This is a genomic window from Paraburkholderia bannensis (assembly GCF_014200455.1).
GTDB lineage: Bacteria > Pseudomonadota > Gammaproteobacteria > Burkholderiales > Burkholderiaceae > Paraburkholderia > Paraburkholderia bannensis_A.
In genome coordinates this window covers 282883-398225 of sequence record NZ_JACHBW010000004.1, presented here as the reverse complement: position 1 = coordinate 398225, position 115343 = coordinate 282883, and the positions used below count along the sequence as shown (strand labels likewise).

Sequence of the window (115343 nt, the reverse complement as noted above, 5' to 3'; positions counted from 1 at the left end):
TGCCAGTTCTTCGAGCGTGTTCGGCGTGCCGTGGCGTTCCAGGTAGGACGGCGCGGCGCACGAGACGCCTTCGAACAGACCGATGCGACGTGCGACAAGCGACGAATCCTGCAGCGCGCCCACACGTACCACGCAATCCACGCCCTCCTGCAGCAGGTCGACGGGGCGGTCCGTCAAACCCAGTTGCAGATCGATATCCGGATAGCGCGTATGGAATTCGCACAGCGACGGAATCACGATCAGCCGGCCGATCGAGCCCGGCATATCGATGCGCAGCTTGCCGTGCGGTTTGCGGTTGCGATCCTGGAATGTGGTCTCGGTTTCTTCGACATCCGCAAGAATGCGCACGCAGCGCTCGTAATACGCCGCGCCGTCCGGCGTGAGCGAGAGGCGGCGCGTGGTGCGGTGCATGAGGCGCACGCCAAGAAACGCTTCGAGATTCTGGATGATCGTCGTGACCGAGGCGCGCGGCATGTCGAGCGTTTCGGCGGCGCGGGTGAAACTGTTGGTGTCCACGACACGGGTGAACACCTGCATGGCCTGAAGGCGATCCATTGCCACTCTCCAAAAGTCATCGGACGCACGTCCCACGGCGCTCGATGATGCGCGCGAGGCGACTAAAGGAAACACATTGTTCAGGTGCGCCGAATTGTGTTGCCGGATTATAGGCATTTATTTGCAAGTCTGCCGAACCCACAATTCGCACCATTCAAACTTACTTTCGCGCTTTGCGCCGTTTCGACATGGATGCATTTAAACGCTCGACGCCGTGGACGATTGCCGCTCAGGCTGAAACTGACGCGGCCCCGGAAGTCGTGCCCGCAGAGCCGGGCGCGCGCCGTCTGTCCGCCGCGCCCGCGCCTAAAGCCCGTGCCGTGCCGGCAATCGACGTAAGCGAAGTGACGATCGCCGGTCACGCGCAGGATATCGTGCTGCGGCTTTATCGTCCGCAGGGCGCGAGCAATCTGCCGGTGCTGCTTTATTTTCACGGCGGCGGTTTTGTGCGCGGCGCGCTCGACGACGGCGAAGCCGCGAGCCGTTTTTTCGCAAAACACTTACCGGCGCTGGTGGTTTCCGTGGGCTACTCGCTCGCGCCGCAGTTTCCGTTTCCGACTGCGCCTGAAGATGCGCACCGCGCGGCGCTGTGGGTGCTCACGCGGGCCCGCGCGTTTGGCGGCAGCGCGAAACGCATCGTCGCCGCAGGGCACGACGCGGGCGGCCAGATCGCCAACGTACTCGCTTTTATCGGACGGGATCGCGGCGACGTGAAACTCGCGGCGCAGGCATTGTTCGCGCCGATGCTCGACCCCAGCCTCACGCGTCTGGGCGACGAAGCGCGCCTTGCCTCCGATATTTCCGCGAGCGAATGCGCGGCCTGCTATCGCGCTTATCTGCCCGAAGCGGCGCAGCGCATGCACCCGTATGCCGCACCGTTGGAGTGCACGCGGCTGGCGGGATTGCCGCCTACTTTTATCGTTACCGCGCAAAACGACGTACTGCATATTGAAGCGGAGAAATACGCCGCGCGCCTGATCGAAGCGGGCGTGCGCACGCATGTGATGCGATACCCGAGCGTCTCTCACGCGCAGATTGGCGCGCATCAGGATGCGCTCGCCGAAGCGGTGCGCTTTTTCCGCTGCTGTTTCGAAGCCGGCACGCATTCATAGCAGGCGCTTTTTTTCGTCTGCTTTTTCCGTGTTAGTTACGCGCGCCGAAGATCGTATCCAACCAACAAAAACCACTCACTATCCTGGAGCCCGCCATGTCACTCAACTCGCATTCCCGTACGCGCATCGCGCTCGCGGTGGTCGCCGTTCTCGTCGTCGCGGGACTCGGCACCCTGGGCGCGATGCGCCTGAACACGCACACCGCTGTTGCCGCCGAAGCGCCGCCCGCGCCTGAAGTGGACGTCGCTGCCGTGGTGAAGCGCAATATCACCGACTGGCAGACCTATTCGGGCCGTCTCGCGGCTATCGAAAAGGTCGATGTGCGTCCGCAGGTCTCGGGCACGATCGTCTCGGTGAATTTCCGCGACGGCGCGCTCGTGAAGAAGGGCGACACGCTGTTCGTGATCGATCCGCGTCCGTATCAGGCCGCGGTCGATCAGGCCGCCGCGCAGGTTGCCGCCGCGCAGGCGCGCACGGGGTACGCGCAGAGCGACTGGGAGCGTGCGCAGCGCCTGATTGGCGATAACGCCATCGCGAAGCGCGATTACGACGAGAAACAGAACGCCGCGCGTGAAGCCAGCGCGAACCTGAAGGCCGCACAGGCGGCGCTCGAAGCCGCGCAGATCAACCTGGGCTTCACGCGCATCGTCGCGCCGGTATCGGGCCGCGTCTCGCGCGCGGAAATCACCGTGGGCAACGTGGTGTCGGCCGGTGCGAGCGCGCCGCCGCTCACGACGCTGGTGTCCGTCTCGCCGATCTACGCCGAATTCGATGCGGACGAGCAGACCTACCTCGACTATATCGGCCATATGAAAGATGGCTCGAAGGTGCCGGTGGATCTGGGACTGGCCAACGAAACGGGTTATTCGCGCTCGGGCACGATCGAATCGGTCGATAACCGGCTGGATACGTCGTCGGGGACGATCCGCGTGCGCGCGCGCTTCGACAACGCCGATGGCGCGCTGGTTCCGGGTCTGTACGCGCGCATCAAGGTGAGCGGCAGCGCGCCGCATCCGGCGCTGCTGGTGGACGAAGCGGCCATCGGCACGGATCAGGACAAGAAATACGTCTACGTGGTGGACGGCGCGGGCAAGGTGGCCTATCGCAATGTGCAGATCGCGGGCCAGCAGGGCAATCTGCGCGTGATCGTGGATGGCCTCAAAGAGGGCGATAACGTCGTGGTGAACGGCACGCAGCGCGTGCGGCCGGGCGAAGCCGTGCGCTCGCATATCGTGCCGATGAACGGCGACCCCGACGGCGACGCTGCGTCGGCCATGGCGACGCCTTCCCAGGCAAAGAACGCCAAGGCTTCCTGAGTCGCGGCAACCGGCAGGCAGCGCAGTCGTAGTCGAGGTGCGCTGCCTGCGCGACCTTCGCATCCAGTTAGTCATCCGAATCAAAAGAGCGACTCATGAACATATCGAAATTCTTCATCGACCGGCCGATCTTCGCGGGCGTGCTGTCCGTGCTGATCCTGCTGGCCGGGGTGATCGCACTGTTCCAGTTGCCGATCTCCGAATACCCCGAGGTCGTGCCGCCTTCGGTGGTGGTCCACGCGCAGTATCCCGGCGCGAACCCGAAAGTGATTGCCGAGGCGGTGGCCGCGCCGCTCGAAGAGCAGATCAACGGCGTCGAGAACATGCTGTACATGCAGTCTCAGGCCAATAGCGACGGCAATCTCACGCTGACCGTCACGTTTCGCCTGGGCACCGATCCGGACAAGGCCACGCAGCTGGTGCAGAACCGCGTGAATCAGGCGCTGCCGCGCCTGCCGGAAGACGTGCAGCGGCTGGGCATCACGACCATCAAGAGCTCGCCGACGCTCACGATGGTGGTCCACCTGATCTCGCCGAACAATCAGTACGACATGACGTACCTGCGCAATTACGCGCTGCTCAACGTCAAGGATCGTCTGTCGAACATCCAGGGCGTCGGTGAAGTGCAGCTATGGGGTTCGGGCGACTACGCCATGCGCGTATGGCTCGATCCGCAGAAGGTGGCGCAGCGCAACCTCAGCGCGCAGGACGTGGTCAATGCGATCCGCGAGCAGAACGTGCAGGTGGCCGCCGGTGTGATCGGCGCATCGCCGAGCGTCCCTGGCACGCCATTGCAGCTGAACGTGAACGCGCGCGGCCGTCTGCGCACGGAAAGCGAATTCGGCGACATCATCGTCAAGACGAATCCCGACGGTGGTGTGACCTATCTGCGCGATATCGCGCGCATCGAACTTGCCGCCTCGGAATATGGCCTGCGTTCGCTGCTGGATAACAAACCTGCGGTGGCGCTTGCGATCAACCAGGCGCCGGGTGCGAATTCGCTCGCGATTTCCGAGCAGGTGCGCGCGGCGATGAAGGACCTCAAGCAGGATATGCCCGCAGGCGTGGACTACAAGATCGTCTATGACCCGACGCAGTTCGTGCGTTCCAGTATCGAGGCGGTGATTCACACGCTGCTGGAAGCCATTGCGCTGGTCGTGATCGTGGTGATCGTGTTCCTGCAGACGTGGCGCGCTTCGATCATTCCGCTGATTGCCGTGCCGGTGTCGATCGTCGGCACCTTCTCGCTGCTGCTGGCGTTTGGTTTCTCGATCAACGCGCTTTCGCTGTTTGGCATGGTGCTGGCCATCGGCATCGTGGTGGACGACGCGATCGTGGTGGTGGAGAACGTCGAGCGCAATATCGAAAGCGGCTTATCGGCGCGCGATGCGACGTATAAGGCCATGCAGGAAGTGAGCGGGCCGATTATCGCCATCGCGCTCACGCTGGTGGCTGTGTTCGTGCCGCTCGCCTTCATGAGCGGTCTCACGGGCCAGTTCTACAAACAGTTCGCGATGACCATCGCCATTTCGACGGTGATCTCGGCGTTCAACTCGCTCACGCTCTCGCCGGCATTGTCGGCGCTGCTGCTGCGTGGTCATGATGCGAAGGAAGACTGGCTCACGCGTGCGATGAATCGTGTGCTGGGCGGGTTCTTCAAGCGCTTTAACAAGGTGTTCCATCGCGGCTCGGAAAGCTATGGCCGTGGCGTGAACGGCGTGCTGCGCCGTAAGGGCGCGATGCTGGTGGTCTATGTGGTGCTGCTGGGCGCCACCGTGCTGATGGCGCGTATCGTGCCGGGCGGCTTCGTGCCTGCGCAGGACAAGGAATATCTGATTGCCTTCACGCAGTTGCCGAACGGCGCGTCGCTCGACCGCACGGAAAACGTGATTCGCGAGATGAGTGCGATTGCCCTCAAGCAGCCGGGCGTGGAAAGCGCCGTGGCGTTCCCGGGTCTTTCGGTGAATGGCTTCACGAATAGTTCGAGCGCGGGCATCGTGTTCGTCACGCTCAAGCCGTTCAAGGAACGCAAGGGCAAGGCGTTGTCGGCGGGCGCGATTGCGGGTGCGCTGAACCAGCAGTATGGCGCGATCAAGGACTCGTTTATCGCTGTGTTCCCGCCGCCGCCGGTGCTTGGCCTCGGCACGCTCGGCGGCTTCAAGATGCAGCTTGAGGATCATGGCGCGCTCGGTTATGAAGCGCTCAACCGCGCGACCCAGGACTTCGTGAAGCGTGCTTCGCAGACGAAGGAACTGGGCCCGACGTTCTCGAACTATCAGATCAACGTGCCGCAGCTCAATGTCGATCTCGATCGCACCAAGGCCAAGCAGCTTGGCGTACCGGTGACGGATGTGTTCGACACGATGCAGATTTACCTGGGCTCGCTGTATGTGAACGACTTCAACCGTTTCGGGCGCGTCTATCAGGTGCGTGTGCAGGCCGATGCGCCGTTCCGCCAGAAAGCCGACGACATCCTGCAACTGAAGACGCGTAACGCCGCCGGCGATATGGTGCCGCTCTCGTCGCTGGTGACGGTGTCGCCCACGTACGGCCCGGAAATGGTGGTGCGCTACAACGGCTACACCGCCGCTGACATCAATGGCGGCCCGGCGCCGGGTTATTCGTCGGGCCAGGCGCAGGCAGCGGCGGAGCGCATTGCGGCGCAAGTGCTGCCGCGCGGCGTGAAGTTCGAGTGGACCGACCTCACGTATCAGCAGGTGCTGGCAGGCAATGCGGGCGTGTGGGTGTTCCCGATCAGCGTGCTGCTGGTGTTCCTCGTGCTGGCTGCGCTGTACGAAAGCCTGACGCTGCCGCTCGCGGTGATCCTGATCGTGCCGATGAGCGTGCTGTGTGCGCTGACCGGTGTGTGGCTCACGCAGGGCGACAACAATATCTTCACGCAGATCGGCTTGATGGTGCTGGTGGGGCTGGCGTCGAAGAACGCGATTCTGATCGTGGAGTTCGCACGCGAACTGGAGCATGACGGCCATACGCCGCTGTCCGCCGCCATCGAGGCGAGCCGCCTGCGTCTGCGCCCGATTCTGATGACGTCGATCGCGTTCATCATGGGTGTGGTGCCGCTCGTGCTGTCTTCGGGTGCGGGTTCGGAAATGCGTCATGCAATGGGTATCGCGGTGTTCTTCGGCATGCTGGGCGTGACCGCGTTCGGCCTGCTGCTCACGCCGGTGTTCTACGTGGTGCTGCGTACGCTCGCGGGCGGCAAGATCCACGTCGCGCAGAAGGATAATGCGCGCCATTCGCCGAGCACGGTGGACGCGTAAGAAGGAATCATCAAGATGACTAACTATTCATTCTCGCAAAGCATGAACGGTCCCTTGTGGAGGCGCACGCGCCTCGCGCTGGGCGTGGCGCTGTTCGCCTGGCTCGCGGCGTGCTCGGTCGAGCCGACCTACAAGGTGCCCGATGCGGGCGTGCCGAAGGCCTTCAAGGAAGCGCCGCTGCAAACGGACCAGACGCAGCAGCAGACGGCGCAGCCGCTGGGCCCGCACGACACGGGTTCGTGGACGCCCGCGCAGCCCGCCGACGACGCGCATCGCGGCCAGTGGTGGACCGTGTTCGGCGACCCGACGCTCAACCAGCTCGAAGAGCAGGCGCAGGCCGCCAACCAGGACCTGAAGGCCGCCGCCGCACGTGTGCAGCAGGCGCGGGCGGTGACCCAGGCGGCGCGCGCGTCGTGGTTCCCGTCGATCGATGCGGGCTTCGGGCCGACCTACGAGCATGCTTCGCCGGCTTCGCAATATCTGCCGCAGAACACCCAGGTGCCAACGCAGACGCTCTGGCGCGCACAAGGGACGGCGAGCTACGAAGCCGATCTGTTCGGCCGCGTCAGCTCGAACGTGAATGCGGCGCGTTCGGATGCGCAGCAAAGCGAGGCGCTGTTCCGGTCGGTGCAGCTCTCGCTTCAGGCCGATGTTGCGCAGAACTACTTCCAGCTGCGTCAGTTCGATTCCGATGTCGATCTGTACCGCCGGACCGTGACGCTGCGTGAAGATGCGCTCAAGCTGGTCGAGCGCCGCTTCAAGGAGGGCGATATCAGCGAGCTGGACGTCTCGCAGGCGCGCAACGAACTCGCCAGTGCGCGCGCCGATGCCGTGGGCGTGGCGCGTCAGCGTGCGGCTTCGGAGCATAGTCTCGCGATCCTGCTCGGCAAGGCGCCCGCCGACTTCACATTCGCGCAAACGCCGCTCGTGCCGGTGACGGCGCGCGTGCCGGCCGGCTTGCCGTCGACGCTGCTCGAACGCCGCCCCGACATCGCCGCCGCCGAGCGTGCGATGGCCGCCGCCAACGCGCGCGTCGGTTTGGCGAAATCGGCGTTCTTCCCCAAGCTCGATATCACGGGGGCGTTCGGCTACGAGTCCACCACGCTGGGCGATCTGTTCATGTGGTCGAGCCGCGCGTTCTTCCTCGGGCCGCTTGCGGGCACGGCGCTCACGGTGCCGCTGTTCGACGGCGGCCGCCGCAAGGCCAATCTGGCCCAGGCGCGTGCGAAGTACGACGAGGATGTCGCGCAGTATCGCCAGCAGGTGCTGGTGGCTTTCCGCGAAGTGGAGGACAACCTCTCCGATCTGCGGCTGCTCGACGATCAGATCCGCGCGCAGAACGACGCTGTGAACGCGTCGCAGCGCGCCGCCCATCTGTCGCGCACGCAGTACGAGGAGGGCGAGGTGAGTTATCTGAATGTGATCGATAGCGAACGTTCGGTGCTGGTCTCGCAGTTGCAGGCGAGCCATCTGGAGGGCTCGCAGGCCGTGGCGACCGTCAACCTGATTCGTGCGCTGGGTGGCGGCTGGGGCGATGCGAAGCCCGCTGCGCAGCCCGACGGCGCGCCGCCGCCCGCGCCGCTCGCGTCGCGCTGATCGCGGTTTTTCTGCGCCCGCGCGGCTGGCCGGTATGCAAGCGCATATCGCCAGCCGCGATTTCATTTGCGTAAACGATTCGTAGCCTGCCCGGACCCGCGCCACTATCATCGTTCGATCGAAGCTGGAGCGGATGGCGCGCTCCAGCGCCGCGCAACTCATTCGGGAACCTGGCATGAACGATCCACGGCCGCCGCAGACGCACGCGGCGCAACAACCCGGCGAAGCAGGTCTCGCCACGCTGCTCGACACCTTGCGCGCGAGCGCCGCGCGCCGCGATCTGGCAGGCGGCCACGCCGCCGCCGAAAAGCAGTTGATCGCCGATGCGGGGCTGCTTGCGCTCGCGGTGCCGCATGAGTTCGGCGGCCGCTTTGGCCGCGACGGCACGCGCTGGGGCAAGCTCTACGAAACTATCCGCACGATCGCGCGCGTCGATAGCGCGCTGGCGCATTTGCTCGGTTTCCAGTTCTTGCAGGTGGTGACCGTCGATCTGTGGGGCAGCGCCGCGCAGCGCGCGAACTGGCTGCACGGGACGGTCGAACAGCGCTGGTGGTGGGGCAACGCCGTGAATCCGCTCGATACGCGCCTGATCGCACAGGCCGACGATACGCACGGGAAGGGCGGCTGGCGTCTGCACGGCAAGAAAGGCTTCTGTTCCGGCACCGCGGGTTCGCAGATGATGACCGTGAGCGCGCAGGATCCCGTCACCGGCAACCCCGTGTTCGCGGTTGTGCCGACCACGCGTGCGGGCATTACCGTACACGACGACTGGGACCCCATCGGCCAGCGTCAAACGGACAGCGGCACGGTGTCGTTCGACGCGGTGGAAGTGCACGCCGCCGAAGTGCTGCACCGGCCCGATACGCCGCGCGCTTCGCTGCGCACGCTGGTGTCGCAACTCGTGCTGACGAATCTGTTCGTGGGGATCGCGCAAGGGGCGCTGGAAGAGGCGCGCGACTACGTGCTGGCCAATGGTCGGCCGTGGGTCAACTCGGGCGTGCAGCGCGCCGCGGACGATCCCTACCTCCAGCAGCGTTTCGGCGAGATGCGTATCAAGGCGCTCTCCGCCGCCGTGCTGGCCGATCGCGCCGCCGCGATTCTCGACGCCGCCTGGGAACAAGGCGATGCGCTCGATGCCGCGACGCGCGCGGAAGTTTCGCTGGCGGTTTCGGAGGCGAAGATCGTCGCCCATCGTGCGGCGCTCGACGCGGGCGAGCAGTTGTTCGACGCCTGCGGCGCGCGCGCCACCCACGCCGCGCTCGCACTCGACCGCTTCTGGCGCAACGCACGCGTGCACACGCTGCACGACCCGCTCGACTACCGTTTGCGCGACGTGGGCCGCTACACGCTCACACGAGAGCTGCCGGAGCCGACGCTGTACACTTGAGGGACCGAACGCGCGCTCAAAGTCACCACCCGGGCACACGCCGCGCGCACTTCACCCCTTCGAGGATCGCACCGTTGGAGTTCAGATTACCGACCACGGCGACGGCGCCGTTTTGTCCTTCCGAAGTACAAGGCAGCGTGGCGGTCTCGCCGCGCGCGCCGTTCTGGAAGAAGCTTCTGCAATTCGCGGGTCCCGGTCTGCTGGTGTCGATCGGTTACATGGACCCCGGCAACTGGGCCACCGATATCGAGGCCGGCTCGAAGTACGGTTACAACCTGCTGTTCGTGGTGGTGCTCTCCAGTCTCGCGGCGATGGCGCTGCAATGTCTGGCGATGCGTCTGGGCATCGTCACCGGCCGCGATCTCGCCGAACTGTCGCGCGAGCGCTACGGCAAACCCATCGTGCTGGGTCAATGGGCGCTGGCCGAACTCGCCATCATCGCCTGCGATCTCGCCGAAGTGCTGGGCGGCGCGCTCGCGTTCCATCTGCTGTTGGGCTGCTCGCTGATGTGGGGCATCGTGCTCACCGCGTTCGACACCCTCATCGTGCTCGGGCTCAAGGGCAAGAACTTCCGCACGCTCGAAGCGATCATGGCGGGCCTGATCGCCACCATCGGGCTGGGTTACGTGATCGAACTGGCGCTGGTGAAGCCGCACTGGCATTCGGTGTTCGCGGGCGCGGTGCCGTCGTGGCACGCGATCGCCTCGCAGGAGCCGCTGTACCTCGCCATCGGCATCCTGGGCGCCACGGTGATGCCGCACAACCTCTACCTGCATTCGTCGATCGTGCAGACGCGCGCCGTGAAGCGCGACGAAGCCGGCATCGGCCAGGCCATCGGTCTGTCGCGCATCGATACGATTGTGTCGCTGGTGCTCGCGCTGCTCATCAACGCGGCGATCCTGATTCTTGCGGCTGCGGCCTTTCACGCGACGGGCCACACCGGCGTCACCGAAATCGAGGACGCCTACAAACTGCTCGCGCCGATCGTCGGCAGCGGCGCGGCTGCCGTGCTGTTCGCCGTCACGCTGCTGGCCTCGGGGCAAAGCTCGACGTTCACGGGCACGGTGGCTGGCCAGGTCATCATGGAAGGCTTCCTGCGCATGAAGATCCCCTGCTATCAGCGGCGGCTCATCACGCGCGTACTGGCGCTGATTCCGGCCTTTATCGGCGTGTGGTGGCTGGGCAATGGCGCGGTGGGCAAGCTGCTGGTGGCAAGCCAGGTGGTGCTGAGCCTGCAACTGCCGTTTGCGCTCTGGCCGCTCATCCGCATGACGAACGATCGTGCGTTGATGGGCAAGTTCGCGAACCGGCTGCCGACGCGGCTGATCGCATGGCTGCTCTTCGCCGTGATCACGGCGGCGAACCTTTGGCTGGTCTGGCAGACCTTTGCGGGGAATTGAAACGGGAGGGCGGTGAAGCGCGCTGCGTGCTTAAATGCGCTTCGCCGTCCGGCGCGCTGTGGCGCACCGGACGGCTTCGCGTCTAGTCTTTACTGCTGCTGCGTCCGGTTTTCCGGATCTTGGCTCTCCTGCGCTTATGCAGCCTCGGCAATGCCGTCCGGCGTTTCCACCGGAAGGTTGCTCTCGGTCTGCTCTGCGCCCCGTCGCGCTGCAGCCGCCTTCTTCGTCTTGCCGGCGCGCGATGGCGGCTGGCATGCACCACACACGACGTTGTGTTGCAGGTCGTGTCTGTGCGCGACGAACTTACCGCCACAACGGCAGCAAGGCGTCATCTGCAGAATATCGGCATCAAAAAACCGCACCAGGGTCCACGCACGCGTGAGATCGAGCACCGGCTCGGTCCCGCTGTGGCGGCAGTGTTCCAGATACAGCCGGAACCCCTTGGTAAGCGCGTCGAGATGCGAGCAACGCGCTTCGTTCTTGAGGAACAGGTACGTGTTGTAGAACAACGAGGCGTGGATGTTGGCCAGCCACGTCATGTACCAGTCCGCCGAGAACGGCAACATACCCTTGGGCGGCGACACGCCGCGGATCTCGCGGTACAGACGGATCATGCGGTCGCGGGACAGCGAAAGCTCGCTCTCCAGCACCTGCATCCGTGCACCCAGCTCGATCAGCGCGATCGCGCGGAAAACTTCCTGCGCGTCTTCGGTGAGGCTGCGGCGGTTCGTCGTCATGACCCGTCCCTCAGGCGAATTGCACAGCCGGCTGACCTGCAAGCAGGATCGCCGCGTGAGTGGCCGCTACGTCGGTATGCCGCGTGGTCTGCGTGAGCGCAGTCAACATGGCATGGTCGTCGAAGCGGAAAAGACAAAGAAGCTGGTCGGAAGCGGCCAGCTTGACGATCTGTGCGAGCGACAGACCGGCGAGCAGATCAGCCAGTTCCGACGACAGACCCAGTCGGAACATCCCGACCGGCTTGTCCTCGCGCAGCATCCGCTGTGCGAGCATCAGGTACGACAAATTAATTTCGCGGATTGAATCCAGCGTCTCGCTGCTGCGGTCCATTTCTCTCTTTTCCGAAGCCCCGATTAACCCCCCGGCATTTGCTGCCGTTGTAACTTTTCTGGCTCTAGCGTCGGTCCACTCATTCACGGTGGCGCCTGACTCTTTGATACAACGTGTTACAACTCGTAACACGTTGGAGCGAATTGTATGAGGACTAATCTCAGAAATCAATCCCTCCACAAAAAAATAATCCGGCTGTTACAAATAATTTCGGTAATTTTTTCTGTAGATTGAAGTCACTTCTGTGACAGTCGCCAGCAAAGCCTTACGGGCTGGGGCGGTAAGTCGAAAAGCCCTTGAAATAAGGGTTTTCAGGGTGTTGTCGATGCATGCGCAACGAATCGGAAAAGACTGCTGCGCCGGATATGCCGAATAAACGCTTTGAAAGGAATTAAGTTGACAGGTAAGAAGTACCCAGTGTTTTGTTAATACATATGAGGATTAATCTGTAACTAGTGTTTCGACCCTGTGTAACTGGCTTTGTCAAGTTGTGACAGAGCAGATACAACTGCGGCGCCTTGACGCGCTTTTTACCGGTGCTGGTTTACGCGTATATGTAATTCGCATGAAAACAACAGATTTCGCAGCGTAGGTGACTGGAAATCGGGCGTCGTTTTATGTCATGATGTGATGCAAATTAAGGGGAGGCCCCGCCCTGTCTGGGTTGATGCCGCAAGCAGACGCAAATGGCCAGCTTTAAACGCATTCTGTTGTGCTGTGACGCGTCGCGTGAAAGGAAGGAACTGGCCCTTGAATGCCGGGCGCAAACCCAGTTGCTCGCCGCGCTCGATGAAGCGCCGCTGCCGTGGCGCGGCTTGAGGAACGGGGCCTCAAAGCGACGGGCAAATTTGCGTTGGCCGCACCGTAGACGAAATCGCGCGGGCGTCGACGTCGGCAAGCCGAAGTGCGTGCTGTTGGGCCGCAGTTCTTCGCGCAGCGGCCACGAGGGGCGGAGCGGCGGCTTGGACAGCGGCATTGTCGGGCGTGGCAGCCGCCGCGAGGATTGAAACGTCTTGCTGAATTGATTTACGGCTCACGCGTCCGGCGCCCTGTCTGAGAGAGCGCCTTTGTAACGACAACGACGGTTTTAAATCGGCTTTGCGCGCAATGCTTCGGCGGTTTTTGTATCGGCGGGGAAAAACGCTTCGATAGCCAGTTCCGAAAGCGTGATATCGACAGGCGTGCCGAACACCGTCGTGGTGCTGTAGAACGACAATTCGCCAAGCGCCGTGCTTATGCGTAGCGGCACCGCAATGTGATGGCGGGGCGGTTCGTGTGTGTCGGGTTCCGCGCCCGCGGGTCGCGGGTAAGCGGCGAGTTCGTCGAGTAGTGCGGCTAGTGTGGCGTCGGCGCTGGCCTCGATCTGGCGTTGCAGTCTGGCAAGCAGATGCGCGCGCCAGGCGTGCCAGTTGAGGATGCGCGGCGCCATGCCTTCGGGGTGCAGCGAAAGGCGCAGCGCGTTGATGGGCGCGGCAAGCAACGCGGGTGACGCATCGCCGATCAGCGGTGCGAGTGCGCTGTTCGACGCCACGATATTCCAGTGCCGGTCCACCGCAAGCGCGGGGTAAGGTTCGTGGCCACGCAGCACGAGTTCCACTGCATCACGCGCCGCCGCCAGATGTGGATCGTCGAGCGAGCGCTCTCGATACATCGGCGCATAGCCTGCCGCGACCAGCAGTGCGTTGCGTTCGCGCAGCGGCACGTCGAGCTGCTCGGCCAGATGCATCACCATTTCACGGCTTGGCGTTGCGCGGCCCGATTCCACGAAGCTCAGATGGCGCGTCGATATTTCGGCTTCGGTTGCGAGCAGGAGCTGACTCATGCGGCGGCGCACGCGCCATTCGCGCAACAGCTCGCCGACGCTGCGGCGGCCATCGCCTGCGGATAGCGCCGGAAGGGAAAACGGCGTGGGAACGAGTGTGCTCATGGCGCCGATTCTAGCGAAACGCCGCATGTCATCCATTACCTCCGAGGTCATGTGCGCCGCACCGCAGACTGCCTGAGGCCGCCGTTATACCGCCCTGCTGCGCGCGCATTTCGGTGGTCTATATCGCCATAGGTACGATATAAGAAAACCGTGCAAAAGAACGTGTGTGGTGATCGCTCAGGCAGCTTACCGGCCGACTTTTGATCGCCTAGAATCTAATCCTCACACTCTATCTGGCGGCTTGGCGAAGGAGACGGCCATGAGGGAAACGGTTGCTGCTTATCTGCTGGGTCCGGCCGTGATGGTGCTGGTGTGCGCGGCGTCGTGGGCGATTTCGCGCCGCAGCCGGGGTGCGATCGAGCAGCGCTTGACCCGGTGGCTCGATGGCCGCCGCCCGCACGGCATGCGCCACAAGCACTAACGTTGGCCCGTCGCGAGCCGCTGCTCACGAGGGTAAACGCGCAGTTGATGAGGCATCGCGTCGGACTCGCGATTGCACACCATTTATATCGCCATCCTAATTAAAGGCCGCGCCACCCATGCGGTGCAATCGCGGTGTGCCCCTCTTTGTTTTCCTCATTCCATTTCGCGTAATTCATCAGCCCGGGGAACTGTGGGGCGCTAACACGGTCACTGCGTTATTGCAAACCGGAGCCCTCCATGACCCGTCCCGCCGATTCCCTCATCATTTTCATCGCCCGACTCGCGCTCGCGATACTGTTTCTCTGGGGCGGGGCGATGAAGCTATTGGGGTACGCGGGGTTCGTTGGCTACCTGCATGCGCATAACGTGCCCTACGCGCAGTTCACAGCGCCCGTTGCTGTCACCATCGAATTACTGGGCGGTCTCGCGATCGTATTTGGCGTACGCACGCGTTTCGTCGCCTTCATGCTGGCCGTGTACGCTATCGTCACGGCCATACTCGGGCACGATTTCTGGAACGTCACCCAGGCCGCCTTGCAGCAGGATGCCGTCGTGCACTTCTGGAAAAATGTGGCAATTGCCGGCGGTTTTCTGCTCTTGACGGTAACGGGCGCGGGACGTGCTTCCATTGATGGCCTGCGCGCGCCGCGCGGTGGTTTTGGCGGCTGAAAGCCGCGGCGTCGTGCAGGTCGATCACGGATACGATCCATTGAATCCACATGAAACAGGGAGCCGGCTTTGATACAAAATTTCGACTTCAACGTGGGCGGCAAGACGGGGCAGTTCTGCGCGAGCCTCGCAGAGGACAGCACGCGCCGCGTGCTGATCAGTACCGCCGATACGGCCACCACGCTGGTTATCCTCGACGCCTCGGGCCTGCTTGGCGCGCTCAAGGCAGAGCTTGAGGAACCCGCGCAACTGATCGCACACGCAATCAAGAAGGCGCAGAACGAAGGACTGATCGAACGTGCGCTGAGCACTGGCGCCATCCAGGAGACGTCGCTCTAAAGGCGGGCGCCAGCTCGCGCGCTGCGCCGTGCGCCAGTTGAAAAAGGCTCCGTGAGGAGCCTTTTTCTTTCAGCGCGAGGTCTTCAGGCGCGGTTCAGCCGGTGCGGCCTGCGCGCAATGGGGGGAATCGGCGCGCATCGTCCAGGCCAGGCACGCGGCGATCAACAGGAGCGCGCCGGAAATGCCGGCGTCGGCATGCAGACCGCCCGTCACTTCGGCGGCCGCGCCGCCACCGGTCAGCGCGCCGAATGCCGCCACGCCCACCGCGCCGCCCGCCTGGCGCGCCGTGTTCAACAACGCCGAAGCCGTGCCGGCGCGGGCTGGCTCGACCGAACTCAGCACCGTCGTCGTCATGGCCGGCACGGCGAGCCCCATGCCGCTCGGGATCAGCAGGAAGGCGGCCAGCATGGCGACGAGCGGCGTACCCGCATCGACGGGAATCAGCAGCGCATAGCCCAGCCCCGCAACCAGCGCGCCGCCGATCATTGGCAACCGCGTGCCAAAGCGCGACACCAGATGGCCGCTGGCGATATTGGAGATCAGGAAGCCGCCGGTGAGCGGGATGAAGGCGAGCCCCGCCTGCAACGGCGTCAGACCGCGAGCATGCTGGAGAAACAGCGCGAGCACGAAGACCGTCCCGTAATAGGTCAGATTCACGCAGATGCCGAACAGGACTGCCGCGCTGAAGGTGCGGTTGCGCAGCATCGCCAGCGGCAGCATGGGATCGGCCGTGCGCGCCTCCTGAGCGACGAAGGCCACGCCCGCGAAGACGGCCAGCAGCAGGCCGCCCCAGATCGCCCAATGCGTGAAACCGAGCGGCCGCCATTCGATCACCGCTCCCGTGAAGGCCGTGAGCGCGATGACGGCGAGCAACTGGCCGCGCACGTCGAGACTGCGCGGGCGTTGCGCAGATGCCGCATTGGCCGCGGTATCGGCATGTTTTTGCTTGGCCGGAACCCAGGCGAGCGTGGCGGCCAGCCCCGCGGCGCACAGCGGCAGATTCACGAGAAAGATGCTGCGCCAGCCGAACGCCGCGATCAGCAGGCCGCCTGCAACCGGCCCGGCCGCAATCGAGATCGCGCCCGCGGCGGTCCAGAAACCCACGGCGCGGGGCCGCAACGAGCGCTCGTGGCGGCAGGCTTCGTTGAGCAGCGCGAGCGAATTCGGCAGCATGGCGGCGGCGCCTGCGCCTTGCAGCGCGCGGGCGCCGATCAGCAGGGCGGGATTGGGCGCGAGTCCGCAGGCGAGCGAGGCGAGCGCGAACACTACGAGGCCAACCGCATACATGCGGCGCGCGCCGTAGCGGTCGCCGAGCACGCCGCCCGAGAGCATCAGCACCGCGAAAGCCAGCGTATAGGCATCGACGATCCATTGCAGGCGCGCGACGTTCGCGTGCAGGTCGGTGGCGATGCGCACGAGCGCGATATTGACGATGGTGACGTCGAGCTGGGTGACGACGAAACCCACGCTGACCGTCCCCACGATGCGCGCGAGCGCGGGCGTGAAGCGGACATGAGGGGCGGCTGGCGGAGTGGTGTGTGCGGGTTTCATGCGTCCAATGTTAGGACGCGGCTTGCGACGACGTTTCGGGCTGACGTGAAAGGTCGAAGTTAAAACGGCGCCGGATCATGATCTGGCGCCGTTTTTACCACTATATAGATGACTGCTACGAAGGAGCGGGTCAATCGCCTCGCACGGGGTCCTTGAAGAACAGCGTAGTCAGCGCGCCCAGCACGCAGATCGCGGCGACGTAGTAAGTGGGTGCCAGCGGCTGCGACTTCATCAGCAAGGCGACCACGATGGGCGTGAGACCGCCGAACACCGCATACGCGACGTTGTACGAGAACGAGATGCCGGAGAAGCGCACCACGGGCGGGAACGCATTGACCAGCACGAAGGGCACCGCGCCAATCGTGCCCACCAGCAGACCGGCCACCGCATAGAGCGGCATCAGCATGGAGCTGTCCACGGACATCTGACGGAAAAGTGTGTAGTAGGAGATCGCCAGCGCGATGCCGCCAATCGACAGCACGCGGCGCGCGCCGAAGCGGTCGGCGAGTGCGCCCGCGCTGATGCAGCCGATGGTGAGGAACACCGTGGCGACGCAGTTGGCGAGCAGCGACGTGGTCGCATCCAGATGGAATTGCTTCTGCAGCAGCGGCGGCGTCATCAGGATCACAACCACGATGGCGGCCGAGAGCATCCACGTCAGCAGCATCGAGACGATGACCGCGCGGCCATGGTCGCGCAGCACTGCCTTGAGCGGGATTTCGTCGGCGAGCGACTTGCGCGCCTGCATTTCCGCGAAAACCGGCGTTTCGTGCAGCCAGCGGCGCAGATACACCGAAAACAGGCCAAAAACGCCGCCAATCAGGAAAGGGATGCGCCACGCATAGGAGGCGATTTCCGTCGGCGCAAAGCGATGATTGACGGCTGCTGCGATCAGCGAACCCAGCAGGATGCCGAAGGTGAGACCCGCGGTCAGCGTGCCGCAGGCGTAGCCGGTATGGCGGCGCGGCACGTGCTCGGAGACGAACACCCATGCGCCCGGCACCTCGCCGCCCACGGCCGCGCCTTGCAGCACGCGCAGGGCGAGCAGCAGCACGGGCGCGAGCGCGCCGATCGTCGCATAGGTGGGCAGGCAGCCCATCGCGAGCGTGGGCAGCGCCATCAGCAGCACGGACAGCGTGAACATGCGCTTGCGCCCGAGCAGGTCGCCGAAGTGCGCCATGACGATGCCGCCGAGCGGACGCGCCAGATAGCCTGCCGCAAAAATGCCGAAGGTCTGCAACTGGCGCAGCCAGTCGGGAATCGCCGCCGGGAAGAACAACTGGCCGATCGCCGGAGCGAAGAACACGAAGATGATGAAGTCGTAGAACTCCAGCGCGCCGCCGAGAGCGGCGAGGCCGAGTGTCTTGTAGTCGCTGCGCGCGAGCGTGCGCGCCGGGGCGCTCGCGCGAGCGTCCAGATCCGTTGCCTGCATTTCCGAAATGTCCAGATACCGTGAAATTGTTATCGATGTCGACTGGAGGTCGATTTTTAGCCGATTTTTGGCTGATTTGAAGCCGGTTGGCGTCACGCCGGCGTACGCGCGGATGGCGCGTCGGACGGCGGCGGTCGGAAGGCGGGCGCGGGTGGGCACGGGGAACGGCGCGCGCGGGGCCGGGTAGGCCAGGGAGGGGGCGCGCGTCGACGACTTCTAGCCAGACGGCGATTTTACCGGAAGCCGACGATGCACCTGGCGTGGCAGGCGTGAGCGCAGCGAATGACGGCGCGTTGACGCAAATGCGCAAACCAGACGCACCGCGCCGCAATTCAGACTCCTCTTATGGGCGGCCTTTGCACTTCTCCACAGAATTGCACTCTCCGAATTTGAGAGGTTTCCTTATGCGTATCGCGATTCTTCAGCGCGACGCCACCCAACGCGAGCAGATCGAACGTGCGCTCACGCAGAGTGGGCACGCCTGCCTGCCGTTCAGCGACGGCATCATGCTGGCCAAGGCGCTGGCCGCGTCCACCGTCGACATGCTGGTGCTCGACTGGCAGGGCACGCGGTTCTCGGGCACGGATCTGCTGAAGACGGTGCGCGCCGTGAACGGCAGCCAGATCCCGGTGCTGTTCGCCTCCGAAGACGCTTCGGACGATAGCGTGGTGCGCGCGTTCTCCGTCGGCGCCGACGACTACGTGAGCCTGCCGGTGGGCGCATCGGTGTTGCGCGCGCGCGTGAATGCGTTGCTGCGGCGGGCTTTCCCCGAGCGCTATGAAATGCCGATGCTCGACGCCGGCCCTTACCATTTCGACATGCGTCGCCAGCTGGTGACGGTGCATGGCAATGCCGTCGATCTGTCGACTACGCAGTATCGGCTGGCCTCGCTGTTTTTCGCCAACATCGGCCGGGTGCTGTCGCGCGACCATATCTACGCGATGGTCTGGGGGCGCGAGCTGCATACGCTCACGCGCACGATCGACAGTCATGTTTCACGCCTGCGCGTGCTGCTCGACATCGAGGAACACAATGGTTTTCGCCTGCAGCCGGTTTATAAGAGCGGCTACCGTTTGCTGCGACTGCAGGAAGAAGCGCCGTTTGAGCGCGTGGCGGCTTGAGGGCGGAACACGAGTTCCGCCATGGGGAACCTGGCGGCGAAGCCTGAAAGCATCAACACCGGCCTTCCTCGCTTCGTCTTGCATAAGATCGATGCCTCTGTGGCGCAACGCCATGAAACGCGCAGCGGGTTGCTTGCGCTCGCCGCCCTGGAAGCGCTTGCACCGGATTGATCTGCCCTGGCTGCAAGGAAGCTGCAGGTAAAAAAACGGCGGCACGCTTTGAGCGTGCCGCCGTTTTGCTATTCGTGGTGACTGTGCGCGCCGACCGTGGATCATCCACCCGTCGCGATGCATCACATCAACGTGCGAGGCCGAGTCCCTGCAGGACTGCATTGCCTTCGGGCGTCAGCCGGATCTGCGTGGCGCCTGCGGTGGCATCGCCGGGAACCTGCTCGACCAGACCCGCTTCCTGAAGCGACGAGATCTCGGGCTTCGCGTGCGCGTCGATGGGCGCGTGCAGCAGCACCAGCAACGTGGCCAGCTCATGATGGCTCAGCAGGCGGCGCAGGATCGTGCGCTTGCCCGGCTTGGTCGGCTTGGCGTCCTGTTCGCTGCTTGCTGTCTTTGTTGCCAATTGCTTCGAACCTGTCCAGTACACGGGCACCTCCTGCTGCGTTTCTTATGGGTGACGCGATGATGCGGACGAAGTCTTAAACGATTCTTAAAACCCGCCCGCGAAAATGTGTCGCCGTACTACATGGCGTTACGGCGTGTAGTACGGCGCGTAAGCCGATGTCACAGGGTTTGCGCCGCGTGCCTTTCACGAGACGCCAATCCCCGATTACAGAAGGCATACGCGACAAACGGATGGGAATGGGATACCCACGCTCAGGGCGCGCAGGTCTTGCTCGCGCCCTCGATCCAGAGGTTTGAGGCGTGGCGCTTGCCCGCGTAGAAGCGATAGGTGGTGGCGCCGTTGTCGGCGCGCACCTTGATGACGTTCGAGTCGCCGAAATCGAGCATTTCGCCTTGCGGCAACGAAGTCGTGCTGAAGCTGGAGTTATGCCGGGTGGCTTCCACCGTCAGGCAGGAAATCACATCGCGAACCGAACGGTTGGTCGTCGAATCGATAACGGGCTGACCCGAATCCGGATCGCTTTGAAACCAGGCGCAAGCGCCGAGCGTGAGTGAAATGGCAAGGGGCACGACTAGCTTCTTCATAGGGCTCCTGATGCGTGGGCCGCTGGCGGCTGGGGGACCGAAGATTATATCGGCAGCACGTCGCATGCCGGCGTGGGTTCGCGCACATTGATGGGGCGGTGAAAACACCAATCTGGCGGCGGAAGGCGTGGAAATGGCTTGCAGATGGCGCGCAGGTGTCGGATTGCGGCGCGTGCATGTCGAAACGCATGGGCACGCCTGTTGCGAGCATGCGACTCTTGTATTCGACGCGCATTGCGAGCGCACACGAACGCAGCGGGCGAGATAGACTATCTTCCAGAGGTGTACTCCGCGATCTGACGCGACGTCAGGGAGAATAACCATGAGCCGCCCGTCGGTCCGTTTTCCTGTTCGCGCCACCGGTGCCGGTTCGATCTGGCGCTGGGTCAAATGGGGCTTCATTGTCGCGTTTCTGGCTGCCATCGTCATATTGGCGCGCATCGTCCAGATCGAGATCGATACCTCGCGGCTCCAGGCGCGCTATCTCTCCGAACTCACACGCGACATCGGCTTTACAGTCGAAAGCGGGCCGAGTCACAACATTCAATTTCCCACGACCAACGGTCCCTACGACGTGCGGCTGGGCTACGCGCAGTTGCCGTCGTTCACCGAGCGGCTCACGCAGCGCGGTTTCACCATCGCGGCGCAGGCGCGTGATTCAGAACGGATGATCCAGCTCGCCCAGGACGGCCTTTTCCTGCCCTTCGAGGAAAAGGATCAGGCCGGCATCGTGCTGCGCGACGCCAATGGCGGCACGCTGTTTCACACGCGCTATCCGCAGCGCGCCTATGAGAGCTTCGACGCCGTGCCGCCGCTCGTGCGCGATTCGCTGCTCTTCATCGAAGATAAATATCTGCTGGCGGCGGACCAGCCGAATCGCAATCCCGCCATCGACTGGGGGCGTTTTAGCCGCGCGCTGGTCGATCAGGGCCTGCGCATCGTCGATCGCCATCAGCAGACGCCGGGCGGCAGCACGCTCGCGACGCAGATCGAGAAGTTCCGCCACTCGGCGGGCGGACGCACCGCCACGCCGCCCGAGAAACTGCGACAGATTGCATCCGCCTCCGTGCGCGCCTATCTCGATGGCCCGCAGACGATGCCCGCGCGCCAGCAGATTTTGGTCCACTACCTGAATTCAGTACCGCTCTCGGCGAAGGCTGGCATCGGCGAGGTGAGTGGGTTAGGCGATGGTCTCGCGGCCTGGTATGGGCGCGATTTTCGCGACGTGAACCGTATCCTGCGCGAACCGGTGTCGAGCGCGACGCTCGACGAACAGGCGCTCGCGTTCCGCCAGGTGCTTTCGCTGCTGATCGCGCAGCGCGCGCCCTCGTATTTCCTGCAGAAGAACAACGACGCGCTCGCCAGGCTCACCGATAGTTATCTGCGTCTGCTCGGCAGCGGCCATGTGATTTCGCCCGAACTGCGCGACGCCGCGCTGGCCACCCAGCTCACGCTCGATCGCTCGAAGCCCGCGCCGCGCCCTGCCGCATCCTATGTGGATCGCAAGGCGGTGCTGACGTTGCGTACGCAGTTGATGCAGGCGCTGGGTCTGAAGACGCTCTACGACCTCGACCGCCTGGACCTGACGGCCACGGCCACGCTCGACGACGCCGTGCAGCAGGCCGTGAGCGACCGTCTCGCCGATGCCGCGACCAGGGACGGCGCGCGCGAAGCGGGCCTCGTGGGTTTCGAGATGCTGCGCCCGTCCGACGATCCCTCCAAGATCGCCTACAGCTTCACGCTGTTCGAGCGCGCCAACGGCGAAAACCTCGTGCGCGTGCAGACCGACAGCGTCAACCAGCCCTTCGACATCAATTCGGGCGCGCGTCTGAATCTGGGGTCGACGGCCAAGCTGCGCACGATCATCACGTATCTACAGATCGTCACCGCGTTGCACGACAAATACGCCAACGAAGATGCGAAGACGCTGCGCGCAATGCTGCCGCAGGTCGACCCGAGCGATGCGCTCACGCGCTGGGCGATCGACTATCTGTCGAAGACGCAGGACCGTTCGATCGATGCGATGCTTGAAGAGGCCGTGCAGCGCAAGTATTCGGCCAATCCCGGCGAGACCTTCTATACAGGCGGCGGCGCGCAGAGCTTCAACAATTTCGAATCGAGCGACAACGCGCAGATTCTCACGGTGCAGCGGGCCTTCCAGCATTCGGTGAATCTGGTGTTCGTGCGCCTGATGCGCGATATCGTGCACTACGAAATGATTCAGACTTCCGGGCCGCCTTCGGCGTGGCTCGACGATCCGGTGGCGCGCAACCGCTACCTCACGCAATTCGTCGATGGCGAAAGCCAGGTCTATATGAAGCGCTTCTATATGCGCTATCAGGGCAAGAGCCATGACGACGCGCTGGCGCTGCTGCTGCAACACACCCGTAAAGGCCCGGCGCGCATCGCCACCGTGCTGCGCAGCGTGAACCCGGACGGCAAGCAGGACTGGTTCAATGCGCAGATGCGCGCGCAGCTCAAGAACACGAAGTTCCAGTGGCTGGACGACGAAGATCTCGCGAAGTATTACGACAAGTACGCGATCGACAAATTCAACCTCAACGATCGCGGCTATATCGCGGGCATCCATCCGCTCGAACTGTGGCTGCTCAACTATCAGCGCGCGCATCCGGATGCAACGCTCGCGCAGATTCAACAGCAAAGCCGCGACGTGCGTCTCTATACGTACAAGTGGCTGTTCAAGACGCGCTATCACGCGACGCAGGACCGCCGTATTCGCCGCATGATCGAGTTGCAGGCCTATGATGCGATCGGCAAGTCGTGGCGTGCGCTGGGCTATCCGTTCGACAGCATTACGCCCTCGTATGGCGCGGCGATTGGCGCATCGGGCGATCGTCCAGCGGCGCTTGCCTATCTGATCGGCCTCGTATCGAGCGATGGCGAAAAGCTGCCGACGCATAGCTTCGAATCGCTCGATTTCGCGCGCGGCACGCCGTATGAAACGCGCTTCGTGCATGCGTCCACGCCGCCGCAGCCGTTGATCTCGCCGCAGATCGCCAAGGTGACGCGCGAGCTGTTGAGCTCGGTGGTGGAGGGCGGCACGGCCAAACGTCTCGCCGACGGCATGCCGATGCCAGACGGCAAGATGCTGCCGGTCTACGGCAAGACGGGGACGGGCGACCAGCGCTTCAACGTCTATGCGCCGGGTGCGCGCCTTATCGAATCGCGCAAGGTGAATCGCAGCGCGACCTTCGTCTTCGTGATCGGCGACCGCTTCTACGGCACGCTGACGGCGTGGGTGCATGAGCCGTATGCGGCGCGCTACACCTTTACCAGCGCGCTTTCCGTGCAATTGCTGAAGTCGCTGGCGCCAGTGCTGCAACCACTGCTGGAAGACAAGAGCGCACCGAAGGACGGCAAGCTCAAGAGCGCGACCCAGCCGCCGCAAGTGACATTGATCGACACCGATACAGGGGCGACGCAGCAGGTTAGCTGGACGCAGCTCACACGTGCCTCGAATCCCGGCTGGAGCAGCACGATGCCCGGATTCTATTCGGATGCCGAATCATCGACGAAGGTATGGGCAGGAAATTGATGCCTGCTTAAGCGGAGGCGATGCCGCAAAGACAAAGGCCTGAACGTCTTACGGCGTTTCAGGCCTTTCTCATTAGTACGCGCCTGCAGGCGGCGGGGGCGCCGATCCCGGCGGCGGAGGCGGCAGATAACGCTGCTGGGGCTGATAAGTCTGATACGGCTGCTGCGTCTGCATGCGGCCCGCGACCGGAATGCGGTTGCCGTTCGCATACATGCACTGGAGGTAGGCGTAGTCGTAACGGCGCTGCACATCCCACGCCGAACCCTGCGCGTTACCCATGCCCACGGCGCTGCCGGCGAGCAGACCCGCACCCGCGCCGATGGCCGCGCCCTGGCCGCCGCCGAACGCAGCGCCAGCGGCTGCGCCAAGCGCGGTCCCCACCACGGCGCTGCCCACTGCCGAGTTGGTGGCCGCCTGGTTGGTGGACACGCCGCCGGTTTGCTGGAAGGCAAACTGGCGGCAGTTGTAGTCGTCGTTGCGGAACTGGTCGAAGCTCTTGCCGGTGCCAGGCAGCGCCATCACGCTCGGTCCCGTCGGCACCACGGCGCACGCGCTCACGAGGCCAGCCGCGGCGAGCAGTGCGAAATAAGTCGGTTTCATGTGCGGTTCAATCTCGTCAATCAGTTCGACGGCGCAGGTTGGGCCGGCACCGAGCGCCAGCCCGACGAGCACTGCTTCACGTACGGGTAATAGGTTTTGGACGCATCGCAGTAGTACCAGGTGTCACTGTTTTCGCTGGCGCTGGGCGAATCGGCCGGCCCTGGCTGGCCACTACCCTGGTAGTTGCCTTGATAATTGCCTTGATAATTACCTGCGGATGTTTGCGGCTGTCCTTGCTCGACGTAGTCCGGCGCTTCGGGCGGCGGCGCGACGATCACGGGCGGCGGCGGTCCCCAGTAGTACGGCACGGGTGCAACCGGGTAGTAATAAGGCACACCGCCGCCAATGAAGACGCCGACGCGCGCCGCCTGCGCCGCGCCACTCGCACAGGCGATGGCAGCAAGCGCGGCAGCCCCAAGTATCAATTTCGACCTTCTCACAACGTTCTCCAGAACGGATGGGTTCGGGCAATCGGGCTGGCGGACGGAGTCCCGCACGGTCGCGCCCTTGCATCTTCCAACGCTAAGCCATCGTAGACCGCAAGGCAATTACGGGAGTTGCGCTGTTTTTTCGAGTTGTTACAGCGGCAAGAGAACCAGGGCATGGCGGCGCGGCGCGGCGTGGCGAACGGCGCGCAAGCTGCGGCTTCGTGGCGCGATCCATCGGTATCGTGCTTCCGCCTGCTCGAAAAGGACCGAATTCGCGCGGCAGTGTCTTGTAATAATTGGACATGGTGATGTCCCTCGCGATGCAGCGTAACGGCAACGCGCCTCCACGGTTTGCGATTTGCATATTCGCGTTCGGTCAGCCCGAACAGTCGTATTCCGTGCTTTATGTTCCGGATAGTGAATTTGTCACTAGTCGACGATGGCCTTTATTGAAACTACAGCCTGCGAATTGCAGCGCCGACATACAAAGCATTGCGGCGCGAGCGAATTTTTGACCCTATATTTTCACCGTATGCCATTTTCCTGGAAATTATTGAAATCGAATAAAAATCGCTCCACGTCGAGGCGCGAAAATACGGGCGCGAGAACGTTTGCCTTAGAGAAAACCCCTGGTCAAGCCCTATACTGACCGGGCCGTTATAGCGTTGGTAGGGAAAGCCGGTTTATTGGCGATGGATTCCATGTCTTAAAACGATTCGGCGAGACCGAACGGTATTAAATACATTACAAAATGCACTGAGAGAGCGCCTGCAATGAAAGCAATGGCTTGCAGGCCTTACGCGTGATATCGCCCGAATAGCGACGTCTCGCGAACCACAAAACTACGAGGGAAAACAATGGAACATTCGACGCCGGACCGTGAGCTCGAACTGGTCGAGCTGAGCGCGGTAAGTGCCGCATTGAACCGGGTGCAGGCAGTGATCGAATTCGATCTGCAGGGCATCATCCTGCACGCCAACGATAATTTTCTGAAGACGCTCGGCTACACGCTGGAAGAAGTGCGCGGCAAGCACCACCGGATGTTCTGTGATCCTGAATATGCCTGCAGCGAGACATATCGCCAGTTCTGGGAACGTCTTGGTCGCGGCGAATTCGACCGTGGCGAATACCGGCGCGTGGCGCGCGACGGCCGCGAGATCTGGATCAACGCCTCGTATAACCCGGTGCTGGACAAGGAAGGCCGCGCTTACAAAATCATCAAGTTCGCCACCGACATCACCCAGGCCAAGCAGGAGCACGCCGAATCCGCCGGACGTTTGCGCGCGATCGACAAGGCCCAGGCCGTGATCGAATTCGATACGAGCGGCATCGTGCTGCAGGCGAACCAGAATTTTCTCGACACCCTTGGCTATCGTCTCGATGAAATCCAGGGCAAGCATCACCGCATGTTCTGCGAAGAAACCTATGTGGCCGCGCCCGAATACCGCGAGTTCTGGGCCAAGCTCAATCGCGGCGAATACGATATGGGCCGCTACAAGCGCATCGGCAAGGGCGGCCGCGTGGTGTGGATCCAGGCGACCTACAACCCGATCTTCGACATGAACGGCCGTCTCTACAAGGTCGTGAAGTTCGCCAACGACGTGACCGCGCAGGTCGAACTGGAAGAGAGCGTCAAGCGCCGCGCCGAAGACGATCAGCGCAAGGTCGAAAAGCTGCTCGAAACCGTGCGCAAAGCAGCGGCAGGGGACCTGTCCGGCGAAGTGGAGGTGCAGGGCGATGAGCCGATCGACCAGCTCGCTGCCGGGATCAAGAGCATGATGAGCGACCTCGCGGGCGTGATCGGCAAGGTGGTGGAGTCGGCGGGCACGTTCAAGGATTCATCGCAGGACATCGCGGCGCGCGCGGATACCGTCGCGGGCGGCGCACAGCTACTGGGTGCGACCGTCGAGGAAATGAACGCCTCGATCGAAGAACTGACCGCCTCGATCAATTCGATCGCCGATAACTCGCGCGGCGCCGACCAGCTCGCCAAGGACACGCAGCAGGAAGCGGAGCGCGGCTCGAAGGCCGTTACGCGCTCGATCGAAGCGATGGAGCTGATCAACCGCTCGTCGGAAGATATCGGCGAAATCATCAAGGTTATTGGCGAGATCGCCAGCCAGACCAATCTGCTTGCTTTCAACGCGGCAATCGAAGCCGCGCGCGCGGGCGAGCACGGCCTGGGCTTCTCGGTGGTCGCCGACGAAGTGCGCAAGCTCGCGGAGCGCTCCTCGCAGGCAACCAAGGAAATCTCCAAGCTCATCAACGAGTCGGTCAAGCGCGTGGCGCAAGGCAGCGAAATATCGAAACAGGCTGGCGAAGCGTTCGAGCGCATCCTGAGCGGCGTGAGCCGCACCACCCAGGCGATCTCCGAAATTTCCTGCGGCGCGGACGAGCAATTGATCGCTGCGCGCGAAGTGGCCGCGGCGATCCAGCAGGTCGCCGAGGAGACCGAGAAGTCGGCCGGCGCTTGCGACACCATTGCCCGTGCGGCGGCCACCCTCAAGGGCGGCGCCGAAGGCCTCGACAAGACGGTGGCGCGCTTCGTTGTCTGACGCCCGGGGAGCACGGCAATGGATATCGATAAGGATGTCGAGGCATCGGTGCAGCGTGCGCTGATCGAACAGGTGCGCCGTCATACCGGCATCGCCATGAACGAGCGCAAGTGGACCATGCTCAAGGGCCGCTTGCGCCGCCGCGTGATGGCGCTCGGCCTGCCGGACTATCGCGACTATCTTCAGGTGCTCGATACGAGCAGCGAGGAAGTGCGCGATTTCATCGACCTCGTGACGACGAACGAGACCTCGTTCTTTCGCACGCCGCGCATCTGGGAATACCTTGCGCAGTCGTTTCTGCCGCAGTGGTACGCGGCGCATGCGGGCACGCCGTTGCGCGTGTGGTCGGCCGCGGCGTCGAGCGGCGAGGAAGCCTGGACCACGGCCATGCTGTGCGAAGAGTTTCGTGCGCGCGAGGCGGCGTTTCGTTACGCCATCGTCGGCACGGATATTTCGGACGGCATTTTAGCCAGTGCGCGGGCCGGCAGCTACCAGGGCCGCAGCATCGAGGGCCTGCGCGCCAACCATCCCGCGCTGCTGCAAAAGTGGTTCCGCAGCGAAGGCGCGCGGGCGACGGTCAACGATGCGCTGCGCACGCACGTCTCGTTTCGGCAGCACAACCTCTATAGCGTGCCGCGCGAACTGGGCCAGTTCGATCTGGTTCTGCTGCGCAATGTGCTGATCTATTTCGATCTCGACGGGCAACAGGCAGTGCTTGCCAATGTGCGCCGCGCGATGAAGCCGGATGCGATTCTGATCGTCGGCGAGTCGGAGTCGCTCAGCCGCGTCTCTACGGGTTTTACGTTCGAGCAACCGCTGATTTATCGCATCGGCGATCACCGTGAGGAGCGCGACCATGAGCACGCGTGACCTGCAGGTGAGGATGTGCGAGCTCGCGGTGAGCAGCGGCGGCGATGCGCGCGTGCTGCGCGCGACCTTGGGGTCGTGCGTGGGCATCGGGCTGTTGTGGCGTGCGCGCGGCACGTATGGTCTCGCGCATTGCCTCTTGCCGCAGCCGGTCGGACACTCGCGCTACGCGGTGCCCGGTGCGCAACTCGGCAACGGCGCCAAGTACGTGATCGATGCGTTGCCCGCGCTGATTTCGATGATGGGCGCGCAAAGCGCGCCCGACGGTGAAATCGAAGCCGTGCTCGCGGGCGGGGCCAATATGATGCAGCACCGCACCACGCTGCACGAGCCGATCGGCGACCTCAACGTGCGTATGGCCCAGCAGGTGCTGGCGGGGGCAGGCGTGCGCGTCGTGCATATGGACGTGGGCGGCGAGTGCGGGCGGCAACTCACCATCGACAGCGAACAGCCGCATTACGCGGTGCGCCGTTTTTCGCGCCCGACTTGACCGGCGCTCAGTGTACGCAATTTGCACGCATACGCGCACTATCTCGGCATCACAACGCGCAACTCAAACGGAGCTTGACGATGAATCATCGTTCGCTGGCCGGCGCCGGCCAGCTTGAGCTATACGGGTCGTTTCATCTGGCGGGAACGGAACTCGCGCTGCCCGTGACCGCGCTTCAGGAAGTGGTCAATCATCCCGGTACGCTCACGCCCGTGCCGCTCGCGCCGCCGTATCTGCTCGGCCTGTTCAATCTGCGCGGCACGCTCATTCCGGTGGTCGATCTGCGCCAGCTATTGAATCTGCCGGCTGAAGTCGCGACGGGCGTGCGCAAGATCGCCATCGTCGAAACAGCGCATGCGCGCGTGGGCCTGCAATTCGACGCCACCGGCGAAATCCTGCGGGTGCCAAAGGATCAGGTGATCTCCATCGAAACGGTGGAGGGCAGCGCGCCTTCGGCAATCGGCGCGGTGCTGAAACTCGACGGCGGCGAGCGCATTTTGCAGGTGCTTTCCGCCGCCGCGCTGCTGCAACTGCGTGACGTGCCGCATCTCGCCGAGCCGGTTGCGCGCACAACCGAACGACGTGTCCAGCAGGGGCAGCGCCGCCAGAACGTCTCGTTCAAGGTGGGCGGCACGGCGCTGGCATTGCCGATGGGCGCGATTCAGGAAATCATCCGCGTGCCGGCTTTGCAGCACTCGCCGTTCGCCGACGATGTTTGCATCGGCATGCTCAATCTGCGCGGGGCGACCGTTCCGGTGCTGGACTTCGGGCGCTTTCTGGGTTTTGCGCGTGCGCCCGATTGCGAAGTCCTTGCCGATGAGCGTCGCATTGTCGTCCTGCATCGCGACGAGCTTTACTTCGGACTGCTGGTGGACGAGGTGGCGAGCATCGTCGCCTATCGCGACGACCAGATTCTGCCGATGCCGTCCTACGGTGCCGAACACCGCTCGCTGTTTGCCGGTTATCTGGCTAGCGACGGCGTGGCGGGCGTGCTGCTGGTGAGCGCCGATGCGCTCTATGAGAACTCGCGCATCGCGGCGGTGGCGGCAGGCCATCGGGACCTCTATCGCAAGGCCACGGAGGCCGCCACGGCTGCGCAAAAGCGCGGCAACGGCACGCGCCAGACCATTGTGACGTTCCGTATCGGCCAGTTGGTGGGCGTGCGCATTACCGAGTTGCGCGAGGTGATCGATTATCGCGACGACATCGTCAGGACGCCGGGATTGCCGCCATTCGTGCGCGGCGTGCTGAATCTGCGCGGCAAGATCGTGACGTTGATCGATGTGCGCGCCATGTATGCGATGCCGCCTTACGAAGACCTCGTGCGCGCAAAGATTCTGATTGTCGAGCACAACGGCGAGAAGTACGGCCTGCTGGTCGATTCGGTCGAGGACATCGTCACGCTCAAGGGTGGCGCGCAACTGACGATGCCCACCATGCTCACACGCGGCGCGGGCGTCAACGTACGCAGCGACATGCGCGAAGCCGTGGAATTGCCGGGGCAAGGCACGCTGATGCTCCTCGATCCCGTTTCGGTATGCGAGCGTGTGGCGATGGAAGCAGCGGCAGCCTGAGCGTTCTTCAGGTCTCTTACGCTTCCAGAGCGAGCGTGGCAAAAGAGGCGAGCCAGTGCTCGCCCATATAGTCACCCGCAACGTGCGCGAGCGCGGTATCCAGATGCATTTGCGCCGCTTCCTGTAGCACCTTGATGCGCGTGTCGCCTTCGGGCAGCACGCGGGCGAGCGTGCGCTGGCACCATGCGCGGCTCAGGTTCAATCCATCGAGATGCGCGATCTTGCCGTCGCTGCGGTCGGTGACGGTGGCGGGCAGGAATAGCGTGGCGGGCTCGCGCCCGGAAAGCGTCGGCAGAAAGCGCGCAAACCATGCGGCAAATTCATCGACGCCCATCACGCGGCTCATCAACACCGCCTCCATCAGCGCGGGTGAAAGGAATTCGTCGCCCGAAGGCTCCCACGCCTGGCAATTCGCATCGCGTTCGTACCAACGACGCGCCGTAGATTCAATCAGCTTTGCTAATGAATCGCGCTGGGTCAGCCGGGCGAAATCCAGCGCCAGCGTGAGCGCGAACGCCGTGTTGAAATGCGTACCCACGCGCAGCGGATAAGTCGCCTTCGGCAAGAATTCCTCGAATCGTTCAACGAACGCCTCGGTGAGCGGCGTGAGCGTGTGCGACCAGCGCGCGGCTTGCGGCGTCTGCATGCCGTGCAGTTGTCCAGCGAGCGCGAGTAGCCATGCCCAGCCATAGGGGCGCTCGAAGCCCCGGTTGTGCGGCAGGTCGAGATAGGCGCGCTCGCCGGCCATTTTCTCGTCGGTGAAATGCTCGTCGATTACGGCGACGATGCGCGGCGCTTCGGGCAAATCCGGGAAGCGCGCAAGAAGATGCGCGACCAGCCAATAGCCATGCACGCACGAATGCCAGTCATAGCTGCCGTAGAACACGGGATGCAGCGCGCGCGGCCCCAGCACGTCCTGCGGCCCGGCTAGCGAATGCGTGAGCTTGTTCGGATATTCGCGCGTCAGATGCGCGAGTGCGAGCGAGGCGAAGCGTGAGGCAAGCGTGGCGGTAAGCGTGCTGTGCATGGCGTCGGCATCGGTGGATGCGTGGATGAAAACGCCTGCCAGCTTAGCGCGAAATCAGCTTTGACATTTCGCGGGCGGTCTCAATCGCGCTCCGATACTCCCGGCTTGCGGGGCGCACGCTCGCGCGCGAGGCGTTGCATCGCTTCGCCCACGTCCTGGCTGAACTGCGCCAGCGCCGCCAGTTCGAGATTGGGCGGTTGCAGCGCGCTCCAGAGCACATCGGCAAGCTGCTCTGCTGTAGCGTCGATATCCGTGCGGCGGTTCGCAAGCGTTGCGTCCCACAACACGTGTTCCATCGGCCCGAACACGAGCGAGCGCAGCAGGCGCAGCGGCATATCGTTGCGGATCTGCCCGCATTCCTGACCGCGCGCGAGCACGCGCATGAGCGGCGCGGTGTAGCGCCGCTGCATTTCCATGAGCGCCTCGCTCAGATCGTGATGGCGCGTGCGCCCTTCGGAAAGCACCAGTTCGCAGATGCCGGTGCCGCTCTCCAGCATCAATTGCAGATGCATGCGCACGATAAAGCCGAACTGCTGGCGCACCGTTGCGTCGCGCGGCAAGCCGGATTCGATCGCCTCGATCGATTCGTCATACCAGTCGCCGATCACCCGTGCGCACAGTTCGCGCTTGCCGCGGAAATAGCTGAACACCGTGGCTTCGGAGATGCCCAGTCGTTGCGCAATCTCGGCCGTGGTGGCGCGCGCGTAGCCCTTTTCGGAGAAGACCGCGCGGCCTGCCTCGAGAATTTCCTTCACGCGCTGCTGGGACTTGCGCCCGGCGGGTTCGCGGCGCGAGGCGGGCAGAAGGGTGGGAGGGGCGGCTGACATTCTGAGTGAGGTTCAGTTAAAGACGGGATTCGTGCCGATTATGCACCAGGAGAATCGCTTTGCGAGGCATTTTCCAAGGCTTCTATCCCGGCATGGCGCAAATCTGAGCGTTACTCAAAAATATCTATTGACGTTAACGTAAATGTGGCGTGAAATGTGTCCCCGAGGGGCCGCCACGAGCAGCCGCAGCCTGCGCGTTCAACGCCCGAGCCGACAAAGGAGACAACAGATGAGCAACGTACCCGGTTTGCAGTTCCCGCTTGGCGAAGAAATCGAAATGCTGCGTGACAGCATCGCCAATTTCGCGGCAAATGAAATCGCGCCGCGCGCCGGCGAGATCGACCGCACCGACCAGTTCCCCATGGACCTGTGGCGCAAATTCGGCGATCTGGGTGTGCTTGGCATGACGGTGTCGGAGGAATACGGCGGCGCGGGCATGGGCTACACCGCGCATATGGTCGCGATGGAGGAAATATCGCGCGCCTCGGCGTCGGTCGGGCTTTCGTATGGCGCGCATTCGAACCTCTGCGTGAACCAGATCCATCGCAATGGCACGGAGGCGCAAAAGCGCAAATACCTGCCCAAACTGGTTTCCGGCGAACATGTCGGCGCGCTCGCGATGAGCGAGCCGAACGCGGGCTCGGACGTCGTCAGCATGAAGCTGCGCGCCGATAAAAAGGGCGATAAATACGTGCTCAACGGCACGAAAATGTGGATCACCAACGGCCCGGATTGCGACACGCTGGTGGTCTACGCAAAGACCGATCTCGAAGCGGGCGCGAAGGGCATCACGGCCTTCATCGTCGAAAAGGGCATGAAGGGCTTTTCCGTGGCGCAGAAGCTCGACAAACTGGGCATGCGCGGCTCGCATACGGGCGAACTCGTGTTTCAGGACGTGGAAGTGCCGGAGGAAAACATCCTCGGCCAACTCAACGGCGGCGTGAAGGTGCTCATGAGCGGCCTGGACTACGAGCGCGCCGTGCTCGCGGGCGGCCCCACGGGCATCATGGCCGCAGTCATGGACGCGGTCGTGCCGTATATCCATGAGCGCAAGCAGTTCGGCCAGGCCATCGGCGAATTCCAGCTTATCCAGGGCAAGGTCGCGGATCTCTACACCACCTACCAGGCGTGCCGCGCGTATCTCTACGCGGTCGGTCGCCAACTGGATACGCTCGGCAAGGAACACGTGCGCCAGGTGCGCAAGGACTGCGCGGGCGTGATTCTCTATACCGCCGAAAAGGCCACGTGGATGGCCGGCGAAGCAATCCAGATTCTGGGCGGCAACGGCTATATCAACGAGTATCCCGTGGGGCGTCTCTGGCGCGACGCGAAGCTCTACGAAATCGGCGCGGGCACGAGCGAGATTCGCCGCATGTTGATCGGTCGCGAACTGTTCGCGGAAACGGCGTAAAGCCAGCATAAAGCCAGAATAAAGCCAGAACGTTGCGAGGACAACGAGATGCCGATCATCGAAACCAAACTCAACCCGCGCTCGGACGACTTCAAGACCAACGCCGCCGCGCTCGAAGCGCTGGTTGCCGATCTGCGCGAAAAAATCCAGAAGCTTTCGCTGGGCGGCGGCGAAGCCGCGCGCGACAAGCACGTTTCGCGCGGCAAACTGCTGCCGCGTGAGCGCATCGCGCAACTGCTCGATCCGGGCACGCCTTTTCTGGAGCTTTCGCAACTGGCCGCCTATGGCATGTATAACGACGATGCGCCGGGCGCAGGCGTTATCACGGGCATCGGGCGCATTGCGGGTCAGGAGTGCGTGATCGTCTGCAACGACGCGACGGTCAAGGGCGGCACGTACTATCCCGTCACGGTCAAGAAGCACGTGCGCGCGCAGGAAATCGCGCAAGAGAATCGCTTGCCCTGCGTCTATCTGGTCGATTCGGGCGGAGCGAACCTGCCGAATCAGGACGATGTCTTCCCCGATCGCGATCACTTTGGCCGCATCTTCTACAACCAGGCCAATCTCTCGGCGCAAGGCATTCCGCAGATCGCCGTGGTGATGGGATCGTGTACAGCGGGCGGCGCCTATGTGCCCGCGATGAGCGACGAATCTATCATCGTCAAGAACCAGGGCACGATTTTTCTGGGTGGACCGCCGCTCGTCAAAGCCGCGACGGGTGAAGAAGTCAGCGCCGAAGACCTCGGCGGCGGCGACGTGCATACGCGCCTTTCCGGCGTGGCCGATCATCTCGCACAGAACGATGCGCACGCGCTGGCCATCGCGCGTTCCATCGTCGGCAATCTGAATCGCACGAAGGTGCCCCCGGTCGCGCTGCGCGAACCGCTGCCGCCGCGCTACGACGCAAAGAGCCTGTATGGCGTGATTCCTGTCGATACGCGCAAGCCTTTCGACGTGCGGGAGGTGATCGCGCGCATCGTCGACGATTCGGCGTTCGACGAATTCAAGGCCCGCTACGGCACCACGCTCGTGACCGGCTTCGCGCATATCTGGGGCCATCCGGTCGGCATCGTCGCGAATAACGGCATTCTGTTTTCGGAATCGGCGCTCAAAGGCGCGCACTTCATTGAGTTGTGCGCGCAACGAAAAATCCCGCTGGTGTTCCTGCAGAACATCACGGGTTTCATGGTGGGGCGCAAGTACGAAAACGAAGGCATCGCTCGCAATGGCGCGAAGATGGTGACGGCCGTGGCGACGGCAAAAGTGCCTAAATTCACGGTCATTATCGGCGGCTCGTTCGGCGCGGGTAATTACGGCATGTGCGGTCGCGCGTATTCGCCGCGTTTCCTGTGGATGTGGCCCAACGCGCGCATTTCGGTGATGGGCGGCGAACAGGCCGCATCGGTGCTCGCTACGGTGCGCCGCGACGGCATCGAGGCGAAGGGCGGCAACTGGAGCGCGCAAGAAGAGGAAGCGTTCAAGCAGCCGATCCGCGAGCAGTACGAGCGCCAGGGCCATCCTTACTACGCGAGCGCGCGCCTGTGGGACGACGGCGTGATCGATCCGGCCCAGACGCGCGACGTGCTGGGCCTGGGTTTGTCGGCGACGATGAACGCGCCGATCGAGGATACGCGCTTTGGCGTGTTCCGCATGTAAGGCCGCGAGCGAGCAGGAGAGATCACCATGAAATATGAAACGCTCACCGTCGCGTGCGCGGAACATGTCGCCACGGTCACGCTGAACCGTCCCGACGTGCGCAACGCCTTCAACGAAACCATGATCGCCGATCTGGGGGCGGCGTTCACCGCGCTCGGCGCGCGCGACGACGTGCGTGCGATCGTGCTCGCGGCAAACGGCAAGGCCTTCTGTGCAGGTGCGGATCTGAACTGGATGCGTAAGATGGCGGGCTATTCGGACGATGAAAATCACGCCGATGCGTTGCGCCTCGCGCAGATGCTCTCGGCCATCTATCGCTGTCCTAAACCCGTGATCGCACGCGTGCATGGCGACGCCTACGCGGGCGGCATGGGTCTGGTCTGCGCGGCGGATATCGTCGTGGCGGCCGATACGGTGCACTTCTGTTTGTCCGAGGCGCGCCTTGGCCTGATGCCCGCCACCATCGCGCCCTATGTAATTCGCGCGCTGGGCGAGCAGGCTTCGCGCCGGTATTTCGTCACGGCGGAAGCTTTCGATTGCGCGACCGCGCTGCGTCTGGGCCTCGTGAGCGAAGCCGTAAGCGCAGACGAACTTGACGTCACCGTGCAGCGACTCGCCCAGGCGCTCTGCGCCAACAGCCCGAATGCGGTGCGCGAGTGCAAACAGCTGGTGCAGGACGTCGCGGGCGTGACCATCGACGACACCTTGATCGACGATACGGCGCTGCGCATTGCACGCATCCGCGCGAGCGAGGAAGGTCGCGACGGCGTGTCGTCGTTCCTTGAAAAGCGCACGCCGCTTTGGCGCGTTTGAGACCCCTAGCGAGACTCTTCATGTTCAACAAGATTCTGATCGCCAACCGGGGCGAGATTGCCTGCCGCGTCGCGGCCACCTGCCGACGACTCGGCGTCAAGAGCGTGGCCGTCTACTCGGACGCCGACGCCAACGCCAAGCACGTTGCTGCCTGCGACGAAGCCGTTCATATCGGCGAAGCGAGTGCACAGCAGAGCTATCTGCGCATCGAGCGCATCATCGCTGCCGCCAGGGCAACGGGCGCGCAAGCGATTCACCCTGGCTACGGATTTCTTTCGGAAAACGAAGATTTTGCCCGCGCCTGCGAAGCCGCTGGCATCGTTTTCATTGGTCCGCCGGTTGAAGCGATTGCGGCGATGGGCTCGAAAGCCGCGGCCAAGGCGCTGATGCACGCGGCGGCGGTGCCGCTCGTGCCCGGCTATCACGGCGACGATCAGGACGCCGCGTTGTTGCAACGCGAAGCGGACGCCATGGGCTACCCCGTGCTGCTCAAGGCCAGTGCGGGCGGTGGCGGCAAAGGCATGCGCGTGGTCGAGCGCAGCGAGGACTTCGCCGCGGCGCTGGCGTCGTGCAAGCGCGAAGCCGCGAGCAGTTTTGGCAATGATCGCGTGCTGATCGAAAAATATCTCACGCGCCCGCGTCACGTCGAGGTGCAGGTGTTCGCGGACAAACTGGGCGGCGCGGTGTATCTGTTCGACCGCGATTGCTCGGTGCAGCGCCGTCACCAGAAAGTGCTGGAAGAAGCGCCCGCTCCCGGGCTGAACGACGATGTGCGGCGCGCGATGGGGGAAGCGGCGGTTGCGGCGGCGCGCGCGGTGCAATACGTGGGCGCGGGCACGGTCGAATTCATCATGACTGGCGCGGACTTCTACTTCATGGAGATGAACACGCGCCTGCAGGTCGAGCATCCGGTGACCGAAATGATCACCGGCCTCGATCTGGTCGAATGGCAATTGCGCGTGGCGGCGGGCGAGCCGTTGCCGCTCGAACAGGCGCAACTCCAGGTAAGCGGGCATGCGCTCGAAGCGCGGATCTACGCGGAGAACCCGGCGCGCGGCTTCCTGCCTTCGACGGGCACGCTCAAGCACCTGCGCATGCCGCAAGGCGTCGAATTCCGCTTGGGCGATGCAGGCCAGCGCGCGAGCGTGCGCATCGATAGCGGCGTGCGCGAAGGCGACACCATCACGCCGTTCTACGACCCGATGATCGCCAAGCTCATCGTGCACGGCGCAACGCGCGCCGATGCGCTTGCGCGCATGCGCCGCGCGCTGGAAGAATGCGAAATCGTCGGGCCGCATACGAATGTGGAATTCCTGCATCGGCTGGTGACGAGCGAGCCGTTTGTGCATGCCGATCTCGATACCGGCCTGATCGAGCGGCATCACGATGCGCTATTCGCCGCGCAGAACAAGCCCTTGCGTGAAGCGCTCGCACTTGCTTGCGCCGCATTGATCGGGCGCGAGGGCGGTGTGGCGGCGAGTGCTTCGCCGTGGCAGTCGCTCGCGCATTGGCGCTTGAATAGCGGCTTCAAACAGACGTTTGCGTGGCGCGACGTCGAAAGCGATGCTGCGTTGTCGGTGGCGTTTTCGCAAGACGGCGCAGCGCAGACTCTCGATTGCACGGGCCGCGAAGAAGCCTATACCTGGTGGCGCGGCGCGCAGGCACCGGAATACGGCGCGACCATTGGCGACACGCACGTAACGGGGCGCGTGTTTATCGACGGCGATGTGTTTCATGTGTTCTGCCTGGGCACGGCAATAGCCTTCGAATGGCAGAACCTGTTGGCGCACGCAGCCGACGCGGAGCATGGCGAAGGCCGCCTGACCGCACCGATGCCGGGCAAGGTGATTGCCGTGCTGGTGGAGCCGGGCACGGTGGTGGAAAAGGGCACGCCGCTCATCGTCATGGAGGCGATGAAGATGGAGCATACGATCGGCGCGCCCGCAGCGGGCAAGGTCACCGAAGTGCTGTACGGCGTGGGCGACCAGGTCGCCGATGGGGCGCAACTGTTGATGCTGGAAGCCGGTTAACCATCGGCCCGGTCCTGTTCGCGCAATGCAACAGGCCCGGGTCGATCAAGCGCAAGGCCCGAAGCCACTTCAAGCCTTCACCGGCGGTGCAAACTGCAACGCCACGCCAATGCGATTCCACGCATTGATATTGGCGATGGCCGTGGTCAGAAATGCCATCTGCTCGCCGGGAAACTGCTCGGCCACTTCCCGATAGAGCGCTTCGCTCACCCCCTCGTGCAACTTCGCCGTGAGCGCTTCCGTATAGGCCAGCGCGGCTTGCTCGCGTTCGCTGAAGAACGCGCGCGCCTCGTGCCATGCCGACACCAGGTCGAGCTTTTCGCGCGCAATCGGCAGATCGCGGGCGATGTTGAGGTGGTACTGGATGCAGAACGCGCAGCCGTTGATTTGCGACGCGCGAATCTTCAGCAACTCGGTCAGCGATTTTTCAAGGCCGGAAGCATCCACGGCCTTGCTCATCGTCACGAGGCCCGCGACCACTTGCGGTGCATCGTGCGAAAACGTTTCGTAGGAAATGCGGTGTGACATGACTGGACCTCGCCTGGGTTCGGAGATAGTATCAGAGCACGAACATCATATTCGAACTCTGATATTATGCGCAATACAACGAAGCGTAAACCCAAAACCGGGCCTGAAAGCGCGGCGAATATTCCCGCGGCGGGCGAAGGCAAACGCGGCGAGAGCGGTTATATCGGCTATCTGCTGCGTCAGGCGGGCGCAGCGCAGCGTCTGCGCATGGAGCGGGCGCTGGACGATCTGGGCATCACGCCGCCGCAATTCGTGGTGTTGACCATGCTCGTCGCTTATCCGGGGGTGTCGGGAGCGGATCTCGCGCGCCTAGCGGCGCTCACGCCACAGACGGTCAGCGTGATCGTAGCGAACCTCGCGCGCAATGCCTTGATCGAGCGTCGGCCGCATCCGGTGCATGGACGCATCCAGCAGATTGAGGTGACGCAGGCGGGGCAAAGCCTGCTCAAGCAGTGCCGTGCGCGCGTGAGGAGACTGGAAGCGCAGATGCTGGAAGGCTTCGATGCCGACGAGGAGCAGGTGATTCGTCGCTGGCTCGTGGCGCTCGCCCGCGAGGACGAGGCCAATTGAGCCGCGTCAGCCGGCCTTATCTGGCCAGGGCGCAGGAATGATCCAGCAGACCTTCCGCGGTGCCCGTGCCGCCATCCAGATCCTGGGCGCTGTTGACGACGAGCCAGCCGTCGTGCGCGGTGTCGGCGCCCGCGCCGGTCACGAGGATCGTTTGCGTGGCCATGGCCTGCTGCGGGTCGAGGCTGCGCTCGACTACGCGGAAGGGATTGTCGCGATCGGTGAGGCTGGTCACGCGCGTGACGCGATAGCGCTTGCCGTCGAGCGTGGCCCAGCGCCATGAACCCGGAGCGTCGTGCCGGTACGGCGCGAGCGCATCGGCGATATCGTTGCGCATGCAATCGACGTGAATATGCAGTTGGTTCTGCGAGCGCTGCTGCGACGAGTTGATTTCGAGGCCCAGTTGCGTGGGCGTGAGCGTCATCTTGAGCTTGTCGTTCACATAGCGACCGGCGGCCCATGCGCCGGCCCAATATTCGGGCGAGCCGCCGTAGAGAATATCGGGGCTTTCGATGCCGGAAACGCGATCGGTGGGAATCAGCAGATATTGCGCGCGGCCGCTGATGTCCTTGAGCACCGCATAGCGCTTCTGGAAATCGACCGTCGTGCATGGCCCCGGTTGACCCTTGTCGCGCGCGTTCGGCACGCACTGCTCTCCCACCACTTTCCAGAGGCCGTTCGGGTCGAAGGTGGAGAGCCGCACGCAGCCCGTGGCGGCAAGCGCCGCGATCAGCGAAGCGCCCAGAGCGGCGGCAAGCGATGCGTAACGGCGTGGTGAGGAGGGCGCAGCGGCAGCGTGACGGATTCGGAACATCGGCGCGGATGGGGCGAGTGAGCTTCAGAACCGCGCGGAGCGCCGCGCGGGCTTGGCATGCTGCGGGGAGTGTAGCCGAAACTCTGTGACGCGCGCTTGATGCAGCATCATGCCGCTTCAGTGTGCACGGGCGCACCCGATGCGCGCGTATTTCCCTGGCCGGGACGAACTTGTGACGATTCAAAATAGTGCGCGCCGCACGCATCGCGTGCTCAAATCGCCCAATCAGAATCTGATCGATTACACGGGCTTTTCGCTTTATCATCGGACGATAATGGATTTTCTCGCGCAATACGACGACGGCGCACCGACGTCGCCGGGCAACGGCATCGACTGAAGACTCCCACAGAACAGCCACAAGGACACCATGACGAACAAACTGGAATTGCCGTCGCGTCTTTTGATCGACGGTCAACTGGTGGCGGGCGAAGGTCCTGCCGATGCGGTCTATAACGCGGCCACGGGCGTGCCCTTGTGCGAGATCGCGGAAGCCTCCACGGCACAGGTGGAACAGGCTGTCGCGGCCGCGCATGCCGCGTTTCCCGCATGGGCCGCCACCACGCCGCGCGAGCGCGCCGAAGCGCTGATCGAACTCGCAAGCCGCATCGAGCGTAACGCCGAGCGCTTCGCACACCTCGAATCGCTCAATTGCGGCAAGCCGTATTCCGCCGCGCTCAACGACGAAATTCCCGCAATTGCCGATGTGCTGCGCTATTTCGCGGGCGCGGCGCGCACGCAGCACGGTCTTGCAGCAGGCGAATATCTCGCGGGCCATACCAGCATGATTCGCCGCGATCCGTTGGGCGCGGTGGCGGGCATCGCGCCGTGGAATTATCCGCTGATGATGGCAGCGTGGAAGATCGGCCCGGCGCTGGCGGCGGGTAACACCGTCGTGCTCAAAAGCTCGGAACTCACGCCGCTGACCGCGCTGCTGCTGGCCGAAGCCGCCGTCGATCTGTTCCCGCGCGGCGTGCTCAATATCGTCACGGGGCGCGGCGAGAGCGTGGGCGCGCCGCTGTCCGCGCATCGCCATATTCGCCTGGTCTCAATCACGGGGGATGTGGGCACGGGCCAGAAGATCATGCAGAGCGCCGCGCAGACCGTGAAGCGCACGCATCTGGAACTGGGCGGCAAGGCGCCCGTGATCGTGCTGGCCGATGCCGACATCGCTTCGGTGGTGGAAGGCATTCGTACGTTTGGTTTTTATAACGCGGGCCAGGATTGCACGGCCGCCTGCCGCATTTACGCCGATCAGAAGGTGTACGAACGACTGGTGGCCGATCTCGCCGCAGCCGTGAAAACCATCAAACTCGGCGAGCAGCGTGATGAAGGCGTGGAAATGGGGCCGCTGATTTCGGCGCGTCAGCGCGATCGCGTGGCGGGCTTTGTCGATCGCGCGCGTGACAATGCGCATATCGAAGTGGTCGCGGGCGGTCGTGCGTGGGGCGAGCGCGGCTATTTCTACGAGCCGACCGTGATCGCCGGTGCGCGTCAAACCGATGAAATCGTGCAGCGCGAAGTGTTCGGGCCGGTCGTGTCGATTACGCCGGTGTGCGACGCCGAACAGGCGCTGGAATTCGCCAACGATTCCGAATATGGCCTGGCGAGTTCGGTGTGGACCCGGGACGTGGGCACGGCGATGCAGTTCAGTTCGCGTCTGCAATACGGCTGCACCTGGGTCAACACGCACTTCATGCTCGTGAGCGAGATGCCGCATGGCGGCTTCAAGCGCTCGGGTTATGGCAAGGATATGTCGGCGTATGCGCTGGAGGATTACACCGTGGCGCGTCACGTGATGATTCGTCACTAAGCTCGGTCCGTTCGCACCATTGAAGGCTGGCGGTGGGACGCCGAACAATGGCGCGAAATGGTTGGCGCAGTTGCGTGGGACGGTCGAAAGGCGGCGCGGCGCGTGTTGCTTTCGGCGGCGCGTCCGCTCACGCCTAGAACTGTCCCGTAATCTGGAACCCGACCGTCCAGCGTACGGTCGGGAAACCTTCAGGTTTGTAGATCGGCGTCCCTGCAAACAGGTCATACGAGACGCCGACATACTTCGTCGGCACCCCGCCACGAATGCCAATCACCGCGCCCGCCAGTTGCGTCCCCGCTAGTAACGCCGTGTTCGGCCCGAACACGCGCCCGTAGTCGATCCCCGCATATAACGTCTGTCCCGTCTGAAGGACCGGCCATTGCAGTTCGTTGCGCCAGTAGAATCCGCGTTCGGCCGCGAGCATCGATTCTCCGTCGAAGCCGCGCACGGTGTACCGGCTGCCGATGGTCAGCTCGTCGATGTAGAAAAGCGTGTCGTTGGTGAACTGGCCGTGGAATGTCGCGACGTACCGGAACGGCTGGTTCGCGATGGCGAACGGGACCGACAGGTTCGCGTCGAGCACGGCCATATGAAAGCGGTACGTCGGGCCGTCGATATACGGGTCTGGAGTCGCGCCCAAGCCGCCGATGCCCTGACGATAGGCGAGTGTGCCGTCGAACTGCGCAGCACCGAAGTAATGCCGGTCGGTCGCGCCGAACTCCAGAAACGTGTTGTTGCGCTTCTGGGTCGGTATCGTCGTGTCGTCGATGAAGCTGTCGCCGAATCGCTTCGATAGCTGCACATAGCCGCCGAGCACGTCGTTCTGCCGGGTGCAAGCGTCAGGTCCGTGCTGTTGGTCTGGAATGTGCCGCCGTTCGAATTGTCGAACGTGCCGCTCACATCGAAGCCCGTCGCCGACGCGCCATACTGCGTGATCGTGCCGCCGTGATTCACGAGGTTCGCAGCATTGAGCGATAGCTGGTTCGCTTCGACATCGCCGCTGCTGTTGTCGAGCGTCGCGCCCGTCGTCAACGTGAGAGTCGGCGCGACAATCGAGCCGCCGCTATTGGTCAGCGTTCCTGTGCTGATCGTCTCCGTTGTGCTCGCGCCGATCTGGCCGCCGTTGTTGTTCAGCGTGCCGCTGGAGAGATTCGTATCGGTGTTCGAAACCAGCTTGCCGTTCGCGTTGTTCAGCGCGCCGCCGACCGTCGCGCTCAAGCCGTTTTGCGCCGCGACTGAGCCGCCGGTATTGTTAAGCGTGGCGCCCTGTAGCGAAACCTGTCCGTTACCGGCGATCCTGCCGCCGACATTCGACAGCGCGCCCGCGCCGTTGCCTGCGTTGATCGAGAGCTTGCCGGTTCCGGCGTGCGTGATCGTGCCGCCGTCGTTGTCGAGCGTGGCCGGTGCAATCGTCAGGTCCGTGCTGTTGGTTTCAAGCGTCCCGCCCGCGGAGTTGTCGAGCATGCCGGTTACGTCGAGCGTGGTCGCGCCGGTTCCGGTCTGCGTGATGGTGCCGCCGTGATTCACCAGGTTCGCTGCGTGCAGCGTAAACTGGTCGGCGCTGGCCGTGCCGCCGCTGTTGTCGAAGGTCGATGCCGAGAGGGCAAGCGAGCCGCCCGACAGCGTGTTCGTGTTGGTAAGCGTCGTCCCGGCCGTGAGCGAAACCGCACCATTGGCAGCGAACGTGCCGCTGTTGAAGAGCGTTTGCGCGGCGCGCGCTATCAGCGTCTGCACTGCGGTAATTGAACCGGCGTTCGAAATCTGACCGGCTTGCAGATTGACGTCACCGTTGCCGCCAATACTGCCGCCCTCGCCGTTGTTGAGCAGTCCGGTCGTCGTGATTGACACGCCGTCTGCGTTAAGCGACGCAATGGTGCCGCCAGAATTGTCGAGTGACCCGCTCGACGAGGCGAGCGCGCCTGCGGCCTGCATCGTGCCGCCTTGATTGTTCGTCGCGCCCGCAACGCTTTCAGTCAGCGTGCTACCCGAAATAATTTGACCGCCGCGGTTCGATAGCGCGCCCGCCGTGAGGGTCTGCGCGCCGCCCGACGACATCGCTGCGTTATCGTTCGTCAGCGTGCCGCTCGCGCTTGCGTTGAGCGTGCCGCCTGCGGTCGTGGTCGCGCCCGACAGGTTCAGGTCGCCGCTGTTCGCAGCGAGCGATAAAGTCCCGTTAGCGGAGTTGGTCGCGCCCGCGAGATTCACCGACGCGCCGCTCACGCTCGCATTGCCGCCCGCCACATTCCGCCCGGTCGCCGTAACCGCGCCTGACGCGTTCACGTTCAGATCGCCCGACTGCGCAAGCGAACCGTCATTGTTCACGCCCGCCGCGAGCGTGCCGGTTGAACTGACTGAACCGGCGCTTGCAATCGTGTTCTGCTGCGCGGCAACCGTGCCGCTGTTGGTCAGCGCGCCGGACGTAGTCAGGCTAACGTTCTGCTGCGCGTAGGTCGTCCCCGTATTGTCGATGCCGCCAGTTGCGTTCGCAACGATATTGCCGCTTGCATTCGTCTGGCCCGCGAGTACGAGCTTGCCCGCCGATGTCAGCACGAGGTCGCCCGCCTGCGCCGCCGTGACGCCCTTGAGCGACACCCCGACGCCTGCCTCCGTGCCGACGAGCACGATGCGATTGGCGTACATGCCGCCGAGATTGCTCACGTCAATGGAGACACCCGGCGCTGCACCATCGCCCGCAATGGGCGTGGCGTTGAGTGTGTTGTAGTCGACGCTGTTCGCGCCAGTCACGACATTCAGGTTCGTCTTCGCGTAGATCGCGGCGTTGGCCTGCACGGCGCGCGAGAGCAGATCGACCTGATCCACGCCCGACGCATTCAGACCTGCGCCGCTGATCGCGATATTCCCGCCTGTGATATTGAAGCCCGACAGCGATCCGTCCGCCGCATAGTTCGGCGTACCGGTGGTCAGCGTTGCGCGACTCGTGTTGATGAACGTGCCGCCATTGACGGAAATCCCCGAAGGATTGGCCAGAATCACGTTCGCCCGCTGGCCCGCGACTTCGAGCGCGCCATTGAACTGCGATGCGTTCGCGCTGTTGACCTGGTTGACGATGACCCTGGCAGCCTGTCCCGGCGCGAAGTTCGGATTGCCGTTAATCATCCCGCCGAGTTGCGACTGAACCATCGTCGGCGAGTTGTTCAGGATCGCGCCTTTCGACTGCACGTCGAACCGGTTGTAGGTATTGACCGAAACGCCAGCCCCGGACGCACGGTTAATGTTTACCTGGTCGATCCCGTTGGGCGCCTGGATAACGTTCGGCGCGTGCGCGCCGCCCGCAACGATCTGCGCGAACGACAGCATGGGCGCAAGCGCAATCAATGCAGCAGGAAGGAGACGACGCAACGAGGGTCGAAGACCAGACGGACTTGAGGCGCGCACGGCTGCCCGTGCTTCCCCCGTCTTGCCTACTGCCGTTGCCGTTTCTTCGACGGCGACCAGCATATTGCGCGCGCAACTAAAGACCAGCCTGTAACTGCGATTCATCACACCCAACCCCGGAGAACGTTTATTCCTGGATTCTTACCGCGTAAGGATTTGCAATGTGTCAAGGAACGTCACGTCTCACCATCTTTGAGAATCGTCTGAGGGATATTGATCCGTTGCGCATGCAATCGTCGCTTTTAGCCTACAGAGGCTAAAAAGAAGCACGCATTGCGCGGGCTCCAAAGGGGGATGCGAGCCATCCCGACACGACCATTTGGCTCGCTGACATCGTCGATTCCAGGCGACAATCTATGGACGTCGTCACGCGAAAGACATAAGAAAAATCCGAATCGGTCAGGTCAGCGCCTTCGCGAATGGGTTCGCGCGCCGTCGAGATAAGCGTCAAGGATGACCGAAAGCTTTGGCAGCAAGTGCGGATGATCCCGATCTACTACGATGACTTTCTCGACGATTGCGTGAGCTTCTTCTGTCGCCGTGGCAAACCGGCCCGCAATAACAACCAGTTCACCCGGAACGTGTAAGCCGCGACGCCCCGGACTTCGAGGCGCAGCGCGCCTGGCTTATATGTCTCTATCACCAGACCTTCCGGCCGCCGAAGGCACACGCGCAGTACATGAAGTAACGGCCCGCCGGAGCTAACCAGCGGGCCGTGTTTTATTGGATGCGCGCGCAACGATTATTTGCGTGGCGGATGGAACGTGACCGCCTTTTCCTCAGGGGCATCCGAAGGGCCACAGGTGCCGCACGTACCGCAACCATCGCCGCAATCGCCGGTTGCGCCTTTGGGCTGGAGCCAGCGTCCCACGCGTTGCGCGAATGCGCCGCGCTGTGAACGCAGCAGCGGCGCGGCCACGCCAGCCTGCATGCGCGAAGTGGTTTTCGGTGCGACCTTGCGCAGAGCGGTCCAGAAGCTCACCACGACGAGCAGCGCGATCACGGCATATTGCAGTAGCAGATTCGCGCTCACAGGAAATGCCTCGCAACCTGGTAGGTGATGAACGAAGCCGCGTACGCGACCACGAACATATAGCCAAACGAGACGACCACCGCGCGCCACGAACGCGTCTCGCGGCGGATCACGGCGAGCGTCGACATGCATTGCGGCGCGAACGCGAACCACACCATCAGCGAAAGCGCGCTGGCCACCGAGAAGTTCTGCGCGAGCGTGTGCCCAAGCGCGGCGACATCGCTATCGCCACCGGCTACGGCATACACCGTCGCGAGCGCGGCCACGGCGGTTTCGCGCGCGGCGAATGCGGGAATCAGCGCAAGGCTCATCTGCCAGTTGAAGCCGAGCGGCGCGAACGGCCATTGCAGCGCGCGGCCCAGGTAGCCCGCGATCGTGTAGTCGATGGCAGGGCCGGTTGCGCCAGCGGGCGGCGAGGGGAACGTGGAGACGAACCACATGATCACGGTTAGCGCGAGGATGATGCCGGTCAGGCGCTTGAGGAAGATCGTGCAGCGTTCCCACAGGCCGATTGCCACGTCGCGTGCACGCGGGATGCGGTACGACGGCAGTTCCATCAGCAAGGCATATTCGGTGCGATCGCGGCGCAGATGCTTCATGATCCAGCCCACCGCCATCGCGCCCGCGATGCCCGCGACGTACAGCGCGAACAGCACCAGCCCTTGCAGATTGAACAGGCCGAACACCATGCGATGCGGGATGAACGCGCTGATCAACAGTGCATACACCGGCAGGCGCGCGGAGCAGGTCATCAGCGGGGCAACGAGTATCGTCGCCAGGCGGTCGCGCGGGTCGGAGATGCTGCGCGTGCCCATCACGCCCGGAATCGCGCAGGCGAAGCTCGACAGCAGCGGAATGAACGAGCGCCCCGTGAGCCCGACCGACACCATCATGCGGTCGAGCAGGAAGGCCGCGCGCGGCAGATAGCCGGACTCCTCCAGCACGAGGATGAAGAAGAACAGCACCAGAATTTCGGGCAAAAAGCCCAGCACGGTGCCCAGCCCCGTGAGCAGACCGTCAGTGAGCAGGCTGCGCAGCGGGCCATCGGGCAGCCAAGCGCCCGCAATGCCGCCCAGCCAGTCGAAGCCGTCGCCGATCGAGTCGGTCAGCGGTTTGCCCAGCGAATACACGGCCTGGAATACGAGGAACATCACCACGGCGAGGATCAGCGGGCCGATCACCGGATGCAGCGCGACGCTGTCGATGGCGTCGTCGCGCGCATCGGTGGCGCGCGGCATCGTCACGGCATCGGCGAGAATCGCGCGCACGGTGGCGTGCAGGTCGCTCCCAGGATCGGCGGCTGCGCCGGCGGCGTGGGGCGCGAGCGCGCTGCTCGCGTCCACGCCGTCGATCAACTCGATCAGCGACTGGGCGCCGTTGCGTCGCACGGCCACGGTTTCTACCACGGGCATGCCGAGCGCGCGCGCGAGCTTCGCCACATCGACGGTGATGCCGCGACGCTTCGCTGCGTCCATCATGTTGAGCGCGAGCACGACCGGCCTGCCCATGCGCTTGACTTCGAGCACGAAGCGCAGATGCAGTCGCAGATTGGTCGCATCGGCGACGCAAACCACCAGATCGGGAATCGCTTCGCCCGGATAGCGGCCCATCAGCACGTCGTGCGTGACGCGCTCGTCGGGGCTAACCGAATCGAAGCTGTACGCGCCCGGCAAATCGAGCAACTGGATCTTGCGACCCGAGGGCGTGGTGAAGCGGCCTTCCTTGCGCTCGACCGTCACGCCCGCGTAGTTCGCGACCTTCTGGCGCGCGCCGGTGAGCAGATTGAACAGCGCGGTCTTGCCGCAGTTGGGGTTGCCGACGAGGGCGATGCGCAGCGGCGTCTGGCTCATACGGCGGCTCCCACCACGTCAGTATCGTGCCCAACGGCTTCGAGGCTCACGCTCACGCGCCCGGCTTCCGCGCGGCGCAGTGCGAAACGCGTCGAGCCGATCTGTACCAGCAGCGGGTCGGCGCTCCACGGCGCGCGCGCCACGAGGCGCACCGGCTCGCCGGGGACGAAGCCAAGATCGCGCAGGCGTTGTGCGATGGGGTCGCGTGCAGACGCGTCGTCGACGCGCTCAACAAAGGCAGGAACGCCCTTGGGTAGGTCGGTCAGCCGCATGGGGAATCTTTTTATGAAATGAGAACTGTTCTCATTGTAGCGGCGTTGCGCGGTTGATGTGTTTCAAACCGGCGCGTGCGACTTGATCCGACGCTGCGGCAGCGGCAAAAGCGCATGTGTGCGGGATGGAGTGTGCGATTTTGTCGCATGCTTGCGTGCGCCGATCCGCACCCGATCCCCGGTTGCCGGTTGTGGCAAGGGGGATGACACGCCGTTTAATTTCGATTTGCGCAAGCGAGGAGCAGCGCCAGGCCCGCACCGGAGAACAGCGCAAGCGTGCCTGGAGTGAGCATGAAGAGCCCTTTTGTCGATGAGGCAAAAGGGCTGTCGGTCTAAGCGCCGGACCTCTTACGGTCACAGTCGCGCGAGGTCCGTCGGGCCGATCAACCGTGGTAATTCGGGCGGCGTGGATCGAACATCGAGCCGTTGTCTTCACGCGGCTTAGGGTGGTCATGGCGCACGTGCGCGTGTTCGTCGCGACGACGCACTTCGCGTCAATGCCCGGCGCGTTCGCGCGTGTCGTAGCCCTTGTGATGCGACAGCACCCGTTGCGAGCGTTGCTCGCCATGGTCCCATTGCTGCCCATCGCTCGAGCCGGAGACGCCGTGCGGGCCCGGTAAGTGCTGCACGAAAGGCGGGCGTTGACGGCGTTTGGTGTGCTCTGACGATGCTTGACGAAATTCGCTCAAGCCCTTCGGTGAAACCGACAGCGCCGTTCCGGTTGCGTATCGGGCGCTGTCGGTAAAGCGTGAAAATGATCGCGCTGCCTGGTTTTACTGTGCGACCGGCACCGTCACGTCGCTGCCGAACCAATGCATCGAGATTTTCTTGAGCGTGCCATCCTGTTTGAGTTGCGTGAGCGCGTCGTTGATCGCCTTTTCGAACTTCGGATTGCCCTTGCGGAACGGAATGCCCATCTCCTGATTCGCGCCCTTGAGCACCGCGCCCGGACGCAGCGGCAGATGCGAGGTCTTGATCATGTACGGCAGCATCAAACGGTCGTCGATGGTGGCGTCGATACGTTTGGCGGCGAGGTCGCGCAGCTTTTCGGGCGCGCCCGGATAGGTCTGCACGTTGATGCCGGGCACGGCGCGCGCCATCGAGTCATAGTTGGTGCCGAGGGTCACGCCGATCTTCTGCTCGCCCTTGAATTGGTCGAGCGAAGTGAACTCGCGTTTGTCGTCGGCGCGCTGGATCAGCTGCGCCGCCGAAAATGTATAGGGCTGGCTGAAATCGAGCGCCTGCTGACGCTGCGGCGTAATGGTCACCTGGTTGACGATGACGTCGAACTTGCCGGCCTGCAGCGCGGCGATGATGCCGCTCCATTCGGTGGGGATGAATTCTGGCTTCACGCCGAGCTTCGCGGCCACGGCTTTCGCCACATCGACATCGAATCCTTCCAGCTCGCCCGAACTGTTGCGCGAGTCGAACGGCGGATAGGTGCCTTCCAGACCGATCTTGAGCACGCCTGCCTGCTTCACGCTGTCGAGCAGGTCTTCGGCATGGGCGGCCACGGCGGTAAAGCCAAGCGAGGTGAATGCGATTGCACCTGCGAGAAAGAGTTTCGATACCTTCATCATGTGTCTCCTGATTGTTGGTGTGGGGGCTACGGTGTGACGCTGCCGTGATCGTGCGGCGTGTTGCAAAATCGATTGCTTCGGTGTCCTGCTATTTGCAATGGGTTAGATATTCGGTGCGGGCAGCGCGCCAAGAATCTCTTCGAAGGCCAGGCCAATGGCGAGCAGCCGCCGGTCGCTGCCGGTGGGGCCATCGAGTTCCAGGCCCACCGGCAAGCCCGCTTCGGTCAAGCCGGCCGGCAGTGCGAGGCCCGGAATCCCCGCATTGCTCGCGGGATCGGTGTTGCGCAGATAGGCTTCCAGTTCGTCGATGGGCGCACTGCCGTCGATCGACACGCTCGACGAACCGTTCAGATCGTCGATCGGCACGGCGGCCAGGCGCGTGGTGGGGAACAGCAGCGCGTCCAGACCGTTGGCGGCGAACGTCTGCGCGTAGAGCTGCTGCAGGCGCGGGCGCCAGACCGTCATCGCGGTTTGATAGTCTCTGCCGCGCGTATCGGCGAGGATCGCGTCGTAGGCGGCGCGCACGTCAGGGCTGGCGATGCGCGCCGCCACGTCGGCCACGCTTTGCACGGGCGTCTGGTTGGCGGCTAGCCAGCCCTGCAGATCGTCGATCGGTTCATGCAGCGCAATGGCCATGCTCACGCGGTCATTGAGCGCGAAGATATCGCTCATTTCCACCGGCACCAGCGTGACGCCCGCCGCCGCGAGTTTCGCGAGCGCGGCGCGCGCGACGTCTTCGGTCGCGGCTTCGAGTCCGGCCCAGAACGGCGCGGGCAGGCCCACGCGCAGATTCGTGACGGCTGCCTGGGCGAGCGGGCCAAGGCCGGTAATCACACCGTCGAGCAGCGCGACGTCGGCGACCGTGCGGCCCATCGGCCCGACCGTGTCGCGCGTATGGCTGATCGGCACGACGGCGTGCGGGTCGTGATAGCGCCGCTGCGTGCCGCCGTCGCCGACGCTCGGGCGCAGGCCGACGATGCCGCACAGCGCGGCGGGAATGCGCGTGGAGCCGCCGGTATCGGTGCCCAGTCCAGAAGGCACGATGCGCGCCGCGATGGCGGCAGCGGTGCCGCCCGACGAGCCGCCGGGAATCCGTTCGGGATCCCAGGGATTGCGCACGGGACCGGCATGCGGCGCGAGGTTGGTGCTGGTGATGCCGAACGCAAGTTCGTGCATATTGGCCTTGCCCAGCACGATGGCGCCCGCGTCCACCAGGCGTTGCACCGAAGGCGCGTGGCGCGCAGCCACGAAGCCTTCGAGCGCGGGCGTACCGGCCGAGGTGGGCAGCACGCGCGTGTTGATGTTGTCCTTGACGACCACGGGCAGGCCCGCGAGCGGCAGACGCGCGCGCTCGTTGAGGCCGAGCGCGTCGATGCGCTGCGCGGCCGCCAGCGCGCCTTCCACGTCCAATGCGGTGAACGCGTTGAGATTGGCGAGCGCCTCGGCGCGGGCGATCAGCGTGGCGACGTAATCGGCCGCCTTGAGCCGTCCTGCGCGAATCGCCTCGACGGCTTGCGTCGAGGTCAGTTCCAGCTGCTGGTCCACGGTCCAGGTCATGCAGTCTCCTCCTCGTGCAGCCTTGATTGGATGGCGCGCGGTGTTCGCGGTGTGCTTGCCGGTGCGCTTATTTCTTCATGAATCGCAGCGCCAGACGCGCGAGCGCGGGCACCAGGGTCGGGCGCAACAGGCGCGGGTCATAGCCGCTCATGCGATCCCGATCTTCCGTCAGGCAGAGTTGAATCATCTCACGCGGCTTGAGCGAATCGCCCAGCACTTCGCGGTTGGCGGGCAGAAAATTCGAATCGTGCGCCACGCCGTGCGCGTCGATGCCGCGCGCGATCGCCACGCGGTCCCATATCAGTTTGATCCAGATTGCGCCCACGCGCAGCGAGTGCCAGGGGCGGCGCCACCACGGCAGATTCTTGCGATACCACGCCACCCAGTTCACGAAGAACAGGATATGGCGGGCTTCCTCCTGGATCACCGGTTCGAAGGTCTCGACGAGTTCGGCGGGAAAAAAGCCCGAGCGCTGCGCGGAACGGAATAGTCCAAAGGCGAAAAAGCTGTCGATGCACTCGCTGTAGCCCGTGAACATCCACGCCCATTCGGGGTCTTTCGGCGGCGGGTAGGTGGGTTCGGGCGCGAGTTCGATCCCGTAGGCCTGCACGAGATGCGAGAGCACGACCTTGTGGCGCGCTTCTTCGTCGCCGTCCATTTCGATGGCTTCGCGCAGCAGCGGATCGCGCACGGTTTTCGCGTAGGTCTTGACGCGGATCGAGGCGCGGCCCTCGGTCTGTACGGCGATGTCCCAGATCGGCAGCGAAGTCAGCCGGCGCAGTGCGTCGGGTTCGAGCTTCGGCCAGTCGAGCACGGCGGGACGGTACGGATCGTGGGTGTCGAGCAACATCCGGCTGAACATCTTGCGATGTTCGTCTGATCCGATCCTGATGGGCCCTGGCGTGTCGTGAGTCCAGTGACGCAGCGCGGCGTCCTGGTCGGCGAGCGCGGTGTCGCCGTCGTCGATGATTGGCGTCAGGGATGCAGACATGGAGGCAAAAGAATGACGGTAATGTGACTCCTATTCTGTCATAACTGTAAGGAAAGCCATTGGCTCACGCGCAGCGGCGCTGCTCGTCGATCCACATGCGCGCCCAGCGGCAGGCGTACGCCAGCGCATGGCGTTCATCGAAGAAATAATCCAGTGCATCGAACGAAACGATCTTCTGGCTCGTGCGCGCGCTCGACGCCTGTGCGCCGGGTTGCGCGGCGCCCAGCGTGCCGATGGTCAGATTGGCGGCGTACAGGCCGTTGGGCAGTGCCTGCGCGCTGGGCGCGACTTCGTAGCCTTTGTAGCGGATGGGTGCGGTCATGGCTTCCAGCTCCTGCTGGTGCGTCCTGCTCGTGTGCGAATTGCGCATGTATGCCTCGCCTGTGCGATCTGTTCGACTGCTGCATTTGCCAGTACGAGGCCAGCGTAGGGGCAGCCATGCGCGAGGGGAACCAATCTTTCGTCGCAAGCAAATCACGGGCGGACTGGAACGGTCAGCAGAATGATCGCGATGAGGCGAGCTGGTGTGCCCGTTTCCAATGTGGATCGCGCAAAAGGCAGCGTCTGTGGGATGACCGACGCAAGGCGAGCGCATCTGTGCGCTGGCGCGCGTTCGAGCGGGGATGGGTGCTGCGGGGTGTGCCGGCGACAGGCGAGCGACGAGGCGCGCGGCGGCCTCGTCGTGTTGCTGATGCTTCGTTTGCAGCGTTTGAAGCGTTCGCTGCCTTAAACCGCGACGCTCAGGCGATCCTCATTGCGTGCGGAAGCGGCGGCGCTCGATGCGCTCGTGGCAATCGTAGGAGACGGGTGCGCGGCACGCTGCGTGTTGAACGCGAGCGCGAATTGCGCGGCCTGTTGGCCGACCGTCGAGAGTTGATCGACCACCTTGGGATCCGAGCATTGCTGCGCGCTTTCGAAACGCGTTTCCAGCGTGTTGATGCCCGCGCCGAACGGCGTCGGCCAGCCGCGCAGCGCGTGCACGATCGAGCGCAGCGAGGTCAGCACGGAACCGGCGGCCTGCCAGCCATAGGCGGTCACGATGCAGCCGACGGCGCGGCCGTCGAGATAGGGGCGTTCGTCGGCGCGCAGTTCTTCCAGCGTATCGAGCGCGTTCTTGACGAGGCCGGACACGCCGCCGTGGTAGCCCGGCGTCGCGATGATGACGGCATCCGCGGCGCGCACGGCTTCGATCAATTCGAGCTGGGCGTCGGTGCGGGTGGCGGCTTCGGGCGCGTAGTGCGGCAGGCTGTGCAGGAAGGTGCCGCCGAACAGTTGCGTGCGTGCGCCGGCCTGCTCCGCGCCGCGCAGCGCGAAAGCGAGTGCGCGTTCGGTGGAAGACGCTTCGCGCGTCGTGCCGCCGATGCCGACGACGAGCGGACGGTGTCTGGAATCGGAAATGCTCAAGGGGGGCTCCTCGGGTAAGCGGTAGGGCACGCGAGCGCACAATGCACGGCGCGAAGACGCGCGGCAACGCGTAAATTGGCGGCGGGCCGGCGCAAGGAATGCGTTTACATCGGAACTGCCATCTTAGTGACCGCGCGGTGCCGCACGAAACGACTTTTTGTTCTAACGATATGCCCGGGAGACAGGTTCCGCTCTGCGCGGCCCGCCCATATGCATAGCTGAAAGCATTGGTTGGGCTGGCGGGCGGCCATCGCTACGATGAAACCGTCTCCTCCATGAGCATCTCCTTGACATGGGATTCGGCCCCGCACCGTAAGGTGACGGGGCCGCTTTTTTTTCCGGAGACGGATTGCGCGCGCAGCCCCGGAGCGGGTGCTGGCCGCCGCGGGCGCTTATTGCGCGCGGGCCGCAGGCGCGACAGAGACGTTCGGCAGGGCTTGAAGCGAGGGGATCGACGCGCCGGGCTGGCGGCGCGCCGGGACGGCGTAACTCACCTGCAGGACATTGCCGTCCGGGCCGATCTGCGGCGGGATTTCGGGCAGACCGTCACGCTTCGATTTCACGCCGCTCTGGCCCGTGGCACCGTTTGCACGATTGTTGCCGGCTGGCAGCATCGGCACGGTTGGCGCCGGCGCGCGCATGGCCGGTTCGGCGATCTTGCGCGTGTCGGGACGCTCGACGCTCGCGAGCTTCTTCTTCGTTTGGTGCGCATGCGCCTTCTTGTCGGGCGAAACCGGATGCGCGCCGGGCAGGCGCGCCTCGGGCGGGTTCCAGATTTCGGTGTAGTGTTCCCCAGCGAGCGCGGTGGAAGCGAGGACGCACAGCACCGTCCCCGTCAAGATAAATCGCACGTCGTGATCTCCGTTTTGATGAACAGACCCGCCCGGCCTTTGCAGTGCGCCCGGCCGCGCACAATGCGCCGGCCGGCACCCCCGCAGGGGGCGAAGCCCGGTACGGCAACCGGGCTGCACGCACTGTACATTCGTACAGCGGTGAATGCAAACGTTTGACGGCGCGCAGCGCGTGAGTGTTGCGCGGACGCGGCGTCCTGCGGCTGTCATCAATGTGTGCGCGCGCCTGCTGACGGGCCGCGCGCACATCGAAGAAAACAGCGACCGATCAAGCGTCGAGCGCGGCGCTCCCATGCAGCCCGAGCCAGCGGCCGTAGCTGCGAGGCGAGAAGGCCAGCGTGAGCACGATCATCGCCGAAATCGAGATGGCCAGCATGACCCAGGCGGCGGTAAAGCCGCCCGTCAGATCGCGCACGCGTCCGGCCACGATCGGCGCGATGGCGGCGATCACAAAACCTAGCCCTTGCACGAACGCCACCAGCCGCGCGGCGATGTGGTGGTCGCCCGAGTGATCGAGCGCGGTCACCAGCGTGACCGAGAAGGTGCCGCCCAGACCCGCGCCTGCCGCCGCGATCCACAGCAGCGGCGCGGCCTCGGGCCAGGCGGCCAGGCCGACGACGCCGATCCATTGCAGGCACAGGCCGCCGATCAACCAGGGCCGGCGATCTGTGAAACGCGCGGCCGCGAGTGGCAGCAACAGGGCGCAGGCGGCCTGGAAGACCGTCATGGCGGCCAGCAGCGAGCCGCTTGCCGAGACGCTCGCGCCATGTTGCTGGTAGTAGGCGGGCAGCCAGGCGACCAGGCTCGTATAGCCGCCGTTCACGAGACCAAAATGCAGGCCGAGCGCCCACGCCCGGCGCTTCTTCCAGACCGGCACCGCAACGTGATGCATGCCCGGTTGCGACGCGGCCGGGCTTCCCGTCGCACGCGCACCGTAGTTGAGCCAACTCCACAGCACCAGCGCCATCAGTGAGGGCGCGGCCCAGATTGCCAGCGCGATATGCCAGGAACCGCCCAGGCGCGCCGCGAGCGGACTCAGGCTTGCGCCCAGCCCGCCGCCGCCCATGATCGACGCCGAAAACAGCCCCATCGCCAGCGGGACGCGGTGCGCGAAACGCTGCTTCATCACGGCCGGCAGCAGCGCCTGGATGGCTGCGACGCCCGCGCCCGCCGCGATGGCGGTGAGCATGAGCGCGCCGCCTGTCGCGGCGAACGCACGTGCGCCGCAAGCCGCCGCAATCGCGATCAGACCGAGCGCCACGCCGCGCGTCTCGCCCAGGCGCCGCGCCAGCAGACCCGTGCCGAACGCACCCAGCCCCATTGCCACCACCGGCAGGCTGGTGAGCAGCGACGCGCCAGAGAACGACAGGCCGGTGGCCGCGCGGATCGTCGTCATGAGCGGACTGATCGAGGTGAGCAGCGGCCGCAGATTCAGCCCGATGGCGACGATGGTGGCATACCAGACGATGGCGCTCACGTCCGGCTTGCGCGGGCGTGTGGGGGCGGATGAAGGGGGCATTCGGTCAACCTTTTGAAGCCTGTTTAGTTGACCATTATACGAATTTATTGTCAACAATCTGGGTGACGGCTGCTATGCCGCGTATAGCGGCCGCCGTGTTTCAGGGCGTACGCCGCTTGACGGGCGGCCTCGCTACAATGCCGGCTGGCACTTTCTCGCGCATGGTTTCATGGCTTCCTCGACTCGCTCCGCTCCTGCCGCTCATACCGCCGGTTCCGCGCCAACCTCCGCGACCGTCACCACCGATACTGACCTTGACATCGACGATATCGAAGCGCAGGTCTATGCCGCGATCAACTCGGCGCTGCTGCAAGGAAAACTCGCGCCGGGCCAGCAACTGGTCGAGCGCGAACTCGCCGCGGCTTTTGGCTGCACGCGCGGCGCGTTGCGCAAGGTGCTGGCCCGGCTGGGTTTCGAAGGCAAGCTGGAGCTCGAACCGAATCGCGGCGCGTTCGTGCCGTCGCCTTCCGAGGACGATATTCGCGCCGCGTTCCGGGCGCGCCAGGTGGTGGAGGCGGGTGTCGTCGTGAATCTGTGCGGCGCGCTCAACGCGGGCATGCGCCGCAAGCTCGCCGCGCACGTGCGCAGCGAAAAGAAGGCACTGCGCGAAGCTCGCGTAGACGAGGCGGTGCGCCTCGCGGGCCAGTTTCATTTGTTGCTCACCGAACTGGCGGGCGGCGTCGCGCTGGTATCGGCGCTCGCGCAACTGGTCGCGAAGACGGAGCTTTACAAGGCGCTGCTCGACCCGTCGAAGGCCACCTCTTGCGCGCCCGACGAGCACGCGCAGATCATCGCGGCGCTGGAGAGCGGCGAACAGGCGGTGGCGCTCGCAACGATGCGCGAGCACCTCGACGAGATCGAAGAGCGCATCGTGCGCCAGGTGCGGTTGCACTCGGGGCACGATCTCAAGGCGGTATTCAGCGCCTTCTAGCGAAAATCAGCGGATTTCAGCTAATTTCCGCCACGCGCCGCTTCAATTCCTTGGACGCGGCAAGCGGGATACGCGCATCGTCCCAGGTCGCGAGCCATTCCACTTCCCTGGAAGCGAAAATCTGGCCGTGATTGCGCAGCGCATATTGCAGCGAATCGATAATGTGATTGCGGATGATCTCGGGCGTAGCCGGATCGTCGAGTACAGTGCGGAAGGCTTCGAGCGTGGCCATCGCGGGCTCCAGCGAGTGTGGCGATAGCCATAGTTATTGCACGACAAAAAGCCGCGCGCCAGCGTGAAAAAAATTAATCGCGTTTAAACAAGTTCGGGTTCGTGCGATTTTAATACGGAGTGCGTAGCAAATGATTGCGCCGATTATCTGCGGCAGCATAGCGCGGATCGACCCCTAACACCCCAGACGCACGCGATTGCTACACTACAGTCTTATGCAAGTCAGTCTTGCGCAATCGATGAGGGAAATATCATGGTGCGTTATCGGCACTACAAGGGCGGATTTTATGAACTCGTGTGCGAGGCGACGCTCGAATCGGACCCGACGGTCACGATGATCGTGTATCGCGCGGCCAACGGCTCGATCTGGACGCGGCCGGCTTCGGTGTTCTTCGAAATGGTCGAATTCGAAGGCGCACTCGTGCCGCGCTTTGCGCCCGTCAACTGATTCATTCTTTATTCCATCCACGAGGTCCTGTCCACGATGCGTCTTCTTATCGCGCTTGTCTTTCCCTGGTTGCTGTTTTTCACGATCGGCCGCCCGATCGCCGGCATCATCTGCCTGATCCTGCAAATCACGCTGATCGGCTGGATTCCCGCCGCCATCTGGGCGGTGTACTCGCTCAGCCAGTATCAAACCGACCGCAAGATCAACGAAGCCTTTGGCCGTCGCGGTTAAGACGGGGTTGCGCGGCGCAGTTCGGTGTTATGCGACATCGCGCGGTTACATTCGTAATCCACGCTCACAATTCAGCGAGAACTTCATAACGCTTCCCCTTTCTTACATATAGAAAGGGGAGCACATCATGTTCAGAACTGCATTGGTAGCCGGCGCCATCACCCTGCTGGCGGGGTGCGCCGTGGCGCCGGGTTACGGATACGGCTACGCTCAGCCGGGCTATTACGACTACGGCTACGCGCCGGGTTACGTCGCTCCTGCCTATGGCAGCGTCAATATCGGCGTATGGGGCGGCGGCGGTGGCGACCATTGGCATGGCGGCGATCGCGGCAGACCGTGGGGGGGCGGCGGCAACGGCGGCTGGCACGGCGGCGGTCATGGCGGGCAATGGGGTCCGCCGGGTGGCGGCCACGGCGGAGGTGGACGCGGTGGTGGTGGCCGCGGCGGTGGCGGCCACGGCGGTGGCGGCCGATGATCGCGGATAACCGGTTGCCTGCCGTCTAGAGGGGCGACTCGATAAAACATCCCTACGCATACGAAGAAGGCCGCAAACGCGGCCTTCTTTCATTGCAACGACAGATGATGCTTACTGACCGGACTGCGAGGTCGTCCCAGTCGACGAGCCGTAAGCCGTGTTGGCCTTTTCGGCGGCGATCTTCTGTTCTGCAGCCTGGACGTTCTGCGGGTAGTGCATCCAGTCGCTCGGATCGTAGCCGGCAGCGCGCAGCTGGGCCAGATCGGCGCGAACTTCGGCGCGCGTAAGCGGTTGTTGCGATTGTGCATACGAAACGGTCGGGACGACGACCACTGCGGCGAGGAGCGCGGCTCCAAGAAGCGATTTCATTTCCACTACCTCCGATTTCTTTTTTTCAGGGGTTCACGCGATGGCGTAACCCATGGCAGCAATGTAGGCGTTCGGAGTCTCAGGGTAAATACTTAGAAAGCGAATTCAGTGTTCTCCCGGCGACAACAATCGGGCGATTAAATTGTCTGATTATTTCGGGGATGTAGAAAGCATGCGGGAAGATTTGGGGGCAGATTGTTGCGATGAAACAAATCGATTATTGCGAAATCCGCAACTGGAATTCGCCGACTTTGGCATATATCCGGATCGAGTGCTTGCCTAGAATCCACTCAACGCTCAGACACGCGCATCGCATTGCAGCATGCCGGGCGATTCGAACAATTCCGGAGGTCACACCATGAAGTCGCTGATTCAAGCTGTCGTTATCGCCACTGCCTGCGCCGCGCCGCTGGCCGCTTTCGCCCAGGCCGACCAGGGCCTCACGCGCGAGCAGGTGCGCGCCCAACTGGTCGAATTCCAGCAAACCAGCCGTAACCAGAACGTCGCCGCCGAAGGTACGGGCGCAGCCGTCACGCAAGGCGACAGCGCCTACGGCGGCGTGAGCAGCACGTCCGCGGCTGGTGCCCGTTATGTCTCCGAAGCGGCCCGCCGTGGTCCGCAGTCGGTGTATTTCGGCGGCCAGTAAGGCTCACCGAGGTTCACCTGCGGGCGCTCAGCGCCCGCACACGAACTAACGGCCCGCGATCCTCGATCGCGGGCCGTTTGTGTTTTCTGGCTCAGGAAAGCTCGGCGTCGGGTACGTCGAGCACGAGATCCGTGCGCGCGACGGCCACGCAGGTCAGCACGTAGCCCTCGGCTTTTTCCTCGCGCGAAAGGCCGGGCCATTCGATGGTGAAGTCGATCTCGCCGCTCACGACGCGGCACAGGCAGGTGCGGCAGGTGCCGTTGCGGCACGAACGCGGCAGGCGGATGCCCGCAAAGCTGGCGGCTTCGAGCAAGGTGAGTTCGCGCGGCGCTTCGAATTCGCGCCCGAGCGGTTCCACGCGCACCACGGGTACGTGGGCTTCGGTGGCGTCGCTGGCGGCGTGTTCGGGGGCGTCGGGATTCATGGGCGGGGAGATCGAAAAAGCGTCGCCGCGAAGCTTAACCTGGTGAAGCCCTCGCCGCGCCGCCCTGGCTCCGCCTGTCGTCGCTCAGCGCCGCCGCAAATGCCGATATACCGTATTGCGCGCCAGCCCCAGCTCGCGCGCCGCCGCCGAGACATTGCCGCTGTGGCGCGCAAGCGTGTCGTCGATCAGGCGTGCCTGCCAGTCGGCGAGGCGCGCAGGCGATGTGTCGGGCGCGGCGATGGATTGAGCGACCGCAGGATCTGCCGTGGTAATAGCCGCCAGATCCTGTGGTTCGTCCCCGACATCGGCGACGTCGTCGCAATCGTCCAGCAGATCCTCGGGCAGATGCGCGAGTTCGATCGCGTGCCCGCCTTCGGCCATGATCGCGGCGGTGCGTAGCACATTGGCCAACTGGCGCAGATTGCCGGGCCACCGGCAACGCATGAAGCATACGCGCACCTCGGGCGCGATACGCGCGGGCGCTTCGGGGATCTCGCGCCGCACGAGCGCCAGCACGCGCGTAACGAGCGTATCCAGATCGGTGCGCCCGGTCAGCGGCGGCAGCGTCACGGCCAGCCCGTTGATGCGGTAATAGAGATCCTCGCGGAAGCTGCCTTCGGCGATCATCGCGCGCAGGTCGCGGTGCGTTGCACAGACGATGCGCAGATCGACGGGCACGGCGCGCGTTCCACCCAGCGGCATCACGGCGCGCTCCTGCAGCACGCGCATGAGCCTGACCTGCTGCGCGAGCGGCATATCGCCGATTTCATCGAGAAAGAGCGTGCCGCCGTGCGCCTGCTGGATCTTGCCCGGGCTGCCGCGCCGTTTCGCGCCGGTGAAGGCGCCGTCCTCGTAGCCGAACAGTTCGGCTTCGATCAGCGAGTCGGGCAGTGCCGCACAGTTGAGCGCGATGAAAGGCGCATCGCGGCGCGGGGAATCCTGATGCAGCGCCCGCGCGAGCCATTCCTTGCCGGTGCCGGTGCGGCCCAGAATCAGCACGGGGATGTCGCGCCCGCGCACCTTGGCGACGCGTTCGAGCACGGCGGTCATGCGCGCGTCGCCGGTATCGAGATCGGCGAAGGTGGGCTGCCAGTTGGCCGAGGCGGTGGCCGAGCCCATGGCCGAGGTCGCAGCGGTGGCGCGCGCAGATTTGGCATCGCCGCGTTCTGCGGCGGTCGCAGGCGATGCAGGCCAGGCCGTCTGCGCGCGCGTTACGGTTGCGCCCGGTGAGCCCTGCGCGACCACGCGCACGCCGCTTGGCAGCGTAAGCGTGAGCGGCACATTCGGGTTGGTGTGCGCGTGCATCAGCCGTTGCAGGAAGGCCGCGAACGGAACGCCGAAGAGCGCGTCGAAGCCGCGCTGCTGCAGCGTCGCGAGCGGCGCGCCGAACTGGAACAGCGCGCTGCGGTTCGCGCACAGCAGCGTGCCGTCGGGCGCGAACGCCGCGAGTCCTTCGTAGAGCGTACCGATAAACTCCGCGCGCGCGTGGAACTGCAGGCGCACCGCATCGGCGAACTCGGTATTGAAGAGATGGTTCTCGATCATCTGCGCCGACATGCGCACCAGCGCCAGCGTGTGCTTGTGAAAGCCGTGCGACTCGCCGCTTACGTCGAGCGCGCCGAGCGTGCGGCCCCACGGATCGGCGATCGGCGCGCACGAGCAGGTGAGGATGTGATTGGCGCGCAGGAAGTGCTCGCCCGCATGGATGGTGGTGGGCTGGCCATCGACCAGCGCCGTGCCGATCGCGTTGGTGCCGCGATCGCGTTCGGCCCATGACACGCCTGGGCGCAGCGCCACGCGGCGCGCCTTCTCGACGAAATCGGTGTCGCCCAGACTGTGCAGGATCACGCCGTTGCGGTCGGTGAGCAGCACCATGCTTTCGGTATCGACGATCTGCGCATGCAGCGCGTCCATCACGGGACGCGCCTGATGGTAGAGCGCGTGGTTCGCGTCGATCAGATTGCGCAGGTCTGCCGTGGCGAGCGCATCGAACTCGGGCGTCGCACCCGCACTCAGGCCAAGCGAGCGCGAGCGCGCATGCGCTTGGGCGATCGCGTCCGCGCGGGCCGCGTCGGGGGGCTTGACGGTGACGGATGGGCGTTGGGTCACGCGTGTCTCCATGTTCTGGCCGGCTGGCGGATGCGCTCGCGCCGGCTGCTCGTATCTGCCTCGTTTTGCACGCTCGATGCACACTTCGCCGCTGCGTTGCAGCATGGCAAGCGGCCGCGACGATCCGGGCGCGTGAGGCAGGTGTTCGAACCATGGTACAGGAAGGCCGCCGCGCGCTGCATTCGGGCAATTGCTGCCGCGCTCGCCGGAGCTCAACTAAGGCTTGCCTTTGCGCGCGCGGGTGCCAGGATGAAGACAGGGGCGCGCAACGGCGTCCCGGCGTCGGCGCAACAGGCAGTACGGGGTTTTCAGCGCCGTCGCGGCTCCCTTGCGGAGTGCATCATGGTCCAAGGCGAATTGAGGATCCTGGTGGCGGCGCTCGCCGTCTTTGCCGTGCTGGCGGGTCTCGCGCTGGCGATTCACGGCCTGCTCTTCGATCTGGGCGTCTATGTGGACTATGGCATGGCGATTGTGGCGGGCGGCATCGCCGCGTTCGTCGCGATGCTGACGGTCCATCCGAAGGACGTCGACGTCGAGCAGCACAGGCATCGCGAATCCTGAGGTTTCCACGCTGTCGTCAGGGCTTTCCAGAAGCGTGGACGACGCTGCACTGCGTCATGCCATTCGTGTCGATCAAGTGTGGCAGCGGCGCGTGATCGACGCTCGCGTATGTGGCGGCCGCACTCTGCGACGCTGCAGCAGACGCGGAAAAAAGGGCCGCCAGGATCATTTCGCGCGTGTGACAAAGTCGACCTTGCCAGCCGCGCGAAGTGTCCTAAAGTGAATCAACTCGACCGCCGCAACGGGTTCGCGAAGCGAGACGTGCGGCGGTCGACGTTTTGATCCGCGTGCATGCCGAGGAGGTGCATCGAAAGGCGCGGCCCCGCTCACTCTCTAACCTGAGGCGAATCCCATGCAGATCCTGTTTCCGAACGAAGCCCCTGAATACTCGGGGCGCGAACTGACCTTGGCGTTCCCCGCAATGATCGATGGCGAGAGGGTGGAATGTACGATCACGGCGGCCGCGCTGGAGGACCATTTCGGCGCGGCATCGCCGCGTGCGGAGGATGTGCTCGACGCCTTCGACCATCATCGTGAGCGTATCGAGGCCGTCGCGCGCCGCCTGCTATCCGAAACGCGCGCGCAATGCCTGACACTGCGCAGCGGCTATGTGCGCTTCGTGCAGGCGCACGGCGTGGCATCCTGAGATTTGTCGCTACGCTAGCCGTCTCAATCGCGACTCAATCGCGACTCAATCCTGGTTGAATCCAGGTCAGAGCGCCGCCTGCTACGCCCCGCAATGCTTCCGGCGCTGCGGGGTTTTTGCATTTTCGGCGCCCGAATGCGTTCAGATCATCCGGCGCAGTGTGTTGTCGCGCAAGAACACGTGATGCGCGATGGCCGCGAGAGCATGGATGCCGATCACCCAATAGAACGCATTGCCGATCAGTTCGTGGGCGTCCTTGAGAAGCTTGCGCGCGAGCGGGTCCGGACCCACCAGCACGATCTGCAGATCGAGGCCGGGCAGCGAGACCGGATGGCCGCCCGTGTTGATGGTCAGGATGCCCAGCAGCGGCTGCACGAAAATAAACAGATAGAGCGCCAGATGCACGAGCCGCGAGAGAAAGTTGAGCACGCGGTTCGAATCGATTTCGTGCGGCGCGCCGCGCCACAACCGCCATAGCAGCCGCAGCACGGCCAGCGCGAGCACCAGGGTTCCCGAGCAGAAGTGCACGGTGCTCCAGAGCGCGCGGCTGTCCGAACCTTTCGGCCCGCGGATTTCGATCGCCAGATAGGCGAGCGCGACGAGCAGAAAGATAGCCCAGTGAAACAGGATGGCGGGTTTCGAATAGCGTTCGGCGGTGGCGGGGAAAGTGGCCACTATGCGGCTCCTTGGTTCTGGGCTTGATCGGAGGGAAAGCGTGGAGTACCGGCATGATAAGGAGTGCGCGCCGCGCTGTGCGCATGCCGGCGCGGAAGCTTGACCTCGCTCGCGCCGGCATCCCGGTAAACGAAAACGGGCGGCCCGCAAGCCGCCCGTTTTGACGCCGGACCGAAATCCGTCGCGCAGCTTAGCCGCCGCCCAGATAGAAGTAGCGGAACAGGAACACGGCCGCGATGATCCAGACGATCAGGCGCACCTGGCGCGCGCGGCCCGTCAGCAGCTTCAGGCCGGCGTACGAGATGAAGCCGAACGCGACGCCGTTGGCGATCGAGTACGTGAACGGCATGGCCAGCGCGGTGAGCGCGGCGGGCACGACTTCGGTGGCGTCGTCCCAGGGCAGGTCGGCGAGTTCGCGCAGCATCAGGCACGAAACGTACAGCAGCGCCGGTGCGGTCGCGTAAGCAGGCACCACGCCCGCGAGCGGAGCGATGAACAGACACGCGAGGAACAGCACGGCGACCGTCAGCGCGGTCACGCCGGTGCGGCCGCCCGCCTGCACGCCCGAAGCGCTTTCGATATAGGCCGTGGTCGACGAGGTGCCGAGCACCGAACCCGCGAGAATCGCGGTGCTGTCGGCCAGCAGGGCGCGGTTCAGGCGGTGCATCTTGCCGTGAACCAGCAGACCCGCGCGGTTCGCCACGCCCATCAGCGTGCCGGTGGCGTCGAACAGTTCGACGAGGAAGAACACCAGCACCACGTTCAGGATGCCGCCCGATAGCGCGCCCTTGATATCGAGCTGGCCGAAGGTCGGCGCGATCGACGGCGGGGTCGCGAAGATGCCGTGGAACTGGTTGCCGCCGAAGAAGAACGACAGCACGGTCACGCCCACGATGCCAATCAGGATCGCGCCGCGCACCTTGAGCACGTCGAGGGTGACGATGGCGAAGAAGCCGATGATCGCGAGGATCGTGTGCGGATCGTGCAGATTGCCGAGTTCGACGAGTGTCGCCGGGCTGCCGACGATCACGCCCGAGGTCTTGAGCGAGATGATCGCGAGGAACAGGCCGATACCGGAGGTGATCGCCACCCGCAGCGAATGCGGAATCCCGTTGATGATGGCCTCGCGCACGCGCAGCAGCGTGACGACGAAGAACAGGCAGCCCGAGATGAACACGGCGCCCAGCGCGGCTTGCCACGTGAAGCCCATGCCCTTGACCACGGCGTACGCGAAGTACGCGTTCAGGCCCATGCCGGGCGCGAGTGCGATCGGATAGTTGGCGTAGAGGCCCATGACGATCGAAGCCAGCGCCGCGACAAGGCAGGTGGCGACGAAGACGGCTTCCTTGGGCATGCCGGCATCGCCGAGAATCGACGGATTCACGAAGATGATGTAGGCCATCGTGAGGAAGGTCGTGAAACCGGCGAGGACTTCGGTGCGCAGGTTGGTTCCTGCCTCCTCGAAGCCGAAATAGCGTTTGATGGCGTCCATGAAGATCGGGCCCTTGAGAGTCGAGCGGGTTGATTTGTTGTTGTGAACGGCGTCGGCTCGCGGGCGACGGAGGGCGTCGCGCAGGCCGGGTCACGCTGCTACGGGCGGGATTGTAAACAATTGTCCGCCGTGAACAGAAATGGCGGGGCGAACGTGGGAGGGGTGCAACAGTTTTTGGGCGGCGCGCAAGGCAGTCTGGGAGTGTGCCGCGCTGCGTGCGCATTGGGGGCATCGAGTCGCAACGCGAAACACAAGGCGGGAGCATCGATCCGCCTGACGACGCGGACCGAGACTCCCGCCCTTGAATGAGCGCCTGATAAGCGGCGCTTATTGCATCGGCTGCGGCATGCCGCCGGAAGTGCGCGCCGCGCGACGCGCTGCGACGATCGCGCCGGCGCGCTGGGCGTTTTCGGGGTAATCGATCCAGTCGAGCGGATCGTAGCCCGCCGCGCGCCATTCGGCCAGGTCCGCGCGCACCTGGGCGCGTGTCATCGGGGCCGACGGATCGTAGGGCTGCGCCACTGCCGAGGCCGATGCCGCGCAGCAAGCCGCTGCGAACACGCCAAGCGCGATACGTGAAAGGGAAGTCATGACATGACCTTTCGTATTAGGGATAACCCTTAAAAGTATAGACGCTATCTCGATAACCGAAAGGTAAGCTTGGGAAAGTTTCTGCGGGATCTAGCGCGCCTTCGCGGCGGCCCGTTCGCGCATCTGGCGATACTCGGTGGGGCGCAATCCGGTCCATTTGCGAAACGCGCGATGAAACGCGCTCGGCTCCGCGAAGCCCACCGCCGCCGCCACATCGGCGACTGAGCGCGCGGGGTCCCGCAAGGCCGCCTCGGCCAGATCGCGGCGCAGTTCGTCCTTGATCGACTGGCAGCTATGGCCTTCCTGATGCAGCCGCCGCCGCAGCGTCGCGGGCGCCACGTTCAGGCGTTGCGCAATGGCGTCGGCGTCCGGCCAGGCGTGGACGGGCAGCGCGCGCAGCGTGCGCCGCACGCGCGCCGCGAACGATCCCGGGTTGCGGTACTTGACGACGAAGTTGCCCGGCGCGTTGCGCAAGAACGCGCGCGCCGAGGCCGCCGTCTGAATGACCGGAAGATCGAGGAACGCGGGCGCGAGTTCGAACCACGATGCGTCCTGATCGAAGGCGATGTCGTCGCAGATCATCGACTGATATTCCGGCGCGGCCTGCGGCGCAGGACAGCGAAAGCGCGCGCCGATCACCGGAATGCGCCGTCCCACCAGCCAGCTCAGCAGTCCGTAGACGAGGATGAACCAGGTCGCATAGGCGAACATCGTCGGCACTGGCGTGCCCTCCCGATGGTGCAGTGCGATACGCACGCGCGTGGCGTCGATGTCCACTTCTGCGCCGAGGTCGTCGAGCACCAGCCGCATGAAATGCACCGTGCGTTGCAGCGCCTGCCTGCCGGTGCGCGCGCCAAGCGCCGCGTGCGTCATGGCGATGAAGCTGCCGCTTTTCATCGCGTGCGAATCCTGGCCGAAAAACTCGTCGTCGAGTGCGCGAGCGATGCCGGCCCACAGCGCCCCGTATTGGGCGGCGCTCACGCGGGCCCGGGCGTCGATGGCGATGCCCGCTGCCTGGGCGATCGGCGTTGCGTCCAGCCCGCGTGCACGCGCGAGCGCGATGGTCTCGTGCACGAGGCTCATCGCGATGGTGCCTTTTTCGCTCACTTTGCCGATTAGCCTTGTCCGCATGGAAAGCCATGCAGCGTGGTTGTCGAAGCCTGTATGGTAAATCCGCTCAGCGTTTTTGAGCGTGGTGGGCATCGAATGCGGGCGCGCTCCTGCCTACACTTTTCAGGAGCCTTGCGGCCGCAGCCACGTCGCGCGACAGTGGCAGGCAGAGACAGAAGCGGGCAGGAAAATCGCCCTGGAAGGGACGAAGAAGGAGACACAGATGGACGAGTTCTACACCGACGATCAACGCATGATCCGCGACGCCGCGCGCGATTTCGCCAGCGAACGCCTCGCGCCCAACGCGGCGCAATGGGACCGCGAGGGCAAACTGCCCGACGCAGTCGTCGCGCAACTGGGCGAGCTGGGTTTCCTCGGCATGATCGTGCCGCAGGAACAGGGCGGCTCCTATACCGATTACGTGGCCTACGCGCTCGCAATGGAGGAAATCGCCGCGGGCTGCGCCTCGTGCGCGACGCTGGTGAGCGTGCACAACTCGGTGGGCTGCGGCCCGATCCTCCAGTACGGCAGCGATGCGCAGAAAGACCGCTGGCTGGCGAAGCTCGCGAGCGGCGAGATGATCGGCGCATTCTGTCTGACCGAGCCGCAGGCCGGCTCCGAAGCCAACAATCTGCGCACCCGCGCCGAGCTGCGCGACGGCAAGTGGGTGCTCAACGGCAACAAGCAGTTCGTGACCAACGGCTCGCGCGCGAGTCTGGCGATCGTGTTCGCCGTCACGGACGCCGATGCGGGCAAGCGCGGTTTGTCGGCGTTCGTCGTGCCCACGGACACGCCCGGCTTCAATGTCGGCCCGCCGGAAAAGAAGATGGGCATTCGCGCCTCGGACACCTGCCCGGTCTCGCTGGTCGATTGCGCGATTCCCGAAGCGAACCTGCTCGGCCAGCGCGGCGAGGGGCTCAAGATCGCGCTTTCGAATCTGGAGGGCGGGCGCATCGGCATCGCGGCGCAGGCACTGGGCATCGCGCGCGCGGCATTCGATGCGGCTCGAACCTATGCGCACGAGCGCGTGCAGTTCGGCGAGGCGATCATTGGCCATCAGAGCGTCGCGAACATGCTGGCGGACATGCACACCCGCATCAACGCCGCGCGTCATCTGGTGCACCACGCGGCGCGGCTGCGCTCGCTGGGCAAGCCCTGTCTTTCGGAGGCCTCGCAGGCCAAGCTGTACGCATCGGAGATGGCCGAGGAAGTCTGCTCGCATGCGATCCAGATTCATGGCGGCTATGGCTTCCTCAACGATTACCCGGTCGAGCGTCACTACCGCGACGCGCGCATCACGCAGATCTACGAAGGTACGAGCGAAGTGCAGCGCATGGTGATTGCGCGTCAGCTCTGAAAGAAAGGATGGCGAAGTAAATAATAAAGCGCACCAAGGCGCAGAAACTGGAGACATCGGCGATGACTACGTTTACCCCTTCCGCGCAGGCCTTTATCGAAGCGCGCGATCTGCTGCAGCGGCACCGCACCGACTACGCGCGCGCCTATGCGGAATTCGCGTGGCCGCAGCTCGATACGTTCAACTGGGCGCTCGACTATTTCGACGTGATCGCGCGCGGCAATGACAATCCGGCGCTCTGGATCGTCGACGATCTTGCCGATGGCGGCACGAAGTACTCGTATGCGCAGATGTCCGAACGCTCGTCGCGCATGGCGAATTTCCTGCGCGAGCAGGGCGTGGGGCGCGGCGACCGTCTGTTGCTGATGCTGCCGAACCGCGTCGAGCTCTGGGACGTGATGCTGGCGGCCATGAAGCTGGGCGCGGTGGTGCTGCCCGCCACCACGCAACTCTCGCCCGACGACGTGCGCGAACGCGTGGAAACGGGCGGCGCGCGGTTCGTCGTGGTGGACGGTGCGGAACTCGCCAAATTCGATGCGCTCGATGCCAACGTCAAGCGCATCGCCGTGGGCGCATCTTCCGAAGATTGCAAAGGCTGGATCGATCTTTCGCAGGCCTATGCATCCAGCAACGTGTTCGAACCGGACGGCCCGACGCGCGCCACCGACACGCTCCTTCTGTACTTCACCTCCGGCACGACCTCGAAGCCCAAGCTCGTCGAGCACACACATCAGAGCTATCCCGTCGGCCATCTTTCGACCATGTACTGGATCGGCCTCGTGCCTGGCGATATCCACTGGAATATCAGCTCGCCAGGCTGGGCCAAACACGCCTGGAGCTGCTTCTTCGCGCCGTGGAATGCGCAGGCCTGTGTCTTCGTCTACAACTACGCGCGCTTCGTGCCGAAGGATACGCTCGCGGCGCTCGTGCAATGCGGCGTGACGACGCTGTGCGCGCCGCCCACGGTCTGGCGCATGCTCGTGCAGGAACCGCTCGCGAGCTACCCGGTGAAGTTGCGCGAAATCGTCGGCGCGGGCGAGCCGCTCAATCCCGAGATCATCGAGCGCGTGCGTCACGCTTGGGACATCACGATCCGCGACGGCTACGGCCAGACCGAGACCACCTGCCAGATCGGCAATTCGCCGGGCCAGCCGGTCGTGCCGGGATCGATGGGGCGACCCCTGCCGGGCTATCGCGTCGATCTGGTCGACCCCGACGATCAGCCCGTGAGCGAAGGCGAAATCGCGCTTCCGTTGGCGCAGCGTCCGCTCGGCCTGATGACGGGTTACGCGAACAATGCGAAGGCGAGCGAATACGCCACGCGCAACGGCTACTACCACACTTCCGACGTGGCGCTGCGCCGCGACGACGGCTATTTCGTCTACGTGGGCCGCGCCGACGACGTCTTCAAATCATCCGACTATCGCTTAAGCCCGTTCGAGCTAGAAAGCGTGCTGATCGAACATGAGGCGATTGCCGAAGCCGCCGTCGTGCCGAGTCCCGACGAACTGCGTCTTGCCGTGCCCAAGGCCTTCGTAATCGTGCGCCAGGGCTTCGAGGCCGGTCCCGATCTCGCGCGCGAAGTGTTCCGTTTTTCGCGCGAAAAGCTCGCGCCGTACAAGCGTATCCGCCGCCTGCAGTTCAGCGATCTGCCGAAGACGATCTCCGGCAAGATTCGCCGCGTGGAATTGCGCCGCCGCGAAATGGATCGCACCGCGGAGCCCGCGCGGCAGCCCGACGAATACTGGGAAGAAGATTTTCCCGAGCTGCGTTGAAATCCACAAGGATGACGAAATGATTGAGTTCGAATACATGCACGATGGCGCGGTGGCGCTCGTCACGCTTGCGCGGCCGCCCGCAAACGCCTTTACCGTCGATGGCCTGCGCCAGTTGCAGCAGGTCATTGAAGCGTTCAACCGCGAGGCGCGCGTGCGCGCCATCGTCATCACCGGGCAAGGGCCGAAGTTTTTCAGCGCGGGCGCGGATCTCAACGCGTTCGCCGATGGCAATCGCGAAGTGGCGCGCGAAGCCGCCAATGCGTTTGGTGCGGCCTTCGAGACCTTGCAGAACGCGCGCGCCGTGGTGATCGCGGCGATCAACGGCTATGCGATGGGCGGCGGTCTCGAATGCGCGCTCGCCTGCGATATCCGCATCGCCGAAGACCATGCGCAACTCGCTTTGCCGGAAGCGGCCGTCGGGCTGTTGCCATGCGGATGCGGTACGCAGACGCTGCCCTGGCTCGTTGGCGAAGGCTGGGCCAAACGCATCATTCTGACGGGCGAGCGCGTGAATGCCGCCACGGCGGTGCGCATCGGTCTGGTCGAGGAAGTGGTGCCGCAGGGCGGCGCGCGCGAAGCGGCGCTCGCCATGGCCGCGCGCGTGGCCACGCTCAGCCCCGAGGCGGTGACGTCGAGCAAAGGACTCATTCATCAGGCGCGTAACGGCGTGCCGCGCAGCGCGGCGCTGGCGGTGGAGCGCGAGCGCATGCTCGATCTGTTCGAATCGCCCAATCAGCGCGAAGGCGTCAATGCGTTTCTGGAGAAGCGCAAGCCGCAGTGGCAGGTAGCGGAATTGTGAAACGGAGAATCAGGCAATGAATGCAATACCGGCTTCGATAACCGCGTCCGTGCAGGCTTCAGAACAGGCCCAGCCGGATGTGCTGTTTCGCGTGGTCAACCGCGTCGCGATCATCACGCTGAACCGTCCCGCCGCGCTCAATGCCCTGTCGCACGCGATGGTGCGCGAGATCGCCGTGTTGCTCGAACGCGTGCGCCGCGACGACGCCATCGTCGCGCTGGTGCTCGAAGGCGCGGGCCCGAAGGGCTTTTGCGCGGGCGGCGACGTGCGTGCGATCGAGCGGCTGGCGCGTGCGGGCAAACGTCTGGGCGACGAAGGCTGGCAGCAGTTTTTCGTCGATGAATACCGGCTCGATTATGCGCTGCATACCTTCGAAAAGCCGCTGGTCGCGCTGCTCGACGGCGTGACGATGGGCGGCGGCATGGGGCTGGGTCAGGCGGCGGCGCTACGCGTGGCGACCTCGCGTACGAAGATCGCCATGCCGGAGACGCGCATCGGCTTGCTGCCCGATGTGGGCGCGACGCACTTTCTCGCCAGCATGCCGGTGGAGACCGAGCTATACGTGGGCCTCACGGGCGCGCTGCTCAACGGCGCGGATGCGCTCCACTGCAATCTGGCCGATCTTTGCGTGCCGGGCGAATGGCTCGACGGTTATGAAGCGCGGCTCGCACAGACGCATTTCGACGGCAACGTGCGCGATAGCTTGCGCCGCGTGTTCGACGCGCCGTGTCAGGAGGCAAAGCCAGGCGCGCTGGCGGCGCACGGCGCGCTGATCGCGAAGCATTTCAACCGACGTCTGCAGGTGGTCGAGATCGTTGCATCGCTGCGCGCCGATCTTGAACGTGAACCGTCCGATGCGGCGCGCGCCTGGCTTGAAGCCACGCTGGACGCGCTCACGCATTACTCGCCGACGATGCTCGAAGTCACGCGCGAGGCGCTGCTGCGCGGTCGGCAAATGACGCTCGCGGAAAGCTTTCGTATGGAACTCGGGATCGTTGCGCGCGCAATCGAAGAGGGCGACTTCTGCGAAGGCGTGCGCGCGCATTTGATCGACAAGGACCGCAAGCCGCGCTGGGCACCCAGCACGCTTGCCGAAGTACGCAACGAGCGCGTGCAGCAGTTCCTTTGCTCGCCGTGGCGCGGCGAGACGCACCCGCTCGCGGACCTCGGCCAATAGGTCGGTGCGGCGTCGTTTAGTCCGACGCTTCGCGCGCCGCCGACGGGTCCCGCAGAGCAGCGAGGCGGCGCTGGCGTTCGTCGTCGGATAATCTTGCCGCCGACGCGCCGCGGACGCTGCGCGCGGGCCGCTGCGCCCGCGCGAGCAGGCGCAACGTGGCCACCGATCCGGCGATGGCCAGCAGCATGGGAATCGCCAGATCGTGGTTCACGTGCGTGAACTCCAGCATCAGAACCGCAGCGGTGAGCGGCATCTGCATCGACGCCGCCAGGAACGCCGCCGCGCCCACGATGGCAAACGCGCCTGCCGCCAATCCCGGCCACACCTGATTGACGAGGCCCGCAATCACGATCGCGAGCAGCGCGCCGTTCGTGAGCCCCGGTGTGAGCAGACCGCCCTTGGCGCCGGCGCGCAGCGAGGACGTGGTGATGAGCACCTTCAGCACCAGCAGCGTGGCCGCGAGACCGATGCCCAGGCTATCGTCGAAACTCAGGCCCGCCGGGCCTTTGCCATTGCCGGGCAGCTGCGGAAACCAGATCGCCAGCACGCCAATCGCCGCGAAATTCAGCAGCGAATAAACCGGCAAGCGCCAGTCTTTGGGCGAGGCCTCGCGCGCGCGATTCGTCACGCGCGTAAACGCGTGCGCCGCCGCGCCGAACAGCGGCCCGCATAGCACCGACCACACCACGAGCTGCGCATTGATCGTGTAAGCGGGCACGTGATACTGCTGCTCGTCGCCGAGACCGATCCATGCGACCACCGCCGCAATCGCGGAAGTCGTGATTGCCGGCACGGCCGCCGACCAGCCGAAAGTGCCCAGCAGCACTTCGAGCACGAAAACCGCGCCACCGAGCGGCACGTTGTACACCGCGGCGAGACCCGCGCCCGCGCCGCACGCGATCATCACGCGACGCTCGGACGCCGTCAGGCCGGTGCGCCGCGCGAGCCAGCTCGCCACCACTGCACCGATCTCGCGCGGGGCGACTTCGCGCCCGAGCGGCGAACCCATCGCCACCGTCACGATCTGCAGCAGCGCATGCACGATGGTCGAGATCATCGGCATACGCGGGCCGCCTGGCTTGATCGACGCGCTGATGCTCACGAGCTTGCGCCCATAGCGATAAAGCGCCCACCAACCCAGACCGCCGATCAAGCCGCACGCCACCAGAGCGGCCACGCGCCGCCACGGCGCAGTGCCCGTTACGCCTTGCAGAAAGCTCTCGTTGCTGATCACGTGCGCCTGGCTGTAGCCGTAGGCGACGTGCTGGATCGCGTGCAGCAGCAGCGCGAGCAGCATGCCGCCCAGACCCGCGCCGATGCCGGTGAGCACGGTCACCACGGCGAGCGTGACGAGCGGACTGCGTGCGGGCGGGCGTTCGGTGTCGGGGCGGGCGCGAGAGCGCGGAGCAGGATCGATGGGCAGCACGGCGGGCGGTATGGCGTGAAGAGGAAGAAAAGATAGGCGCGGCATCAATTGTAACGACAGCGTCTTTCGGACGGGTTCGCGCTGCGATTCCCGTTCGCGGGGCGCACGAATGTTATCCGGCGTCTGTTTTTCATCAGGCTTACAGGGCGAATGAATATAAGCAAGAGGTTGACGCCATACGATCCAGCTAGCGTTGTGGATCTTTCGTGAACCAGACGGAAATTACTGAGAGTTGGGCATCGCGCCTCGCTCTTTGCCCAAGCCTTTGGGCTAACGCAAAGTGGTGACGGGGAGCAGGTCATACAATCAGGAGAGGATTTTTCCGATTCAGAAGGCTTATAAATGATTAGTTATCTTAAATTGTTGGGCGCAATCTATCTCGTCGGCATTGTGCTATCGCTGGGCGCATGCGGCGGTGGATCCCCCGTGCAAGGTTCTGCTACGCCGGTGCCGGGAACCGATGTGCTGACGCCTTCCGGCAATACGACGCCGGCCCCGGTCGAACCTGCCTCCGATGTGCCAGCCAATTCCGCGGTCGCGCGCTTCATGAGCGTCGCGCCGGCAACGGGGCAGAGTCCCAAATACGCGATTTCACCGGCGATCGAATACCAGCTGGGGATGGTGGTGACCAGCAGCGCGAGCGACAAGGAGCGCGCGCTCAATCCGGACGGCACTCCGCAGGTCGATCAAAACGGCAAACCGGTCTATGTCAACGCGACTCCGGATGTCACGCCTATCCACGGCTGGCTGCGATATCCCGTGGCGAGCGCTTCGCCCGATGTGCCGGCCGGCCGTTATCCGGTCATCCTTTTCCTGCATGGCAATCACACCCCTGCGGTGCCGAATTATCAAGGCTATGACTACCTCGCCCAGGATCTGGCGCAGCAAGGTTACGTGGTGCTGTCACTCGACGCCAATGCGATCAACGCCGCCGCGCAAGGCGACAGGTCCAGTCAGTCGCGCGCGCAATTGCTGCTCGGTACGCTGGACCGCTTGCGCCAGATCGACGCCAACGGCGGCCCCGGCGTGCTAAGCGCGCTACGCGGCAAACTGGACTTCGAGCGGGTGGGCATCATGGGTCATTCGCGCGGCGGGCAAGGTGTGTCGTACGCCATCAAGTACAACCTCACGCGCGTGGGTGTGACGCAGCAGCAATTCATCGCGGGGATTGCCGCGAATCCGGCGAAGTACAGCGCATGGCCCGATCTGGTCGCCGCCGCAGGCAACGGTGCGAACGGGAATGCCAGCGGTTTCGACGCGGCGTTGGCGGAGTACAACATGTTCTACGCGGCGGGCGGCTCGGCCGCGCCCTACAACATTCGCGCGGGCATTCTGCTCGCGCCCACGGATTACGACCAGAACGTCGGCGTGAGCAATGTGCCGGTTGCGATGGTCGCCGCGACGTGCGACGGCAACGTTATTAGCATGGATGGCGCGCACGCCTACGATCTGAACCGCTTCGGCACCCAATACGATACAGCGCCGCGCTTTCAGGTGGTCGTCAACGGAGCGAATCACAACTACTTCAATACGATCTGGACGCAGGACGACGTCGTCGCGGGGGGCGGCCAGCAATTGAACAGCGATTTTCAGACGTATTGTTCGCCCACACGCGCCGATACGCCGCGACTCTCCGCCGACGATCAGCGTCGCGTCGCGACCTTCGTCGTCAATTCGTTCATGCGCTATTTCGTGGGCGGCGAAGCTCAGTTCGCCGGCTACTGGAGCACCAGCGCGCGTCTGCCCGCGACGGCGTGTCCGGGTGGCGCGGAGACTTGCGACGAACGTGTGCTGCTCTCGGTCCAGAAAGACGCAACGCGTTCGCGGGTGTTACAGCGATTCGAGTACGCCAACGCGCTCGCGGGGAATGCATTGGGTGGCGCGCTCGTGCTGTCGGGCTTCGACCAGATCAGTGCGTGCACGATTCCTTATTCGCCCACGCCGTGGTCTTCGCCATCGTGCATCCCGGCTTCGCCGGACGCGTTTATCATTGCCGGGCATTTGAGCGCGTCGGGCAGATTCGGCGGTGGCGGCTACGTGTCGATCGCCGACGCGGCGCGCCTGGTCTGGTCGGCGCCAAACGCGAAAATCAGTGAGTATCTGCAGGGCGCTTCCGCGGCGGGTTACGATTCGCTCACCTTTCGCATTGCCGTGGTGCGGCCGATGGGGCAGGAGGTGGCGGTGACCTTGACCGATACCAAAGGGGCGTCGGCCACCGTCAACGCGAGCGATTTCAGCGATGCGGTGTATCTCGCACCCAAGCCGAAGGGCGCCGGGCGGCCGCTGATCGACGACCCGCAGGACGTGTCTTTTTCAGGCGTGGGAGCGCCGATGCAATTGCTCAACATGGTTGCAATTCCGCTCGCCGCTTTCACGGGTGTGGATACGACGAGCCTGGCGAGAGTCGACCTCGCGCTTCCGAAGGCCTCGGGCATGCTGGCGTTCACCGACCTCGAATTCCAGAACCTGGGACGCGGATCGCAGTGAACGAGTGTTTTGAACGCGTGCCGAGGCGCAACAGGCACGCGTAAGCGCGGGATGGCTGGCGCCCCTTGCCGCCGGGGCGGTCATGCCAATCCCGCGATGGCGCTTTACCTTGCGCCGCCTCGCCGGTCACGGCCACCGAAGCCTTGGCCGTCAACATCCTGAACGTCAAGCTCTCCTGCGCAACTGCTCCAGCGCACGCGAAACCCCCGCCGGGCAATCGGCGACATCAGAGCTTATCGCTCGCTGTTAACGCTCGCTGCTAACGCTTACAGGTAGCTGCAAACGTAGTCGAGCGTTTCGGTCACTTCGATATCGAAGCGGCTCTTGCCCGGCACCGAGAACGACTCGCCTGCGCCATACGACTTCCACTCGTCGCTGCCGTCCAGACGGATGCGGCACTTGCCGGCCTGCACTTCCATCAGTTCGGGCGCGTCGGTGCCGAAGTTCAGCTGGCAGGGCAGGATCACGCCAAGCGTCTTGCGGCTGCCGTCGGCGAACAGCACGGTGTGCGACACGCACTTGCCGTCGAAGTAGACGTTGGCGCGTTTGATAACGGAAACCTGGTCGAATTGTGCTGCAGCCGTCATGGCAGTCTTCCTCTGGGTCGTTCGTGAATGGAATTCGAGCCCGCCATCATACCGGGCCGAAGGCGTGCGGCGTAGCGCCCAATAAGGCGCATCGCCCCTGCGGAGCGCTTCGAACGCGCATGGGACGCGGCGTCGAATAGCGGGATTTTGTCAGCTCAAGCATGCAAAGCGCAAATTCAGTGTTTACATATTCTTAACGCTTTATTACAATTGCTGAAGCGAATGAGAAACATTCTCATTCGCAAAAACGACAACATCCCAGCATTTCCTGGCGTGGTGGACGCGTGGCGTCCCGCGGCGCACAGGCGTGCGCCTTCGATCAAACCGCTCAACCATGTCCGTCATCTTCCCGACGCGGATGCGCGCAGTCGCGTCCGTCGCAGCCCTGTATTGTTCCGGTTTCTTCGCCACGCAGTTCGCGGCTCAGGTGGCTCACGCCCAGGCTGCGCCCGCCGTGCCGGCCTCGTCGAGCACCGCCGCCGCAACGCAAAACGCCGCTTCGCAAGGCGCCGCCGAGGCCACGCTGCCCGCCGTCAAGGTAAGTTCGTCCGCGCCTTCGGAGATGCAGACCAAATCGCTGTCCTCGTACAAATTCACCTCGCCACTCATCGACACGCCGCGCTCGGTCACGGTGATCCCGCAGGAAGTGCTCAAGGAGAAGAACGTTTCGACCTTCGAGGATGCGTTGCGCACGGTGCCGGGCATCACCTTCCTGGGCGGCGATGCGGCGGCGAATCCGTCGGCGGACCGTCCGGTGATTCGCGGCTTCGAATCGCGCAATTCGATCTTCGTCGACGGCATGCGCGACTCGGGCGTGCAGAACCGCGAGACCTTCGACGTGGAGAACATCAGCGTCGTCAAAGGCCCGGATTCGGTGTACGCGGGGCGCGGCTCGGTGGGCGGCAGCATTGACATCACCACCAAAACGCCGACCGCCGATAACTTCATCAACGGCAGTGTCGGTCTGGGTACGGACAGCTATCGCCGCGCGACCATCGACTGGAACCAGAAGATGACCGACACCAGCGCGTTCCGCCTGAACGTGATGGGTCACGATTCCGATGTGGCGGGCCGCACCAATGTCTACAGCAAGCGCTGGGGCGTGGCGCCGTCGGTTGCGTTCGGTCTGAATTCGCCGACCACGGTTACGCTGAGCTACTACCATCTGAACACCTACGACATGCCGGACTTCAGCGTGCCGTTCCGTTCGACGGGTGGCACGCCGATCCCGAGCAATCGCAGCCAGTTCTACGGCCTGAATTCGCGCGACTATCGCCGTGGCCAGAACGACACCGGTGAAATCAAGGTCGAACACCGCATCAACGACGCGTGGAAGATCAGGAACACGACGATGTTCGGCCGCTCGACGCTCGATTACATCGCCACCAATCCGCAGCTCACCAGCGCCACGTCGAACATCCTGAGCCTGCAGGCCAAGAGCGGCAAGTACGCGACCAACAGCGTTTCGAACCAGACCGAAGCCAACGGCAAGTTCGATCTTTACGGCATGCGCCACACGGTCACGGCGGGCGTGGAATTCAGCCACGAACAGGACCTCTACGAGGGCTACCTCGTGAGAGACGCGGCGGGCAACAACATCCGTTCGGGCGGTCCGTGCTCGATTGCGTACAACTGCACGAGCGTGAATAGCTGGAACCCGAACAACCCGTGGACCGGCAGCATTGTGCTCAACGGCGACAAGAGCTTCCCGGGACCGGCCACGCACACGCGCACGAATATCGCATCGGCGTATCTGTTCGACAGCGTGCAGCTTTCGGACCGCTGGATCTTCAACGCGGGCATGCGCTTCGACCGCTACGATGTGAACGCGCAGCAGCAGGGCGTCGCCGATCTGAGCAATACGTCGAACCTGTTCAGCTATCAGTTCGGCCTTGTTTTCAAGCCGATTCACACGGTCAGCCTGTACGCCTCGTACGGCACCTCGTCGAATCCGCCGGGTTCGAACTCGGGTCTGGGCGGCGGCACCGACCAGATCACGGCGGCCAACCAGGATCTCGCGCCGGAGCGCTCGCGCAATATCGAGGTGGGCGCGAAGTGGGACGTGCTCGATCAACGTCTGTCGCTCACCACGGCGCTGTTTCAGACCGACAAGACCAATGCGCGCGTGAACGACGGTCTGGGCGGCATGATCAACGCGGGGTCGCAACGCGTGCGCGGTTTTGAATTCGGCTTCGCGGGCAATGTGACGAACAAGTGGGCCGTGTTTGGCGGCTACTCGTATCTGGACGCGATCACGACCAACGCCGGCCCGACTTCGCCGCAGAACTCGGGCTTGCCGATGGTGATGGTGCCCAGGCACAACTTCACGCTGTGGACCAGCTACGACGTGATGCCCAGGCTCACGCTGGGTGCGGGCGCAACGATTTCGAGCCTGACGTATGCGTCGGTATCGTCGACCACGCGCAAGTGGATTCCGGGCTACGCACGCTTCGATGCTTCGGCCACGTGGCGCGTGTCGAAGAAGGTCGATCTGCAGCTCAACGTGAACAACATCTTCGACAAGCAGTACTACCAGAGCGCATATCCGATTTACGCGACCTGGGCGCCGGGCCGCTCGGCGATGGTGACGCTGAACTTCTATCAGTGATCGCTTGAACAGGCGTTCAATGCAATGAGAACGCCTGGTGTGCACTGCGCCGCAAAGGCTGGACACCCATCCAGGCTTTGCGGCGTTTGCCGTTCAGACGCCCGCGTTGCTCAATGCGGGGGATTGACCACCACGTATTGCACGGTTGTCCCCGCATATTGCGGCTGATAATACGTCGAGCCGCATTGCTGGTAGGTCACGCCGTTGATGGTCATGGCCGAACAACTGGGCGGCAGGCTATGGACGATCGAACCCACCACGGCCGCCGTGCCGACTACCGCGGTGGTCACGGCGGCGGCCGTTGCAACCGGATGGTCGTTGTACCAGTTATTGTGGCTGTCGTTGTAGTTGTTGGCGACGTTGGCCCGGTTGTTGCTGATGTTCGTTGCGGCACTCGCACGATTACTGCTGATGTTCGTCGCTGCGTTGGCGCGGTTCGAGCTCGCTTGCTGCATGGTGTTCTGTCGATCGCTGGCGCGCGCCGTGCGGTTGGATTGCCGCGTCGCGACATTGGCCTCGCGCGCGCTCTCGCGGTTGGCACTGTTCACCGAGGTCTGCGCGCCGCCACGAACCTGAAACGCGCCTGCGGTCGTGGCAAGGCCTGCGGCCAACAGCGCCGCGAGCGCTGCCGTGAAGAATTTTTTCGAGTGCATGGTGATCCCTCGATTGAATATTATTTACCGTCGCCGGCTTGCACGAACTTGATCGGATGGGCGTTTTCAGGAGGCGTGAATTTGAATGTGGCCGGGGTGATCTGAGCTGCCAGATTCCAGTGATACACCGCCGTGTATTGCGGCCGTTCCTTGTCCGACGTCGTCACGATATTCAGCTTGCAGGGCAGCGGTTGATCGCCCTTCTGAATCCAGATTTGCCAATCCAGATGCTTTTCATGATAGGCATAGTGAGAACAGGTATTGCCGCTGACCACCTCGTCTCCGATATAGGTTGCGGAAATGACGCTGGAGAAGGCGGCCGGGTCCGCGCCCAGCGAGAAGATGTCGCTTAGCGGCAGATCAATGCCATATTTGTCTTCGAGATCGCCGATCAGTTCGTGAATCGTCGATGGCGCGGGCACTGTCGCGTAGTAGTTGCCCGGTTCCGTGTAGAGCGAGAAGGTCTTGCCATCGTAGTAAGCGTGACGGCTGGCGCCAGGCGCGCCGCCGACAATATCCGCCTTGAGCGAATCTGGGCGGCTGACCGTCATCTTCGTGTTGTGGGATAGCTGGATCAGTTGGGTTGTCGCACCATCGACCATGATTTGGTCCGTCGTCGAATCGACATCGAGATCGAATTGTTTGACGGTTTGCAAATAAGCATTCATTTTTACCAGCGCATCGATGGCTTCGGCGTCGGGTTTATGTGCGGCAGCGGGGGCGGCTGCCTTCGATGCAGCGGATGCCGCACCACCAGAAGCATAGAGTGCGCCGGTAATTGCGGCCAGAAGCACGAATTTTGTCAATTTGTGAGTCACTATTTTTCTCCTCAAATTGGCCCACCGGCCGATTTCGAAACAGTGAGCTTCAGTGTTCAATAAATTCATCTGTACCGCGAAACATCTCTTTGATCTTACTGCGTGTTCACATATGACGGTTCGCTGCAGGCCGGGTCCTTTCTCCCACCTCAAAAGCAAAAATGCCGTTCAGTCTTTCAACTGAACGGCATCGCATTAAAAGCGCGTTACCTGACGTGCTAAACCCTGCTTACTTGCCCTTGGTTTCTTCGATCACATCGCCCGTGACGGCAACCGAAGCCTCGGCGGTCAGCATCATGAACGTGAAGCTCTCGTGCAGATAGAGCCGTACGCTTTTATCGTCATGCGACGAATAACCGATCGACACATCCTGGCCCAGATGCAACACAAAGTCGCCGCCGCGCGTGCTGACGATCGCGCCGCCGTCGATAGCTGGCGCCCAGATGATCTCGCCGTTCACGAGACGGCGGATGTGTTCGAGAATCGGGTAACCCTGATCGCTTGCCTCGCTTACCGCCGTATAGGCGTCCGATCCCAGCAGCACCGCATACGGACCGTCCACGCCCTGCAGGCGCAGTTGTTCCAGTGCGTGCGCGATCACGGCCGGGTAATCGACGATATCGGCGGGCAGGTGCAGCGTGGGGTTCGACGTGCCTTCGCGGATGCCGGTGATCTGCGCGGCCTTGTAGCCGTCGAAGATCGCGCGATCTTCGGCGAAGGCCAGACGCGTGGCTGCATCCTTGGCAGGTTGCCAGTCGGAATCCTGCGCGCCGCGCTCGACGTCGTCGATGGCGTCGCGCGAGAGTTCGAACGGCACGCGCAGTTCGACCAGCGCCTTCACTTCGCGCTGGCGAGCGCGGATGCCGTCGAATGGCGCTTCGATGCCGTTCTGGTGACCCGTGCCCACGCCGGCCAGATCGGCGCCGCCAGGGCCTTTCAGATCCACGACGCGGCGGCCCGCAAGCGAGCGTTTGAAGGTGCGCGCGACTTCTTCTTCGATCTGCGACCACGCCGCCGTGGAAACCGGCGCGAGTTCGCGATGGAGATTATTCATACCGGGGTGCTCCTTTGAGGGATCCGATGGCGAGCGAACCGTCCGCGGACAGCGCGGCGGCGGGCTCGGATTCAGTGTCGGCCTGGGTCTGATTCTGGCTGTCCACCGTGACGGTGGCGGCAGCGCCCGGCGCCCGATCGGCGAGTTCTTCGAGCAGCGGTTGCGAGGGAACGAAGAACAGGCCGCCGGTGACGGCGCGGCTGAAGTCCAGCAGGCGGTCGTAATTGCCCGGCGGCAGGCCGACGAACATGTTCTCCAGCATCTGCTCGATGGGCTGCGGATCGCGCGCGTAGCCGATAAAGTAGGTGCCGAATTCGCCCTGGCCGGGATGCCCGAACGGCATGTTGTCGCGCAGGATCTTGATCTCGTTGCCTTGGGCGTCGTCGAGCGTGGTGAGCGAGCTATGCGACCAGCTCGGCTTCACGTCTTCGTCGAGTTCGATGTCGTCCAGCTTGGTGCGGCCGATGATGTGTTCCTGCGCCTCCACGGGCAGCGCGTTCCAGCCTTTCATATCGTGCAGGTACTTCTGCACCAGCACGTAGCTGCCGCCCGCGAAGCCGGGGTCTTCGTCCTGGATCACGGTGAAATGAACCGCTTCGTTGCCCACCGGGTTTTCCGTGCCGTCGACGAAACCGACCATCGAGCGCATGTCGAAGTTGCGGAAACCATGCACTTCGTCGACGGTTTTGACCGCGCCTTCGAGGCGCTTCATCAGTTGCGTGGCGAGTTCGAAGCAGAGGTCGGTCTGGTCGGCGCGGATGTGCATCAGCAGGTCGCCGGGCGTGGCGACGGCCTTGCGCTCGCCCGTGCCGAATTCGCGGAACGGATGCAGCCCGGCCGGGCGCGCCCCGCCGAACAGTTCGTCCCAAGCGTCTGAGGAAAAGCCCACCACGCAAGAGAGATTGCCATTGGGTACGCGCTTGCCGACGGCGCGCACGAGATTGGCGACATCGGCGCACCAGGCGCGCACGGTGGCGCGGCTGGTGGCATCTTCGTTGACGGTGGCGACGATGAAAAAGGCGCTGCGCGTGACGGCGCTGGAGACGGACTGCGGTTCCTGCGTGCTTGAGGCCGGCGTCATGATGTGGGGTATCGCTCGAATAGTCTGGTGCGGGTGGGTGGCGCGCAAGGCAACGCGCGGGCGCGCGGGCGCCGCCTGCGGGCCGTGTGCCGCATAGTGTAGCCAAACTCGGAAAAACGGGCGGCTTAGCCGTAGAGCCATGTTGCGACGCACGCGCGGCTGCCAGAGGGCTGCCAGAGGGCTAGCTGCGGCCGCCCGGTTTGCCATCCGGCGTCACGACGTGGGAGCATAGTCGCCGTGCAGGCTGTTTTTTCCGGAACCAGCGGTGAGTGCTGACACGAGAGGAGACGCACCATGTGGGATCACACCGAGCACGAAGGCTTCGAAATCTGGGTGCTGCCGATTCCGGCGTTCGGGCCGCGTTCGCCCGAACCGCTGTTCCACTACAGCGGCTATATCTGCCGGCATGGCGCGGATGCGCATCTGGAAGGGCGCAGCGTGCGCTTTCACGATCTGATGCGCAATTACATCGGCCCCGACGCCGCTCTGGACGCCGCCTACAGCGACGCGCGCCGGCGCATCGACCACTTTCACGCGGCGGGCAGTTGGGGCGACGGGCCGGAAGGCTAACGTCCGCCCGACACCACCAGCATCACGGCGCGGCCCTCGCAGCCCTCGCTGCCCGGCATCGTGATGGCGCGCCAGCCCGCGGGCGGGCCGCCGCTTTTGCCGTCGAGCACGATGGGCGTGCGGTGGTCGCGATCGACGTAGGTGGTCAGCACATTGAACGGCCAGGACGCGCGCCGCAGGCGCTCGTGCACCAGCGAGCCAACCCAGATCGGCGTGAGTTCGGGGCCTGGCAGCGGCGCGGCGATGCTTTGCTTGCCGAGGCCGACCACTTTGACATCGCTTGAATCTTTCGCTTCGTTGACATCGCTCGCGCCGGGTGTTGCGGGCGTCGCGGGCGTCACTGCATCGGCCTCCAAGTCGATGCGCGCGTCTTCGGCGGCCGTCGAGCCCGCGCGAGCGGCCAGCGCATAGCCGGTCGGCCAGAAGCGCAGCACGTCGCGGCGGCTGCCTGGCCGCGCGGGGTCGTCGGGGATGTGCACGCGCGCGAACACCAGCGGCGAGGGCAGGCCGTTATTGAGCTTGGGCAGCAGCGGCAGCGATAGCGCATCCACGTTCGGCGCGATCAGCGACAGCACGCTCTTTGCCGTGAACTGGCCGCCTTCGGTCCAGCCTGCTTCATGCAGCGCGGCGCGCAGGTCGGCGGCGCTGGCGGCCCACTGGAGCGTCATCGGCTCGCGCCGTTCGCCCTTCATGTCCACGCGATAGCAGGCGAGGTTGCGCCAGAGCGTATCGGTCCACGTCATCTGCGCAACCACCGTGGACGCCTGCGTGTCGCGCGAGGCGAGTTCGGCTTGCCGCTCGGCCCCGCCGCGCTGCAGCACGAAGGCGATCGCCAGCACCGCGAACACGACCGCGGGCATCACATTGCGCTCGGAAGGGCGCGCGGGATACCGCCACAGCGACAGCAGCACGACCGCCGCCACCCAGATCGACGCGAAGGCCGCGCCGCCGATGGCGTCGGAGAACAGGAAGCGGTCGAAATACAGCCCCGCGAAAGCCACGCCCACGACGATGCCGTTGCCGACCGTCGCCACGATCGCCGCCTCGATCATCTTCACGCGCCGCACCAGCAGGAACATGGTGAAGCCGTAGACGATCACCATCGACGCCACGCGGTCGCTCGGGAACACGTAAGCGCCCACGTGCGCCGCGCCCGGCGAGCCGTGGTGAATGGCGAAGCGCAGCACGAGGATGAGCGCCTGCGACAGCGCCGCCGCGAGCATCCAGTAAGTGATGGTGCGCCAGCGCCGCTCGACGGCCATCCAGGCGGTCACGGTCAGCACGAGCGCGGCGAGCGTGTAGTTGCTGCCGAGCGTTTCGACGTGGGCGAGCACCGTATCCGCCCAGGTCGTATGGATCGACAGGAGGAACTGGCGCACCGACTGGTCGATCTGCACGAGCGGATCGCCGCTCAGCAGGTTGCCGAGCACGTAGGAGAACACCGCGGCGCAAAGCGGCACCAGCGCCGTGATGGCGAGCACCGCGCCCAGCGCGGGCTGGCTGGGGTCGAGCAGGCGCACCAGACGGCGCGCCGCCGCGCCTTCGTGCTGCGCGGCCCAGCGCGACACGCCGCGCCGCGAGGCGCTGGCCCAGCTGTCCAGGTGCGCCAGCATGACGTGCGTGAAGCGCCAGACCAGCCACAGCGTCAGCGCGATGATGGCAAGCGCCACCACCAGCCGGAACGACACCGCGCCCGCCAGTTGCAGCGATGCGCCGAACACCACGCCCGGCAGGATGTGAGCAGGCGCCCAGACCAGCGCCGAAATCACGTTCATGACGAAGAAGCGCCACGGCGCCATGCCGGCCATGCCCGCGACGATCGGCACCACGGCGCGCAGCGGCGCGACGAAGCGCGCAAGGATCACGCTGCGCGTGCCGTGGCTGACGAAATAGGCCTGGGCTTTTTCGAGGATGGCGGGATGCTTGCTGAACGGCCAGAAGCAGGCAATCCGGTCGCGGTAACGATGGCCGAGCCAGAAGCTCAGCGCGTCGCCCGCCACCGCGCCCGCGATGGCGCAGACGAACAGCCAGCCCAGATTGAGCGTGCCGGTGCCCGCGAACGCGCCCGCGATGAACATGGCGGTGCTGCCGGGGAAGAACGTGCCGACCAGCGCGAGCGATTCGAGGAACGCCGCTACCACCACGAACGCGAGTGTCCAGCCGGGGTAATCGGCGAGCAGGTGCAGCAACTGGACGTAGGCGTGCTCCATATCGAAGGCGTGGTGTCGTACCACGCGCAATATAACCGGCTGCGCCGATGAGCGTGCGATGCGGTGTCGGCGGCAACCGCGGCTCCCGTCAGCGATGCTGAAGAAAGCGTCCCGCGGCGCGTGCCTTGTGCATACGCGGCGGGGCGCTGGCATAAGCTTTCACCCGCAACTCGCGGTCCTGGCCAGCGCGCTGGCCAGGACCGCAGCGGGCCGCCAAGACGCTCAGATCACGCCTTTTTCCTTCAGTTGCTCAAGCTGCTCGTCTGTATAACCGAGCGTCGCGCCCAGCAATTCGCGCGTGCCTTCGCCGAGTTGCGGCGGGGCGCGGCGCACCGGCATGCGCTCGCCGTCGAAGCGCCAGGGCGGCGCGAGGACCGGCGTGGTGCCGCTTTCCGTGTGCGGATGCGGCTGCTGTGTGACGAGACCCGCCTCGGTGGCGCGCGGCGACAGCAACGCCTCGCGCAGGCCTGCGACTTCGCCGCACGGAATGCCCGCTTGCGCGAGACGTTCGAGCAGCAGCTTGCGCGCACGGGCGCCCAGTTCGCGCTTGAGTTCGGGCAACAGTGCCGCGCGATTCTGCGAGCGCAGGATATTGGTCTTGTAACGTGCGTCGTCGGCGAGATCGGGGCGCTCGATGACTTCGCGCGCGAAGCGCTCGAACTGGCTGTTGTTGCCGACCGTGATGACGAGCGGGCCGTCCGCCGCATCGAATACGCCATACGGCACGATCGACGGATGATCGTTGCCGTAGCGCGGCGGATCTTCGCCCATCACCAGCGCTTCCAGCCCGTAGTAAGCGGTGATCATGAGGCCGCAATCGAACAGCGCCATTTCGATGTGACGGCCGCGTCCGCTGCGCTCGCGCTGGAACAGCGCCGCCAGCATCGCCTGCGCCGAATACATGCCCGTGAACAGATCCACGGCCGCCACGCCAAATTTCAGCGGCGGCTGGCTTGCTTCGCCGTTCAGCGCCATCAAGCCCGCTTCGCCTTGCACCACGAGATCGTAGCCGGGGCGCTTGGCCTCCGGCCCGGTGCGGTCGTAGCCCGAAATCGAGCAATAGATCAGACGCGGATTCTCCGCGCTCAACTGCTCGTAGCCGAGCCCGAGCTTTTCCGCGCCGCCGAACTTGAAGTTCTGCACCACCACATCGCAGGTCCTCGCCAGATCGCGTGCGATCTGCTGGCCCTCGGGCGTTTGCAGATCGAGCGTGATCGAACGTTTGTTGCGGTTCACGCTGTTGAAGTAAGCGGTTTCGGTCTGACCGATGCGCACGCCCCAGTCGCGCGTATCGTCGCCGCGATCGGGATGCTCGACCTTGATGACCTCCGCGCCTAGGTCGCCGAGCACCATCGCGCTCCACGGCCCCGCGAGAATGCGCGAGAGATCGAGCACGCGTACGCCCGCTAGCGGCAGGCCTACTGGCTGGCCCTGGTTTTCCGTCTGCATCAGCAGGCACTCCTGATTCGTTGTGGATGGAAAGCGGCGCCCCGGCGCGATCGGAGCGGGCTTTCCACGCTCTAACTTGGCTCGACCTATGCCGCGGCGCTTTCCAGTGCGTTCAGTGCGATATAGCGCGCGAGATGATGATCCTCGTCGCCAAGCTGATGATCGATCATCACGAGGCGCTTGGCGTAGTGCGCGAGCGGCAGTTCCCACGTCATGCCGATGCCGCCGTGCAACTGGATCGACTCCTCGGCCACACGCGTGCCGATACTGCCGATGGTGTATTTCGCCGCCGACAATGCGCGTTCGCGCTGCAGGCGCGGCGCATCGATCGCCGCCGCCGCGTTGATGACCGCCGAGCGCGACTGCTCGATATCGAGCAGCAGATCGGCCATGCGGTGCTGCAAGGCCTGAAAGCTGCCGAGCGGCACGCCGAACTGCTTGCGCGTGCGCAGATAGTCGAGCGTGAAATCGCGCGCCACGTCCATGGCGCCGAGCGCTTCCGCGGCCAGCGCGAGCAGACCGTAGCCGCGAGCATGTTCGAGCGTGGCGAAGCCGCTGCCCGGTTCGCCAACCAGCGCATCCGCGCTGACTGCCACGTTATCGAGTGTGACTTCCGCTGCGCGTGCGCCGTCGATCTTGCGATAACCGCGCACGCTCACGCCTGCTGCCGAGCGGGGCACGAGAAAAAGCGAGATGCCCGCTTCGTCGAATTCGCTACCCGAGGTTCTCGCCGACACCAGCAAAAAATCGGCGTGTTCCGCGTGCTGTACGACGCCTTTCGCACCATGCAGCAGCCAGCCGTCGCCGTTCTTTTCCGCACGAGTATTGACGCGTGCAGCCTCGTAATGCGAACCTGGCTCGTCGTGCGCGAGCGCAGCGATCTGCGAGCCGTCGATCAGCGATGCAATGCGTTGGCGTTGCGCTTCTCTGCCCGCATGAGCGAGCGCGCGGCCCACGATCAGCGTATCGAGAAACGGCTCGACCACGAGGCCGCGCCCCAGCGCCTCGAACACCACGGCGACGTCGAAACCCTGGCCGCCGAAGCCGCCGTCGGTCTCGTCGAACAGCGCGCCAATCACGCCCAGATCGGCAAAACGCCGCCACATATCCGCGCTGAAACCTTCACTAGAGCGTGCAATTTTATCGCGGGTTTCAAAACCGTACTGGTCCGAGATGAAACGATTGAGCGTATCCGCAAGCATGCGGCGGTCTTCAGTGTGCTGGAAATTCATCGCAAGACCTCTTAAAGCCCGAGAATCATCTTGGAGATGATGTTCTTCTGGATTTCATTGGAGCCGCCGAAAATCGACAGCTTGCGGTTGTTGAAGTAGAGCGCGGCGGCGCTGGCGGCTTCGTCTGGGCCGATCGATTGGCCGTCGAAGCCTTCCTGCAGCGCTTCTTCGACAAACGGCGCGGCATACGGCCCCATCGCGCGGCGCAGCAGCGAGGAAATCTCCTGGCGGATTTCCGTGCCGCGAATCTTCAGCATCGAGCTTTCCGCACCGGGCACGCCGCCGCCCGCCACCGCTGCGATCACGCGCAGATTGGTGGTCTTCATGTTTTCCAGATCGATCTCGACCCTGGCCAGACGCGCGGCGAACTGCGGGTCCTGCGCGAGCGGCTTGCCGTTGCGCGTCACCTTCTGTGCGGCCTGTTTCAGACGCGCGAGCGCCGCTACCGAAAAGCCCACGCCCGCGATATTGGTGCGCTCGTAAGTGAGCAGATATTTCGCGTAGGTCCAGCCCTTGTTTTCTTCGCCGACGAGGTTTTCCACCGGTACGCGCACGTCCGTGAAAAACACTTCGTTGACCTCATGCTCGCCGTCGAGCGTGACGATCGGGCGTACTTCGATGCCCGGCGTGTTCATGTCGATCAGCAGAAAACTGATGCCTTCCTGCTTGCGCACATCGGTGGCGGTGCGCACGAGGCAGAAAATCATGTTCGCGTAATGGCCAAGCGTAGTCCAGGTTTTCTGGCCGTTCACCACGTAGTGATCGCCGTTCGCATCGGTTTTGCGTACCGCTGTGGTGCGCACCGCCGCGAGATCCGAACCCGCGCCGGGTTCCGAATAGCCCTGGCACCACCAGTCCGAACCATCGAGAATGCGCGGCAGCCAGTGGCGCTTTTGCGCTTCGTTGCCGTACTTGATGAGCACGGGCCCGAGCATGTTCACGCCGAACGGCACGATGCGCGGCGCGCCCGCAATCGCGCATTCGTTTTCGAAGATGAACTTCTGCACGGCGGTCCAGCCCGGGCCGCCGTATTCCCTGGGCCAGTGATTCGCGAGCCAGCCTTGTTCATTGAGGATGGCGTGCCATTGCGCCATGTCGTCACGCGTGAGGTGCTGGCCGTTGCGCACCTTCGTGGCGACGCGCTGCGGCAGGCGTTCGCGCAGGAAGTCGAGCACTTCGCTGCGGAAGGCTTCTTCTTCGGCGGTAAATTTGAGGTCCATGTTGGGCTCTATTTTTTCGATGTTCGTTGCGTGCGCAATCAAATCGCGGTGTTCAGGCTGGCGAAGTTCGCACCGCGTTCCACCAGTTCGACCAGCAGCGGCGACGGCTTCCAGAACAGCGGATCTTCCTTGGCGAATTCGCGGATATCGGCGAGCACCGTGACGAGGCCCACGGTATCGGCGTAATGCATCGGGCCGCCGCGATGACGCGGAAAACCGTAGCCGTAGAGGAAGGTCACATCCACATCGAGCGGGCGCAGCGCAATCTTCTCGTGCACCACGTTCGCGCCTTCGTTGATCATCGCGGCCATGTAACGGCGCAGGATTTCCTCGTCGCTGAAGCTGCGCGGCTCGATGCCGGCGCGTTCGCGCTCGGCGCGGATGATCGACTCCACTTCAGGATCGGGCGTGCCCACGCGCGCGCCTTGCGCATAGAGATAGAAACCGCGGCCCGTCTTCTGGCCGAACCAGCCGCGCTCGCACAGACGATCGGCGATCTGCACATAGCGCGCCTTCGGATCGCGCGTGGCGGCGCGGCGCTTGCGCGTGGCCCAGCCGATATCGCCGCCCGCGAGATCGACCACCTGGTAGGGGCCCATCGGATAGCCGAAATCGCGCACCGCCTTGTCGATCTGATACGGCGATGCGCCGTCTTCAATCATATGATCGGCGGCCGTGCGATAGACCGCCAGAACGCGGTTGCCGATGAAGCCGTCGCACACGCCCGCGCGCACGGGCACCTTGCGCAACTTTTTGGCCAGTTCGAACGCGGTGGCGACGACATCGGCGCTCACCTGGCTGGGCACCACCACTTCCAGCAGCTTCATGATGTTGGCCGGCGAGAAGAAGTGCAGGCCAATCACGTCCTGCGGGCGCTTCACGCTGGCGGCAATCGCGTCGATGTCGAGATACGAGGTGTTGGTCGCGAGCACCGCGCCCGGCTTGCAGACGCGGTCGAGTTCGGCGAACACGGCCTGCTTGACGCCCATCTCTTCGAACACCGCTTCGATCACCAGATCGGCCGATGCGAGTGCGTCGTAAGACGTGCTGCCGCTCAAGCGCGCAAGAATCGCGTCCTTTGCTTCGGGCTTCATGCGGCCCTTGGCGATCAGACCGTCGTAGACCTTTTCCACATGCGCGCGCCCGCGTGCGAGCGAGGCGTCGTCCCGCTCGATCATCGTCACGGGCAGGCCCGCATCGAGCACGGCCACGGCGATGCCCGCGCCCATCGTGCCGCCGCCCACCACGCCGACCGTTTCAATCGCGCGCGGTTTGGCGCTTTTCGCCTCAGGCGTCTTCTGCACTTCGCGCTCGGCGAAGAAGGCGTGCACGAGGCCCGCGCGCTGCGGGCTTTCCAGGCATTCGAGGAACAGCTTGCGCTCGACGCGCTGGCCTTCCTCGAACGATTGATCGAGCGCGGCCTGTACGCAATCGACGATCTTCAGCGGCGAGAACAGACCGCGCGACTTCTTTGCGGTGTCGGCGCGCGCGGCGTCGATCGCGGCTTGTGCGGCGGCGCGCTCGGCCAGCGCCTGTGCATCGCGCGTGCGGCGCACGGGAGCGTGCGCGGCCAGCAACTCCTGCGCGTAGGCAAGACCTTCGGCGAGGATGTCGTCGCTCGCCCCCACGCGATCGACGAGGCCAAGTTTCAGCGCTTCCTGCGCGCCGATATGCTTGCCGCTCAACATCAGCGATAGCGCCGCCTCGGCGCCGATCAAACGCGGCGTGCGTTGCGTGCCGCCTGCGCCGGGCAGCAGGCCCAGTTGCACCTCGGGCAGGCCGAGCTTCGCGCCCGGCACGGCGAGGCGATAGTGGGCCGCCAGCGCGATTTCCAGACCGCCGCCCAGCGCCGCGCCATGAATCGCCGCGAGCACCGGCTTGTGGCTCGCTTCGATACGGTTGCAGACATCGGGCAGCGCGGGCGATTGCGGCGGCTTGCCGAACTCGCGGATGTCCGCGCCGGCGATGAAGTTGCGCCCCGCGCCCACGATCAGCACGGCCTGCACGGCGGCGTTCGCTTCGGCGTGCTCGATGGCGGCGGCGAGGCCGCGCCGCACGTCGACGCCCAGCGCATTGACGGGCGGATTGTCGATGGTGACGAGCAGCACCTTGCCGCGCAGTTCGTGCGTGACCGGGACGGTAGGGGCGGCGGAAAGTGCGGATGCGGCCGGATCGAGTGCCATGAAGCGTGTCTCCAGATTTAGGGGGCCGACCGAAAGGCGTTCAACAGCCCAGGCGGCGGTTCTCCAATATTGGACTTTATTGTGTGGATGCCAAGGTTCATTGACAATCCCCTCGTTCGTTGACATGCTGTCAAAGGATTTTTGACAATCGAAGGTTTCCGGGATGGGATCGGGCTGTGGACGTTAATGCGCTGACGCTGCTGGTGGAAATCCTCGACGCGGGCAATCTGAGCGAGGCCGCGCGCCGCCTCAAGATGAGCCGCGCGAACGTGAGCTACCACCTCAACCAGCTGGAAAAGTCGATCGGGCTGCAACTGGTGCGCCGTACCACGCGGCGCGTGGAGCCTACCGAGATCGGCCTGAAGCTCTACGAGCACGGCCGCACCATCCAGAACGCGTTGCTGGCCGCGCACGAATCCGTCTCCACGCTCGGGCAGAGTCTGCAGGGCCGCGTGCGACTTTCAGTGCCGAGCGGCTACGGGCAACTGGTGATGTCGGATTGGCTGATCCGCTTCAAGCGGCTGTATCCGGGCATCGTGCTCGATGTGATGTTCGAAAATCGCGTGGAAGACCTGCTGCGCGACGAAGTCGATATCGCAGTGCGGGTGATGCACGAGCCGCCGCAGAATCTGGTGGCGCGCGATATGGGACCGGTGAAATACATTGCGTGCGCGTCGGCGCAATGGGCGGCGCAACACGGCATGCCTGAGACGCTGGAGGATCTGGCGCGCGCGCCCCTCATCACCGCAACCGTGGTGGGGCGGCAATTGCGGCTGGCGGCGTATCTCAAGGAGGAGCGCCACGAGGTGCTGCTGGAGCCTTCGATTATTTCGGAGAACTTTTTGTTTCTGCGCCAGGCCATTCTGGCGGGACTGGGCGTAGGTATCGTGCCCGATTACGTGGTGCACGACGATATGCGCGCGGGCCTGGTTGTGACGTCACTCGACGCGTGGCGGTTGAGCATTTTCGGCACGCATATGTACATGCTCTACATGCCGAACCGCCATCACACGCGCGCGGCGTCCACCTTTATCGACTTCGTGCTGGCTGAAGCGCAAAAGGCGGGACGCGGGGCCTGACCGCGCCCCGGGTCCCATGCCTGCGCACCCAGGCTTCCCACGCTTCCCGGGCTTTACTGACCGGTCAACTGATTCGTCAATTCCACCGCCGGTTGAGAGGTATTGCCGCCTTGCGCGACCAGCAGGTGAATCTGGCCCGGCGCGAGTTGGGACAGCGTGCCCGCGATCGGCACTGAGGTAATCAGCCAGTCGGCGTTATTGCCCAGACTGAACGAGGCCGACTGGAAGATCGCCGTCTTCGACCCGGCCGCCGTCACTATGGCCACATACGTGCCGCCGTTCAGGTAGTTCGAATCCTGGCCGCTCGCCGGCACCGCATTCTTGAAGGCCACGCCGGCCATGGTCGGCGAGACCGTGTTGATATCGGTGTTGGGAGCGACGATGTAGATGTCCAGGTTCTGCGCGTTGACCGTGGCGTTGAAGGCGCGTACGCGAGCGCTACTGGACAGCAGGCCCTTGTCGAACGGATCGTCGATCAGGCCGATATCGCCGCCGGTCAGCGCGGGCAGCGCGAGCACCGTGTATTCGTGGCCCTTGGCGACATCGGGGAAATTGCCGCTGGCGACGGCTGTCGTCGTGCCGGTGCTGGCATACGAGACGTTGGTATTGCCCGTGTTGATATTCGCGAAGTTCGTGACCTGCTTGTACGCGATATTGGTTTGCAGCGCGCTGCCGTTGATCAGGAAGTCCACATTGGGGCCGCCCGGCAGGGCATGCACGAAATGGATTTCGGGGTTCGTCAGGCCAAGTGTCTTGCCTGCGTCGCTGCCGCTGCCGCCGCAGGCGGTCAGTACAGCTGCCGCGCCCATCAGCGCAGCCAGAGTGCGAATCGTCTTCATCGTGTCCACCTCATCGAGTCTCGGTTTGGCTGTAGAAGTCGCGCGTTATATAAAGCGTCGTATTGCGCGCGATTATTTAGTTCTCGGTGCTTCTGGTTATGCCTTTAGCGTGCGTTCGCAGACCCAGGAGGATTGCGAGCTTGCATCCGGGCGAGCGAGATCAGCAATCGCTGTGCCGCAGGTTTGCCAACGAGCGGGCGAAGTGGTAACGAGGCGTAACCAGGCACATCGTCGCGCAACGCGCGTGGCGCGCAGCAAGGCGCTGGGCGCGCGTTCCGATCGATGAAGGGAATAGCGGGCGTGGACGAGACGCGCCGCTGATCGGCTTCAGGAATTTTTTTAAATGCGTTTTAAAAGCAGGTTAAGCGAACAGCGAGTGAATTTTTACGCATTCGTTGTGGTTGCATTTACAACGCCCGTTAGCAGCATTAACAAATTCGACGATTCACGCGTCGGTATCGCGTTTGCTGGCCGGGCGCGCGCTTTGCGCAGGGTTGGCCGTGAGCTTGTCCGCTGCGTCGCGTCCGGCATGTTCTTCATGTTCTTCATGTTCTTCACGTTCGCGCGTGTCGCCTTGCTCGGCGCAAGCGCCCGTGGTCGGCGGGCGTGAGCGCGTGGCGCCCGAGAGCGGAACGCGTTGCTGAATGCCCGCTTTCGCGAGCATATGGGCGCTGATTGGCGCAGTGAGAAAAAGGAACGCAGGAATCAGCAATTCATGCAGGCTCGCGTAATTGTTGTGCGTGCTGAAGTAGATCACCGAGGCAAGCACAATGCCGCCCACGCCCAGCGTGGTGGATTTGGTCGGGCCATGCAGACGCATGAAGAAGTCGGGCAGGCGAAACAGCCCGATTGCGCCGATCAGCGTAAACAGGCTGCCCACCAGCAGCAGCACGGAGACGATCGCTTCGACGGCGGTTTGCATCGGCGGCCCCTTTCCCTGGCTTGGTTCAGTTCAGTTCGATGATGTCGCCGCGCTGCAGATACTTCGTCAGTGCGACGGTGCCGACAAAGCCCATCACGGCAATCAGCAGCGCGGCTTCGAAGAACACGGTCGAGCGCAGGCTGATGCCGTACACCACGATCAGCGCAATGGCGTTGATGTTGAGCGTGTCGAGCGCGACGATGCGATCGGGCAGCGAGGGGCCGCGCAACAGGCGCACGAGCGTGAGCAGGAACGCGACGCCGAGGATCGCGAACGAGACCGAAATCACGATGGCTAGCATGCGAATATCTCCAGCAGCGGGGCTTCATAACGGGACTTGATCAAGGCGACGAGGGCGGCTTCGTCGTCCAGATCGAGGACGTGCACGCTCAGGCGGGTGCGGTCGTCGCTGAGTTCGGCGCAGAGCGTGCCGGGGCTGAGCGAGACGATGCTGATGAGCGCCGTGAGCGCGATTTCGTGCGTGCTGTCCAGCGGCACTTCGATAAAGGCGGGGCGCAGACGTTTTGCCGGGCCGAGCACGAGCAGCGCCACTTCCACATTGGCCACGACGATGTCGATCAGCACGTGAGCGAACAGGCGCAGCAGCAGCCACGGCCTGCCAAAGCGCACCGGTTGCAGCCACAGACCTTCGCCAATGCAGAATGCAATGACGATGCCGAGCACCGCGCCGAGCAACAGGTTGCCCGGCGAGACGTCGTTCATCAGCAGAACCCAGCAGACCAGCAGCACGGCGCTGAGCCAGGGATGCGGAAAGAGCCGTTTGAGCATGTTTTTCAGCCTCCGCTCGCGGGTGCAGCCGGCGCCGCTGCCGATGACGACGACGCGTCGGGCAGGATCGCGTGCACATAGGCGGCGCGGTCGAATAGCTGCGCGGCGGCGGCGTCCAGATACTGGCGTAGCGACCCCGCCCCCAGCGTGGCCGCGGCCACGCAACCCAGCAGCAGCGCACAGGCCGCGAGTTTGGACGAACTGCCGCGCGGTGCCCGTGCCGGGGAGCTTGCGGCGGCCCGCGCGGCAGGTTCGGCCCATAGCAGGCGCGTGCCGGTGCGGCTCAACGCAACGATCAGCAGCAGGCTGGAAACCAGCACGGCGGGCCACAGGATCACCGCCTGGCTCATGGGCGTGGCTGCGAGCACCATCGCCTTGCCCAGAAAACCCGAGAGCGGCGGCAGACCCGCTGCGCCCACCGCTGCGACCAGATAAAGCACGCCCGCGACGTTGGAAGGCCAGGGCGCATACGTCGCGCGCGCCGTCGCGAGGGCCGCGCTTTCGGACTCGGGCGAGATCGCGGCGGCGGCGGCATCGTCGAGTGCTTCGAGCGAAGCGGGCTCCAGCGTATCCGGCGTCGCCATCGCCTCGGGTTCGAGCGTATCGGCGAGCAGGAACAGGGCACCCGAACAGAGCGTCGTGCTGACGAGGTAGTAGAGCAGCGCGCTCCAGGCGAGGGGCGTCTGCTGCGTGATGGCGGCAATCAGCAGTCCCACTGAGACGAGGACCAGATAGCCGGTCGTGGTCTTGAGGCTCGATACGGCGAGCGCGCCCAGTGCGCCAAACACGATCGTTGCGATGGCGAGCCACCATGCCCAGTCGCGCATGAATCCATCGAGCACGCCGCCCGCGCCCAGCCCGAACACCAGCGCATCGCAACGCAGCATCGCGTAGATGCCCACCTTGGTCATGATCGCGAACAGCGCCGCCACCGGCCCGATGGCGCTGCGATACGCCTGCGGCAGCCAGAACGACATCGGAAACACGGCGGCCTTGAGACCGAACACCAGCATCAGCGTCGCGCCCGCGAAGCGCGCGAGCGGCAGCGTGGCGGGATCCAGATGCGCGAGGCGCTCGCCCATATCGGCCATGTTGAGCGTGCCAGCGATGCCGTACAGCACGCCCAGCGCGATCAGAAAGAACGACGATCCCACCAGGTTCATCAGCAGATAATGCAGGCCATTGCGCACGCGCCGCGTGCCGCCGCCGTGCAGCAGCAGCGCGTAGGAAGCGATCAGTAGCAGTTCGAAGAATACGAACAGGTTGAACAGGTCGCCGGCAAGAAACGCGCCGTTCAGGCCCATCAGCTCGAACTGGAACAGCGCGCGGAAATAGCGGCCGCGCCGCGCGTCGGCGCTGGAGGTGCCCAGCAGGCAGCAGCAGGCCAGCACGGCGGTTAGCAGCAGCATCAGCGCGCCTAGCCGGTCGAGTTGCAGCACGATGCCGAATGGCGCAGGCCACGCGCCCAGCGCGTAGGTGGCAATCTCGCCTTGCGCCGCGTGCGCGGTCAACAGGCAGGCCACGGGCAGCAGCGCGAGGATGGCCACGGCATTGATCGCGCGTTGCAGACGCTTCGCGCGTACCGGCAGCGCGACGATGGTGCCCGCCGCGAACAGCGGGATCAGGATCGGGAGCAGAAGGGCGTGGTTCATGCGCCGAGCGTCTCCTTTTCGCGCGCGGTGGCGCCGCCGCCGTTGTTATTGCCGACCTTGCCGGCTTTGCCGATCGATTCGCCGTTGACGTGATCGCTGCCTGTCATCGCGAGCGAGCGCAGCGCCAGCACGACGGTGAACGCCGTCATCGCAAAGCCGATCACGATGGCCGTGAGCACGAGCGCTTGCGGCACGGGATCGGCATATTGCGCGCCGGGAGCAATGACGGGTGGCTTGCCGGTCGACAGTCTGCCCATGCCGAGCAGGAACAGATTGATCGCGTACGAAAACAGCGTGATGCCGAGGATCACGGGGAACACGCGCGCGCACAGCAGCAGATAGATGCCGCTGGCGCACAGCACGCCGATTGCGGCGGCGAAGGCGGCTTCCATCAGCTTTTCTCCACGGATTGCATGTCCTTGTCGCGCACACCCAGATGCGAAACGATCGTGAGCGTCGTGCCCACCACGGCGCCCAGCACGCCCAGATCGAACAGCATGGCCGTACTCAATTCGATTTCGCCGATCAGCGGCACATGGAAATGCCCGAACGAACTGGTGAGGAAGGGATAGCCGAAAGCCAGGCTGCCCATACCCGTTGCGGCCGCAACGAGTAAGCCCAGCCCCGCAAGCGCGCGATACTGGATGCGGATGCGCGATTCGGTCCAGAGCACGCCGCTTGCCACGTATTGCAACAGCAGCGCGACGGAGACGATCAGCGAGGCGATGAAGCCGCCGCCAGGCAGATTGTGGCCGCGCAGGAACACGAACACGGCGACCAGCATGGTGAGCGGCAGCATCATGCGCGCGAGGATCGCGAGCATCAGCGGGTGCGATTGCGACGACCACGGCAGCCCTCCGGGGCCCGTGCCCGACGCCTTCAGGCGCAGGCCGCGCAGCAGCGCCTTGACGGCCAGGCCCGCGACCACCAGCACGCTCACTTCGACCATCGTATCGAAGCCGCGGAAATCCACCAGAATCACATTCACCACGTTATGGCCGCCGCTGCCGGGCAAGGCGTTGGCCAGGAAGAACGGCGCGATGCCTCGCGCCGGTTCGCGCGTCATCACTTCATACGCGACGCTGCCGAGCAGCCCGCCGCCCATCAGCGCGAGCAGGCCGTTGCGCAGGCGCGTGGGAATCGTTTCGACCACCGGCTGCAGGGTGGGCAGGAAATAGATCGCCAGCACGAGCAGCACCACCGTGACGACTTCGACCGAGACCTGCGTGAGCGCGAGATCGGGTGCGGAAAAGCGCGCAAAGGCGAGGGTGACGAGCAGCCCGCAGGTACTCAGCATGATGAGCGCATAGAGCGTGTGCTGGCGCACCAGCACCACGCCCACCGCAAGCAGCGCCATCAGCACGAGGCCGCATAGCGTGAGCGCGTCGATGGGCAGCGGCGCGAGCGTGCCGCCCCACGCGCCGAGTGCGAAAAAATACGCGCCCGGCACGATCAGCATCGCCGCGATCATCCAGGACAGGTAAGCGGGCAGCGAACGCGTTTCGAACACCCGCACGATTACCGCCGCGCCTTTTTCGAGGCGCTGCACCAGGCGGTCGAAGCCTTCGCTCGCATTCATGTCCGAGAGCACCGAGCGATGATGGCGGAACGCATCGCGGCGCAGGAAGAACAGCGCCGCGCCCGCCGCGAACGACACCACGCTCATGATGAGCGGTGCGTTGATGCCGTGCCAGATGCTCAGGCTGTAGTCGGGCAATTTTCCGCCCAGCGTGAACCATGCCGCCGATGCGAGCAGACGGCCAATCGTGTGCTGCGGAAACAGGCCGATCAGCAGACAGATCACCACGAGGATTTCCACCGGCAGCTTCATGAAGCGCGGCGGCTCATGAGGCGGATAGTGGGGCAGATCGTGCGGCGTCGCGCCATCGAAGAACACGCCCCACACGAAGCGCAGCGAATACGCCACGGAGAGCGCCGCCGCCGCGATGGCCACCACCGGAATCGCCCAGTTGAACGGACCGAACATGCCTTGCGCGAGCGTCTCGCCGAAGAACATTTCCTTTGACAGAAAGCCGTTGAGCAAGGGCACGCCCGCCATCGCCAGCGAGGCCACGCTCGCCAGCACGGCCGTATGCGGCATGGTCTTGCGCAGGCCGCGCAGGCGGCCGAGATCGCGCGTGCCGGTTTCGTGATCGATGATGCCCGCAGCCATGAAGAGCGACGCCTTGAACACGGCGTGATTGACCGTGTGAAACAGCGCGGCGACGGTCGATAGCTGCGTGTCGAGCCCGAACAGCAACACGATCAGGCCGAGATGGCTGATCGTCGAATAAGCGAGCAGGCCCTTGAGATCGCGCTGGAACAGCGCCATCGACGCGCCGCCCACCAGCGTGACGAGACCCACGAGCGTGGCCGTATAGGTCCACAAGTGGGTGCCTTCGAAGATGGGATAGAGACGTGCGAGCAAAAACACGCCGGCCTTCACCATCGTCGCCGAATGGAGGTAGGAGGACACCGGCGTGGGCGCGGACATCGCATGCGGTAGCCAGAGGTGAAACGGAAACTGCGCGGACTTCGTGAACGCCGCGAGCAGCGTAAGCAGCAGAATGGCCGGATAAAGTGGATCGTGCTGGATTCTGGCCGCTTGCGCGAGCACGTCGTTGAGTTCGTAGCTGCCGCACACGTGGCCAATCAGCAGCACCGCCGCGAGCAGCGCGAGACCGCCCGCGCCCGTGATGGTGAGCGCCATGCGCGCGCCGCGCCGTCCATCGGGGCGCGACGGCCAGAAGCCAATCAACAGGAACGAGACGAGACTCGTCAGCTCCCAGAAAATCACGAGCAGCAGCAGATTGTTCGCCAGCACCACGCCCAGCATCGCCCCCATGAACAGCAGGAGCAGCAGATAAAGACGCGGCAGCGCGTCGTTGCCGGCCAGGTAGTAACGCGCGTAAATGAAGACCAGCAGGCCGATGGCGAGCACCAGCAGCGCGAACATGAAAGAGAGGCCGTCAAGACGCAGCGAAAGCGCCAGGCCGATCTCGGGCACCCATTCGCGCCGCCATTGCATCACGCCAAAGGTGGCCATGCCCACGCGCTCGCTCAGCAGCAGGCCCAGGCCGAACAGCGCGGCCGCGAACGCGATCCATGTCGAGAGCGGTCGCAGACGGGCAGGCGTGAGCGCAACCAGCGCGGCTGCGATGAATGGAAGTACGACCAGCCACCCCAATGCCATGCGATGTTCTCCGGGAAATCGACCACGCGTGTCTGGACGATGCGTGTCGCTTGCCCTTACCCTTACTCGTCAATCGTGAGTCTGGTGGCCCGACCGCAGATCACGATCATAGCCGCAAACGGGGACGGAGTTCATCTATGTGGCATGAACGCAAACATGGTGCGGGCGTGCCGGGGCGAACATCAAGCCATGCTGCCATGCGTCTTGCGAAAGCGCGCCAGCGGATCCACGCCCGTGGTGGGCTCGTCGAGATCGGGCCTTCAAATAGCGCGCGAAGATGGCAAATACAGGCTCTAGCAGCGCTTCGTATGCCGAAGCGCTGCGCGATTCAATTCAAGGCGCTATCACGTCGGCCAGACAAACACCTCGTGTTCGTGCGTCGTCTTGCCTATATCGACGCTGCGCTTGACGGTCTTGCCGTCCTGGCTCGCGCTCACCACGTAGTGGCCGCGAGGCAGCGTGACGAGCATGAATGGGCCGTGCGCCTGCGTGGAGAGCAACGTCTGGCCGTGTGCGTCGGCGATCTTCACGGGCACGTCTGCGAGGTATTCGTTGCCGCCGGCGGATTGACGCGCGAATTCCAGCGAAAGCGGATAGTGCGCGGTGGCGGCCTTGAATGCCGCGGACTGGTCGCTGCCAATGCCGCCCGAGACGTAGGCAATATCACCGGCATGCTGCACGGGCGGCAGACCGTTCGCGACGTTGTTCATGGTCGCGGCGAACGCGCATTGAGCACCGAGTGCAAGCGTGAGCGTGGCAGCCAGCGAAAGCGCAGCGGTCTTGTATTGAACTGAGCGTGCATTCATTTTCCACCTCCATCGATTCGTCGATCAGACCCGGACTGTTGCACCGGACGAACCCAGCGTAGGTTTCAAGCCTTAAATGCCGCTTAAAAATCCCATGAAGAAATATTTCAGGCCGTTGCCCGCCTGCGCGAACAACGGCCTTTCAGGTTTGCTACAAATGTGTCGCAATGCTTACTGCGGAATCATCCCCGTGAGCACATAGGCCTGAATCAATGTGATGACGCCGACGATGGCCGCAAAAAACAGGCTATGGCGCAGCGTGAAGCGGAACAGCGATGCTTCCTTGCCGACCAGGCCCGTTGCCGCGCAGGCGACCGCGATCGATTGCGGCGAGATCATCTTGCCGCTCACGCCGCCCGATGTGTTGGCCGCAACCAGCAAGGTGTCCGACACGCCGATCTGGTGCGCAGTCGTGTGCTGCAAGGAGCAGAACAGCGCATTCGATGAGGTATCCGAACCAGTCAGGAATACGCCCAGCCAGCCGAGCAACGGCGAGAACAGTGGAAACGCCGCGCCGGTTCCGGCGAGCGCCAGTGCTAGCGTCGAAGACATACCCGAATAGTTCGCGACGAAGGCAAATGCCAGCACGAGACCGATCGACAGCACGGGGCGGCGCAGTTCGTTGAGCGTTTCGAAGAACGCGGCCACGGCGGCGCGCGGCTTCATCTTGAGGATCAGCACGGAGACGATGGCAGTCAGCATGATCGCGGTGCCGACGGCGGATAGCCAGTCGATCTTGAACACGGCTTCGTAGGGTTTGGCGCTCGCTACGATGGGCGCGGTGCGCACCACGAGTTGGTCGAGGCCGGGCACATGGAAGCTCAGCACGGTGCCCGCAAGCGGGCCTTTCGCGGCGAAGAGCGCCTTGAACGGCTTCACGCTCCAGACCGTGACGATAGCGGTCAGCAGGATGAACGGCGACCACGCGCGCACGGTTTGCGCGACGCCGTACGGCGAGGCCTGGCGGCCAGCAGGCGCGGCATTTGAGTTGCCGCCGAAGCCGCCGAGCGCTACCGCGCCGCCGCTGACACGCACGTTAGCGGCGGCGTTTCGCGTGGCGCGCCGCGGCGACCACACCTTGAGGAACGCGGCCAGCGCGACGAGGCTCACGAGCGCCGAGGTGATGTCCGGCAGTTCCGGCCCGATGTGATTCGACGTGAAATACTGCGTCACCGCGAAGCTGCCGCCCGCGACGAGCGCGGCGGGCCACGTTTCCTTGAGGCCGCGCTTGCCGTCCATGATGAAGACGAGCCAGAACGGCACGAACAGCGACAGCAGCGGTAACTGACGACCCGCCATCGCGCCGATCAGGAACGGATCGATGCCCGTTACCTGACCCGCAACGATGATCGGAATGCCCATCGCACCGAAGGCCACCGGCGCGGTATTGGCGATCAGGCACAGACCGGCTGCGTAGAGCGGCTCGAAGCCGAGACCGACCAGCAGCGCCGAGGTGATCGCAACCGGCGCGCCGAAGCCTGCCGCACCTTCCAGAAAGGCCCCGAACGAGAAGCCGATCAACAGCAGTTGCAGGCGTTGATCGTCGGTGATCGACAGGACGGAGGCGCGAATGACCTCGAATTGCCCCGTCTTCACCACGATCTTGTAGAGGAACACGGCCGTGACGATGATCCACGCGATCGGCCAGAGACCGTAAGCAAAGCCGAATCCCGCGGAGACAAGCGCCTGACGCACCGGCATGCCGTATTCGAATACCGCTACGCCGAGCGCGAGCACCAGCGTGATGGCGGCGGCGACGTGGCCTTTGAGGCGCAGCCCCGCGAGGGCGACGAAGAAGAACAGGATCGGTGTAGCCGCGACGAGCGCGGATAGCCACAGACTGCCAAGCGGCGTATAGGTTTGAAGCCAGGGTTGCATTACGGTCTCCTCCGATGATGCGGGTCTAGACGATGTCGAAGTCTTCAGGCATGGCTTGGAATATAGTTCGCATGCCTGAAGACAGATGTTGCTATTCGGGTTGATCGCGCTCGCGCAGCAGGTCGTGCAGACTGCGCGGCGCGGGCTTGAGCGGCGTCCGGTGCTGGGTCCAGCCCATCTGCTGCGAAGGCGCGAGCGCGCGCAGACGCGTGGCGGCCCACCGCAATGCGCGATACGCGCGCGGATGCGCGAACGCGCCGCTCCAGAAGCGCCAGATGAACTGCTCGCTGCGGCTATGGTTGGCTCCCTGGCCGCGCAGCGGGTGCGCCACGTCTTCTTCGGGATCGCGATTCGCTTCCGTGCGCAGGCGCACCAGCAGTTGCGGAATCGGAATGCGCACCGGGCAGACTTCTCCGCATGCGCCGCAAAGGCTCGATGCGGTGGGCAGATCGGCGGTGGCGTCCAGTCCCAGCAGATGCGGTGAAATGATCTTGCCGATCGGGCCGGGATAGGTCGTGCCATAAGCATGGCCGCCAATGCGCGTGTACACCGGGCAGTGGTTCATGCACGCGCCGCAGCGGATGCATTGCAGCGTGGCGCGCAATTGTTCGTCGGCGTAGGCCTGGCTGCGGCCATTGTCGAGCAGCACGAGATGCACTTCGCGCGGGCCGTCTTTTTCGCCGGGGCGGCGCGGGCTGCTGATGAGGTTGAAATACGTCGTGATCGGCTGACCGGTGGCCGAGCGTGTGAGCAGGCTCGACAACGGCACGATGTGTTCGAGCTTCGCCACCACCTTTTCCATGCCCATGATGGCGATATGCACATCGGGCACCGTGGTGGAGAGGCGGCCATTGCCTTCGTTCTCCACCAGCCAGAGCGTGCCGGTATCGGCGGCGGCGAAATTCACGCCCGAAAGACCGATCTGCGCATCGACGAAGGCCCGGCGCAGCGCGCGGCGGCCCGTCTGGATCAGCGCATCGACGTCTTCCGTATAGGGCGTATCCGGGATGTGCTGCTCGAACAGATGCGCGATATCGCCCTTGGTTTTATGGATCGCGGGCATCACGATATGCGAAGGTTTTTCGCCCGCGAGTTGCACGATGTACTCGCCCATATCCGACTCGATGCAATCGATGCCGCGCTCGCCGAGGTAATGATTCAGCTCGATTTCCTCGCTTGCCATCGACTTGCCCTTGATGACGCGCGTGGCCGCATGGCGCTGGGCGATGCCGTGGACGATGCGATTGGCGTCGTCGGCGGTTTCGGCCCAATGGACCTGCACGCCATTTTCGCGCAGCTTCGTTTCGAGTTGTTCGAGCAGCTCGGGCAGGCGCGTCAGCGCGTGCTGGCGCACCGCCTCGCCCAGGTCGCGCAGGGCTTCGAGTTCGTCGACTTCGGGGAATTGCGCGGCGCGTTTGCCTTGCAGAAAATCCATCGCGCCGCGAAAGCTCTGGCGCAGTTGTGGATCGTCCAGCGCCGTGCGGGCGCGTTGGCGGAATTCGGCGGTGGGCACGAAATGCAGCGTGTTTTCGTCGCTTGCCTTGCCAGCGCGTGCGTCATGTGCGTCGCGTGCGGCGTGTGCGGTCGTGCTCATTGCGCGGCTCCGTTCGAACGGGTTTGCGTCGTGCCTGGCGCGTCGGCGTCGGCCACGACAATGACCCAGAGCGCGCGCGGGCCGTGCGCGCCATACGCCGTGGTCTGCTGGATATCGGAAGTCTTCGACGGTCCGGAGATCATCACCAGGTTGGTCGGCATGCCGTCGCGCCAGCGCTCGGCCGCAACGGCGGAGTGCAGATCTGCGTGCAGGGTGCTGGCGTGCACCAGCGCGATGTGCAGCGGGGGCACGAGCGAGACGGTGCGCGGCGCATTGGCGTCGGGGACGACCACCAGGGTCCCGGTGGCCGCAAGTCCGGAGCGCGCGACCGTAAAGCCCGCGTCGATCGTGTCGAACAGTTCGGACTTCCAGGTTTCGATCGGCGCTGCGTAGGTGCGTGTTTCGATGGCCGGAGCGTGCGTTTGCAGCGCCGCCGCGAGTGCTGCGCCTTCGCTGCACGCGGTATCGAGCAGCAGGCGCCTGATGCCCGTTGCCGCGAGCCGCTGCGCAAGCGCGGTGGGCCACGCCTGCGAGCTTGCGCAGACCACGTCGGCATGCGCGGCTTCGAGCATGCGCTGGAACTGTGCGATGCGCGCCGTCCGGGTTGCGAGCATCGCTGCATCGTGTTCGCGGCGCTGGGCGTAGTGAGCGTCGATGCGTTGATCGAGCGTGCTCACTTCTGCCGCTACAGCAGGCGCACTCGCGCGCAGACGGGCCAGCATGCGTGCGCGCGCGCCGAGGGTATCGAGTTGATCCACGCTCATGCGGCCTCTCCGCCGGTGCGGCGCCACAGGAACGAGGCGAGATGTTCGACCGCAAGCGGCGCACCTTTGCGTTGCGCTGCGTGGCCGATGTTGAGCAGGCAGCCGCAGTCGGCGGAAACGAGGCGATTGCAGCCCGTTGCGCACGCGGAAGCGATCTTGTCGGCGACCATTGCGCCGGAAATATCGGGGTGCTTGAGCGAGAACGTGCCGCCAAAGCCGCAGCATTCGGATTCGCGTTCGTGCTCGATGCGCGTGACGCCGGGCAGCGCGTCGATGGCTGCGACGCCATGCCCGCGCGTGCCCATTTCGCGGCGCGCACCGCAGGAGGTGTGCAGCACCACGCGTTCTTCGGGCTGCTGGCGGACGGCGTCGCCATAGGCTCCGTCGGCGCCCAGATCGATGCCCAGTACGCACACGAGGAATTCGGTCAGTTCGTAGACGCGTGCGGCGATCGCCGAGGCTCGCGCGGCGTCAGCGGCGTCGCCTTCATCGGCGTCGTTGAAGAGGGCAGGCCAGTGGTGTCGCATCATCCCCGCGCACGAGCCGGACGGCACGATCACGGGCCACGGCTGCTCGAACAGGCCGAACTGGGCACGGGCGACCTCGCGTGCCTGGCGCGGGTTGCCGCTGCTGTACGCGGGTTGCCCGCAGCAGCTCTGGCCGCGCGGAAAGTGGACCGTGAGGCCTTCGCGTTCGAGCAGTCTGACGGCGTCCAGCCCCGCCTCGGGCACGAACAGGTCCACGAGGCAGGTCGCGAACAGGTAGACGTCGGTGGGGCGCTGGCCGGTGGGGTATGTTCGTGGCTTCATGTCTCGCTGGTATCGTTGGGCGCTGATCGGCGTCTCTTGCAGGCGTCTCGTGGGCATGCGGGCGGCATCGCAACAACGACGGTTGGCGACGATGCGGACGCGCAGGCGGCGACGGCGGGTTTGTGGCGCATAATTCCCGCTTTGGGCGACGGCTTCAAGCTGGTTGGACCAGTGTGCGTTCGCCCTATCGGACGCAGGCAAACGCATGCAGACGCGTGCAGACGCAGGCAGTCGAAGGCAAACGCAGTTTCGGGGACAGGCAATGAGGGACAGGGCTGGCGCGCATGGACGCGTCGAAACGGTGATGCGCCGCATGGAAACCGCGCTGCTCGACGGCTCCTGGCGCGCGGGCGAGAAACTGCCGTCCGAGCGTGTGCTCGCGCAGGACTACGGCGTCGCGCGCAATACGGTGCGCGAGGCGATCCAGCGTCTGGCCGCACGCGGTCTGGTGGCGAGCCGCGCGGGCGCGGGTGTGTTCGTGACGGATCAACTGCGCACGGGCTTTGCTTCACCGTGGGGGCAACTGGTAGCGGACCATCCGGCTTTGCGCGACGACATTCTCGAATTCCGCCGCGTGCTGGAAGGGGCGACCGCGTATTTCGCGGCGCTGCGCGCAAGCGACGACGACCTCGTGCGCATCCGGTCGCTGATGGACGAACTGGAGCGCACGCGCGAAAGCGACGACAAAGGCGCGGAAGCCGACGCCGATGCGAAGCTTCACGAAGTCATCGCGCAGGCCTCGCACAACGCCATGTTTCTGCATCTGCACACCAGCGTGCTGGGCGTGCTGCGCGAGCACATCACGATCAACGGCACGGGGCTGCGCGAGCAGAACGAGGACGCGTCCGGCCTGTTGCTGTTGCAGCACCGTACGCTTTGCGACGCGATCCTCGCGCGCCGTCCCGAGGAAGCCCGCACGGCGATGCAGACGCATATCGACTTCGTGCGCGCGCGGGTGGGAGAGGAGAGTGGATTGCTCGAAACTGGTCCAACCAGTGAGCGTGCGTTGTGGCCAGGCAGCCCGAAGGCGATCGCGGCACCGAAGCCTGCCCCGAAGCTGGCCCCAAAGCCAACCCGGAAACGCCGCGCAAGCCGCACCAGCAGCGCATGACCAGGCAGTGCAGCAAGCCGGCGATGCGGCGTGGAGCGGCGAAAGGCTGCTAAAGTCGGTTCAATACCGACAACAAGGAGGCAAGGCCATGAACCCGCCCACCGCGCGTATCGAATCCCTGAGCGCCGTGACGCTCACCGTGAGCGACATCGCGCGTTCGGTGCGCTTCTACGAAGCGCTGGGCTTTGCGCACAAACCCGGTCCGTCGATTGCCGGTTTTGCGTCGTTCGTGCTGGGCGAGCCGGGGCCGGCCTGCTATCTGAATCTGCTCGAAGGTCCGCACGGCAAGGTCGAAGGGTGGGGCCGCGTGATCTTCTACGTCTCGGATGTCGATGCCTTTTATGCGCAGGTCTGTGCCGCGGGCATCACGCCCGGGTTCGCGCCGCAGGACGCACCGTGGGCCGAGCGCTATTTCCATGTGCTCGATCCGGATGGCCATGAATTGAGCTTTGCGAAGCCGCTGGGCTGAGCCCGTCGGCATTGATGCATTTGAAATATGTGTGACACCCGTAGCGCCGATAGTGGCGCGTGGCCGTGCCCGTCTGCGCGGAGCATCCGGTGCCGGGATGCGCGCGAAGCGTGAGCGTCGCGGGTTGCCATTCATCGAAAGAGGAGAGTCCCCATGAACGAAATGGATCGCGCGGGGCAGGCCGCGCGGGATGCGGGCTACGGCCCGGAGCACGACGCCGAAGCGCAGTCGAACCATGAGGCCGAACGCGAGCGCCGCCGCCGTCTCAACGAAGAACTTATCGACGCCTACGACGAAGAGCTCGAAATGGAAGTCGACGATCGCCTGCAGGAAGGCGGTCTGGAAATCAGCGAAGAAGCGCGCGCGCTGCGCAAGGTCTATTTCCGCGAGCTGATCCGCCTGCAGGGCGAACTGGTGAAGATGCAGGACTGGATCATGAGCACGGGCCACCGGCTCGTGGTGATCTTCGAAGGGCGCGATGCGGCGGGCAAGGGCGGCGTGATCAAGCGCATCACGCAGCGCCTGAACCCGCGCATGTGCCGCGTGGCTGCGCTGCCCGCGCCGAACAACCGCGAACGCACGCAGTGGTATTTCCAGCGCTACGTTCAGCATCTGCCGGCGGGCGGCGAAATGGTGCTGTTCGACCGCAGTTGGTACAACCGCGCGGGCGTCGAGCGCGTGATGAACTTCTGCACGGACGACGAGTACGAGGAGTTTTTCCGCTCGGTGCCCGAGTTCGAAAAGATGCTGGTGCGCAGCGGCATCCAGATCGTCAAGTACTGGTTTTCGATCACCGACGACGAGCAGGAAGTGCGCTTCCAGAGCCGTATCGACGATCCGCTCAAGCAGTGGAAGCTCTCGCCGATGGATCTCGAAAGCCGTCGCCGCTGGGAAGCCTATACGCAAGTCAAGGAAGCGATGCTGCAGCGCTCGCATATTCCGGAAGCGCCGTGGTGGGTGGTGCAGGGCGTGGACAAGAAGCGCGCGCGCCTGAACTGCATCCATCATCTGCTCAGCCAGGTGCCTTATCACGAGGTCGAGCATCCGGCGGTGACGCTGCCCGCGCGCGTGCATCATCCGGACTATATTCGCCAGCCGGTGCCCCCTGAGATGTTCGTGCCCGAGCTGTACTGATCGACGTTCAAGCGATAAGAAAAGCCGCGCTTCTCACCCAGCAGAGGCGCGGCTTTTTCACGTGCTCTCGATCAGAAGAGGTGGCGGAACACCCAGTACAGCGCGCCCGCGAGCACGATCGACACCGGCAGCGTGAGCACCCAGGCCATGATGAGGCTGCGCACGGTATTCCATTGCAGGCCGGAGCCGTTGGCGGCCATCGTGCCCGCCACGCCCGAGGACAGCACGTGCGTGGTCGACACCGGCAGGCCGTAGACGTCGGCGGCGCCGATCGTCGCCATGGCGACGAGTTCGGCGCTCGCGCCCTGGCCGTAGGTCAGATGCGTCTTGCCGATGCGCTCGCCCACCGTTACCACGATGCGCTTCCAGCCCACCATCGTGCCCAGCCCCAGCGCGATTGCCACCGCCACCTTCACCCACGTCGGGATGAACTTGGTGGCGTGATCGGTCTGCGCCTTGAAGTTGTCGATGGCCTTGGCGTCGGCGGCCGAGAAGGCGGGTTGCTTCGCCTTGTTCATCAGGCGGATCGCTTCGGAGGCCAGGTACATATTGTTGCGCACGTTATCGACCACCGATTGCGGCACCTGCGAAATTGAACCGTAGCCGCCCACCTGCTCGCCCAACTGGTTTGACAGTGCGGCGAGCGCCGGCACCGTCGCGGGCGTGGCCGAACGCGAGCCGACGAAGCGCTCGATTTCGGCACGCGCATCGGCAGGCGCGGCCACGCCGTTCGCGTACTTCGTGAGCGTATTCGCGGCTTCGTGCGCGACGGCGATGTAGGTCTGCGTTTCGGCGGGCGTGACGGCCTTGTTGAGCGCGTAGGCGGTGGGCACGGTGCCGATCAGGATCAGCATGATGAGGCCCATGCCCTTCTGGCCGTCGTTCGAACCGTGCGCGAACGACACGCCGGTGCAGGTCAGGATCAGCAGCGCGCGGATCCAGAACGGCGGCGGCTCGTTGCCCTTCGGCTCGCTATAGAGCGCTGGCACTTTCACCAGCGCCTTGAGCACCAGCAGCAAGAGCGCGGCCAGCAGGAAGCCCACGATTGGCGAGAACAGCAGCGACTTTCCGACACCCAGCGCCTGGCTCCAGTCCACGCCGCTGGTGCCGTTGGCGCCGTGCATCAGCTGGTTCATCAGGCCCACGCCGATGATCGAGCCAATCAATGTGTGCGAGCTCGATGAAGGCAGGCCGAAGTACCACGTGCCCAGATTCCAGATGATGGCCGCGATCAGCAGCGCGAACACCATCGCGAACCCCGCGCTGCTGCCTACCTGCAGGATCAGCTCGACGGGCAGGAGTTGCAGGATGCCGAAGGCCACGGCCCCGGTCGAAGTCAGCACACCGAGGAAGTTCCATGCGCCCGACCAGATCACGGCAAGGTTGGGCGAGAGCGAGTGCGTATAGATGACGGTCGCAACGGCATTCGCGGTATCGTGGAAGCCGTTGACGAATTCGAAGCCCAGTGCGATCAACAGGGCGATGCCGAGCAGCAGCCACGGCAGCGCGGAGCTTTCCCGTACGGGAGAAAGGTCGTCGGCGAGATGCATGCCTACATAGACGGCACCGGCAGCGATGACGAGCAGGAAAACGAGCAGGCTCGCGTTACGGCCGCGCGTGGGCGCGGCGCCCGGCTGCGGTGACAGGGAAAGATCCGGCATGACGAGCAGGCTCCTGTATGTAGCGGGTAGGGAGGGAAAACAGGGGGATTTGTTCAGTCGAAACCGCTTTGAATGCGGCGGTGAAAGCAACGCTACCGATCATGCGGAGCGTGCGTGACGGATTGATGACATCGAAGAGCAAGCCCTGCCACGGACGGCCGAAGGCGGTAAAAAGGGCCGCTGCAGGCGGCTATATGTTGGAGGAATGCGGACTTGGCGGATCGCATACAGGAGTCGGTGCAAGGGTCGTCTGCGCAGGGCCCGGCCAGGCGGGGTTTCGCTCCGCGCCGGCGTCTGCGCGTGCGGCGCTGGATCTTCGCGCGCGGCAAGGACCTGACCGGCTTGATCGGCAGTCATCCGTTTTTCGCTGGTTGGGCCGGCACCCTCGTTGCGACGCTGATGGCCGCGTTCACCTATGCGGCGCTTTATGAAGGGCGCGCGGAGGAGTTGCGCCACGCGGTCGAGAATTCGTCGAATATCGTGCGCATCGTCACAGGCGATATCGCGCGCAATGTCGAGCTATACGATCTCTTGTTGCGCACGGTGGTGTCGGGCGCGCAGCAGCCGCAGACCTGGGAACTGCCCGACGCGCTGCGCCAGCGCATGCTGTTCGATCGCGCCACGGCGGCGTCGTTTCTCGGCGGCGCTTATGTGCTGGATGCGCAAGGGCGCGTGAAGGCGTCGCAAAACGGTAACCTCGCGCCCGGCGTGTCCTTTGCCGATCGCGACTACTTCGTTGCGCAGCAGCGCGATGCGCACGCCGGTCTGTTTATTTCGAAGCCCTATCTATCGCGTCTGCGTAAGGACGTGCTGTCGATCGCGCTATCGCGTCGTATCGACGCGCCCGATGGCGCATTCGCGGGCGCGGCGCTGCTCGGCGTGCGGCTCGACTACTTCCAGCAGCTCGTGGAACGCATCGACGTGGGGCCGCGCGGCGGCGTCTTCATCATCATGCAGGACGGCACGCTGCTCGCGAGCAAGCCGATGATGCCGCTTGGCGTCGGCGCGAATTATGCCGGCTGGCGCAACTACCGGATCATCTCGCAGCACGATGCGGGCACTTTCACCGCGCATTCGGAAGCGGATGGCGTGGAGCGCGTCTACACCTATGCGCATGTGGGCAATATGCCGATCATCGTGGGCGTGGCGCCGGCAGTCGACGACATTCTCGCCAGCTGGCGGCGGCGTTCCTGGTTCGCGCTGGCCATGACGACGGTGTTCGGCGGCGCGTGGGTGGCGGTGTCGTGGATCCTGGCGTTCGCGCTGCGCGACAAGGTGCTCGCGCAAGCAGCCTTGCAGCGTCTCGCGCTGACCGATCCGCTCACGGGACTGGCGAACCGTCGGGCGCTGGACGAACGTCTGATCGTCGAATGGCGGCGCGCGGTGCGCTCGCAACAGCCGCTCGCGGTGCTGTTCATCGATATCGATCACTTCAAGATCTTCAATGACACCTACGGCCACGCGGCGGGCGATGAAGTGCTCGCGCTGGTGGCCGAGCGCATTGCCTCAGGCACGCGGCGCGCCTCGGACATGACGGCGCGTTACGGCGGCGAGGAGTTCGCGGTCGTGCTGCCGGGCACGTCGCTGGCGGGCGCGCAGAAAATCGCCGAAAAAATCCGGCGACGGGTGGAGTCGGCCAATCTTTCGCATAGCGGTTCGCGCTATGGCCGCGTCACGGTGAGCGTGGGCTGTGCGGGCTGCGCGCCATCGGTGGCCGGCAGCGGCGGTGGCAGCGGCGCACAGTTGCTGGCCGCCGCCGACGTGCTTCTTTACGAGGCGAAGTCGGCGGGGCGCAACCAGGTGCATGCAAAAGCGTGGACCGGCGAGGCAGGGTCTGCGTGCGCGCCGGGCACGCCGAACGCGCCGTCTCCGTCCTGAATCGCGCGGCCTGAACCGCGCATGAGCTTCGCGCCTTTAGCGCGCCGATTTCGACAGGCGGTGTCCAAGTCCCAGGTTGGATACGATCTGCCAGGTGTAGACGCGCGAATAGTGCACGCCGAATTGCCTGCCGATCAATTCGCGCACGCGGCTGTTGGTCCAGGCGTCGCTGGGAAAGCCGTGCTCGCGGGCGGAGCCGTGCAGCGCGCCCGCTATCCAGCCTAGCGCGGCCTGGTCGAGCACGGAAGGTCGGCCGCCCACGCTCATCTGCTGTAGCGCAGTGAGCCCGCCGTCTTCGACGATGGTTTTGTAACGGCGCACCGTCTGGGCGGAGAGGTGCAGGGAGTCGGCCACGGCGTTCACCGTTGCGCCATCCACCAACATCTGGCCGGCAGCCATTCGGCGCGCGACGCTAGGCAAGTTCTCGGTTCTGGTAAGCATGTCATCACTCGTCAACGAAAGATTCCGGTCATGCGGCTTACGGAAGCGCCGCTCCAGTCAACCCTCTCAGTGCATGCGGGTCTAGTCGCTTGCTACGGTCCTGCAAAAGCTGTTGCGTAATGCGGGCCCATCGCGGACGGCGAAACGAGGCGCCCAAGGCGGGCGCTTGCGGATTGACCTGGAGTGCTTCGGCGGCACCTGCCCAAGTTCACCCGCAGCGGATATTAATAATTGTTTTTGTATGGATTGTGTATAGCTGGCGGAAAAATAGTCTGCTTGACTTAGCGTTTTTCCTGGTCTATCGGAAAAAATGATCGTGTCCGATTTGCTCAACAATGCGCGTGCGCATCGCACATTTGCGCCACGATCGACCCAATCGGTCTGGATTGATAATGTTTGCAATCCTTTATAGCACCGGGATTGCATGGCGAATGCCACTTAACGGCATCGAATCCGAAAATGTGTGCAGAATGCCTTTTCCGAATCAGTGTGAATGGAATTATGCAGGCCTTATAGATCCGGATTAACGGGTTTGCCGGATTCGCTTAATAACGTATTTCGCAATACGGACTTATGCGAACTGGTTATCGCTAAACCGCCGGAACGCCAGGTACTGTGTGGCTTGAGCCACACGCGACCTTGCTGCGAACCGCTTGACGGCCATTGGAGATGAACAAGGAACTCGACGACAAGGTTGAACGTTTGCTGCGGCGCGCGGCGGGCCGGCGCGGTCTCGTACCGTATGGCATGTTCCACGCGCTGTTCGCACAGGAGGTGCCGCTGCGTGAGCGCTACGAGAAGCTGGAAAACGCGGCGGCTGCATTGTGCGCGCCGCAGGTAGCCGACTACGCCTCGCTGCTCGCAACCGATTCGGGCCTGCCGGGTCCGGACTTCTACACGCGTTTCAGACGGCTGCACGCCGAGCGTTACTACGCCACGCTCGGGGCCGACCGTCACCGCATGCTGAAGCTCACGGAGAAGCGGCAACTGGCGAGCGAAGAGCGCGAGCGGGTCTACGACCACTATCGCGGCGCCGCGCTCGCCCCCGCGGTGCACGAAGCCTGAGCGCACAGGTTTGAATGCCGGCTTCCGGTATCGATTAAATAATTCGGTATGCGTAGCAAGTTTTCATGTCGACATTTATCCAGATAGCCATATAAACCACGGAAACCGAGGGACACCTGCGATGAGAATGAACGACGGATCGAGAAATGTGCTGCGTATCAGCGCCTTGCTGGCTGCGCTGGCCGTTGCCGCGCCGCTTTACGCGCAAACCGCGTCGGCGCCCGATGCGGCCGCGAGCGCGCCCACCGGCTTGCTGGAGGTGGGCGAGGTGCAGACCGTGGCGCATGTGGTGAGTGTGGATGCCGCCAACAACGCGGTGACGCTGCGTGGCCCGCAAGGCAGGCAGACGACGGTGGCAGTGGACCCGGCGGTGGCGAACGTGAGCAAACTCGCGCCCGGCGATCAGGTCAACATTCTCTACAAGGAAGCGTTGCTGCTGCGCGCGGACAAAGTGGACGCGAAGGGCATCCGCGCGCGCGTGGAAACGACCGCGGCGACGCCGGCCTCGGATGGCGTGACGGCGGCGGCGCGCTCGGTACAGGTGGTGGCGACGGTGCAGAAGATCGACCGCAAGCACCGCAAGGTGACGCTGCGCGGTCCGACCCGTACCGTCGTGGTTGACGTGCCAAAGGACGTGCCGCTCGAAAAGCTCAAGGTGGGCGACAACATTCGCGCCGACTATGTGGGCGCAACGGCCGTAGAAGTGACGCGCAACGGCGCGCGCGTGGAATAGTACAAGAAAGAGCCCGCCTCACCCGGGCGCGCTCGCTGCGGGGTGGCAAGCGAGCGCGCTGCGCTCAATCCACGCGATTGCGGTCGCGCGCAAGAATCGATACGTACACCGCAGTCGAAAATATGATGACGAGCGCGCCGGTCACGACCTTGGCGTGATTGAATTCCACCAGACCGATCACGGCAATGGCAATGCCCGTTGCCGAACCCAGCGTGCCGATGGCGGCCACGAGAATACGCAGCTTGCTCCAGACGCGATGGCGTCGTTCCGGCCCGGCGCCCGCTCTCAGTCGATCGAAGATCATGGTGGTCCTTCCCGTGGATGACGGCCGGTGACCTTATGCAGACCCGCCGCAGTTCCGCGGCAGTCCCATCACAGCAAGCAGCCCACCGGCCGACTCGAATCAGAAGACTCGCAGAAGACACGAATCGATTATAGCGATCGGGACATTCCGCGCTTTCAGCGCGCTCGCGTGACACGCCGCCGGGAAAGTTTTTGCGGGCATTTGCGCGGGTTTAAGTTTGTCTTAATTTTGCGGGGCGATGATGGGTCTG

The 115343-nt window shown here is 64.2% G+C and carries 101 protein-coding genes and 5 pseudogenes (1 of these 106 running past the window's edge); 45 read left to right on the top strand and 61 right to left on the bottom strand.

All coding sequences use genetic code 11. The features are described 5' to 3' along the window. Positions 1-555, bottom strand: partial view of a LysR family transcriptional regulator gene (locus F4827_RS09705; protein WP_183732031.1) — the 5' portion only. It extends 450 nt beyond the left edge of the window; only the first 555 of its 1005 coding nucleotides appear in the window; the start codon lies at positions 553-555; the stop codon falls past the left edge of the window. Positions 556-743: 188 nt separating this feature from the next. Here F4827_RS09705 and F4827_RS09700 point away from each other — a divergent pair, with 188 nt between their 5' ends. The 6 genes from F4827_RS09700 to F4827_RS09675 all read left to right on the top strand — a co-directional run bounded on the left by F4827_RS09700 (position 744) and on the right by F4827_RS09675 (position 10647). Further along, complete coding sequence (locus tag F4827_RS09700) at positions 744-1667, top strand: alpha/beta hydrolase (RefSeq protein ID WP_183732033.1); 924 nt, start codon at positions 744-746, stop codon at positions 1665-1667. 95 nt (positions 1668-1762) lie between these two features. After that, positions 1763-2983 (top strand): efflux RND transporter periplasmic adaptor subunit, encoded by a 1221-nt coding sequence (locus tag F4827_RS09695; RefSeq protein WP_183732035.1) that lies wholly within the window; start codon positions 1763-1765, stop codon positions 2981-2983. A 95-nt stretch (positions 2984-3078) separates the two neighbouring features. After that, positions 3079-6264: an efflux RND transporter permease subunit gene (locus F4827_RS09690; RefSeq protein WP_183732038.1), complete on the top strand. Its 3186-nt coding sequence runs from the start codon at positions 3079-3081 to the stop codon at positions 6262-6264. A gap of 42 nt (positions 6265-6306) precedes the next feature. After that, a complete protein-coding gene (locus tag F4827_RS09685) occupies positions 6307-7860 on the top strand; it encodes an efflux transporter outer membrane subunit (RefSeq protein WP_183732136.1) in 1554 nt (517 codons plus the stop codon). 175 nt (positions 7861-8035) lie between these two features. Next, positions 8036-9247, top strand: coding sequence for an acyl-CoA dehydrogenase family protein (locus tag F4827_RS09680; protein ID WP_183732041.1), 1212 nt, complete (start codon positions 8036-8038; stop codon positions 9245-9247). Between the two features lie 74 nt (positions 9248-9321). Continuing rightward, complete coding sequence (locus F4827_RS09675) at positions 9322-10647, top strand: Nramp family divalent metal transporter (RefSeq protein ID WP_183732044.1); 1326 nt, start codon at positions 9322-9324, stop codon at positions 10645-10647. Positions 10648-10781: 134 nt separating this feature from the next. Here F4827_RS09675 and flhC read toward each other — a convergent pair whose 3' ends face one another. Together flhC and flhD are read right to left on the bottom strand one after the other, a co-directional pair. Further along, entirely contained in the window at positions 10782-11384 is a 603-nt protein-coding gene (gene flhC, locus F4827_RS09670; RefSeq protein WP_183732047.1) for a flagellar transcriptional regulator FlhC, read from the bottom strand. 10 nt (positions 11385-11394) lie between these two features. After that, the gene (gene flhD / locus F4827_RS09665; RefSeq protein ID WP_183732050.1) at positions 11395-11715 is read right to left on the bottom strand and encodes a flagellar transcriptional regulator FlhD; all 321 of its coding nucleotides are present in this window, start codon (positions 11713-11715) and stop codon (positions 11395-11397) included. A gap of 686 nt (positions 11716-12401) precedes the next feature. Here flhD and F4827_RS09660 point away from each other — a divergent pair. Further along, positions 12402-12722: a hypothetical protein gene (locus F4827_RS09660; protein ID WP_183732053.1), complete on the top strand. Its 321-nt coding sequence runs from the start codon at positions 12402-12404 to the stop codon at positions 12720-12722. Positions 12723-12802: 80 nt separating this feature from the next. Here F4827_RS09660 and F4827_RS09655 read toward each other — a convergent pair whose 3' ends face one another. Continuing rightward, on the bottom strand, positions 12803-13678 hold the full coding sequence (locus F4827_RS09655; protein WP_183732139.1) for a helix-turn-helix transcriptional regulator: 876 nt from the start codon (positions 13676-13678) through the stop codon (positions 12803-12805). 223 nt (positions 13679-13901) lie between these two features. On the opposite strand from F4827_RS09655, the gene F4827_RS09650 reads away from it, so the two are divergent. The 3 genes from F4827_RS09650 (at position 13902) to F4827_RS09640 (ending at position 15073) form a co-directional block, all read left to right on the top strand. Then, positions 13902-14063 (top strand): hypothetical protein, encoded by a 162-nt coding sequence (locus tag F4827_RS09650; protein ID WP_183732055.1) that lies wholly within the window; start codon positions 13902-13904, stop codon positions 14061-14063. A 239-nt stretch (positions 14064-14302) separates the two neighbouring features. Beyond that, a complete protein-coding gene (locus tag F4827_RS09645) occupies positions 14303-14734 on the top strand; it encodes a DoxX family protein (protein WP_183732058.1) in 432 nt (143 codons plus the stop codon). A 69-nt stretch (positions 14735-14803) separates the two neighbouring features. After that, positions 14804-15073 carry a hypothetical protein gene (locus F4827_RS09640; protein WP_183732061.1) on the top strand — a complete coding sequence of 90 codons (270 nt, stop codon included), beginning with the start codon at positions 14804-14806 and terminating at the stop codon, positions 15071-15073. Positions 15074-15142: 69 nt separating this feature from the next. On the opposite strand, the gene F4827_RS09635 is transcribed toward F4827_RS09640, so the two are convergent. Next, the gene (locus F4827_RS09635) at positions 15143-16624 is read right to left on the bottom strand and encodes an MFS transporter (protein ID WP_183732064.1); all 1482 of its coding nucleotides are present in this window, start codon (positions 16622-16624) and stop codon (positions 15143-15145) included. A 130-nt stretch (positions 16625-16754) separates the two neighbouring features. Further along, on the bottom strand, positions 16755-18056 hold the full coding sequence (locus F4827_RS09630; protein ID WP_183732067.1) for an MFS transporter: 1302 nt from the start codon (positions 18054-18056) through the stop codon (positions 16755-16757). 404 nt (positions 18057-18460) lie between these two features. Between F4827_RS09630 and F4827_RS09625 the strand changes: the two genes are divergently transcribed. Then, complete coding sequence (locus F4827_RS09625) at positions 18461-19177, top strand: response regulator transcription factor (RefSeq protein ID WP_183732071.1); 717 nt, start codon at positions 18461-18463, stop codon at positions 19175-19177. Between the two features lie 30 nt (positions 19178-19207). Further along, positions 19208-19348 (top strand): annotated as a pseudogene (locus F4827_RS09620) (type II toxin-antitoxin system HicB family antitoxin); the annotation flags it as partial. 127 nt (positions 19349-19475) lie between these two features. Here F4827_RS09620 and F4827_RS09615 read toward each other — a convergent pair. Together F4827_RS09615 and F4827_RS09610 are read right to left on the bottom strand one after the other, a co-directional pair. Beyond that, positions 19476-19751 carry a hypothetical protein gene (locus F4827_RS09615; RefSeq protein ID WP_183732142.1) on the bottom strand — a complete coding sequence of 92 codons (276 nt, stop codon included), beginning with the start codon at positions 19749-19751 and terminating at the stop codon, positions 19476-19478. A gap of 254 nt (positions 19752-20005) precedes the next feature. After that, complete coding sequence (locus F4827_RS09610; RefSeq protein WP_183732078.1) at positions 20006-20338, bottom strand: hypothetical protein; 333 nt, start codon at positions 20336-20338, stop codon at positions 20006-20008. 322 nt (positions 20339-20660) lie between these two features. On the opposite strand from F4827_RS09610, the pseudogene F4827_RS09605 reads away from it, so the two are divergent. Beyond that, positions 20661-23783 (top strand): annotated as a pseudogene (locus F4827_RS09605) (transglycosylase domain-containing protein); the annotation flags it as partial. A gap of 183 nt (positions 23784-23966) precedes the next feature. On the opposite strand, the gene F4827_RS09600 reads toward F4827_RS09605, so the two are convergent. Next, positions 23967-24494 carry a YMGG-like glycine zipper-containing protein gene (locus F4827_RS09600; protein ID WP_183732084.1) on the bottom strand — a complete coding sequence of 176 codons (528 nt, stop codon included), beginning with the start codon at positions 24492-24494 and terminating at the stop codon, positions 23967-23969. A 20-nt stretch (positions 24495-24514) separates the two neighbouring features. Further along, positions 24515-24934: a hypothetical protein gene (locus tag F4827_RS09595; RefSeq protein ID WP_183732087.1), complete on the bottom strand. Its 420-nt coding sequence runs from the start codon at positions 24932-24934 to the stop codon at positions 24515-24517. A gap of 845 nt (positions 24935-25779) precedes the next feature. On the opposite strand from F4827_RS09595, the gene F4827_RS09590 reads away from it, so the two are divergent. The 4 genes from F4827_RS09590 (at position 25780) to F4827_RS09575 (ending at position 30408) form a co-directional block, all read left to right on the top strand. Continuing rightward, positions 25780-27477: a methyl-accepting chemotaxis protein gene (locus F4827_RS09590; RefSeq protein ID WP_183732090.1), complete on the top strand. Its 1698-nt coding sequence runs from the start codon at positions 25780-25782 to the stop codon at positions 27475-27477. Between the two features lie 18 nt (positions 27478-27495). Then, the gene (locus tag F4827_RS09585) at positions 27496-28347 is read left to right on the top strand and encodes a protein-glutamate O-methyltransferase CheR (RefSeq protein WP_183732093.1); all 852 of its coding nucleotides are present in this window, start codon (positions 27496-27498) and stop codon (positions 28345-28347) included. After that, positions 28334-28834 (top strand): chemotaxis protein CheD, encoded by a 501-nt coding sequence (locus tag F4827_RS09580; protein WP_183732096.1) that lies wholly within the window; start codon positions 28334-28336, stop codon positions 28832-28834. Before F4827_RS09585 ends, F4827_RS09580 begins: the two co-directional genes overlap by 14 nt. Positions 28835-28914: 80 nt before the next feature. After that, on the top strand, positions 28915-30408 hold the full coding sequence (locus F4827_RS09575; RefSeq protein WP_183732099.1) for a chemotaxis protein CheW: 1494 nt from the start codon (positions 28915-28917) through the stop codon (positions 30406-30408). 16 nt (positions 30409-30424) lie between these two features. On the opposite strand, the gene F4827_RS09570 is transcribed toward F4827_RS09575, so the two are convergent. Next, positions 30425-31435 (bottom strand): DUF2891 domain-containing protein, encoded by a 1011-nt coding sequence (locus tag F4827_RS09570; RefSeq protein ID WP_183732103.1) that lies wholly within the window; start codon positions 31433-31435, stop codon positions 30425-30427. Between the two features lie 80 nt (positions 31436-31515). Continuing rightward, on the bottom strand, positions 31516-32262 hold the full coding sequence (locus F4827_RS09565; RefSeq protein WP_183732106.1) for a TetR/AcrR family transcriptional regulator: 747 nt from the start codon (positions 32260-32262) through the stop codon (positions 31516-31518). 229 nt (positions 32263-32491) lie between these two features. On the opposite strand from F4827_RS09565, the gene F4827_RS09560 reads away from it, so the two are divergent. The 4 genes from F4827_RS09560 to F4827_RS09545 are packed head-to-tail and all read left to right on the top strand — an operon-like array spanning position 32492 to position 38172. Next, the gene (locus tag F4827_RS09560) at positions 32492-33673 is read left to right on the top strand and encodes an isovaleryl-CoA dehydrogenase (RefSeq protein WP_183732111.1); all 1182 of its coding nucleotides are present in this window, start codon (positions 32492-32494) and stop codon (positions 33671-33673) included. A gap of 48 nt (positions 33674-33721) precedes the next feature. After that, on the top strand, positions 33722-35329 hold the full coding sequence (locus F4827_RS09555) for a carboxyl transferase domain-containing protein (RefSeq protein ID WP_183732114.1): 1608 nt from the start codon (positions 33722-33724) through the stop codon (positions 35327-35329). 27 nt (positions 35330-35356) lie between these two features. Beyond that, complete coding sequence (locus tag F4827_RS09550; protein WP_183732117.1) at positions 35357-36142, top strand: enoyl-CoA hydratase/isomerase family protein; 786 nt, start codon at positions 35357-35359, stop codon at positions 36140-36142. A 20-nt stretch (positions 36143-36162) separates the two neighbouring features. Next, positions 36163-38172: an acetyl/propionyl/methylcrotonyl-CoA carboxylase subunit alpha gene (locus tag F4827_RS09545; RefSeq protein WP_183732119.1), complete on the top strand. Its 2010-nt coding sequence runs from the start codon at positions 36163-36165 to the stop codon at positions 38170-38172. A gap of 69 nt (positions 38173-38241) precedes the next feature. Here the strand turns inward: F4827_RS09545 and F4827_RS09540 are convergent, their stop codons facing one another. Then, a complete protein-coding gene (locus tag F4827_RS09540; RefSeq protein ID WP_183732122.1) occupies positions 38242-38700 on the bottom strand; it encodes a carboxymuconolactone decarboxylase family protein in 459 nt (152 codons plus the stop codon). Positions 38701-38766: 66 nt separating this feature from the next. Here F4827_RS09540 and F4827_RS09535 point away from each other — a divergent pair, with 66 nt between their 5' ends. Beyond that, complete coding sequence (locus F4827_RS09535; RefSeq protein ID WP_183732125.1) at positions 38767-39270, top strand: MarR family winged helix-turn-helix transcriptional regulator; 504 nt, start codon at positions 38767-38769, stop codon at positions 39268-39270. Between the two features lie 16 nt (positions 39271-39286). Here the strand turns inward: F4827_RS09535 and F4827_RS09530 are convergent, their stop codons facing one another. Continuing rightward, on the bottom strand, positions 39287-40081 hold the full coding sequence (locus F4827_RS09530) for a CDP-diacylglycerol diphosphatase (protein ID WP_183732128.1): 795 nt from the start codon (positions 40079-40081) through the stop codon (positions 39287-39289). Positions 40082-40253: 172 nt separating this feature from the next. Between F4827_RS09530 and F4827_RS09525 the strand changes: the two genes are divergently transcribed. After that, positions 40254-40418 carry a hypothetical protein gene (locus F4827_RS09525; protein ID WP_183732131.1) on the top strand — a complete coding sequence of 55 codons (165 nt, stop codon included), beginning with the start codon at positions 40254-40256 and terminating at the stop codon, positions 40416-40418. A 30-nt stretch (positions 40419-40448) separates the two neighbouring features. After that, positions 40449-41891, top strand: a complete 1443-nt coding sequence (locus F4827_RS09520) for a gamma-aminobutyraldehyde dehydrogenase (RefSeq protein ID WP_221303639.1) — start codon at positions 40449-40451, stop codon at positions 41889-41891. A 133-nt stretch (positions 41892-42024) separates the two neighbouring features. On the opposite strand, the pseudogene F4827_RS09515 reads toward F4827_RS09520, so the two are convergent. The 13 genes and pseudogenes from F4827_RS09515 to F4827_RS09460 form a co-directional block, all read right to left on the bottom strand. Next, a pseudogene (locus F4827_RS09515) lies at positions 42025-42717 on the bottom strand (ShlB/FhaC/HecB family hemolysin secretion/activation protein); the annotation flags it as partial. After that, positions 42717-45392: pseudogene (locus tag F4827_RS09510) on the bottom strand (filamentous hemagglutinin N-terminal domain-containing protein); the annotation flags it as partial. The pseudogenes F4827_RS09510 and F4827_RS09515, both read right to left, overlap by 1 nt. A gap of 637 nt (positions 45393-46029) precedes the next feature. Continuing rightward, positions 46030-46320 (bottom strand): DUF6587 family protein, encoded by a 291-nt coding sequence (locus tag F4827_RS09505; protein ID WP_183723725.1) that lies wholly within the window; start codon positions 46318-46320, stop codon positions 46030-46032. Continuing rightward, positions 46317-48170, bottom strand: coding sequence for a ferrous iron transporter B (locus F4827_RS09500; protein WP_183723724.1), 1854 nt, complete (start codon positions 48168-48170; stop codon positions 46317-46319). Before F4827_RS09500 ends, F4827_RS09505 begins: the two co-directional genes overlap by 4 nt. Then, positions 48167-48442, bottom strand: coding sequence for a FeoA family protein (locus tag F4827_RS09495; RefSeq protein ID WP_183723723.1), 276 nt, complete (start codon positions 48440-48442; stop codon positions 48167-48169). The genes F4827_RS09500 and F4827_RS09495 overlap by 4 nt, the downstream gene beginning before the upstream one ends. A gap of 494 nt (positions 48443-48936) precedes the next feature. Further along, positions 48937-49071 carry a hypothetical protein gene (locus F4827_RS35165; protein ID WP_260175077.1) on the bottom strand — a complete coding sequence of 45 codons (135 nt, stop codon included), beginning with the start codon at positions 49069-49071 and terminating at the stop codon, positions 48937-48939. A gap of 144 nt (positions 49072-49215) precedes the next feature. Then, entirely contained in the window at positions 49216-50019 is an 804-nt protein-coding gene (locus F4827_RS09490) for a transporter substrate-binding domain-containing protein (protein ID WP_183723752.1), read from the bottom strand. A gap of 105 nt (positions 50020-50124) precedes the next feature. Continuing rightward, a complete protein-coding gene (gene iaaH / locus F4827_RS09485) occupies positions 50125-51579 on the bottom strand; it encodes an indoleacetamide hydrolase (RefSeq protein ID WP_183723722.1) in 1455 nt (484 codons plus the stop codon). 67 nt (positions 51580-51646) lie between these two features. Then, entirely contained in the window at positions 51647-52570 is a 924-nt protein-coding gene (locus F4827_RS09480) for a ferritin-like domain-containing protein (RefSeq protein ID WP_183723721.1), read from the bottom strand. A 64-nt stretch (positions 52571-52634) separates the two neighbouring features. Beyond that, the gene (locus F4827_RS09475) at positions 52635-52892 is read right to left on the bottom strand and encodes a transcriptional regulator (RefSeq protein WP_183723720.1); all 258 of its coding nucleotides are present in this window, start codon (positions 52890-52892) and stop codon (positions 52635-52637) included. 404 nt (positions 52893-53296) lie between these two features. Continuing rightward, positions 53297-53974 (bottom strand): NADPH-dependent FMN reductase, encoded by a 678-nt coding sequence (locus F4827_RS09470; protein ID WP_183723719.1) that lies wholly within the window; start codon positions 53972-53974, stop codon positions 53297-53299. A 392-nt stretch (positions 53975-54366) separates the two neighbouring features. After that, positions 54367-54825: a hypothetical protein gene (locus F4827_RS09465; RefSeq protein WP_183723718.1), complete on the bottom strand. Its 459-nt coding sequence runs from the start codon at positions 54823-54825 to the stop codon at positions 54367-54369. Positions 54826-55093: 268 nt separating this feature from the next. Next, positions 55094-56344, bottom strand: coding sequence for a cyanate transporter (locus F4827_RS09460; RefSeq protein ID WP_183723717.1), 1251 nt, complete (start codon positions 56342-56344; stop codon positions 55094-55096). Between the two features lie 169 nt (positions 56345-56513). Here F4827_RS09460 and F4827_RS09455 point away from each other — a divergent pair, with 169 nt between their 5' ends. After that, entirely contained in the window at positions 56514-57275 is a 762-nt protein-coding gene (locus F4827_RS09455; protein ID WP_183723716.1) for a GntR family transcriptional regulator, read from the top strand. A gap of 16 nt (positions 57276-57291) precedes the next feature. Here F4827_RS09455 and F4827_RS09450 read toward each other — a convergent pair whose 3' ends face one another. Then, positions 57292-57507, bottom strand: coding sequence for a hypothetical protein (locus F4827_RS09450; RefSeq protein WP_183723715.1), 216 nt, complete (start codon positions 57505-57507; stop codon positions 57292-57294). A 252-nt stretch (positions 57508-57759) separates the two neighbouring features. Here F4827_RS09450 and F4827_RS09445 point away from each other — a divergent pair, with 252 nt between their 5' ends. From F4827_RS09445 to F4827_RS09435, 3 genes are all read left to right on the top strand, one after another. Beyond that, positions 57760-57954 (top strand): DUF1653 domain-containing protein, encoded by a 195-nt coding sequence (locus tag F4827_RS09445; RefSeq protein ID WP_167068626.1) that lies wholly within the window; start codon positions 57760-57762, stop codon positions 57952-57954. Between the two features lie 36 nt (positions 57955-57990). After that, positions 57991-58185: a YqaE/Pmp3 family membrane protein gene (locus F4827_RS09440; RefSeq protein ID WP_183723714.1), complete on the top strand. Its 195-nt coding sequence runs from the start codon at positions 57991-57993 to the stop codon at positions 58183-58185. Between the two features lie 127 nt (positions 58186-58312). Then, positions 58313-58660 (top strand): hypothetical protein, encoded by a 348-nt coding sequence (locus F4827_RS09435; RefSeq protein ID WP_183723713.1) that lies wholly within the window; start codon positions 58313-58315, stop codon positions 58658-58660. Positions 58661-58771: 111 nt separating this feature from the next. On the opposite strand, the gene F4827_RS09430 is transcribed toward F4827_RS09435, so the two are convergent. Further along, a complete protein-coding gene (locus F4827_RS09430) occupies positions 58772-59029 on the bottom strand; it encodes a DUF4148 domain-containing protein (protein WP_183723712.1) in 258 nt (85 codons plus the stop codon). Between the two features lie 358 nt (positions 59030-59387). Here F4827_RS09430 and F4827_RS09425 point away from each other — a divergent pair, with 358 nt between their 5' ends. Further along, the gene (locus F4827_RS09425) at positions 59388-59675 is read left to right on the top strand and encodes a DUF4148 domain-containing protein (protein WP_183723711.1); all 288 of its coding nucleotides are present in this window, start codon (positions 59388-59390) and stop codon (positions 59673-59675) included. A 91-nt stretch (positions 59676-59766) separates the two neighbouring features. On the opposite strand, the gene F4827_RS09420 is transcribed toward F4827_RS09425, so the two are convergent. Together F4827_RS09420 and F4827_RS09415 are read right to left on the bottom strand one after the other, a co-directional pair. Further along, a complete protein-coding gene (locus F4827_RS09420) occupies positions 59767-60099 on the bottom strand; it encodes a 2Fe-2S iron-sulfur cluster-binding protein (protein ID WP_183723710.1) in 333 nt (110 codons plus the stop codon). 84 nt (positions 60100-60183) lie between these two features. Continuing rightward, the gene (locus F4827_RS09415) at positions 60184-62208 is read right to left on the bottom strand and encodes a sigma-54-dependent Fis family transcriptional regulator (protein WP_409258777.1); all 2025 of its coding nucleotides are present in this window, start codon (positions 62206-62208) and stop codon (positions 60184-60186) included. 342 nt (positions 62209-62550) lie between these two features. On the opposite strand from F4827_RS09415, the gene F4827_RS09410 reads away from it, so the two are divergent. Continuing rightward, complete coding sequence (locus F4827_RS09410; RefSeq protein WP_183723708.1) at positions 62551-62769, top strand: DUF2964 family protein; 219 nt, start codon at positions 62551-62553, stop codon at positions 62767-62769. Positions 62770-63121: 352 nt separating this feature from the next. Then, positions 63122-63415 (top strand): DUF1488 domain-containing protein, encoded by a 294-nt coding sequence (locus tag F4827_RS09405; RefSeq protein WP_027817002.1) that lies wholly within the window; start codon positions 63122-63124, stop codon positions 63413-63415. A gap of 141 nt (positions 63416-63556) precedes the next feature. Here the strand turns inward: F4827_RS09405 and F4827_RS09400 are convergent, their stop codons facing one another. From F4827_RS09400 to F4827_RS09385, 4 genes are all read right to left on the bottom strand, one after another. Continuing rightward, complete coding sequence (locus F4827_RS09400; protein ID WP_183723707.1) at positions 63557-64090, bottom strand: cytochrome b; 534 nt, start codon at positions 64088-64090, stop codon at positions 63557-63559. Between the two features lie 190 nt (positions 64091-64280). Next, positions 64281-65582, bottom strand: coding sequence for an NCS2 family permease (locus F4827_RS09395; protein ID WP_183723706.1), 1302 nt, complete (start codon positions 65580-65582; stop codon positions 64281-64283). A 327-nt stretch (positions 65583-65909) separates the two neighbouring features. Beyond that, entirely contained in the window at positions 65910-66173 is a 264-nt protein-coding gene (locus tag F4827_RS09390) for a DUF4148 domain-containing protein (RefSeq protein WP_183723705.1), read from the bottom strand. A 90-nt stretch (positions 66174-66263) separates the two neighbouring features. After that, positions 66264-67304 (bottom strand): AraC family transcriptional regulator, encoded by a 1041-nt coding sequence (locus F4827_RS09385; protein ID WP_183723704.1) that lies wholly within the window; start codon positions 67302-67304, stop codon positions 66264-66266. 202 nt (positions 67305-67506) lie between these two features. On the opposite strand from F4827_RS09385, the gene F4827_RS09380 reads away from it, so the two are divergent. From F4827_RS09380 to F4827_RS09365, 4 genes are all read left to right on the top strand, one after another. Then, on the top strand, positions 67507-68640 hold the full coding sequence (locus F4827_RS09380) for an acyl-CoA dehydrogenase family protein (protein WP_183723703.1): 1134 nt from the start codon (positions 67507-67509) through the stop codon (positions 68638-68640). Between the two features lie 62 nt (positions 68641-68702). Further along, entirely contained in the window at positions 68703-70415 is a 1713-nt protein-coding gene (locus tag F4827_RS09375) for an AMP-binding protein (RefSeq protein WP_183723702.1), read from the top strand. Between the two features lie 19 nt (positions 70416-70434). Beyond that, a complete protein-coding gene (locus F4827_RS09370) occupies positions 70435-71217 on the top strand; it encodes an enoyl-CoA hydratase (RefSeq protein WP_183723701.1) in 783 nt (260 codons plus the stop codon). A 16-nt stretch (positions 71218-71233) separates the two neighbouring features. Next, a complete protein-coding gene (locus tag F4827_RS09365) occupies positions 71234-72394 on the top strand; it encodes an enoyl-CoA hydratase/isomerase family protein (RefSeq protein ID WP_183723700.1) in 1161 nt (386 codons plus the stop codon). A gap of 16 nt (positions 72395-72410) precedes the next feature. Here F4827_RS09365 and F4827_RS09360 read toward each other — a convergent pair whose 3' ends face one another. After that, positions 72411-73811, bottom strand: coding sequence for a chloride channel protein (locus tag F4827_RS09360; protein ID WP_409258779.1), 1401 nt, complete (start codon positions 73809-73811; stop codon positions 72411-72413). Positions 73812-74246: 435 nt separating this feature from the next. Between F4827_RS09360 and F4827_RS09355 the strand changes: the two genes are divergently transcribed. After that, positions 74247-76307 (top strand): hypothetical protein, encoded by a 2061-nt coding sequence (locus F4827_RS09355; RefSeq protein ID WP_183723698.1) that lies wholly within the window; start codon positions 74247-74249, stop codon positions 76305-76307. 266 nt (positions 76308-76573) lie between these two features. On the opposite strand, the gene F4827_RS09350 is transcribed toward F4827_RS09355, so the two are convergent. Further along, a complete protein-coding gene (locus F4827_RS09350) occupies positions 76574-76894 on the bottom strand; it encodes a pyrimidine/purine nucleoside phosphorylase (protein ID WP_027816991.1) in 321 nt (106 codons plus the stop codon). 334 nt (positions 76895-77228) lie between these two features. On the opposite strand from F4827_RS09350, the gene F4827_RS09345 reads away from it, so the two are divergent. After that, entirely contained in the window at positions 77229-79502 is a 2274-nt protein-coding gene (locus F4827_RS09345) for a TonB-dependent siderophore receptor (protein WP_183723697.1), read from the top strand. A gap of 110 nt (positions 79503-79612) precedes the next feature. On the opposite strand, the gene F4827_RS09340 is transcribed toward F4827_RS09345, so the two are convergent. The 4 genes from F4827_RS09340 to F4827_RS09325 all read right to left on the bottom strand — a co-directional run bounded on the left by F4827_RS09340 (position 79613) and on the right by F4827_RS09325 (position 83108). Beyond that, positions 79613-80155 carry a DUF6515 family protein gene (locus tag F4827_RS09340; RefSeq protein WP_183723696.1) on the bottom strand — a complete coding sequence of 181 codons (543 nt, stop codon included), beginning with the start codon at positions 80153-80155 and terminating at the stop codon, positions 79613-79615. A gap of 20 nt (positions 80156-80175) precedes the next feature. Further along, positions 80176-80973, bottom strand: a complete 798-nt coding sequence (locus F4827_RS09335) for a DUF2092 domain-containing protein (RefSeq protein ID WP_311672993.1) — start codon at positions 80971-80973, stop codon at positions 80176-80178. Between the two features lie 229 nt (positions 80974-81202). Further along, a complete protein-coding gene (locus F4827_RS09330) occupies positions 81203-82027 on the bottom strand; it encodes a family 1 encapsulin nanocompartment shell protein (protein ID WP_183723694.1) in 825 nt (274 codons plus the stop codon). Further along, positions 82020-83108 carry a Dyp-type peroxidase gene (locus F4827_RS09325; protein ID WP_183723693.1) on the bottom strand — a complete coding sequence of 363 codons (1089 nt, stop codon included), beginning with the start codon at positions 83106-83108 and terminating at the stop codon, positions 82020-82022. Before F4827_RS09325 ends, F4827_RS09330 begins: the two co-directional genes overlap by 8 nt. Before the next feature lie 294 nt (positions 83109-83402). On the opposite strand from F4827_RS09325, the gene F4827_RS09320 reads away from it, so the two are divergent. Continuing rightward, positions 83403-83678 (top strand): hypothetical protein, encoded by a 276-nt coding sequence (locus F4827_RS09320; protein ID WP_183723692.1) that lies wholly within the window; start codon positions 83403-83405, stop codon positions 83676-83678. Here F4827_RS09320 and F4827_RS09315 read toward each other — a convergent pair. The 5 genes from F4827_RS09315 to F4827_RS09295 form a co-directional block, all read right to left on the bottom strand. After that, entirely contained in the window at positions 83675-85912 is a 2238-nt protein-coding gene (locus F4827_RS09315; protein ID WP_183723691.1) for a VTT domain-containing protein, read from the bottom strand. The two genes, F4827_RS09320 and F4827_RS09315, sit on opposite strands and share 4 nt — an antisense overlap. Before the next feature lie 198 nt (positions 85913-86110). Continuing rightward, complete coding sequence (locus F4827_RS09310) at positions 86111-87337, bottom strand: CaiB/BaiF CoA-transferase family protein (protein ID WP_183723690.1); 1227 nt, start codon at positions 87335-87337, stop codon at positions 86111-86113. 86 nt (positions 87338-87423) lie between these two features. Next, complete coding sequence (locus F4827_RS09305) at positions 87424-88569, bottom strand: acyl-CoA dehydrogenase family protein (protein WP_183723689.1); 1146 nt, start codon at positions 88567-88569, stop codon at positions 87424-87426. Between the two features lie 11 nt (positions 88570-88580). Beyond that, positions 88581-89789: an acyl-CoA dehydrogenase family protein gene (locus F4827_RS09300; RefSeq protein WP_183723688.1), complete on the bottom strand. Its 1209-nt coding sequence runs from the start codon at positions 89787-89789 to the stop codon at positions 88581-88583. 38 nt (positions 89790-89827) lie between these two features. Next, entirely contained in the window at positions 89828-91972 is a 2145-nt protein-coding gene (locus F4827_RS09295; protein WP_183723687.1) for a 3-hydroxyacyl-CoA dehydrogenase NAD-binding domain-containing protein, read from the bottom strand. A 176-nt stretch (positions 91973-92148) separates the two neighbouring features. On the opposite strand from F4827_RS09295, the gene F4827_RS09290 reads away from it, so the two are divergent. Beyond that, on the top strand, positions 92149-93051 hold the full coding sequence (locus F4827_RS09290; protein WP_183723686.1) for a LysR family transcriptional regulator: 903 nt from the start codon (positions 92149-92151) through the stop codon (positions 93049-93051). A gap of 53 nt (positions 93052-93104) precedes the next feature. Here the strand turns inward: F4827_RS09290 and F4827_RS09285 are convergent, their stop codons facing one another. The 12 genes and pseudogenes from F4827_RS09285 to F4827_RS09230 form a co-directional block, all read right to left on the bottom strand. Further along, positions 93105-93890: a DUF4397 domain-containing protein gene (locus tag F4827_RS09285; protein WP_183723685.1), complete on the bottom strand. Its 786-nt coding sequence runs from the start codon at positions 93888-93890 to the stop codon at positions 93105-93107. Positions 93891-94500: 610 nt separating this feature from the next. Continuing rightward, positions 94501-94812, bottom strand: a pseudogene (locus F4827_RS09280) (Na+/H+ antiporter subunit G); the annotation flags it as partial. 25 nt (positions 94813-94837) lie between these two features. Then, positions 94838-95113, bottom strand: a complete 276-nt coding sequence (locus F4827_RS09275) for a K+/H+ antiporter subunit F (protein ID WP_183723683.1) — start codon at positions 95111-95113, stop codon at positions 94838-94840. Continuing rightward, positions 95107-95601 (bottom strand): Na+/H+ antiporter subunit E, encoded by a 495-nt coding sequence (locus tag F4827_RS09270; protein WP_183723682.1) that lies wholly within the window; start codon positions 95599-95601, stop codon positions 95107-95109. The genes F4827_RS09275 and F4827_RS09270 overlap by 7 nt, the downstream gene beginning before the upstream one ends. Positions 95602-95606: 5 nt before the next feature. Beyond that, the gene (locus tag F4827_RS09265) at positions 95607-97253 is read right to left on the bottom strand and encodes a monovalent cation/H+ antiporter subunit D (RefSeq protein ID WP_183723681.1); all 1647 of its coding nucleotides are present in this window, start codon (positions 97251-97253) and stop codon (positions 95607-95609) included. Next, positions 97250-97645: a Na+/H+ antiporter subunit C gene (locus F4827_RS09260; RefSeq protein ID WP_260175076.1), complete on the bottom strand. Its 396-nt coding sequence runs from the start codon at positions 97643-97645 to the stop codon at positions 97250-97252. The genes F4827_RS09265 and F4827_RS09260 overlap by 4 nt, the downstream gene beginning before the upstream one ends. Then, entirely contained in the window at positions 97645-100446 is a 2802-nt protein-coding gene (locus F4827_RS09255) for a monovalent cation/H+ antiporter subunit A (RefSeq protein ID WP_183723680.1), read from the bottom strand. The genes F4827_RS09260 and F4827_RS09255 overlap by 1 nt, the downstream gene beginning before the upstream one ends. A 344-nt stretch (positions 100447-100790) precedes the next feature. After that, positions 100791-101252 (bottom strand): carboxypeptidase regulatory-like domain-containing protein, encoded by a 462-nt coding sequence (locus F4827_RS09250; RefSeq protein ID WP_183723679.1) that lies wholly within the window; start codon positions 101250-101252, stop codon positions 100791-100793. A gap of 171 nt (positions 101253-101423) precedes the next feature. Next, complete coding sequence (locus tag F4827_RS09245; protein ID WP_183723678.1) at positions 101424-103130, bottom strand: lactate permease LctP family transporter; 1707 nt, start codon at positions 103128-103130, stop codon at positions 101424-101426. Positions 103131-103221: 91 nt separating this feature from the next. Continuing rightward, positions 103222-104724 (bottom strand): LutB/LldF family L-lactate oxidation iron-sulfur protein, encoded by a 1503-nt coding sequence (locus F4827_RS09240; RefSeq protein WP_260175075.1) that lies wholly within the window; start codon positions 104722-104724, stop codon positions 103222-103224. Next, positions 104721-105488 carry an LUD domain-containing protein gene (locus F4827_RS09235; RefSeq protein ID WP_183723677.1) on the bottom strand — a complete coding sequence of 256 codons (768 nt, stop codon included), beginning with the start codon at positions 105486-105488 and terminating at the stop codon, positions 104721-104723. Before F4827_RS09235 ends, F4827_RS09240 begins: the two co-directional genes overlap by 4 nt. Continuing rightward, a complete protein-coding gene (locus F4827_RS09230; RefSeq protein WP_183723676.1) occupies positions 105485-106297 on the bottom strand; it encodes a (Fe-S)-binding protein in 813 nt (270 codons plus the stop codon). The genes F4827_RS09235 and F4827_RS09230 overlap by 4 nt, the downstream gene beginning before the upstream one ends. Before the next feature lie 304 nt (positions 106298-106601). On the opposite strand from F4827_RS09230, the gene F4827_RS09225 reads away from it, so the two are divergent. The 3 genes from F4827_RS09225 (at position 106602) to ppk2 (ending at position 109011) form a co-directional block, all read left to right on the top strand. Continuing rightward, entirely contained in the window at positions 106602-107408 is an 807-nt protein-coding gene (locus tag F4827_RS09225; RefSeq protein WP_183723750.1) for an FCD domain-containing protein, read from the top strand. 88 nt (positions 107409-107496) lie between these two features. Then, on the top strand, positions 107497-107877 hold the full coding sequence (locus F4827_RS09220) for a VOC family protein (protein WP_183723675.1): 381 nt from the start codon (positions 107497-107499) through the stop codon (positions 107875-107877). A 153-nt stretch (positions 107878-108030) separates the two neighbouring features. Continuing rightward, positions 108031-109011, top strand: a complete 981-nt coding sequence (gene ppk2, locus F4827_RS09215; protein ID WP_409258776.1) for a polyphosphate kinase 2 — start codon at positions 108031-108033, stop codon at positions 109009-109011. 71 nt (positions 109012-109082) lie between these two features. On the opposite strand, the gene F4827_RS09210 is transcribed toward ppk2, so the two are convergent. Continuing rightward, entirely contained in the window at positions 109083-110672 is a 1590-nt protein-coding gene (locus tag F4827_RS09210; protein WP_183723674.1) for an inorganic phosphate transporter, read from the bottom strand. A gap of 213 nt (positions 110673-110885) precedes the next feature. On the opposite strand from F4827_RS09210, the gene F4827_RS09205 reads away from it, so the two are divergent. Continuing rightward, positions 110886-112550, top strand: a complete 1665-nt coding sequence (locus F4827_RS09205; RefSeq protein WP_260175073.1) for a sensor domain-containing diguanylate cyclase — start codon at positions 110886-110888, stop codon at positions 112548-112550. A 36-nt stretch (positions 112551-112586) separates the two neighbouring features. Here F4827_RS09205 and F4827_RS09200 read toward each other — a convergent pair whose 3' ends face one another. Further along, complete coding sequence (locus tag F4827_RS09200) at positions 112587-112991, bottom strand: helix-turn-helix domain-containing protein (RefSeq protein ID WP_027816963.1); 405 nt, start codon at positions 112989-112991, stop codon at positions 112587-112589. Positions 112992-113660: 669 nt separating this feature from the next. Between F4827_RS09200 and F4827_RS09195 the strand changes: the two genes are divergently transcribed. Both F4827_RS09195 and F4827_RS09190 read left to right on the top strand, forming a co-directional pair. After that, positions 113661-114056 (top strand): hypothetical protein, encoded by a 396-nt coding sequence (locus F4827_RS09195; protein ID WP_183723673.1) that lies wholly within the window; start codon positions 113661-113663, stop codon positions 114054-114056. A 121-nt stretch (positions 114057-114177) separates the two neighbouring features. Next, positions 114178-114789 (top strand): hypothetical protein, encoded by a 612-nt coding sequence (locus F4827_RS09190; protein WP_311672978.1) that lies wholly within the window; start codon positions 114178-114180, stop codon positions 114787-114789. A gap of 64 nt (positions 114790-114853) precedes the next feature. Here F4827_RS09190 and F4827_RS09185 read toward each other — a convergent pair whose 3' ends face one another. Then, positions 114854-115093, bottom strand: a complete 240-nt coding sequence (locus F4827_RS09185) for a hypothetical protein (RefSeq protein WP_183723672.1) — start codon at positions 115091-115093, stop codon at positions 114854-114856. Positions 115094-115343: the final 250 nt, after the last annotated feature.

What these genes read in the sequence shown, in the direction of transcription:
- F4827_RS09700 (WP_183732033.1), top strand. Translation starts at nt 744, where the DNA reads ATGGATGCATTTAAACGCTCGACGCCGTGGACGATTGCCGCTCAGGCT.
- F4827_RS09695 (WP_183732035.1), top strand. Translation starts at nt 1,763, where the DNA reads ATGTCACTCAACTCGCATTCCCGTACGCGCATCGCGCTCGCGGTGGTC.
- F4827_RS09690 (WP_183732038.1), top strand. Translation starts at nt 3,079, where the DNA reads ATGAACATATCGAAATTCTTCATCGACCGGCCGATCTTCGCGGGCGTG.
- F4827_RS09685 (WP_183732136.1), top strand. Translation starts at nt 6,307, where the DNA reads ATGAACGGTCCCTTGTGGAGGCGCACGCGCCTCGCGCTGGGCGTGGCG.
- F4827_RS09680 (WP_183732041.1), top strand. Translation starts at nt 8,036, where the DNA reads ATGAACGATCCACGGCCGCCGCAGACGCACGCGGCGCAACAACCCGGC.
- flhC (WP_183732047.1), bottom strand. Translation starts at nt 11,384, where the DNA reads ATGACGACGAACCGCCGCAGCCTCACCGAAGACGCGCAGGAAGTTTTC.
- flhD (WP_183732050.1), bottom strand. Translation starts at nt 11,715, where the DNA reads ATGGACCGCAGCAGCGAGACGCTGGATTCAATCCGCGAAATTAATTTG.
- F4827_RS09660 (WP_183732053.1), top strand. Translation starts at nt 12,402, where the DNA reads ATGGCCAGCTTTAAACGCATTCTGTTGTGCTGTGACGCGTCGCGTGAA.
- F4827_RS09655 (WP_183732139.1), bottom strand. Translation starts at nt 13,678, where the DNA reads ATGGATGACATGCGGCGTTTCGCTAGAATCGGCGCCATGAGCACACTC.
- F4827_RS09650 (WP_183732055.1), top strand. Translation starts at nt 13,902, where the DNA reads ATGAGGGAAACGGTTGCTGCTTATCTGCTGGGTCCGGCCGTGATGGTG.
- F4827_RS09645 (WP_183732058.1), top strand. Translation starts at nt 14,303, where the DNA reads ATGACCCGTCCCGCCGATTCCCTCATCATTTTCATCGCCCGACTCGCG.
- F4827_RS09635 (WP_183732064.1), bottom strand. Translation starts at nt 16,624, where the DNA reads ATGAAACCCGCACACACCACTCCGCCAGCCGCCCCTCATGTCCGCTTC.
- F4827_RS09630 (WP_183732067.1), bottom strand. Translation starts at nt 18,056, where the DNA reads ATGCAGGCAACGGATCTGGACGCTCGCGCGAGCGCCCCGGCGCGCACG.
- F4827_RS09625 (WP_183732071.1), top strand. Translation starts at nt 18,461, where the DNA reads ATGCGTATCGCGATTCTTCAGCGCGACGCCACCCAACGCGAGCAGATC.
- F4827_RS09610 (WP_183732078.1), bottom strand. Translation starts at nt 20,338, where the DNA reads ATGAAGAAGCTAGTCGTGCCCCTTGCCATTTCACTCACGCTCGGCGCT.
- F4827_RS09600 (WP_183732084.1), bottom strand. Translation starts at nt 24,494, where the DNA reads ATGAAACCGACTTATTTCGCACTGCTCGCCGCGGCTGGCCTCGTGAGC.
- F4827_RS09590 (WP_183732090.1), top strand. Translation starts at nt 25,780, where the DNA reads ATGGAACATTCGACGCCGGACCGTGAGCTCGAACTGGTCGAGCTGAGC.
- F4827_RS09585 (WP_183732093.1), top strand. Translation starts at nt 27,496, where the DNA reads ATGGATATCGATAAGGATGTCGAGGCATCGGTGCAGCGTGCGCTGATC.
- F4827_RS09580 (WP_183732096.1), top strand. Translation starts at nt 28,334, where the DNA reads ATGAGCACGCGTGACCTGCAGGTGAGGATGTGCGAGCTCGCGGTGAGC.
- F4827_RS09575 (WP_183732099.1), top strand. Translation starts at nt 28,915, where the DNA reads ATGAATCATCGTTCGCTGGCCGGCGCCGGCCAGCTTGAGCTATACGGG.
- F4827_RS09570 (WP_183732103.1), bottom strand. Translation starts at nt 31,435, where the DNA reads ATGCACAGCACGCTTACCGCCACGCTTGCCTCACGCTTCGCCTCGCTC.
- F4827_RS09565 (WP_183732106.1), bottom strand. Translation starts at nt 32,262, where the DNA reads ATGTCAGCCGCCCCTCCCACCCTTCTGCCCGCCTCGCGCCGCGAACCC.
- F4827_RS09560 (WP_183732111.1), top strand. Translation starts at nt 32,492, where the DNA reads ATGAGCAACGTACCCGGTTTGCAGTTCCCGCTTGGCGAAGAAATCGAA.
- F4827_RS09555 (WP_183732114.1), top strand. Translation starts at nt 33,722, where the DNA reads ATGCCGATCATCGAAACCAAACTCAACCCGCGCTCGGACGACTTCAAG.
- F4827_RS09550 (WP_183732117.1), top strand. Translation starts at nt 35,357, where the DNA reads ATGAAATATGAAACGCTCACCGTCGCGTGCGCGGAACATGTCGCCACG.
- F4827_RS09545 (WP_183732119.1), top strand. Translation starts at nt 36,163, where the DNA reads ATGTTCAACAAGATTCTGATCGCCAACCGGGGCGAGATTGCCTGCCGC.
- F4827_RS09540 (WP_183732122.1), bottom strand. Translation starts at nt 38,700, where the DNA reads ATGTCACACCGCATTTCCTACGAAACGTTTTCGCACGATGCACCGCAA.
- F4827_RS09535 (WP_183732125.1), top strand. Translation starts at nt 38,767, where the DNA reads ATGCGCAATACAACGAAGCGTAAACCCAAAACCGGGCCTGAAAGCGCG.
- F4827_RS09530 (WP_183732128.1), bottom strand. Translation starts at nt 40,081, where the DNA reads ATGTTCCGAATCCGTCACGCTGCCGCTGCGCCCTCCTCACCACGCCGT.
- F4827_RS09520 (WP_221303639.1), top strand. Translation starts at nt 40,449, where the DNA reads ATGACGAACAAACTGGAATTGCCGTCGCGTCTTTTGATCGACGGTCAA.
- F4827_RS09500 (WP_183723724.1), bottom strand. Translation starts at nt 48,170, where the DNA reads ATGAGCCAGACGCCGCTGCGCATCGCCCTCGTCGGCAACCCCAACTGC.
- F4827_RS09495 (WP_183723723.1), bottom strand. Translation starts at nt 48,442, where the DNA reads ATGCGGCTGACCGACCTACCCAAGGGCGTTCCTGCCTTTGTTGAGCGC.
- F4827_RS09490 (WP_183723752.1), bottom strand. Translation starts at nt 50,019, where the DNA reads ATGAAGGTATCGAAACTCTTTCTCGCAGGTGCAATCGCATTCACCTCG.
- iaaH (WP_183723722.1), bottom strand. Translation starts at nt 51,579, where the DNA reads ATGACCTGGACCGTGGACCAGCAGCTGGAACTGACCTCGACGCAAGCC.
- F4827_RS09480 (WP_183723721.1), bottom strand. Translation starts at nt 52,570, where the DNA reads ATGTCTGCATCCCTGACGCCAATCATCGACGACGGCGACACCGCGCTC.
- F4827_RS09475 (WP_183723720.1), bottom strand. Translation starts at nt 52,892, where the DNA reads ATGACCGCACCCATCCGCTACAAAGGCTACGAAGTCGCGCCCAGCGCG.
- F4827_RS09460 (WP_183723717.1), bottom strand. Translation starts at nt 56,344, where the DNA reads ATGCCCCCTTCATCCGCCCCCACACGCCCGCGCAAGCCGGACGTGAGC.
- F4827_RS09455 (WP_183723716.1), top strand. Translation starts at nt 56,514, where the DNA reads ATGGCTTCCTCGACTCGCTCCGCTCCTGCCGCTCATACCGCCGGTTCC.
- F4827_RS09450 (WP_183723715.1), bottom strand. Translation starts at nt 57,507, where the DNA reads ATGGCCACGCTCGAAGCCTTCCGCACTGTACTCGACGATCCGGCTACG.
- F4827_RS09445 (WP_167068626.1), top strand. Translation starts at nt 57,760, where the DNA reads ATGGTGCGTTATCGGCACTACAAGGGCGGATTTTATGAACTCGTGTGC.
- F4827_RS09440 (WP_183723714.1), top strand. Translation starts at nt 57,991, where the DNA reads ATGCGTCTTCTTATCGCGCTTGTCTTTCCCTGGTTGCTGTTTTTCACG.
- F4827_RS09435 (WP_183723713.1), top strand. Translation starts at nt 58,313, where the DNA reads ATGTTCAGAACTGCATTGGTAGCCGGCGCCATCACCCTGCTGGCGGGG.
- F4827_RS09430 (WP_183723712.1), bottom strand. Translation starts at nt 59,029, where the DNA reads ATGAAATCGCTTCTTGGAGCCGCGCTCCTCGCCGCAGTGGTCGTCGTC.
- F4827_RS09425 (WP_183723711.1), top strand. Translation starts at nt 59,388, where the DNA reads ATGAAGTCGCTGATTCAAGCTGTCGTTATCGCCACTGCCTGCGCCGCG.
- F4827_RS09420 (WP_183723710.1), bottom strand. Translation starts at nt 60,099, where the DNA reads ATGAATCCCGACGCCCCCGAACACGCCGCCAGCGACGCCACCGAAGCC.
- F4827_RS09410 (WP_183723708.1), top strand. Translation starts at nt 62,551, where the DNA reads ATGGTCCAAGGCGAATTGAGGATCCTGGTGGCGGCGCTCGCCGTCTTT.
- F4827_RS09405 (WP_027817002.1), top strand. Translation starts at nt 63,122, where the DNA reads ATGCAGATCCTGTTTCCGAACGAAGCCCCTGAATACTCGGGGCGCGAA.
- F4827_RS09395 (WP_183723706.1), bottom strand. Translation starts at nt 65,582, where the DNA reads ATGGACGCCATCAAACGCTATTTCGGCTTCGAGGAGGCAGGAACCAAC.
- F4827_RS09390 (WP_183723705.1), bottom strand. Translation starts at nt 66,173, where the DNA reads ATGACTTCCCTTTCACGTATCGCGCTTGGCGTGTTCGCAGCGGCTTGC.
- F4827_RS09385 (WP_183723704.1), bottom strand. Translation starts at nt 67,304, where the DNA reads ATGCGGACAAGGCTAATCGGCAAAGTGAGCGAAAAAGGCACCATCGCG.
- F4827_RS09380 (WP_183723703.1), top strand. Translation starts at nt 67,507, where the DNA reads ATGGACGAGTTCTACACCGACGATCAACGCATGATCCGCGACGCCGCG.
- F4827_RS09375 (WP_183723702.1), top strand. Translation starts at nt 68,703, where the DNA reads ATGACTACGTTTACCCCTTCCGCGCAGGCCTTTATCGAAGCGCGCGAT.
- F4827_RS09370 (WP_183723701.1), top strand. Translation starts at nt 70,435, where the DNA reads ATGATTGAGTTCGAATACATGCACGATGGCGCGGTGGCGCTCGTCACG.
- F4827_RS09365 (WP_183723700.1), top strand. Translation starts at nt 71,234, where the DNA reads ATGAATGCAATACCGGCTTCGATAACCGCGTCCGTGCAGGCTTCAGAA.
- F4827_RS09350 (WP_027816991.1), bottom strand. Translation starts at nt 76,894, where the DNA reads ATGACGGCTGCAGCACAATTCGACCAGGTTTCCGTTATCAAACGCGCC.
- F4827_RS09345 (WP_183723697.1), top strand. Translation starts at nt 77,229, where the DNA reads ATGTCCGTCATCTTCCCGACGCGGATGCGCGCAGTCGCGTCCGTCGCA.
- F4827_RS09340 (WP_183723696.1), bottom strand. Translation starts at nt 80,155, where the DNA reads ATGCACTCGAAAAAATTCTTCACGGCAGCGCTCGCGGCGCTGTTGGCC.
- F4827_RS09330 (WP_183723694.1), bottom strand. Translation starts at nt 82,027, where the DNA reads ATGAATAATCTCCATCGCGAACTCGCGCCGGTTTCCACGGCGGCGTGG.
- F4827_RS09325 (WP_183723693.1), bottom strand. Translation starts at nt 83,108, where the DNA reads ATGACGCCGGCCTCAAGCACGCAGGAACCGCAGTCCGTCTCCAGCGCC.
- F4827_RS09320 (WP_183723692.1), top strand. Translation starts at nt 83,403, where the DNA reads ATGTGGGATCACACCGAGCACGAAGGCTTCGAAATCTGGGTGCTGCCG.
- F4827_RS09310 (WP_183723690.1), bottom strand. Translation starts at nt 87,337, where the DNA reads ATGCAGACGGAAAACCAGGGCCAGCCAGTAGGCCTGCCGCTAGCGGGC.
- F4827_RS09305 (WP_183723689.1), bottom strand. Translation starts at nt 88,569, where the DNA reads ATGAATTTCCAGCACACTGAAGACCGCCGCATGCTTGCGGATACGCTC.
- F4827_RS09300 (WP_183723688.1), bottom strand. Translation starts at nt 89,789, where the DNA reads ATGGACCTCAAATTTACCGCCGAAGAAGAAGCCTTCCGCAGCGAAGTG.
- F4827_RS09295 (WP_183723687.1), bottom strand. Translation starts at nt 91,972, where the DNA reads ATGGCACTCGATCCGGCCGCATCCGCACTTTCCGCCGCCCCTACCGTC.
- F4827_RS09285 (WP_183723685.1), bottom strand. Translation starts at nt 93,890, where the DNA reads ATGAAGACGATTCGCACTCTGGCTGCGCTGATGGGCGCGGCAGCTGTA.
- F4827_RS09275 (WP_183723683.1), bottom strand. Translation starts at nt 95,113, where the DNA reads ATGCTAGCCATCGTGATTTCGGTCTCGTTCGCGATCCTCGGCGTCGCG.
- F4827_RS09270 (WP_183723682.1), bottom strand. Translation starts at nt 95,601, where the DNA reads ATGCTCAAACGGCTCTTTCCGCATCCCTGGCTCAGCGCCGTGCTGCTG.
- F4827_RS09265 (WP_183723681.1), bottom strand. Translation starts at nt 97,253, where the DNA reads ATGAACCACGCCCTTCTGCTCCCGATCCTGATCCCGCTGTTCGCGGCG.
- F4827_RS09260 (WP_260175076.1), bottom strand. Translation starts at nt 97,645, where the DNA reads ATGGAAGCCGCCTTCGCCGCCGCAATCGGCGTGCTGTGCGCCAGCGGC.
- F4827_RS09255 (WP_183723680.1), bottom strand. Translation starts at nt 100,446, where the DNA reads ATGGCATTGGGGTGGCTGGTCGTACTTCCATTCATCGCAGCCGCGCTG.
- F4827_RS09250 (WP_183723679.1), bottom strand. Translation starts at nt 101,252, where the DNA reads ATGAATGCACGCTCAGTTCAATACAAGACCGCTGCGCTTTCGCTGGCT.
- F4827_RS09245 (WP_183723678.1), bottom strand. Translation starts at nt 103,130, where the DNA reads ATGCAACCCTGGCTTCAAACCTATACGCCGCTTGGCAGTCTGTGGCTA.
- F4827_RS09240 (WP_260175075.1), bottom strand. Translation starts at nt 104,724, where the DNA reads ATGAGCACGACCGCACACGCCGCACGCGACGCACATGACGCACGCGCT.
- F4827_RS09235 (WP_183723677.1), bottom strand. Translation starts at nt 105,488, where the DNA reads ATGAGCGTGGATCAACTCGATACCCTCGGCGCGCGCGCACGCATGCTG.
- F4827_RS09230 (WP_183723676.1), bottom strand. Translation starts at nt 106,297, where the DNA reads ATGAAGCCACGAACATACCCCACCGGCCAGCGCCCCACCGACGTCTAC.
- F4827_RS09225 (WP_183723750.1), top strand. Translation starts at nt 106,602, where the DNA reads ATGCGCCGCATGGAAACCGCGCTGCTCGACGGCTCCTGGCGCGCGGGC.
- F4827_RS09220 (WP_183723675.1), top strand. Translation starts at nt 107,497, where the DNA reads ATGAACCCGCCCACCGCGCGTATCGAATCCCTGAGCGCCGTGACGCTC.
- ppk2 (WP_409258776.1), top strand. Translation starts at nt 108,031, where the DNA reads ATGAACGAAATGGATCGCGCGGGGCAGGCCGCGCGGGATGCGGGCTAC.
- F4827_RS09210 (WP_183723674.1), bottom strand. Translation starts at nt 110,672, where the DNA reads ATGCCGGATCTTTCCCTGTCACCGCAGCCGGGCGCCGCGCCCACGCGC.
- F4827_RS09200 (WP_027816963.1), bottom strand. Translation starts at nt 112,991, where the DNA reads ATGCTTACCAGAACCGAGAACTTGCCTAGCGTCGCGCGCCGAATGGCT.
- F4827_RS09195 (WP_183723673.1), top strand. Translation starts at nt 113,661, where the DNA reads ATGAACAAGGAACTCGACGACAAGGTTGAACGTTTGCTGCGGCGCGCG.
- F4827_RS09190 (WP_311672978.1), top strand. Translation starts at nt 114,178, where the DNA reads ATGAGAATGAACGACGGATCGAGAAATGTGCTGCGTATCAGCGCCTTG.
- F4827_RS09185 (WP_183723672.1), bottom strand. Translation starts at nt 115,093, where the DNA reads ATGATCTTCGATCGACTGAGAGCGGGCGCCGGGCCGGAACGACGCCAT.